The sequence below is a fragment of the Myxococcales bacterium genome (genome assembly GCA_022563535.1).
Taxonomy (GTDB): Bacteria; Myxococcota_A; UBA9160; order UBA9160; family UBA4427; genus DUBZ01.
The window spans coordinates 57,672-162,504 of sequence record JADFNE010000002.1 but is presented as its reverse complement, the minus strand read 5'-3'; the positions used below and the strand labels follow the sequence as shown (position 1 = coordinate 162,504).

Here is a 104,833-nt window from a genome sequence, read left to right as displayed (position 1 = left end):
GTTGATCACCCCGATTGCAATGGACAAGGAGTTGCGCTTCGCGATCCGCGAGGGCGGCCGCACGGTGGGTTCTGGCGTGGTCTCCGAGGTGATCGAGTAGTACGCAGGTCCAAAGATCATGTGCAGCAGTTCAGGACTGCATTGGTTCGGAACTGCATTGGTTCAGGACTGCACTAGTTCAAGGTAAGAAGAGGGGAAGACAGGAAATCGTATGGCAGACAAAAGCACTCAAAAAATTCGTATTCGAATGAAGGCATACGATTATCGACTGCTCGATCAGAGCGCCCGTGAAATCGTCGATACCGCCCTTCGCACGGGTGCCAACGTGGCAGGGCCGATCCCGCTGCCGACCTCAATCAACAAGTACACGGTGTTGCGCAGTCCGCACATCGACAAGAAGTCTCGCGAGCAGTTCGAGATTCGCACTCACAAGCGCCTGATCGATATTCTCGATCCCACGCCACAGACCGTGGACGCCTTGATGAAGCTCGAACTCGCCGCTGGTGTGGATGTGGAGATCAAACTCTAGTCATGGCCTCCTTGGACAGTAAAAGCGTGGGCAGCAACAACTCGAGTGAGCTGGGTCTCAATCCAGCGGTGTTCGAGGCTGCGATCCGGCCGTATCTGGTACAGGCCGAGGTTCGAAGACAGTTGGCAGCGCGACGCGCGGGTACCCACAGCACGAAGAATCGTGCGATGGTCTCCGGCGGTGGCGCCAAGCCCTTTCGACAGAAGGGAACCGGTCGCGCCCGCCAGGGTACGACGCGAGCGTCGCAGATGGCGGGAGGCGGCATCACCTTCGGTCCGGTACCGCGCAAATACGCCCACAAGCTCAACAAGAAAACCCGACGCGCAGCCCTGCGCAGCGCGCTTTCGTGGAAGCTCGCACAGGAACAGATTCACGTAGTCGAGTCTCTCGAAGTCGATGGTTTTAGCACCAAGCGCATGGTCGAGACCCTCGCGGGCCTCGGCGTAGGCGGGCGCACGTTGCTGATCGTGTTGGACGCACCCAATCCGACTGTCGAAGGTTCGGCGCGCAACTTGCCCGGCGTAGATGTCATCCGCGCCGAGGGATTGAACGTGTACGACGTACTGCGACACAAGAACTTGCTGCTGACCCGAAGCGCGGTCGCTGCAGTCGAAGCTCGGCTCGTTGAGTCCGCGAAGGAGGCCCAGGCGTGAACGTTCACCAGGTAATTCGCCGCCCCCTCGTCACGGAGAAAAGCACCATCGGCCGTGAGGAAAACAATCTTGCGACTTTCGCAGTCGCCCCTGACGCCACCAAGCACGATATTAGGCGCGCGGTCGAAGTGTTGTTCAAGGTTGAGGTCGCGGAAGTTCGCACCATGCGGCAACCGCGCAAGACAAAGCGAGTGGGGCGCAAAATCGGTCGCAAGGCCGAATGGAAGAAGGCCATCGTGAAACTCGCCGAAGGTCACAGCATCGAATTCTTCGAGGGAGTGTAGGAAGAACCATGCCGGTCAAAGTCTACAAGCCAACATCACCGGGACGCCGCAACATGAGCGTTTCCGACTTTGCGGAAATCACCAGCAAAGCACCGGAAAAGTCCCAGGTCGGCGGCCGGGTAACGAAGAGTGGTGGCCGCAACGTGAATGGTCGGATTACCGCGTACCATCGCGGGGGCGGTCACAAGCGACGATATCGTCAGATCGATTTCAAGCGGGACAAGATCGGCGTCCCGGCCAAGGTTGCGGGTATCGAATACGATCCCAACCGCAGCGCAAATATCGCACTGCTCTACTACGCCGACGGTGAGAAGCGCTACATCTTGTGCCCCAACGGGCTCAACGTTGGCGATGAAGTGGTGGCCGGAGTGGACGTCGAAGTGAATCCCGGCAACTCGATGCCGCTCTCGGTGATTCCACTCGGTACGATCATCCACTCGATCGAGATGAAGCCAGGCAAGGGTGCGCAGTTGGTTCGCTCGGCGGGGGCGGGGGCGCAGCTCATGGCTCGCGAGGGAAGCTACGCGACGCTTCGTCTGCCCAGCCGCGAGATGCGCATGATTCACGTCGACTGCAAGGCCACGGTCGGCCAGGTGGGAAATCTCGAACACGAAAATCAGAGAATCGGCAAGGCGGGTCGCTCGCGCTGGAAGGGCAAGCGCTCGAACGTTCGGGGTGTGGCCATGAATCCGGTCGATCATCCCATGGGAGGTGGCGAGGGGCGCTCTTCCGGTGGTCGGCATCCGTGTACGCCTTGGGGCAAGCCCACGAAGGGCCACAAGACCCGCAATAATTCCCGCTCAGACCAGTACATCGTAAAGCGGAGAGGAAAGAAATAAATGGCACGATCGCTGAGAAAAGGACCGTTCATCGATTCCAGTCTCCAGAGGAAGGTCGACCGGCTATTGGCCAGTGGCTCGAAGCAGGTGATCCGTACCTGGTCGCGGAGATCGATGATTACCCCCGAGTTCGTCGGACTGACTTTTCATGTCCACAACGGGAAGCTCTTCATGCCGGTGTTCATTACCGAGAACATGGTCGGGCACCGCCTGGGCGAGTTTGCGCCGACGCGCAAATTCACCGGACACGCCTCTGACCGGAAGGTGAAACGCTGATATGGAAGTCAAGGCATCGCTCAAGGGCTATCGGATCAGCGCTCAAAAGGCGCGACTGGTCGCGGATGAAGTGCGGAACAAAGGAGTTGAAGAGGCGCTGAACATCCTTGCGGTATCGCAAAAGAAGTTCGCGGGTCCTTTGAGCAAACTCTTGCAGTCGGCCATTGCCAATGCAGAGGATCAGAACGACACACACAACGCGGGGCTGGATGTGGATCGATTGAAGATCACCCACATCTCGGTGGACGAAGGCCCTTCAATGTGGCGAATTCGAGCACGAGCTCAAGGGCGGGCAAACTGGCTACAGAAGCGAACCAGCCATATCAGAGTCGTGCTGAGTGAACGTTAGACGCAACTAAACACCGCGCGGCGTCTCCAGATGATGGGGGCACGGCGCAAAGTTCTCCCGACGAGCACCCTCGAGTGAGGTCGGAGAAAAGAAACAAGGAGCGGACGTGGGTCAGAAAGTCCATCCCTATGGCTTCCGGCTTGGCACCCTGTACGGGTGGCAGTCCAACTGGTATGCCGACAAACACTACGCGCAGCAACTTCATGAAGATCTTGCGGTTCGCAAGTTCATCAAGAAGAAACTGTTTCACGCCGGAATCTCGAAGATCGTCATCGATCGGACCGGTGAGAAGATGGTGGTCAACATTCACGCTGCGCGGCCGGGCATCCTGATCGGAAAGCGCGGCGCTGAAGTCGACGTCCTTCGGGTCGAACTCAAGGAGTTCACCGACTGCGACATCTTCATCAATGTTCGCGAGATCCGGAAGGCCGAACTCGATGCGCAGCTCGTTGCAGAGGCGATTGCCCTGCAACTCGAGCGCCGGGTCGCGTTCCGACGCGCGATGAAGAAGGCGATGATCTCGACCATGAAGTTCGGGGCAAAGGGTATTCGACTTCAATGCTCGGGTCGCCTGGGTGGTGCCGAGATGGGACGCCGAGAGTGGTATCGCGAAGGGCGAGTGCCGCTGCACACACTGCGCGCCGAGATCGACTATGGCTTCGCAGAAGCACGCACGACCTACGGCATGATCGGTGTGAAGTGTTGGATTTTCAAGAAAGACATTGGGGACAAAGAACTCCGAAAGGGCCCGCTCTCCGAGCGCTACCAGGGCGAGTTGGCGAGGTAAGTCATGCTGCAGCCGAAGAAAGTCAAGCACAGAAAAGTATTCAAGGGACGCAACCGCGGTGCGGCGCATCGCGGGAACAAGCTGTCCTTTGGTGATTTCGGGCTCCAGGCGACGAGTTCGGGTTTCGTCACCGCGCGGCAGATCGAAGCCGCGCGTATTGCGATGACCCGTCATGTAAAGCGTGGTGGCAAAATCTGGATTCGGATCTTTCCCGACAAACCGCGGACCTCGAAGCCCGCCGAAACCCGCATGGGTAAGGGCAAGGGTGCCCTGGACGATTGGGTTGCCAAGGTCAAGCGCGGTCGCATGCTCTATGAGATGGAGGGCGTTGAACCCCAGATCGCGCGCGAAGCCATGAGGTTGGCAGCGCACAAGTTGAGTATCTCGACGCAATTCATCGAGCGTGAGGAAGTGGCATGACGGGCTCTGAACTGAAAGAGCTGGGCATTGAAGAACTCGAACAAAAGTCCCGCGAAACGCGTGACGAACTATTCAGCGCCAAGGTAAAGCACGCAACGGGTCAACTCGAGAACACCGCGATGTTGAAAACACTTCGTCGCGATGTAGCCAGAATTGAGTCTGTGCTGGGCGAGAAACGCGAGGCAGTGAAGTGAAGAAACGAGGAAGTAAACGAACTCTCATCGGGATGGTCGTGAGTGACAAGATGGACAAAACCGTCGTAGTACGGGTGGAACGTCTTGTCCAGGACGTGCGTTACAAGAAGTACGTCCGTCGCTACTCGCGATTCATGTGTCACGATGAGTTGAATGGCTGCTCGGTCGGAGACCGAGTGCAAATCATTGAACATCGGCCTCTGTCCAAGCGCAAGCGTTGGAAGGTGCAGGCGACCGTCGCGAAAGCGACGGTGGTGTAACGGAGCGAGCCGATGATTCAGATGGAATCGAAAATTTTGGTGGCCGATAATTCGGGCGCGCGAAAAGTAAAGTGCATACGCGTGCTGGGTGGCTCGCGACGTCGTTTTGCTTCGGTTGGCGACATCATTGTGGTCGCGGTGAGCGAAGCCATGCCGAATGCCCGGGTCAAGAAGGGCGAAGTGCGGCGTGCGGTGATCGTGCGGACCAAGAAGACGATCGGGCGACCCGACGGTTCCTCGATCAGTTTTGATGAAAACGCCGCAGTGCTGATCGAAACCTCGAAAGAGCCGGTGGGCACTCGCATCTTCGGGCCTGTCGCGCGCGAACTGCGGGCAGCCGGTTTTATGAAGATCATTTCCCTCGCGCCGGAGGTGCTCTAGATGACGCCACGTCTATTGGAACGCTATCGGTCGGAAATCATCGAGAAGCTTCGTAGCGAATTCAAGTACAAGTCCGTGAGCCAGGTTCCGCGACTCGAAAAGGTCGTGGTGAACATGGGCCTCGGAGAAGCGGCTGCCAATCCCAAGATCATCGAAAAGGCCACGATGGAATTGGGCCTGATCACGGGGCAGAAGCCGTCGATTCGACGCGCGCGTAATAGCGTGTCGAACTTCAAGCTTCGCGAAGGGCAGGTGATCGGAGCCATGGTGACACTGCGTGGCCCGCGGAAGTGGGAGTTTCTCGACAACTTGTTGAGTGTGGCCCTGCCGCGGGTTCGCGACTTCAAGGGCGTGTCTCCAAAGGCATTCGACGGTCGCGGGAATTACACGTTTGGCATTAGAGAGCAGATCATTTTTCCCGAGGTCGTTTACGATTCGATCGAGCGGGTAACTGGCATGAACGTCACAGTCGTGACCACGGCGCGCACCGATGCGGAGGGCAAGGCTCTTCTTACGCATCTCGGTGTGCCGTTTTCCTGAACGCAGGGCAATTGAGGGTATTTGAGCCATGATGACAGATCCCATTAGCGACATGCTGACGAGAATTCGAAACGCCGGGAATGCTCGGCACGCGGAGACGCGTTGTCCCGCTTCGAACCTCAAACAGGCGGTCGCAAACGTTTTGAGTGCAGAAGGCTTCATTGGCCCGGTTCGTGTGGACGGAGACGGAACCAGCAAGGAACTGGTTCTGGGTCTTCGCTACTCGGAAGATGGATCGACGATGATCGACGAAATCCATCGCGTCAGCACCCCGGGTCGAAGAGTCTATGTGGGGCAGGAAGAAATACCGCGAGTGCGAAACGGCCTCGGGATGTCGATCCTGTCCACCTCCAAGGGTGTGATGTGCGACCGGGATGCACGAGAAGCCGGAATCGGCGGCGAAGTCCTATGTGAGGTCTGGTAGTCATGTCGCGAATTGGTAGAGCGGCTATTTCCATTCCGAGTGGAGTCGAAGTCAAGCTTGCGGAGGGAGCGATCTTCGTAAAGGGCCCAAAGGGCGAACTCTCGACCTCGATTCCGAAACCGATCACGGCTGAACTGACCGACGGTGAACTCAAATTCGATCGTCCGGATGACAGCAGGGACAATCGCTCACTTCACGGCTTGATTCGCGCGCTGGCCAACAACATGATCACCGGTGTTGCGACGGGTTTCAGCAAGGGACTCGAGATTCAGGGCATTGGCTACCGGGTGGACATGAAGGGTAACAAGCTGGCACTCGCCCTTGGCTTTTCTCACCCGGTCGAGCTCGATGTGCCCAAGGGGCTCAAAGTCTCGATAGATGGAACGACGAACATCAAGATCGAGGGCGTAGACAAGCAATTGGTCGGTCAATTCGCTGCCGACATTCGATCGATTCGACCGCCCGAACCGTACAAGGGCAAGGGCATTCGTTACGTCGGTGAGCACGTGCGGCGCAAGGTCGGCAAGGCCGGCGCGGCGTCTTGAGGACGAATTCATGAGCAGCAATACAGTCATAAATGTCAAAAAGAAACGATGGACGTCTCGCAAGCGTCGCGTGAAGAAGTCACTGGAGCGCAGTCCTCTGGCGCGGCTGACCGTCTATCGCACCTCAAAGCACATCACGGCACAGATCGACGATCCAGATTCAGGCAAGACGATCGTGACCGTTACCACCAACTCGAAGAACATCATGGGTGGCGCAACTTCGACCGGAAACATTGCTGCCGCCAAATTGGTCGGTACCGCGATCGCCGAGGCTGCCAAAGAAAAGCAGATCTCGAAGGTCGTATTCAATCGCAATGGGTTTCTCTACCACGGGCGCGTAAAGGCCCTGGCAGAAGCGGCCCGCGAAGCGGGGCTCAAGTTCTAATATGGCGACCATCGTTCGAACCTCACGAATCAATCCCAACGACTACGAACTCAACGACCGGGTTATCTATATCAACCGCGTGGCCAAAGTTGTGAAAGGTGGTCGTCGCTTCAGCTTCAGTGCGCTGGTGGTGGTCGGCGACGGCGCCGGTATCGTCGGCGTCGGGCTGGGCAAGGCTGGCGAAGTTCCCGAGGCCATTCGCAAGGGTGTAGAGAAGGCGCGCCGAGCGCTGGTGAGAATTCCGCTGATCGACGGCCGGACCATTCCCCACGAGGTGCTCGGACGCTTTGGAGCCGGTCGCGTGCTGCTGAAGCCCGCATCGCCGGGTACTGGCGTGATCGCGGGTGGACCCGTGCGCGCAGTGGTGGAGTCTGCAGGGGTGCACGACATCCTGACCAAGACCATCGGATCCAATACACCGCGCAACGTCGTCAATGCGGTCATGGTCGGCCTTCTCGAGTTGCGTGATCCCGAGGCGCGGCTTGCCGAACTTGGACGGCGATCGTCATGAGCGACAAGAGAGTTCGCGTCAAACAGGTCAAGAGCGAAATTGGATTCAATCGCAAGCAGCGTGCGACCTTGCGTGGCCTGGGCCTGCGTCGGATCAATCACACGGTCGATCTGGAGGACACTCCGTCGGTTCGTGGGATGATCTACAAAGTCAGGCACCTCGTTGTGGTAGTGGAGGACTGAGGATGTTGGATCAACTGAAGAAGAGCCGTGGATCGACCCACCCCCGCAAGCGCGTAGGGCGTGGCCCCGGTTCCGGCAGTGGAAAGACCTGTGGTACTGGCGTCAAGGGCCAGGGCACCCGATCGGGCATGAAGATCAAGCCCTGGTTCGAGGGTGGTCAGATGCCCTTGCAGATGCGCCTGCCCAAACGCGGATTTCACAACCGATTTCGGACCAACGTCGAGATCGTCAATCTGAATGATCTCAGCAGGCTCGGCGACGGCGCCTCTGTTGACGCGGCCTCCTTGCTCGGTGCGGGATTGATCCGCGGAACCGCAGGGGCTCTGGTCAAGCTGCTCGGCAATGGCGAAGCGCCCAAGAATCTCGCAGTCAAGGTCAACCGCATCAGTGCGAGTGCCAAAGAGAAGATCGAAGCCGCCGGCGGATCCGTGGAGTTGCTCGGGTGATCGGAGGCATTCACAACATCGCTCGAATTCCAGAGTTGCGTGCGCGTATCTTGTTTACGTTTGGCATGCTCGCGGTCTATCGGGTCGGATGTGCTGTGGTGACCCCCGGCATCGACACCGCTGTGATTCGCGACTTCTTCGAACAGATGTCGAGCACCGTGTTCGGGATGATGAACCTCTTCTCGGGTGGTGCGCTGCAGCAGATGTCGATCTTTTCCCTCGGCATCATGCCCTATATCAGCGCCACGATTATTTTTCAGCTTTTGACGGTGGTGATCCCGCAGCTCGAGCAACTCAAGAAGGAAGGCGAGCAGGGCCAAAAGAAGATCAACCAGTGGTCGCGCTACGCGACGATCGTGCTCGCGTTGTTCCAAGGCATGTTGATCGCCTCGGCGCTCGAGAGTGGTTCATTTGGCCAGGGTGCAGTGGTGAATCCCGGCTGGGGCTTCCGGCTGATGACGATGATCACGCTCACCACCGGTACGGCGTTCATCATGTGGCTCGGCGAGCAGGTGACCGAACGCGGCATCGGTAACGGTATTTCGCTCGTGATCTTTTCGAGCATCGTCGTCGCAATTCCGTCGGGCATCTTCCAGATGGTCGAATTGCTGCGCACCGATCAATTCAGTCCGCTTCAGGTGATCTTCCTGATGATGTTCATGGTGGTCTTGATTGCCGGCGTCGTGTTCGTCGAGCGCGCCCAGCGCCGGATTCCCATCCAGCACGCGCGCCGGGTCGTGGGCAAACGCGTGTCCCAGGGTGGCATGAGCTATTTCCCGTTGCGCGTGAATACGGCCGGGGTCATTCCGCCGATCTTCGCGTCGTCACTCCTGATGATTCCCGCGACCCTGCGGCAGTACACGGATTCGCCCGCGGTCCAGCAGTTGATCGATACCCATCTAAATCCCGGCGGGCTGACGTACAACCTCGTCTACATGGGGTTGATCATTTTCTTTTGTTTCTTCTATACCGCCATCGTGATCAACCCGGTCGATGTGTCTGACAACATCAAACGCATGGGCGGCTACATCCCCGGAATCCGACCGGGAGCCAACACGGCCAACCACATTGACAAGGTATTGAGCCGCCTGACCTTCATCGGGGCAGCTTACGTTGCCTTGATTTGTATCGTGCCCGTCATCCTGGCCGGTCGCATGAACATTCCATTCTATTTCGGCGGCACGGCCCTGTTGATCTGCGTGGGTGTCTCCCTCGACACCATCGGGCAGATCGAAGCGCATCTCGTGTCGCGTGAGTACGACGGCTTCGTCAAGGGTGGCCGGATCCGCGGGAGACTCGGCCGATGAGTGCCATGCGCATCCTGCTACTTGGAGCTCCGGGCGCCGGAAAGGGCACTCAGGCATCCGTGCTGATCGAACGCCTGAGCATTCTGCATGTTTCAACGGGGGACATGCTTCGCAAGGCCGTCGCCGACGGAACCGAGATCGGTCTCAAAGCCAAGGCAGTGATGGACGCAGGCCAGCTCGTCAGCGACGACATCGTGATCGCGATTGCCGAGGAGCGCCTGGGGCAGCCCGACGCTGTCAAGGGATTCGTGCTCGACGGTTTTCCGCGCACCCGGGCCCAGGCCGAAGCGCTCGACAACATGCTCAACAAACTCGGAACACCGCTCGAGCGCTGCGTCGCCGTGACGGTCGAACCCGAGGCTGTGGTCCAGCGACTTCTCAAGCGCGCTGAGCTCGAGGGACGCAGGGACGACAACGAAGAGACCATCCGCGAACGGATGCGCGTCTACGACGCCCAGACCGCACCCTTGCTCGAGTTCTACAGAAACAGCGGCATCCTGTCGGAAGTGGATGGCATGGGAACGGTGGAGGAGGTTTCGGCGCGAGTCGAAACCGCATTGTCGGGCCCATGAATTACGCAGAAAACATCCCGATTCGCAGCCGCCGAGAGATCGAGCGTATGCGGGAGTCGAGCCGACACGTTGCTGAGATCCTCCTGGTGTTGCGAGAAATGGCCGTGCCGGGGCTCAAGACAGCCGACTTCAACCTCAAGGCGGAGGAGATGATCGAAGAGCGTGGGCTTATCTCCTCATTTTTCGGATATGGGCCCGGTGGGCTCCCGCCGTATCCGGCGACGGTTTGCGTCTCGCTGAACGAAGAAATCGTGCATGGAATTCCGGGGTCGCGAGAACTTCGAAAAGGCGACATACTGAGCCTCGATTTTGGGATTATTTGTCAGGGATTTCACGGGGATTCGGCGGTCACGGTGCCGATCGGCCCGATAAGCGAAGAAGCGGAATCGCTGCTCGAGGTGACCCTCGAGTGTCTCAATCTCGGGATCGAGCAGATGGTGCCCGGTAAGCGATTGTCGGATATCGGCCACGCAGTGGAAACTCGGGCCGATGCTGCGGGCTACTCGGTGGTCCGTCAGTTTGTCGGTCACGGAATTGGACGTCAACTTCACGAACCGCCGCAGATCCCGAATTACGGACGCCCGGGGCGCGGCCCTCGATTGCTGCCCGGAATGGTCTTCGCGGTCGAACCGATGGTGAACGTTGGAACAGAAAAGGTTCGCATGCTCGAAGACGAGTGGACGGCGGTGACCGCGGACGGCGGTTTGTCGGGACATTTCGAGCACACGGTGCTGATCACGGAGAATGGGCCAGAGGTTTTGACCCGAATCGAAGGTTCGCACTGACATGATCAAGTGCTCGAGATTGGGTACGCGAGTTTAAGTGCGTCAAGAGCAGCGTAGGTAGGAGAAGTGAAATGAAGGTTCGGGCATCGGTCCGCAAGATGTGTGACAAGTGCAAAATCATTCGCCGCAAGGGCGTCGTGCGCGTGATCTGCGAAAACCCCAAGCACAAACAGCGACAGGGATAGCGTTATCAATGAGATCGGTTAGTACGAAAAGTTTTTGAGGCAGCGGCAGTAGCTGCTGCGCAGTGTCGGGACACGGCACGGAGGACAAGACATGGCACGAATCGCGGGTATCGATTTGCCCCGCAACAAGAGGATCGAGATCTCTCTCACGTATATCTACGGAGTCGGGCGCAAGACGGCTCTGAAGATCTGCGGGCTCACGGATATCGATCCGGGGACGAAGACCGATCACCTCAATGAGTCGGAGGTGATCAAGCTTCGCGAGGTGATCGAGCGAGACTTCATTGTCGAGGGCGATCTCCGGAGAAGCGTCAACCAGAACATCAAGGTTTTGATGGACATCGGTTGCTATCGCGGATTGCGCCATCGCCGGGGGCTCCCCGTTCGCGGGCAGCGCACGCACACAAATGCTCGAACACGCAAGGGGCCGCGCAAGACGGTCGCCGGAAAGAAGAAGGCTTAGCGTTTCATGGCAGTCAAGAAAAAAGTCGTCAAGAAGAAGGTCAAGAAGAACGTCCAGACGGGCATCGCCCATATTCAGTCTACGTTCAACAACACCATCATTACGATCACCGACGTCGGTGGTGCGACGCTCGCATGGTCGAGTGCAGGCCAGGAAGGCTTCAAGGGTTCGCGCAAGTCGACACCCTTTGCAGCCCAGATGGCGGCCACGACCTGCGCCAAGAGCGCAATGGAACACGGCGTGCGCACCCTGGGCGTCTATGTCAAGGGTCCAGGGGCAGGACGCGAATCGGCTCTGCGAGCCCTTCAGGCTGCAGGAATGAAAATTACGATGATCAGGGACGTGACACCGATCCCGCACAATGGCTGTCGGCCGCCGAAACGGCGACGCGTCTAAACGCCGGGAACGGCCAAAGAAAGGCTTTATTCATGGCACGATATTTGGGATCCGCATGTCGTCTATGCAGGCGAGAAGGCACCAAGCTCTTTTTGAAGGGCGACCGCTGTTTTAGCGAGAAGTGCGCAATCGAGCGCAGAGCGTATCCGCCGGGAATGCACGGTCAGGGTCGAGCTCGCTTCTCGGACTACGGTGTTCAGCTGCGCGAAAAGCAGAAGGTAAAGCGCATGTATGGACTGCTCGAAAAGCAGTTTCGCCGAACCTTTTTCAAGGCTTCCTCGATGAAGGGACAGGCTGGCGAGAACCTGCTGATGCTGCTCGAGCGACGACTCGACAATGTCGTGTTTCGCATGGGCTTTGCGACGTCTCGAAACGAATCCCGCCAACTGATCAAGCACGGACACTTTACGGTGAACGGTAAGAAGGTGACCACGCCGTCGATCCTCGTGCGACCGGGCTGGAAGATCGGACTTCGCGAGAAATCCCGGAACGTGGCCCGAATCGTCGCAGCCCTGGATGCCCTCGAAGGACGGAGCTTGCCCCAGTGGCTCGAAATTGAAAAAACCTCGAGCGAGGGCACGGTCAAGCAATTGCCCGTACGTGACGACATTACGCTGCCGATCGATGAGCAGCTGATCGTCGAACTCTATTCGCGATAAGTGTGGCGATCGGTACGGCGATCAATCACGAACCAACCCGATTGCTCAAGTAGCAGGGGCAATCGGAGTACCCATTCAAGGGGGAAGTAGCTTATGCAAGAGCAGCTGATCGGACGGAATTGGCGCGAACTGATCCGCCCTCGCCGACTTGAAGTCGACGAAGAAAGCAGCACCAATGTCTATGCGCGTTTCAGTTGTGAGCCGCTGGAGGGTGGTTTTGGCGTGACCCTCGGCAACGCATTGCGCAGGGTCCTGCTGTCGTCGCTGCAAGGCGCGGCCATTACGAGTGTTCGTCTCAACGGCGTCCTTCACGAGTTCTCGACCATGCAGGGCGTACTCGAAGACGTCGCGGACGTGATCCTGAATCTCAAGGAAGTGCGTCTTCGCATGCACACCGACGGACCAAAAATTCTTCGCATTCAGAAGAAGGGTGAGGGCGTAATTCGCGCGGCGGATCTGGTGTCCGATGACCAGGCCATCGAAGTGATGAACCCCGATCTCAAGCTCTGCACCCTCGGCGCGGAGGCTGAATTCGAACTCGAGGCGACGGTCAATTGGGGCAAAGGCTACGTGCTCGCCGAGAAGCACGGCAGCGAAGACCTGCCGATCGGCACCATTCCGATCGATTCGTCGTTTTCGCCGGTCCGCCGAGTCAACTACACCGTGACTCCGGCTCGCGTTGGGCGACAGACGGACTACGACAAACTGAGCCTCGAGATCTGGACGGACGGCACCTTCGAGCCCGCAGATGCGTTGGCCTTCGCGGCCAAGATTGTGAAGGAACACGTTTCCATTTTCATCAATTTCGACGAGCCGGAAGAAATGGCCGAGCCTCTGGCAGAAGAGCCCGAGCCGCTCAACCCAAATCTCTTCCGCCCAGTCGACGAACTCGAACTCTCGGTTCGCTCCGCCAATTGTCTCCAGAATGCGAATATCCGCTTCATTGGAGAGTTGGTGCAACGCACCGAATCCGAGATGCTGAAGACCAAGAACTTCGGCCGGAAGTCACTCAACGAAATCAAGGAAACCCTGGCCGAGATGAGTCTCAGCCTCGGGATGACTATCGAGAACCTGCCCGCGCGGCAGGAACTCGAGCGCATGCGCGAACAGCGCGAGGCTTAGTAGGGGCAACTTGTCATGAGGCATCGCAAGAGCGGAACCATTCTTGGGCGCAGTAGCTCCCACCGAAAGGCCATGTTTCGCAACATGGTGACGTCGCTGCTCGAGCACGAGCAGATCCAGACGACCGACGCCAAGGCGAAGGAAGTGCGACGTTGGGCCGAAAAAATGATCACCCTGGGCAAGCGGGGAGATCTTCACGCGCGCAGGACCGCGCTCAGGATCGTCCGCAGCAAGGACGTGACAGCCAAACTCTTCGACGAGTTGGCCGATCGCTATCGCGATCGCCCAGGAGGCTACACCCGGATCATCAAGCTCGGGAACCGCGTCGGCGACGCCGCCGCGATCTCGTTGATCGAGTTGGTGGATCGCCCCGAGGCCTGAACCGCGCAGCACTGATCCGATTCGAGGAGTGAGTCCCTGGCCGACGACCCGACGACACCACCGTCGACTGAATCGCAAACGTCACCTGCCACGAGTTCGCCCGGCTGGCTTCGGCCTGTTCTTCGACCTGTAGTGGTGATCGCCGTCGTGGCCCTGGGCCTGGGCGTCATGTCGCTTCGCGAGGAAGTGGACAGCCCGGTCGCTCGTGGCCTCGAGGCGCCTGCATTCAGTCTCCCCGTGTTGGGGGGGGAGGGCACGGTCAACCTCGTGGATACCCGGGGCCAGGTGGTCTTGCTCAACTTCTGGGCGACCTGGTGCAAACCCTGCGAAGACGAAATGCCCGCGATGGATCGCCTCTACCGTTCATTAGCAGCGGAGGGCTTCGAAATGCTCGCGGTTTCGGTCGACGAAGAACCCGAAGCCGTGGAGAAGTTTCGCCAGCGGCTCGGGGTCAGTTTTCCGATCCTTCTCGATCCCCATCAGGAAGTTTCTCGCCGCTACCAGACGACCGGTTTTCCCGAGTCCCTGTTGATCGACCGGGATGGCATGATCGTCGAGCGCTACATCGGCCCGCGGGAATGGGATCATGCAACCTACGCAAAACGAATCCGAAAGCTGCTGAAGAAAAGCTGATTCGCCCGCGGGTATCGGGTAGTCTCCCATGCGGTTGGTGAAGCGGCGGGGTCCACTGGGGGGAGTGGTGAGGGCGTTCTGGCTCATTTCGGCGCTTTTCGCGGCAGTTCTGGGTCTGGCGACCGCAGATCGCGAGTCGGGCTTGCCCATGTGGTTCGAGCTGCGCGAAGAACGCCGGGCATCCGAAAATCGGATCGCACAGCTTCGGACTGAGGTTGAAAACCTACATTCCGAAATTGAGGCCTTGGAAAATGACCCTCTCGCAATGGAGCGGGCCATTCGCGAGGTCTTGGAGTTTGCACGACCCGGTGAGACCGTAATCCGATTCGTCGAACATGACAACGGTGTCGCCCTTCGCCTGAACTAGCCGTACTGAACTAACTGGTTCCAGAGAGACACTAGTTAGAGGGGGCAGGGCGCGAACGTCATGCGCGAACAATTACTCGAAAAACTGCAGGCTGCACTGGCCGATTTGCTGCAAGAAGCTGGCGACGCGGGAGAGGTCCCGACCGCAGTACTAGAAATCCCGCGACAGAAAGACCACGGCGATTTCGCAACCAACGTTGCCATGACCCTGGCAAAACGTCTGCGCAAAGCTCCCCGCGAAATCGCAGCAAGCTTGATCGACCGGCTTGGCGACGCCGCCGGCTTGCTGAAGAGCAGCGAAATTGCGGGGCCGGGCTTCATTAATTTCCGGTTGGCGGAAAACAACTGGCAAAATCTCCTGCGCGAAATCGTCGAAGCGTCGGATCGCTACGGGTCACAAGATTTCGGAAACAACCAGAAGGTTCAGGTCGAGTTCGTTTCCGCAAATCCGACGGGTCCATTAAGTACGGGGCACGGACGCCAGGCCATTCTCGGAGATGCGATCTGTCGCCTGCTCGAATTTACCGGCCACGACGTGACGCGGGAGTACTACTTCAACAACGGCGGCCGCCAGATGCGGGTCCTCGGGGAATCGGTCAGGGCGCGCTACTTCGAGCGGCTCGACAAGGCGGCTCCCCCGAGCGAGCAAGCCATGGCGGACCCCGAGAACGCCTGGCAAGAAGAACGAAACGGGTTGCCCGTATTGTTTCCAAAAGATGGTTACCAGGGAGACTACATCGGTGACATCGCCGGGAGTCTGATCGAAGAGTTTGGCGATGGGTTACTCGACGAACCTGGAGACGGTGTGTTCCGGGAGCGAGCCCAGAAAACGATCTTCGCGGAAATTCGCGCCACCCTCGACCGGATCGGAATCACCTTCGACGTCTACTACGACGAACAATCGCTCTACGACGAGGGCAAGATCGATGCTGCGGTCGAAGACCTCCGCGCCAAGGATCTGATCTACGAAGCAGACGGAGCGGTTTGGCTGCGCTCGACATCCCTGGGGCTCGACCGCGACCGCGTCGTCATCAAGAGCAGCGGCGAACCCACCTATTTGCTGCCGGACATCGCCTATCACCGAGAGAAATTTCGCCGGGGTTTCGAGGCCATCATCGACGTCCAGGGAGCTGACCATATCGAGCAGTTCCCATTCGTCACCTCGGCGACCGCGGCCTTGGGCTTCGACGCCAAGCAGATCGAACTGGTGCTGCATCAATTCGTCACGATCACCCGGGGTGGTGAACAGGTCAAACAATCGACCCGTAAGGCCACCTTCATCACGATCGACGAGCTGCTCGACCAGATCGGCACCGACGTGTTCCGCTTCTTCATGGTCGAGCGTCGGGCGGATAGCCACCTCGATTTTGATCTCGATCTGGCCCAGGACAAGAATTGGCGGAAGAACCCCACCTACTACATCCAGTACACCTACGCGCGCTCGTGTGGTTTGGAGCGCAAGGCAAAAGAAGCGGGTGTCGCGATGCCGGGCCCGGGTGATTTCGATCCTTCCCGTCTCGAACTCGACGAAGAAATCGAGATTGTCCGGAAGCTCGCCGAGTTTCCGGACTTGGTTTCGCGCGCCGCGAAGTCCCGGGAGCCCCACCATATTGCCTATTACTTGCGAGACCTTGCCGGTTTGTGGAGCCCCTATCTACAGGACGGCAAGCGACATCGCATCCTTTCTGACGACGAATCCCTGACTGCCGCTAGACTGGGTCTATCTCTCGCCGTGCGTGTCGCCTTGAAAAACGGACTTGCCCTGCTGGGCATTTCAGCACCGGAGCAAATGTAATGGCCGAAAGATCGCGTGCGTCAAAGCGGGCATCGAGTCCGAGCTGGCTCGCTAGCTTGATGGGTGCCGTATTCCTGATTTCCGCTGGCTTCATGTTGGGACTGGTGGTGGGTGTGGTGAAGGAAGAACCCGAACTCGTGCTGGGACATCTCGCCGGCCAGAGCGAAGAAATTCGCTGGTCCGAACAAGGGGCTGAACTGGGCACGCCCGACGTGGCGGCCCGAGGGCCCTTCCTCGATTCGCCCGAGGACTTCGCCGCAGATCAGGGCTGGTCGGACGCCGCTATTGCGATCGATCCGCCAGCACTGGGAGCAGTAGCCGAAACTGCGGCTGCTGAAGACATGGCATCTCGGGGCTACGAAGTGCCGCAGTCCCGCTTGATCTCGTCTCTGCCAGCGCCCCAGCGCCCAGCCTCAAAGACTCTGGGGAGCGCACAGCTCCGGGGCTTCAGCGTCCAGGTAGGTGCGTTTGCCGAGAGCGTATCTGCGGACCGCATCAGCGAGGATCTGCGGAGCAAGGGGTTCTCGGTCTACATCACTCCTTCGGCCGGCTCGCGAGACGGCCGCTGGCGCGTACGCGTTGGTCCGATGGATACCCGCGCAGAAGCTCTTGAAGTTGCCCGGAAGCTCAAGACCCAGGAGGGGCTACCGACATGGGTCCTGAGTGAAGGAGGCAACTGAGCCGTCGCGCTCGATCCTTCACCGCAGGTTCGTTCTCGCATCCCCCCATCCGCTTGCATCGTCTGCACCGCAGCGGTGCAGAGGAATGAGGGATCCAGGTGAATCCTCGCATCGCCGCAAAGCCTCGCAGATGAACTCATGACTTCGCACTATCTCGTCCTCGGAAAGAATGGCCAACTGGGCCAATGTCTGACGCAGCAACTCGCGCGCATGCCGAATGCCGCGCTGCTGGCGGCCTATGGGCGCGATGAACTCGACATTGCGGATCGCGCAGCGGTGTCGAATCTGGGCAACGGCCTTTCGTTGGATCTCGATCGAGACAACAAATCGAGGGAATCGGTCTGGGTTCTGAACGCGGCGGCTTATACGGCGGTCGATCTTTGTGAATCCGAGAAAGACGCCTGCCACGCCGTCAACGGAGCGGGACCCGGCAATCTGGCCGATTGGTGTCGCGAACACCGAGCGGGGCTCGTGCACCTGTCGACCGACTACGTCTTTGGGGGAGATGCGACTGCGCCGTATCGTGAGACGGATCGGCTGGCACCTGGAACCGAGTACGGTCGCAGCAAACTCGCGGGCGAGCAACGCGTTCTCGAGAGCTTGCCGAGTGCGTGGGTGATACGGACCAGTTGGGTGTTTGGCCCCGGCAAGAACTTTGTCGGAGCGATTGTGCGTCAGGCTGTCCTGCGCGGAGCGGGGAAGGCCGAAGGGCCACTGAGAGTGGTCGACGATCAGGTGGGTTGTCCCACTTACGCGGCGGATCTGGCGGGTGCGATTCTCGAATTGACGGAGATCAAAGGCGCCAACGAGGGTGGATTGCTTCATCTTTCAAACACCGATCCGTGTACCTTCTGGGATTTCGCCAGGGCGATACTCGACGGCACGGGCTACGGTGATCTCCAGATCGACCGAATCAAGACCGGTGATTTTGTGACCCCTGCGCCGCGGCCGGCGTACTCCGTCCTCGATGGTTCCAAAGCCGAATCCCTGGGCATCAACTTGCGCAGCTGGCGCGAAGCCCTCGACGACTATCTGCAAAGCGAACATTTTGTGGCGCTGCACCGCACGCTCCGCGCGGAGGCGCAAGCGGCCCAATGAAATCGTTTCCCCGAGAATTCATCCGCAACTTCTGCATCGTGGCGCACATCGACCACGGCAAGAGCACACTGGCCGATCGCCTGATGGACGCAACCGGCGCAGTGAGCGAACGCGACAAACAGGAACAACTGCTCGACAGCATGGATATCGAGCGCGAGCGGGGCATCACCATCAAGGCCCAGACCGTGCGAATGGTTTACCGCGCAAACGATGGCCGCGATTATCTGCTCAACCTGATCGACACCCCCGGTCATGTCGATTTTTCCTACGAGGTTTCCCGTTCGCTCTCGGCCTGCGAGGGGGCGATCCTGGTGGTGGACGCCGCTCAGGGGATCGAGGCCCAGACCCTGGCCAACACCTATCTCGCGATTGACGCCGATCTCGAAATCATTCCGGTGGTGAACAAGATCGATCTGCCCTCGGCGGATCCCGATCGCGTGGCCCAGGAAATCGAGGACGTCGTGGGCCTCGACGCCGCCGATGTCATCCCGGTTTCTGCAAAGTCGGGTCAAGGCGTCGGCGACTTGCTCGAAGCCATCGTCGCCAGGGTTCCGCCACCGGCGGGAGATATCGAGGCTCCGACTCGAGCCCTGGTCTTTGACGCCTGGTTCGATACTTACGTGGGCGCGGTGATGTTGGTGCGGGTGATGGAAGGCAAGCTCAAGAAACGAGACCGCATTCGCTTCATGATCAAGGGGACTGAGCGCGAGATCAACCAACTCTTCGTGCTGACGCCGACCCGAGTCGAAATCAACGAGTTGGGTGCGGGAGAAGTGGGCGCCGTGATCGCCGGTGTCAAGACGCTATCGGACGTGAAGGTCGGCGACACGATCACCTGCCTCGACAAACCCGCCAGCGATCCGCTGCCCGGCTTTCAGGAAGTCAAGCCGATGGTGTTCGCCGGCCTGTACCCGGTGATCGCCGAAGACTACGAAGACCTCAAGGCATCGCTGGAAAAACTCAAGATCAACGATTCTTCGTTTGGCTACGAACCGGAAACCAGCATGGCACTCGGGTTTGGTTTTCGCTGCGGCTTCCTCGGTTTCTTGCACGCCGAAATCATTCAGGAGCGGCTCGAGCGCGAGTATCATCTCAATCTCATCACTACCGCGCCAACCGTGCGGTATCGGGTGATACCGAAAAAGGGAGAGCCCTTCGAAATCGAAAGCCCCGCGGCGTTGCCCGACACGATGGATATTCAGGACATCGAAGAACCCGTGGTGCTGGCCACCATCCATGTACCGAGCGAATTTCTCGGTCAGGTTCTCGGCTTGTGCCAGGATCGCCGCGGTGTCCAAAAGGACATGACGGTACACGGGTCGCGGGTGCAGGTTCGATATCTGCTTCCCCTGAATGAGATCGTGACGGACTTCCACGACAAACTGAAGAGCGCGACCCGCGGCTATGGCTCCTTCGACTACGAACTCGAGGGCTACCACCCGGCGCAGTTGATCAAACTCGACATTCTCGTCAACGGCGACCCGGTCGACGCGCTCTCGTTGATCGTCCACCGTGACTACGCCCAGTCTCGGGGCGCCGAACTCACCCGGAAACTCAAGGAGTTCATTCCTCGCCAGCAGTTTACGGTGGCCATCCAGGCTGCCATTGGGACCAAGGTCATCGCGCGCACCACGGTCAAGGCATTGCGCAAGAACGTGACCGCGAAGTGCTACGGTGGCGACATTACGCGCAAGCGAAAGCTGCTCGAGAAGCAAAAGGCTGGAAAAAAGAGAATGAAAATGGTGGGTTCCGTCGAAATTCCCCAGGAAGCTTTCTTGGCTGCGCTAAAACTTGGTGACTCATGAGTTCGTCGAAAGATTCTGCACTCCCCAAGGATGGCGATGAGGACGGTGTGCACGATCCTGGCATTTCTCGTACCGCCGCCATCCGCGAACAGATCACAACCCTCGTGTTGGCCGTGGCCATTGCCTTGACGATTCGCTCCATGGTGATCGAGCCCTTCCGCATACCCTCGGGTTCGATGTTTCCGACCCTGTTGATCGGCGATCACCTGTTCGTCAACAAATTCATTTACGGAGCCAAAATCCCTTTCACCGACTACCGGCTGCCGGGGCTGCGCGCTCCGAAGCGGGGCGACGTCGTGGTGTTCGAGGTAGCCCGAGATTCCGAGAGCCGGGGAACCGGTGGCATTATTCCGGCCGATCGCCGTCCGGGTGCGCCGCGTGAAGACTTTGTAAAGCGAATCGTGGGGCTCCCCGGAGATCGGGTCGAGATCCGACACGGCGATCTCTTCATCAACCACAAACGGGTCGAAAAGGCGCCGCTTGCGCCGACTTTCACAGACGACGAGGGCGTCGAGTTGGATCGCTACGACGAGACCCTGGGCGAGTGTCTACACGAGATGCTCGACGATCCGGGGAAGCGCGGGCTGTCCCGCACCCCGCTGGTGGTGGAGCCCGGTCGCTACTTCATGATGGGCGACAACCGCGACAACTCCAACGACAGCCGGGCGTGGGGCACGGTTCGCCTCGAAGAGATCAAGGGACCGGCGTTCATCATCTACTGGTCGTGGAACTCAGCGGGCAACTTCTTTCATCTGCTCAACCCGTTCAACTGGTTCACCGTCGAAAAACGCTGGAGCCGGGTTTTCCAGGGCATTCACTGCGCCCCGACGGAACTGGAGCGCTAGGTCGACCCATTCTCCAGCTGCAGCGCAGCTCCACCCGCGGGCGATTCATCCGCAGCTTCAGGGCATTCTCAGAGTGAATCGGGCCGATCGATTGACCTGCGCGGGGCAGACGGTATGATGCTCCCGCAACGAGAAACGCACCTTTTAACTTCGTCCTGTGAGACGAAGAAAGGTTCGAACGGACATGCCCACCCAGCCTCCCCCCCATTCGTCTGAATTGTCTCTGTCAGGGACGCGCCCAATGCCTGCCCCGGCAAGCTCCGTTGTTCTCGACGACCTCGCCATCCAGCGCTCTCTCACGCGAATGGCCCACGAGATCGTCGAACGCCACGCGGATCTGTCAAAGCTCTATCTCGTCGCAATTCCCAACGGCGGCGTTCCCCTGGGCCGAATTCTCCAACGGAATCTTGAATCGATCTCCGGCGTCAAATTGCCCCTGGGCATCCTGGATACGACGCTGTACCGCGACGATCTGACGCGCAATGGTGTACGCCCGCCGCTGCGGATCACCGAAATGCCCTCGTCGGTGGACGAGCGAGTGGTGCTAATCGTCGAAGACGTCGTGAGCACCGGACGAACGATTCGCGCCGCAATGGATGCGATGATCGATTTCGGCCGACCCACGAGCGTGCAGGTCGTGGCGTTGGTCGATCGCGGCCACCGCGAGCTACCGATCAAGATCGACTACGTGGGCAAGAACATCCCCACCTCAGTCGGAGACAAGGTCAAGTTTCGCGGCAAGGACGGCGGCGAACTCGAGGCGCCATTTGAAGTCGTCTTGATCGCGAATGAAACATCCGACCGGAACCCGGCCGGCGATTCATTGGAGGCAAATCCATGATCGGCAGGGATCTCCTCGGCATTGCCGACCTCTCACGGGAGCAAATCGAATCGATCCTCGAGACCGCGGTCAGGATGCAGGAAGTCGGAAGGCGCGAAATCAAGAAGGTCCCCTCGCTGCGCGGTCGCACCATCATCAACCTCTTCTTCGAAGACTCGACGCGCACCCGCTCTAGTTTCGAGATTGCAGGCAAACGCCTTTCCGCAGACGTGGTCAATTTTTCGCCCTCGAGTTCGAGCCTCAATAAGGCGGAGAGCATTCTCGATACCGCGAAAACCCTGGACGCGATGGATCCCGATTGCGTGGTGGTCCGGCACAAGGTCGCAGGGGTTCCTCAGCGCATCGCCGAGTTGCTCAAGGCTCCGGTGATCAATGCCGGGGACGGGGCGCACGAGCATCCCACCCAGGCCCTGCTCGACTTGCTCACGGTGTATCAAGAAAAAGGTCGCCTGGACGGCCTCACAGTCGCCATCATTGGCGACATCGCTCACTCCCGGGTGGCGCGCTCGAATATCTATGGTTTCTCCAAAATGGGTGCCGAGGTGCGGGTCGCCGGTCCGCCGTCGATGTTGCCCGCCCAGATCGAGGGACTTGGAGTCAAGGCCTACACATCTCTGCGCGAAGTGCTCGAGGGTGCCGATGTCATCATGGCGCTGCGGATCCAGAACGAGCGATTCAAGGGCGCCTTCTTCCCGAGCATTCGCGAATACTCCGCGACCTTTGGACTCGACCGGGCCAAGCTCCGCTACGCAAACGAAGACGCGATCGTGATGCACCCCGGACCGGTCAATCGCGGCGTCGAACTTTCTCATGAGCTCACGGATCACCGACCGAGCGTGATTCTCGACCAGGTGCGCAACGGAGTCGCTTTGCGCATGGCTTTGCTCTACCTGATCACGGGACGCAAACCTGATGAATCGAAGTAGTTTTTCCGATCAGCCGCCGCCGCGTAGCCAATGGTGGACCGTGAGTACGAACCCTCGAAGACGAGTTGGAGTAACACAGTGAAGCGAATCCTGATTCGCGGGGGCCGCATCCTCGACCCCGCATCCAATACTGACACCCAGGCCGATCTACTCATCGAGGACGGGAAGATCGCGGCCGTCGCCCCCGGACTGGACCCGGGACTCGCCGAAGTCATCGATGCAACGGGATACTGGGTGGCCCCGGGATTCGTAGACATGCACACGCACCTGCGCGAGCCGGGCCAGGAGTACAAAGAAGACATCCGTTCGGGGGGGCGGGCGGCGGCGGCGGGTGGCTTTACCTCGATCGCCTGCATGGCCAACACCGACCCGGTCAACGACGATCCGGCGGTCACCAAGTTCATCATCGATCAGGCCAAGAAGAACTCTCCGGTGCGGGTCTACCCGATCGCGGCTGCGACGATCGGTCTCGCGGGGGAGACCATGACCGAAATGGTCGCGCTTCACGAAGCCGGGGCAGTGGCCTTTAGCGACGACGGCCGCGGCACCGAGGATGCAAATGTGATGCGTCACCTGCTCGAGTACTCGACGCTGGTCGATGCCGTCATCATCGTGCATGCCGAAGACGAGTGCTTGCGAGCCGAGGGCGTCGTCAACGAGGGCCTCGTCTCTACCAGGCTCGGGTTGCCACCCAATCCGAGTGCGGCCGAAGAGATACGGGTGGCGCGAGACATCGCGCTTACGCGCATGGCTGGCGCACGCCTGCACATCGCCCACGTGAGTACCAAGCGCGCTGTCGACTACATTCGCGAGGCGCGGGACGAGGGTTTGCAGGTGACGGCGGAAGTCTCGCCACATCACTTGACCCTGACAGATTCTGAAACCCTCGGCTTCGACACCAGCACCAAGATGGCGCCACCCTTGCGCTCGAGCGAAGACGTGGCCGCTTGTCGTCAAGGCTTGATCGATGGCGTGATCGACGCTGTGGCGACGGACCACGCTCCACACGCGGTGTACGAGAAAGACGTCGAATTCATTGCCGCGCCGTGTGGCATTCTGGGCTTCGAAACGGCGTACCCAGTGGTGATGGACCTGGTGCGCAGCGGGGACATTACGCCGCTAGCCCTGATGGATCGGATGTCCCTGGGTGCTGTGAAGATCCTGGGTGTGCCCGGCGGCAGTCTCGCAATTGGGGCGGACGCCGACGTCGTCATCCTCGACCCCGAAGCCATCTGGAAGTACGACCCGGCAAACGGCTACTCGAAGAGCCGCAACTCTCCCTGGGCGGGACGGGAAATGGTCGGGCAGGTGGTCTACACCCTGGTCGGTGGCGACGTGGTCTTCGATCGACAGCGAGGAGTTCTTGCGCAATGAACCGCAAGCCCCCCGCTCCCGCCCGGTTGGTCTTGGCCGATGGAACCATCTATCGCGGTCGCGCGTTCGGTGCTTCCGCCTGCCGTCACGGTGAAGTCGTCTTCAATACGAGCATGACCGGCTACCAGGAAATCGTGAGCGACCCCTCCTACGCCGGCCAGATCGTGACGATGACCTATACCCAGATCGGCAACGTCGGCGTCAACCCCGACGACGCAGAGTCCCGCAGGCAATTTCTATCTGGCTTCGTCATCAAGGAACTGTCGTCGGCGCCGAGTAACTACCGCTCGCGAGGTTCTCTCTGCGATCTGCTCGCCGAATCGCGTGTGCCCGGCATCTCGGGGATCGACACGCGCGCGCTGGTCCGGCGAATTCGAGACCACGGCGCTCAAGTTGGCGTGCTCAGCACCGATCCCGCACAGCAAGATGAAGAGGAGTTGCTCGCCCTGGCGCGAACCTCCCCGGGCCTGGACGGACGCGACCTGGTCGCGGAAGTTACCTGCGAAGCGCCCTATGGCTGGAGCGAAGGCCGCTGGCCGGGCATCGAGGGTCAGCTGCCAAGAGCGCCTCGCCCGACGCCGACTTTCAAACTGGTGGCCTACGACTTTGGCATAAAGCGGAATATTTTGCGCTTGCTAGTCGACCACGGATTCGACGTGACCGTCGTGCCCGCGACGACGTCGGCAGCCGAGGCCCTGGCGCTCGAGCCCGATGCCATCTTTTTGTCTAACGGCCCCGGGGATCCGGCAGCAGTAGAGGGCGTGCAGTCCAACGTTCGGGAACTGGTCCGGGCCAAGCCCACGTTTGGAATTTGTCTCGGCCATCAGATTCTGGGACTCGCCCTCGGCGGTCGCACCCGCAAGCTCAAGTTCGGTCATCACGGCGGCAATCAGCCCGGACAAGACCTGGCCACCAAGAAGGTCGCGATCTGCGCCGAAAATCACGGATACGCGGTCGAAGCCGAATCCCTGCGCGAGGCCGGAGAGCCGGTCGAGATTACCCATGTCAACTTGAACGACGGCACGGTCGAAGGGCTTGCCCATCGCGAACTTCCGCTGTTCTCCGTGCAATATCACCCCGAGGCGTCACCTGGTCCTCACGATGCGTCCTATCTATTTGGCCGCTTTCGCGAAATGGTCGGGCGGGTGCTTTCGGGGGAGAAGGTCTCGGGCGCCGAGATCTGCGGATTCTAATTTCTGTGGCCGGAGCGACGCACTCGCCACCGCCGATCGAGGATTGAACCAAGTTGCCGAAGCGAGAAGACATCAAAACCATCATGGTGATCGGCAGTGGACCGATCGTGATCGGTCAGGCGTGCGAGTTCGACTACTCGGGGACCCAGGCCTGCAAGGCCTTGCGAGAAGAGGGCTACCGGGTCGTCCTGCTCAATTCGAATCCCGCCACCATCATGACCGATCCCGAAACCGCCGAGCGCACCTACATCGAGCCGATGACGGTGGAGGTGGTCGACCGCATCTTCGAGATCGAAAAGCCCGACGTGCTGCTTCCGACAATCGGCGGTCAGACCGCACTCAACCTCACGATCGATCTGTATGAAGCGGGCGTGCTGAAAAAACACGGCGTCGAGCTGATCGGTGCGAGCCTCGATGCCATCCGCAAGGCTGAGGATCGCGAACTGTTTCGCCAGGCGATGGAGAACATCTCGCTCAAGGTTCCGAACTCGGGCCTGGCGCACTCTCTCGAAGAGGCGAGGGAAATCGTCGCCGAAACCGGCATCCCCGCGATTATCCGCCCGAGCTTTACGATGGGCGGTACTGGTGGGAGCGTCTGCATGGAGGAGGCCGACTTCGACCGCCTGGTGCAGTGGGCGCTCGACCAGTCGCCGAGCCACGAATGTTTGATCGAGCAGAGCGTGCTGGGTTGGAAGGAATACGAACTCGAGATGATGCGCGACAAGGCGGACAACGTCGTGGTCGTGTGCACGATCGAAAACTTCGATGCGATGGGAGTCCATACCGGTGATTCCATCACTGTCGCTCCCGCCCAGACCCTGACCGACCGCGAGTACCAGGAAATGCGCGATGCTGCCGCTGCGATCATGCGCGAGATTGGCGTCGACACCGGGGGCTCGAACGTGCAGTTTGGAGTCAACCCCGACGACGGCAGTCTGATCGTGATCGAGATGAACCCGAGGGTGTCGCGCTCATCGGCTTTGGCTTCGAAGGCCACCGGCTTTCCGATCGCCAAGATCGCGGCCAAGCTGGCGGTCGGATACACCCTCGACGAGATTCGCAACGACATCACCCGGGAAACCCCGGCGAGCTTCGAACCCACGATCGATTACGTAGTCACCAAGATACCGCGCTTCACATTCGAAAAATTCCCCAACGCGGACAGCACGCTCACCACCCAGATGAAGTCGGTGGGGGAAGTGATGGCGATCGGGAGAACCTTCAAGGAGAGCCTGCAAAAGGCGATTCGATCCCTCGAAGTCGGCCACGCGGGTTTCGAATCGCCGGATCTTCCCGAGGGCGCTGCGGGGGATGAAATGCTCTGGGATTCGATCGATACCCCGCGGCCCGGGAGACCCTGGGCCATGATGGAAGCCTTGCGCCGGGGCGCCACGGTGGACGAACTCTACCGACGCACCGGGATCGACCCCTGGTTTTTGCGCCAGCTCGACGAGATCAGCGAGATGGAATCGCAGCTGTCCATGACGAGCTCTGGTGATCGACCCGAGATCCTTCGCGAAGCGAAGCAAATGGGCTTTTCGGACAAGCGGCTGGCCCAATTGTGGAACCTCGACGAATCGAACGTTCGGGCACTGCGCATCGAGAACGGGATCATTCCGGTTTACAAGCGCGTGGACACCTGCGGCGCCGAGTTCCACGCCGATACGCCGTACCTTTATTCGACCTACGAGGACGAGTGTGAGGCCTGGGTCAGCGATCGCAAGAAGGTGATCATCCTGGGCGGCGGACCCAACCGCATAGGCCAGGGGATCGAGTTCGACTACTGCTGTGTGCACGCGGTAATGGCCCTCAAAGAAGCAGGTTTCGAAACCATCATGGTCAACTGCAACCCGGAAACAGTTTCCACGGACTACGACACCAGCGATCGCCTCTACTTCGAACCGCTGACCCTCGAAGACGTGCTCTCAATTGTCGACAAGGAACAGCCCTTCGGCGTGATCGTTCAGTTTGGCGGGCAGACGCCGCTCAAGCTCGCAGTGGCGCTAGAAGAAGCGGGGGTTCCCATCTTGGGGACTTCGCCTGATGCGATCGATCGGGCAGAGGACCGGGAACGTTTTGACGATTTGCTCGAAAAGCTGCAGCTCAAGCGCCCCGCCGGCGCCGTTGCGCGAAGTGCTGAAGAGGCGGAGCGCGTGGCTTCACGCATCGGGTATCCGGTGCTGGTGCGCCCTTCGTATGTATTGGGTGGACGCGCCATGCAGATCGTCCAGGACGTTGAGGCCCTGCGCGACTACATGCGCTTCGCGGTAAAGGCGTCCCCCGAGCATCCCGTGCTGGTCGATCGCTTTCTCGCCGACGCGATCGAAGTCGATGTCGATGCGATCTGCGACGGAACCCGCGTGGTGATCGGCGCAATCATGGAGCACATCGAAGAAGCGGGTGTCCACTCGGGAGACAGTGCCTGCTCGCTGCCGCCGTACTCCCTCGACGGTGCGATCATCGATGAAATTTTGACTGCGACGCGCCGACTCGCTCTCGAACTCGGCGTGCGAGGGCTGATGAACGTCCAGTATGCGATCAAGAACGGCGAATTGTACGTCATCGAAGTGAACCCCCGCGCATCGCGCACGGTGCCGTTTGTCTCGAAGGCGATCGGTCGTCCACTCGCCAAGCTCGCAGCCAGGGTCATGATCGGGGAGAGCCTCGAATCACTCCGATTCACTCGAGAGATCGTGCCGAACTACTTCTCGGTAAAAGAAGCCGTACTTCCCTTTGTGAAGTTTCCGGGCGTCGACACCCTGCTCGGACCGGAGATGAAGAGCACCGGCGAAGTGATGGGGATCGATTCCGATTTTGGTAGAGCCTACGCCAAGGCCCAGATCCAGGCGGGCAACAGCCTTCCCACAAAGGGGCGACTATTTGTATCCATGCGCAGTGAAGATCACGTGGGCATCGTGGGGCCTGTCAAAGAGTTGATCGACTGCGGGTTCGAAGTGATTGCGACCCAGGGCACCGCAGAGACCCTGACGCGAGCTGGGCTCAGCGTCACCCAGGTCAACAAGGTCTACGAGGGCGCACCTCACTGCGTAGACGAAATCGAGGCTGGCCGCGTTCAACTCGTGTTCAACACCGTGGCTCCGGATCCCAAGGCGATTGGAGACTCGACGTCTATTCGTGTGGCGACACTGCAGCGCGGTGTTCCCTACTGCACCACGCTGGCCGCGGCCCGGGCTTCCGCGGGCGCGATTCGTGCGCTGTGCCGGGGGTCGATCGGTGTGCGGGCGCTCCAGGAGATTCACGCGCATCTTCCCGAAAGCGAGTAGGCGTTCTTGCGACCGGAACAATTACACTGTGTGGGGGCGGCAGCGTGAGTGCGTTTCACGGGGCATCGAAGCAACTGCTTCGCCCGCTTGCAAACGCCTCCGCGCGAAATTTTTCCGCCCTGGAAAAACTGTCCGACCTGGCCGCGGATGTGCGCCGCGCCTGTTCGCACTTCGACAATCTTGCGCTTCCCGAGGATCTGCGAGGGAGTGTGCGGGCACTCGCCGCCGACTTCACGCCCGAACTCGAAGGGCCCGCCCTGCGCGCCGCGGTCGCTTGCGCGATCGCGAAAGTCGAGGAGTGGTCGCAGCCCGAGTTCGCAGAACGCCTGCTCGCGCGGCCGGTGACCGCGGTCTCAGGAGTGGGGCCCAAGCGCGCCAAGTTGTTGGGCAGTCGTGGCCTGCGCACGGTGTCCGATCTCGTCTTTTATTTGCCGACCGACTACGACGACCGTCGCGCGCTGGCCAAGGTATGCGACCTCGAAGTCGGCCGACGCGCCACCTTCATCGGTGAGATCAGGAGCTTCGGCAGCAAATCTCTTCGCTCGGGGGGGCGCCATCGACGCATTCTCGAAGTGGTGATCGGCGACGAAACCGGCTCCATCAACTTGAAATGGTTTCAGTCGGCGGGGGCGATCGAGAAGGAACTCGAACCCGGGGCCCTGTTCCTGGTGACGGGAGACGTCAAGCGATACCGCTTCACCAAGGAGATCATCCACCCCGAACTCGAGCGCATCGGCGCGACCGGGGAGGCAGAGGAAAACGGCGAAGCCGATTTCGAGCAAACGGCCGATCGTCACCGCAACATCGTCCCGCATTATCCCGCACCCGAAGGCATTCCTCCGCGAACCCTGCGGAAACTGATCCGCAGTGCCGCAGACACGTACTCGGATCTGGTCGAGGGCTGCCTGCCGCAATCTCTGGTCGCCAGTCGCGGACTTCCCGAACCGGGCGCGGCATTGCGGCGCGTGCACGCCCCGGATCTGCACGCGGATCTTTCGCGCTATGAAGAATTCCGATCGCCATCGCACGAGCGTCTGGTACTCGAGGAGTTGTATTTGTTGCAGCTGGGGTTGGTTCTGCGCCGGGCCGCGCGTGCCCAGGTCCCGGGGATTGCGATCGACACCGCGGGAGATCGAGTGCGGGCCGCACCGCAATCGTTGCCCTTTGCGCTGACCTCTGCCCAGGCGCGAGTGTGGCGCGAGATCGCGGCTGATCTTGCAAAGCCCCATCCAATGAATCGACTGTTACAGGGCGACGTGGGTAGCGGCAAGACCGCCATTGCACTGTTGGCGGCGATCGCAGTGGCTGCAGACGGGCGTCAGGCCGCCCTGATGGCCCCCACGGAGCTCTTGGCAGAACAGCACTACCGGAGCCTACAGGCGCTCTCAGGGGCCAATCAGCGGATTCTGGGGCTACGCATCGGGCTGCTCACGGCGTCACTGCCCCGTGCTCGAGCCACGAAATTGCTGGCGTCACTCGCCGCCGGCGAGATCGATTTGATGCTCGGAACCCACGCGCTGATCCAGGACAAAGTGGTGTTTCGCGACTTGGCCCTCGCAATCGTCGATGAACAGCACCGCTTCGGAGTGTTGCAACGGGCGTCACTCATGTTCGGCGCCGAGGGTCGTATTGCGCCACATGTCCTGGTGATGACCGCGACTCCGATTCCCCGGACCCTGGCTCTCACCGGGTACGGCGATCTCGACTTGTCGGTGATCGATGAATTGCCTCCCGGTCGCAGTCCCACGGAGACCCTGCGCATGGGGGATGGGGACGGCGAGCGCATCATGGAATGCATTCGCGATACCGTGGCCCGGGGCGAGCAGGTCTATGTGGTCTATCCGCTGGTCGAAGAAAGCGAGAAGATCGATCTGCGTTCCGCCATGGAATCCGCCGAGCGCATCGGCGCGGCATTTCCAGATCTGCAGGTCGACTTGCTCCACGGTCGCCTCGATCCAGAGCGTCGCAACAGCGTGATGGATCGCTTTTCCCGGGGCCAAATCGACATCCTCGTGGCCACGACTGTGATCGAAGTCGGAGTCGATGTCGCGAATGCGAGCCTGATGGTCATCGAACATGCCGAACGCTTTGGCCTGGCCCAGCTTCACCAGTTGCGCGGCCGGGTGGGGCGCGGTGGGGCAAGCGGCACTTGTCTGCTGGTGTCGCGTGGGGGTGGCGGGGACGCCCGCGCGCGACTCGACGCCATGTTGCGGACGACCGACGGATTCAAAATCGCAGACGCGGATCTCGAAATTCGCGGTCCGGGCGAGTTTCTGGGAACCCGCCAAAGCGGAGACCTGGTCGATCTGCGCATGGCGGATCTGGTCCGCGACGCGGCGTTGGTCGAAGTGGCGCGCGACGCAGCGATCGAGACCATCGCGGCGGATCCGGGATTGGGAAATGCCCCGAGACTGATGCGGGCGGTCGAGGCCCATTGGGGAGAGCGGCTCGCCTTGATCCAGGTCGGCTAGTACAGCTTGCTCATGGGTTCACCGGAATTGATCCTCAGGGATTATCCCGAGCAACGTCTCAGTTTTTATTGAGTTCATCGTTTCTCGTCAAGCTTTCTCACTTTCGATCCGAGCAAATAGATAAGGTGAACGCCTGATAAATCGCTAGATCACAATCCGCGGGGGAGGGGGGCCAAAGTCATAGGAGATCTCCGGATGCGCTGGTCATCAGAACGCCTGGGCCGCAGTCTTGACTCGCGAGAACTGCGAGAAGACCTCGAACTCCAGATCCTGCTGGTAGAAGACAACCCGGACGACGCGGCGCTCATCTGCCATACCTTTGCCCACGCCGAACCGATTCACTTCGAGATTGATACCGCGCGGGATCTCGAGAGCGCGACTCGCTGCGTAGAGCGCTGTCAGTATGACGCCATGTTGCTCGATCTCGGGCTCCCGGACAGCTCGGGGGCGCTCACCTTTCAATGGGCTTGTCCTCATACCACGAGTTGTCCGGTGATTGTCTTGAGCGCGAGCGAAGATCCGCACCTGATCGCGACTGCGGGCAGCTATGGCATCTACGATTACTTGATCAAGGACTACATCAGCCGCAGTTCGCTGCCGGCAACCATCATCGAAGCGATCGCGAGCCACGCGCACCAATTTGGGCACTGACGCGACGGCCCCCCCTGGGCCGGGTCTCAAGTTTCCACCGTGCGCTGCCGAATTGGGCGGGTTGACGAGGCAGACTAGATTGCCTAAATAAACGAGAAGATGTCGAGCCGAGTGCGAACTCACGATCAGAAGCTTCTGAGCCTGCTTTTACTGGCCTTACAGCCCTTAATCAAGCGGGAGGAGGTTCTGTCCGCGTAGCGCTCGACTGGCGACCCTGATCATCACCACGACCAGAACAAAGGGGTCCCGAGCAATCCGCGACACTCGTACAAGCGAAGCGTAGTACAAGAAGCAAAAGCAAGACAAATTGTACGCGAAACCCTCTCCCGCCATATCTGGCCGGAGGGGGTTTCGCGTTTTCAGTTCAACGCTCACGGGTCGGAAACAACCGAAATCGAGTCGAACCGTTTCTTAGATCAGGAGTGTGTCAGTCATGTCGAATCAATTCCGCGAAGTCAGTAAAGTCGGCCCAGCCCCAGAGGTTGTCACGGTTGAAGCATCAGAGAAGTGCTCTGCACCGGGGATGCCCGCTCATCACTACAAGCCCTTTCCGCGGCTCAGCCTGGTGGACCGGGCCTGGCCCGATCGCACGATCGGATGCGCACCGCGCTGGTGCAGCGTCGATTTGCGGGACGGAAACCAGGCCCTGGTCGAACCCATGGGTCCCGAGCGCAAGATGCGGATCTATCGGGGGCTTGTCGATATCGGGTTCAAAGAAATTGAAATCGGTTTTCCGGCGGCTTCGGAGACCGAGTACGAATTCGTGCGCGAACTCATCGAAGGGGGCCACATCCCCGACGACGTCACGATCCAGGTCTTGACCCAGGCCCGGAAAGACCTGATCGTTCCGACCCTCGAATCCATCCGCGGCGCGCGTCGGGCCATCGTCCACGTCTACAACTCCACTTCGGAGTTGCAGCGCAGGGTGGTCTTCGGGCTCGAACGTGACGCCATCGTCGACATCGCAGTTCGCGCAGTGCGACGCGTGAAAGAGTTGGCCGCGGACTTGACCGGAACCGAGGTGATTCTCGAGTACTCACCCGAGAGCTATACCGGAACGGAACCCGATTTTGCGGTCGAAATCTGCGAGGCGGTTCTCGACGAGTGGGGCGCCACGCAAGAGAATCCGGTGATCCTCAACCTGCCTTCTACGGTGGAGATGTCATCGCCCAATATTTACGCGGATCAGGTGGAATATTTCTGCCGTTCACTCTCCCAGCGCGAGCGCGCTGTGATCAGCGTGCATCCGCACAACGATCGGGGCTGCGGCGTCGCGGCGGCCGAACTGGCGTTGATGGCGGGAGCGGAGCGCGTTGAAGGGACCCTGTTTGGCAACGGCGAACGCACGGGCAACGTCTGTGTGGTGACGTTGGCGCTGAACATGATGGCCCAGGGCGTGGACCCCCAGCTCGACTTTGGGGACATCAACCGCGTGGTCGAACTCTCGGAGAGCTGCACTCGGCTGCCCGTTCACCCGCGCCACCCCTACGCGGGCGAGTTGGTATTCACCGCTTTTTCGGGATCCCATCAAGACGCCATTCGGAAGGGGCTCGCGGCACAGGAGAGACAGCGTTCCGAAGAGTGGGAAGTGCCTTACCTGCCGATTGATCCGGCGGATGTCGGACGCGACTACGAAGCCGTGATCCGGATCAACAGCCAGTCGGGCAAAGGCGGGCTCGCCTACCTGATGAAACGCGATCATGGGTTCGATCTGCCGCGCGGGTTGCAGATCGAGTTCAGCAAGAAGGTACAGCGCTTCGCCAACGAGTCGGGGGAGGAAGTCAGTTCGAAGGAACTCGGCGAGATCTTCCGCAGCGAGTATCTCGACGTAAATGGGCCATTCGAGTTGACTGAGATTTCGTGGGATCGCAGCCCAGCTGCTGGCGAGGGTTGCAGGGTTGTTGCGACGGTGTGGAGGGACGGGAAATGCCACTCCCTGGCAGGCACGGGGGGCGGCCCGGTGCACGCGTTCGTCGGGGCGCTGTCTCGAGCGTTCGACATCGAACTCGAGGTGCGAGATTACAGCGAGCACGCACTCGGATCGGGTGCGGATGCCCGGGCAGTGGCCTACGTCGAACTCGCCTGCGCGACAGAAACCGGCTCGGCGTCGTGTTTTGGTGTCGCGACGGACGAGAGCATCGTGACTGCGCCCATTCGCGCGCTGCTCGCCGGATTCAATCGATTGCTCTCGGAAGCGGAGGGGATGAAGGATCGAAACTAGCGCCAGGGCCGGAAGGGCTGCGTCGTCCGAAGGAGATCGCGATTGCGCTGAGAATAGGAAGAGTCCGACAAAACACAGGGCCTGCTTCAGATCATCAGTTCGAGCAGGTGCGGCCCGGGTTCTGCCAACGCCCGGGGGAGTGCCGTTGAAAGGGCCTCGACGCTCTCAATTCTCGTGCCCGGGACACCGCAGCCTTTTGCCAGCGCAACCCAGTCGAGTTCCGGTTGTTCGAGGCTGGTGAGGCTGCGCGCCTTCGGTCCGGGTTCAACGTTCCCCGCGCGCGCGAATTCGATCTGCAAAATACGGTAGGCCCGGTTCGAACACAGTAGTGTGACGACATCGAGGCCTTCTCGCGCCTGAGTCCACAGCGACTGCAGGGTGTACATGCCGCTGCCATCGGCCTGAAGGGCGACAACCTTGCGATCTGGACACGCAACCGCCGCACCGGTGGCGCAGGGCAGCCCCTGGCCAATGGCACCGCCGGTGAGAGACATCAGGCTGTGTCGGTTCGCGCCGACGGACGCCGGGTAAAACGGCAGGGAACTCGTTGCCCCTTCCTCCATTACAATGGCGTTTTCGGGAAGCTGTTGCGCCAACACGGCGCCGATGGATGCGGGATCGAGTGCGGCGCCCGAGCCGGGTCCGGCCGGTGGCTTTACTTCGAGTGCCGCGTCGTCGTCAGCGCCGATACATTTGGCCAATTCGCGCAGGGCCTCGCCTGCGTCGTCGCCGGGCTCTGCCAGTACGAGTTGGCGTTCTTCGTCCACCAAATTACTTTCGATTCCCTCGTAGCCGAAGAAGCTCACCGGTGGGCGAGCACCGGCAAGCACCACGACATCACAATCTGCCAGGGCTTGCTGGGCCTGGTCAGGGAAGTACGGCAGTCGCTCGAAGGCTGGCACCCCCGCTCCGCGCTCCCAGCGCGCGGGAAACGTCTCCACCAGGCACCGGGCTCCAGTTGCGAGTGCGATGCGACCCGCGGCGCGTTGGCCTGCGACCGTGAGAGCGTTGCCTCCGATCAAGAGTCCCACGCGACTGGCTTGCCGAATGCGCTCGGCGGCGGCATCGGGATCGACTGCCTGGGATGAGACCGAAGACCGCTTCGGTCGAGGGTTTCCGGGACGGTCTTCACGAGCGGGCCGCCACTGATGATCTGCCGGAACGATCAGAGTCGACACACCGGCTGGAGGCCCGAGCGCCGCTGCAATCGCGGCGCTGAGATCGGATTCGAGTTGAGCCGGTGAGCTGCTGGTATGCAGCCAGTCGCTGACCGGGCTCGCGATGGAGTTGATGTCAGAGGTGAGGGGCGCGTCGAACTCGCGATGCCAACTCGCCTGATCGCCGATCAGGTTGACGATCGGAGAGCGCGCCCGGCGCGCGTTGTGAAGGTTCGCCACTCCATTGGCGAACCCCGGTCCGAGGTGCAGCAGGGTCAGGGCGGGTTTGCCCGTCATACGACCGTAGCCGTCCGCCGCTCCGGTGCAGACGCCTTCGAACAAACCCAGCACTGCGCGGATTTCGGGCACGCCATCCAACGCTTCCACCAAGGGCAGCTCGGTCGTGCCCGGATTGGCGAAGCAAACTTCGACGCCTGCCCTGGCTGCGGCCCGCATGGCGGCGAGCGCCCCATTCACACTTGCCTCCGGGTCGCCTGTCGCTCCCGCTTCGCTCACCAATTTTGAAGCCCTCGCGCGGTAGGGACGGCCACCTCGCACAGGCGGCACCCCCGACGTCGCTGCGAGCATACACCTTCCCTTGGGGGAGATCCGCCTTTGTGATCGCCACTCGATTGCGGCTGGGCCGCTGCAACCCTCGACGGCCGCCGTGACTCTCGATTTCTCGACGACTGCGCTACAGAAAGCCTTGAGCTGGGCTTACGTTGATGGATTCAAGGCGACGATTTGGTTTATTCAAGGCAATCTTCAAACTCCAGCGACCGATCGCCATGAAGAGACATTCGAGGTAGGGCGCGTGGATCCGGAACCAGACGCGGTGATCGTCGGGGCAGACCCCCGGGACAAACTCAAACGAGAGCTTTCGCTCTCGGATGCGATCTTCCTCGTGGTCGCCTGTGTGATCGGCGCCGGTATCTTCTTCACGCCGGGGCGCGTCGCCGAACTCGTTCCCCATCCCGGCTGGATCCTCGCTGCGTGGTTGATCGGCGGAGTGTTGTCATTGGCGGGTGCGCTCGCCAACGCTGAACTGGGAGCCATGTTTCCACACGCGGGGGGCAACTACGTCTACCTGCGCGAAGGCGTCCATCCGATTGCCGGCTTTCTGGTCGGTTGGTTGAGCTTCTTCGCAATCTTCGCGGGCACGATCGCCGCGCTGTCCGCGGTGGCCGCCGAGGTGATCTGCGCAGGTCTCGGTATTTCGAACGTGTGGATGATTCCAATCGCCATTGGCATCACCTTGGTGTTCTCAGCTTTGAATGTGCCGGGCGTGCGTTCGGGAGCCCGGGCAAACAATCTGATGTCGATCATCAAGATTGTTGCGCTGGTCGTCTTTTGCGTGTTCGGCGCAATGTCGGGGCAGGGCGACTTCTCGCGGCTCATCCCCACGGCCCTTCCAGAGGGCGTTTCCACTCCAACCCTGATGGGACTTGGGCTCGCGATGTCCCCGGTTCTCTTCAGCTATCTGGGGTGGAATTCTTCGGTCTACGTCGCGAGTGAACTGCGCAATCCCGGGCGCAACCTGCCCATCTCGTTGTTTGGCGCCCTGGCGATTTGCACCGGCCTCTATTTGGCGATCAATTGTGTCTATCTCTATGCGCTCCCCCTCGAATCCTTGGTGGGGGTCGTCGACGCGGGGAAAGCCTCGGCGCTGATGTTGTTCGGGCCGATTGGCGGGACTCTGGTCGGCCTGTTCGTGTTGGCCTCGGTTTTGGGTACAACCAACGCAACGATCTTGTTGGGACCGCGGATTGCATATTCAATGGCGCTGGACGGCCTGTTTTTCCGCGGTGTCCAATCGGTGAATCCAAAATTTCGCACACCCGTTGCGGCGATCTGGGTCCAGGCTGCTGCGACGATCGGCATCTTGTTGGTATTGGGGAGCTTCCCCAGCGCGCTCGACTTCACGACGTTCGCGATCCTGCTGGCCTCAATGGCCGACATCGTGGCGCTGTATCGACTGCGCCAGCAGCAGCCCGAAAGATCGCGTCCGTATCGCGCGTGGGGCTATCCGTGGGTTCCCGGTCTCTACTTTCTGAGCATCGCGGCGATCGCTTTGACAATGATTCAGGGCCGCCCCCTCGAATGCCTGATGGGCGCGGGAATGCTCGTCGCCGGGCTGCCTTTCTACTTCCTGTTCATCGCGCTCAATCGGTCGCGAAAGTCGACCTCGGCGTGATCTGCCAGGCGCTTCCGCCGGGCGCCGTGCTCCTGTAACCTCGCGCCCGGTACGGCAAAATCGGACGCGATCCCCATGGCCAAACAGTTTCGACACGACTTCGACAAATTGAAGCGGCTTCCTCCCTACAGCCTGGGGGAGGTGATTGGGCTGATGCGCGCCGCGCGCAGAGCGGGAGAGGACATCGTCGATCTGGGCATGGGGAATCCCGATCTGCCGAGTCCGCCCCATGTGATCGAGAAGATCGTCGAGGCGGCGCACAACCCGAAGAACCACCGCTATTCCGAATCCCGCGGCATTCCCAACCTGCGTGCGGCGATCACTGAATGGTACGACCGTCGTCACGGAGTCACCCTCGACCCCGACGGCGAGGCGATCGCAGTGATCGGCGCCAAGGAAGGCTTTTCGCATTTCGTATTGATGACCGTGGGACCGGGTGACGTGGTATTGTGTCAAGACCCGGCGTATCCCATTCATCAGTACTCGGTGATCATCGCCGGTGGTGACTTGCGCGCGGTACCTTTGACTCCGGATACTGACTTCATCGAGAATCTCGATCAGGCGATCAAGCGCACCTGGCCCAAGCCCAAGCTCTTGATTCTTTCGTTTCCGGCAAATCCCACCACCCAGGTCGTCGATCTCGCGTTCTTTGAGCGCGTCGTCGAATTCGCTCGGGAGCACGACCTGATGGTGCTGCACGATTTCGCGTATGCAGAAATCGCCTTCGATGGTTACAAGCCGCCGAGCATTCTCGAAGTGCCGGGGGCCAAGGACATCGCGATCGAATTTGTCTCGCTATCGAAGAGTCATTCGATGGCGGGTTGGAGAGTGGGGTTTGCCTGCGGCAATCGAGAGATGGTCGGAGCTCTCGCGCGCATCAAGAGCTATCTGGACTACGGTATGCCCCAGTCGATCCAGATCGGGGCCATCAGTGCCTTGCGCGGGCCACAAGACTGCGTCGCTGAGAACGTCCAGGAATACAAAGGGCGGCGGGACGCGCTCGTCGATGGGCTGGGACAACCCGGGGAAGGCATGTGGAAGATCGACAAACCGCTTGCGACGATGTTTGTCTGGGCCAAGATTCCAGAGGCGTTTCGCAGCATGGGTTCACTCGAATTTTCGAAGCTGTTGCTCAAGCAGGCCAAAGTCGCGGTATCTGCGGGTATTGGTTTTGGCGAGACCGGTGAGGGACACGTGCGCTTTGCGCTGGTCGAAAACAAGCATCGCATTCGACAGGCAGTTCGGGGCATTCGCCGTGTCCTGCGCGACGCCGAGGGTTCCGGCTGATTCGGTCATTTTGCGCGCATGAAGCGGCTGCGATCGACTGTCGATTTCGATCAGTCCAGTCTGGCGGTTTTCAATTCGATCTCATGATCGAGAAGGTGATAAAAAGAGATGGCCACTGAAGGTGCACGAGCAGGTGTAGGGATAGGATTGGTGGGCTTCGGCACCATCGGCGCGGGGGTCGCCAAGGTGTTGATCAAAAACGCGTCACTGATCGAAACCCGGTTGGGGTTTCCACTTCGGTTGGTGCGCATTGCGGACCTCGATCTCGAGACGGATCGCGGTGTCGATCTGGCGGGAATTCGCTTTGACGACGACAGCCCGGGGCTGCTCTCTGATCCCGAGGTCGATATCGTGATCGAGTTGGTGGGCGGTTACGACTTTGCGCGCAAGCTCTGCCTCGACGCGATCGCGAACGGCAAGCATGTCGTGACCGCAAACAAGGCATTGCTCGCCGTTCACGGCGACGAGATCTTTTCCGCGGCAAGTAAGCAGGGTGTCGATGTCGCCTTTGAAGCGGCGGTCGGCGGCGGCATTCCCATTCTTCGCTCGTTGCGCGAGGGGCTCGCGGCCAATCAGATCCAGAGCGTGTACGGGATTCTGAATGGGACCACCAATTTCGTGTTGACCGAGATGGAGCGAACCGGCGCGGCGTTCGAAGATGTATTGAAGCAGGCCCAGGATCTCGGCTACGCGGAGGCCGATCCCACCTTCGACGTCGAGGGCGTGGACGCGGCGCACAAGCTTGCGCTGCTGACCTCGATGGCGTTTGGCTCGACCCTGGATTTCAAATCGATCTCGACGGAAGGGATCGGGAAGCTGATTCCGCTCGACTTCGAGTCCGCAGCCAATAACGGCTACCGGATCAAGCTGCTGGGGATTGCGAAGCATCACCTGGACGCGGACGGCCGCGAGGTGATCGAAGCCCGGGTGCACCCGACCATGATTCCGCGCGACAGCCTGCTGGCCAATGTCGACGGCGCGATGAACGCCGTTGCGGTGCGGGGAGATGCAGTCGGTCCCACCCTCTTCTACGGAGCGGGCGCCGGAGCACTCCCCACCGCGAGCGCCGTAGTGGGTGATCTGATGGAATTGGCTCGGGAAATTCGCCGGGGGCAGAGCGGGCGCGTTGCACCGCTCGGCTTCCCCCAGGCCGCCCTCAGCCCCAAACCGCTACTCTCTCTGGGTGATCTGGTGTCGCGCTACTACCTGCGAATCGAAGCCCTGGATCGCCCCGGGGTGTTGGCCAAGATCGCAAGTGCGCTCGGAAAGTGCGGCGTTGGGATCGAGTCGATCACCCAGCGGGCAGCGCTCTGCGGCGAGACCTCGGTGCCGCTGGTCCTGTGGACCCACGAGGTCAAGGAATCTGCGTTGCGAGAGGCGCTCGTGTTGATCGACGGATTGTCCGAAGTGACCGCGGAATCGAGTGTCATCCGTATTGAAGAGGATCTCTAGGATGGCTGGATCTGGGAACAAGCCCCACCACACCGCCTGGTTCGAGAGCTTGGACGACACAAGCGAGCGCTACGCCCTCGACGAGATCGTGTATACGGATCGCAGTGGCGGTCTGCTGCAGGTCGTTCACGACATGGAAGAGCTTCGCAAGACCACAGCCTCCGAATGGAAGAACCTGTTTGCGAAACGCCGCGGCGGCAGCGAGTGGCCCTACGGCTCGGGTGTCTGGTGCATGAAAGAATGGGTACTGCCCGAGATCCAGAGCAACAACGTGGTTTCAATGTACGAGGGCAACACCAATCTCTATTGGGCCGAGCGCTTCGGCCGGGAGCTTGGGGTGGAAGATCTGTGGATCAAACTCTGCGGCAATTCCCATACTGGTTCGTTCAAGGATCTCGGCATGACGGTGCTGGTGTCGATGGTCAAGGAAATGATTTCCCGGGGAAAGGAGATCCCGGCCGTGGCTTGTGCCTCGACCGGCGACACCTCGGCGGCCCTTGCGGCCTACGCGGCGGCGGCGGGCATACCGTCCATCGTGTTCCTACCAAAGGGCAAGATCTCGATGGCCCAGCTCATCCAACCGGTCGCCAACGGCGCGATCGTCTTTTCACTCGATACCGACTTCGACGGCTGTATGGAGATTGTCCGGCGCGTGGCTGAAAAAGATGGGATCTATCTCGCCAATTCGATGAACAGCTTGCGGATCGAGGGCCAGAAAACCATCGCTGCGGAGATCGTTCAGCAGTTCGATTGGGAGGTGCCCGACTGGTTGGTGATTCCCGGCGGCAACCTCGGGAACGTCTCGGCCCTGGCCAAGGGATTGGACATGATGCTCGAGCTCGGGCTGATCCCGCGAAAGCCTCGCATTTGCGTAGCCCAGGCCGAATCCGCGAACCCGCTCTACCTCTCCTACCAGAAGGACTTCAAGACCTTCGAGCCAATTGCAGCCCGGACGACCGTGGCCAGTGCCATTCAAATTGGCAACCCAGTCTCGATCAAGAAGGCAATTGATGCCCTGGTCCGGTACGACGGCGTGGTCGAGCAGGCGAGCGAAGTCGAAATCATGGAAGCCTGTGCTCGGGCAGATCGCACTGGTTTGTTCAACTGTCCGCACACCGGTGTGGCGATCGCCGCGACCACCAAGTTGATCGAGCGAGGCTTGATCAAGTCGAGTGACCGGGTGGTGGTGATTTCGACGGCCCACGGTCTCAAGTTCATCGATTTCAAATTGAATTATCACAACATGTCGGTGGCCGACACCATTCCGGAGCATCCCAATCCCCCGATCGAGTTGCCGGCCGACTATCAGCAGGTTCGCGATCGAATGATGAGCGAGATCGATCTGCGTCGGAGCAGCTGAGGGCTAGTGTTCCGCAGCGCTGAGTTGTTCCGGAGCCCCTTGGCTCCTCGAGGAGGGCGATTCGCTCAATGTTTACTGGAATCGTGGAAACCGTGGGCGAGGTCATCTCGGCCGTGCCCCGAGGTGACGGCTGTCGTCTGCAAGTGTGGGCGCCCGGGGTAGTCGAGGGAGTTTCGCTCGGAGACAGCATCGCCGTAGACGGTGCCTGCTTGACCGTGTGCGATCTGGTGGGCGACGAAGTCAGTTTTGAGGCCGTGCGAGAAACACTGGACTGCACTGCGGTGGGCTCCCTGGTAAAGGGATCCAAGGTCAATCTCGAGCGGGCCATGCGAGCCGATGGCCGCTTCGATGGCCATATCGTTCAGGGCCACGTGGACGGTGTCGGAAGGGTCGTCGACCTCAAGCGAAAGGCCAACGATGTCGAACTGCATATTGAATGTTCGAGAGAATTGGCGGGCCTGCTCGTGAATAAGGGATCCGTTACGGTCCACGGGGTGTCTCTTACCGTGGTCGAGGCGGGTGAAGCGGGATTCCACGTTGCGCTGATTCCTCACACCCTCGAGGTCACGACCCTGGGCGGACTTGCGAAAGAAGACCCGGTGAACCTCGAAGCGGACATTCTCGGCAAGTACATCTCACGCTATCTGGCGCGAATCGCCCCTGAGGTCAAATAGTTTCAAATGCTGCACGCACTCCTTACTCTGGCGCTCGGCGCTGCTGCGGTCGCGCCTTCGGCCAACGGATGGCAAGACGTCCTCGACCGGGTTGCCGCCTCGGTCGTCGTGATGAGAGTCAATGCCCCGCGCGCCTTCGACGGGAACTCCACGGGCTACATGACGGCAACCGGTTTCGTCGTCGATGCAGAGCGAGGCATTCTGCTCACCAATCGCCACGTAGTGATGCCGGGCCCGGTGGTTTCTGAAGCCGTTTTTCTGAATAACGAAGAGGTGGATGTCCACGCGATCTATCGCGATCCCGTTCACGACTTTGGCTTTTACCGGTTCGACCCCGCAGATGTGAAATTCATGGATGTGAAGCCCCTGCACCTCGCGCCCGAGAAAGCTCACGTGGGCGTCGAAATCCGCGTCGTGGGAAATGACGCCGGCGAAAAGCTCTCGTTTCTAGCCGGGACCCTGGCGCGCCTGGATCGGGACGCGCCGGCCTACGGTCGCTCGGGCTACAACGACTTCAATACATTCTACTACCAGGCCGCTTCGAGTACGTCAGGTGGGTCTTCTGGATCTCCCGTTGTGGATCTCGATGGGGACGTGATTGCGATCAACGCCGGGGGGTCGCGATCAGCGGCTTCGAGTTTTTACCTGCCTCTCGATCGCGTCGTGCGTGCCCTGGACCTGATACGCGCGGGAGATCCTGTTTCGCGCGGAACCCTGCAAACAACCCTGAAGCATCTCCCCTACGACGAATTGCGCCGCCTGGGCCTGCGCCCAGAGACCGAGGCCGAGTCTCGCAGACGTTTTCCCGACGGCACCGGAATGATCGTGGTGAGCCAGAATGTCCGAGAAGGTCCAGCGGATGGTCATCTGGCGCCGGGCGACATCATTGTTCGGCTCAACGGAAAATTCGTGACCGCGTTCATTCCCATTGAAGTCGTCCTCGACAATCACGTCGGAAAAACCGTGATGGTGGAAGTCGAGCGCGGTGGCGAACCTATTTCTGTCGAGTTGACCGTGGGTGATCTGCACGCCATCACACCTTCGCGCTACCTCGAGTTTGGCGGCGGCATTCTCAACGAACTTTCCTATCAGCAGGCGCGCAATTATTCGGTTCCGATCAGCGGAGTATTCGTCTCGGCGCCCGGTTATTCGCTGGGAAATGCGCGAATCGCTGCGGGTTCGATCATTACCCAGGTCGACGGTGTAGACGTTCCGACCTTGGAAGCGTTCGAAAAGGAAATGTCGTCGAAGGCCGATGGTGCGCGAGTCCCGATTCGGCACTACTCCCTTCGCAGTCCGCGCTCCACAGCGATCTCGGTGGTCCGGGTAGACCGCCGCTGGTTCACGATGCAGCGATGCACTCGCGACGATTCCATCGGGCGTTGGCCGTGTGAGCTATCTCCTGCTCCGCCGCCACCGGAATTGTTGAAGCCGGCCAGCACGCGCTTCACCGAAGAGGGCGACCGTGCACTGCGCTCGCTCGCTCCGTCGATTGCCACGGTGACCTACGACATCCCGTATCGCCTGGACGGAGTTCACGGCGATAGCTTCCAGGGAGCGGGTCTCGTGGTCGATGCCAAGCGCGGTCTGGTGGTGGTCGATCGCGAAACCGTGCCCATTGCCATGGGCGACGTGACCCTGACCTTCGGCGGTTCGGTCCAGGTGCCCGGGGAGGTCGTCTATCTGCACCCCGAGCACAATCTCGCGGTGATTCGCTACGACCCGCGCCTGGTTGGAAATACGCCAATTCGCGCCGCCACCCTGCGGCCCCGGTCTCTCAGCGCGGGAGACGACGTGTGGCTGGTCGGTTTGAGCTTGCGACAACGGTTGATCTCGCGAAAGACCAAAATTTCTGGACTGGAACCGATCTCGCTTTCGCTTACCTATCCGCCGCGGTTTCGCGATCGAAATCTCGACGGTTACGCGATCACCGATTCGACCTCGACCATCGGCGGCGTGCTCTCGGATGCGAAGGGGAGGGTGCACGCCCTCTGGGCATCCTATTCGAGCGGGCACGGCAAGAACATGGTTTCGTTCTTCGTCGGGATTCCGATCGAGCGCGTGATCGAGATCATCGAACCGTTGCAAGCGGGCATCGACATCAACTGGCGTAGTCTGGGTGTTGAATTGAGTCCGCTAAACATTGCGGCGGCGCGGGACCGCGGTCTTTCCGATGCTCGGGCCGCGCAGCTCGAAAAGGCCAACCCCACCGCAGCACGAGTGCTCTCGGTCGTCCGGCTCAGCTTTGGAAGTCCCGCCGCAGATCTGCTCGAAGAAGGCGATCTCCTGCTCGAAATCGAGGGTGATCCCGTTTCAGACTTCGCCCATGTCGAGCGCGCCTGTCAGGCCGAGCGAGTGAATCTGCGGATCTTGCGCGACGGCGACGAACTCGAACTCACGGTCCCCACCCAGTTGATGCACGGTGCGGGCACTCAGCGGGCTCTGCTGTGGGCGGGCACTTTGCTGCAACGACCGCCCCCCGCGGTTGCGACCCAGCGCAAACTTCCCCGCTCCGGGGTCTACGTGGCTCGCTTCTGGTTTGGTTCGCCGGCCAATCGCTATGGCTTGCGCGCAACCCGACGGATTACCGCGGTGGACGGCATACCCACACCAGACCTCGACGCCTTTCTCGACGTGGTTGCGCACAAGCCAGATCGCGGCGCCGTGCGCATCGAATTGGTCGATCTCGACGGTCGCATTGAGGTCATCACCCTCAAACTCGATCTTGATTTCTGGCCGACCTACGAGTTGGTTCGCGACGACAAGGGCTGGTCGCGCCGGCGCGTCGATCCGGGCTAGAGCAAATGGTCCATTAAAAGCGTCGCGATGCCGAGGAACGAAGCAAAGCCGAAGGCGTCGGTGAAGAACGTCACGACCACCCCAGCACCCAGGGCGGGATCTTGCCCCAGAGCCTTGAGTGCGAGGGGTACCGACGCGCCGAGCAGGCCCGCAACCGCCATGGTGCCCACCATCGCAATGAAGATCACCAGGCCCAGCACGGGGTTGCCCTGCCACAAGGTGACGATGCCCGCGCTTGCGAGCCCGGTGATGGCACCGATCATGAGTCCAACCAAGAGTTCCTTGCCGACGGCCCGAATCCCGCTCGAAAACTCGATTTCCTCCAGAGCGATCGCACGAGTAATGACCGTCAGGGTCTGAATGCCGCCGTTACCTCCCATGCCCGCCACCACCGGGAGCAGCATTGCGAGTGCCACCAGGTTTTCGATCGTTTGCTGAAACAAGCCGACGACCCCTGCGGCGACAAATACCGTGGCGAGGTTCACGAACATCCAAGGCAGCCGCTTGCGCACCGAATGTACGGGGCTAGTAAAGACGCGATCTTCCTCGGAGAGACCGGCGAGGTGGTACATGTCTTCGGTGGCTTCTTCGGTGATGACGTCGATCACGTCATCCACGGTGATGATTCCCAATAGCGTGTTGTCGACGTCGGTCACCGGGATGGCTAGCAGGTCGTAGCGCGCCACCAGCTTTGCGACCTCTTCCTGGTCGGCCTCGGGAGGTGTGCTGATCGCTTCGCGAATCATCATCTCACTGCACAGCCGATTGGGCGGAGAGGCTACCAACCGACGGATGGGAACCACGCCGCGCAAGCGCCGTTCTTCGTCGATTACGTACAGATAGAGGATCGATTCATCGAGCTCGCTGCTGGCACGGATGGAGTCGATGGCTTCCTGCGCGGTCATCTTCTCGTCGAGCGCAAGGTAGGTGGTGGTCATCGCGCGACCGGCGCTGCTCGGTGGGTAGATCTCCGCTTTGCGCAGCTCCTCGAGCGTCGATTCCGGCAGCATGCTGCGCACCGATGCCCGACGATCCTCTGGAATGCCCTCGATCAGTTCCAACATGTCATCGAGTTCGACCCGGCCCAGCATGTCGACCAGCCGCTGGTCCGAAACGGTCTCGAATATCTTGGGCAGCAATTCCGGGGGCAGCTGCTTGAGCATGGCCGCCGCTCGGTGATGCTTGAACAACAGGTCGATCACCGTTCGGGTTTCGTCGGGGGTCAGGTCCGTGAGCAGCGGACTCAGATCTGCGGGATGGATTCGCTCGAGCAGGCGCTCGACCCGAGAATGCATGCCGCCTTCGAGTAAACGACGCAGCACGCGGGTCGTAATGACCGGACCCGTCGAGCTGTTTGTCGTTTTCGCCATGGCGCGGTGTTCCCATCTCGCGCCCGGGCCGGGGGTCGGGAGACGGGGACTCGGTCGCGAGCCCTGGCCTCAGGCCGATAGGCGAATGAATGAAGCTTTTCGGGCGCGGGGCTCGCGCACTACGGTTTTTCGAGGGTATTTCGAGTTGGAGCGCCCATCGGTTCAGATCCCAGTCGTTACCGCAGATCTGCCAAAACAGCGACCCTGAATCAGGCTGGGGCCCTTGGCGCAGCCCACATCGGCGCTGACGGGGCACCGCCCAAGCCATTCGCTCGATATCGGATGAAAACTCCAGTCAGCCCCGGTTTTTTACGGTCTGAGTGTAAAGGAATCACCTGAGTTACCGATGAGATGCCCATTACTGAAACACGACATCAGGGAATTGCTTCGGATGTCGCCGAATGAGACTTCGAGAGTGAGGGGAAAAATGGGCAGGTCGAAACTGCGCGGAATTGAGATGGCGGGAGTGACGTTGGCGATCGAGGTTCCGTCGAATCTCGCATGGCAGTGGCCTGACGAGCGAACCCGGAGCCTGGCGTGCGCACCGGTCGACCCCGACGTTCACATTGGCGTTCGCGTGGCCAGACCCCGGCGACCGCTCGGAGACACCTTCCGCTATGAGTCGCGTGGCCTTCGCTTCGAAATCGGTTGGGAAGGCGAGAACTGGGTGGTGGCGATCTACGGAGCCGATGGATGCCAACGGACCGCGCGCTTCGATGCTGATTTTCGTTACGGCGAAATTGTTGTCTCGCCGGAATACGCTGCGACGGATCCTTATCCGCTCGCACATCCCCTCGACGAACTGATCATGCTTCACCGGTTGATGCGCGAAGGCTGTCTGATTGTGAACGGAACCGTATCGATACAGGACAGACAGGCGCGTCTGTTCATTGACGCTGGGAACGCCGGAATGGGTTCGAACGCGATCCAGTCGGCGTTCATGGGTGCGGCTCCCGACTCTCGCTGCTGCGGACAGGTTGTCTTGCGACCGGTCCTCGAGCGCGACGCCATCAGCGATACGCGGGTGTGGGTTCACCAGGCTTCTTGGCGAATCGATTGCCCCGACCCCGGGATGGGACGAGTTCCACTGGAGGCGATTCACATTCTAGCTTCCGCCGAAGATTCCCGGGGCGAATCGTTGACCCAGGATGCGGCCGCAAACGACATCCTGCAGCACGTTTTTGCTCCATTTCACGATCCCGACGCGGCCGAGCGACTGTTCGAAATCATCGAACGGGTGGTGCGCCGGACAAAGATCTTCCGGATGCGAAAGCCGAGCATGAAACGCGAAGTCTCGTTCAATTGGGATGGGGCTCAAGCTGCAGCCGGATTTGCCCCACCGTCGCTCTGAAAGCGGCCTATAGCACCCCGACTGGGGATAAATGCCCACACGTTCAGAATCGTGTCGGATTGGGCGCACAAAGGCGCTGGCCTCACCGCACACGATGGTTCGCACCATTTAGCCTGAGACTCGACTCAAGACGGTACAACCACTGCAACAATCAAATCGACAACATGACCACAACGACATCGAACACATTCGTACTGGTGGAATAACAACCCAGTCTATGGGGTGATTACCGGTTGCGTCTCGATGTTGGAAGTTGGATCGTTGCGCAGCACCCCGTGGGGTGTATTGGCTGCTGGTGTTGCGACCCTTATTGCGGGTTCGTTGAAATGCTGCCTGTAGAAATGACGCTGAGCGGGTACACTTGGACGGTATTGGACAGAGTCCCGGAGTTTGCGCACACAGTCACGGTTGCGGTGAGACACACTGTCGAGTCACGCTGAATCGCGGCTGCACTCTCTATACAAGTTGGGAGCTGAACATGATGAAGCAGATCATCGAAGACATCGTGCGAGCACTAGTCGATCAGCCAGATGAAGTGCAAATCAAAGAAGTCATAGGCGAGCACGCTCACGTCCTTGAATTGAGGGTGGCCAAGGAAGATCTCGGAAAGGTGATTGGGAAAGGCGGATCACATGCCTCGGCGATTCGCACCCTGATGGCCGCCGCCAGTGGCAAGGAAAAGAAGCGGTACATACTCGAAATCATCGAGTACTGAATCCCCGAACCGCTACCGACCGCGTGATCCGCCAGTCGGGGTGAACGGCGTCGGTTTGTCTTCGGGTTGCCGGTTCAATTGCATTTGCTGTAACACACACGGCGGAGTACATCTCTCGGTACGCTACCGGCCGACCCCCTTTTTTCTCGAGCGAATCCCGATCGAGTTTCACTTCGAACTGCTTGTGCAGCCCAGCGGTTGTGGCTGCGCGGTTGCGACTCCGTCGAACGCTACGACGGACTTGCCGGGTGGCACTCGATCTTCGCGATGGCGCCCGCTTCGGTATCGAGTACGAGATGGAATTCACGGATTTCATATTCGTAACCCGGAGTGACGAGTTCCGACTCACGACCTTCCTCGCCGAACGTACTTTCGCAGCTTTGCGCCGTGACCTGCGCATTTGCTGGGACGGCACGTCTATTGCTTTGGTTTGAGATCGTGACGTTGACGCAGCAGAGCAGGCTGTGGTCTTCGCCGTTTTCGGGAGTCAGAACCGATGTCAGAGTCAAAAAACGAATCTCTCAGCCCTGGAGGCGACGCTGCGCTCTGCGCAGAAGATATTTTTCTGCAGGGGCTCGTCCTGTTTCAACGCGAAGCGTACGAAGACGCGCAGCTGTGTTTCCAGACCGTCCACGACGCCGCTCCCGATCACGCGCGGGCACGTTCCTTCTTGGGCGTGTGCGTGGGGATCTGCGATCGCCGCTTCGAGGAAGCAGTAGCGCTCTGTACCTCGGCTTCGAAGCAAGAATTTTTCAATCCGGTGGCCTACCTGAATCTGGCGAGGGTGTATCTTCATTTTGGTTTCAAAACCGAGGGGCGTCGATTTCTCCTGCGAGGACAGATGATTGACCCCGCGAACACAGAGATTTCGACCGCGCTCGGGCAGCTTGGTGCGCGTTTGGATCCGGTACTTCGTTTCCTGCCTCGGCGCCATTTCATCAATCGATGGCTGGGCGGTGCCAGGCACCTGCTCGGGACCGGTGAGGGCACGCAGATTGCTGCATAACTCCCCGGGATTCCTTCATTCTTTCTTAGTCGCTCCAGGTCGATCCGGGGCTCGAAGGAGTCATTCTGGAGTGTGCTGTCACGCGAAATGTTGCTTGACTTTGTACGGGCAAGTCAGTATTCCTCTGCGCTCGCCAAATGAATCATCCGGCGACGAGGTACTCCGTGGGTAGTGTGATCAAGAAGCGCCGCAAGAAGATGCGGAAGCACAAGCAGCGCAAGTTGCTGAAGCGCCAGCGACACAAGCGCAAGCGCTAGCGAATAGTCGACTGCGGACAGCTCTACGGGCCGCGAATCGACCGAGTTCGTCCCAAATTCACCACAATTTTAGAAATAGATCGCTTAACCCCTCATTCGTGGAAAATTCGCGAACCAACGCGAATGAGCACAGAAAGAGAACGGTGGTTGGCGCCGTTCTCTTTCCGCGTATGCGCGAATTTGTCTGCTGCAACGGCCTCGTTTGCAATCGGGATCGCAATGCGGACAGCAACAGATTCAGCGGGTGCGTCCATGTTTCGCGCCGGACCTGGCTCTGCCTGGATGAACGGCGATGGCGCATGTCCGCGAATCGCCCACGTTCACGTGACCGCATTCAACGTGTTGATTTTGTTTGTTTTTTCTACGAAATAACCAAAGTAAAACAATGTATCTTCGAGTTAATCTCGCAAAACGAGCGCTTCTCCACGCGCGAAGATGCATGCATTCGCGCTAGCTAGAGTTCACTCGCGACATCGTTCAAGTGTTCTATGAGACTTCTTGTATGTCAGAACTAGAATGAATTTTTGAGCGGAAATGAACATCAGCATATTGTCGTGAAGCAAATATGCGGACAATATTTTGCAGTGAATATTGCTGTCTTGGTCATCCACAAGGCACTTTTTCACAAACCAAATTAGAAGTTGATGCCCAGAATGTCTCGCTGCTCGCAGTTATAACATTCACTTCATTGTTTTTTTTCAGGTTTTCTCTTGACTCCCCTAAAAGACAGGTGTTAGCGTCATCAGCAACAATGGCTCTAAGAGGTTTGGTTTTCGGCGAGAAGGAAGATGTTTTGCCTTCAAGTTGCTGGAACCGGTGCCCGATAGGGAGCGTGAGCAACATGATCACGCAACTTGTTGTGCTCAAAGGAGGTTTGGGAAATAGGCTGGAGGGGTCGGCAAATGTCGGATGTCTTCGGTTTCGTTCCTGTACGTCTTGGATCGGTTGCTGAACCAAATCGTGTACTTGAGTCAATGACAAAAGGGGGGTGACACCCAATGGCAGCACGACGAAAGAAGGCCACCAAGAAGAAGGCTGGCAAGAAGAAGGCCGGCAAGAAGAAGGCCGGCAAGAAGAAGGCTGGCAAGAAGAAGGCTGGCAAGAAGAAGGCTGGCAAGAAGAAGGCTGGCAAGAAGAAGGCTGGCAAGAAGAAGGCCGGCAAGAAGAAGGCTGGCAAGAAGAAGGCAGCCAAGAAAAAGGCTCGCCGTAGAAAGAAGCGCTAGCCAGACGCACGGAACGAAGGCCCTCCTCGGAGGTGCCTTAGGACCTCGGCCGACAATTGTCGGCCGGGGTTTCCTTCTTGTGGAGCTTGGGGTACGCTCCGGCCTCCAATTTCCAGCTCCAGCAACGAATGCAACCCCGAATGCACGCCCCAGGGTGGATTTCCAGCACGGCAGCAACACGCATGCGGCGGCGGGAGCGTGGTTCGAAGTTGGGGCTTCTGGACAACCAATAGGCACCAATGTAGGAACCAAGAAGGTAGGAACCAAGAAGGGGAATCTCAATGGCGCGTATTACAATCGAAGACTGCATGAAGCGGGTTCCGAACCGGTTCCAACTGGTTCAGATGGCCGCGATTCGGGCGAAGCAGCTGAAGCGCGGTGCAGCGCCGTTTCTCGACAAAGATTCCAACAAGGAAGTCGTCACCGCGCTGCGAGAGATTGCGGCGGGGATCGTCAAGCCCGACCTGTCCGAGGTTCCTGATATTGATCCGCTCTTCGTGGCCCGCGGCGCGGCCGCCGAAGTAGAAGCTCCGAGCGCCGATTCCGATGCGGTCGCATCGGTTCAAGCAGAGCGTTCCGAACCTGTTCTGGCTGCGGTGCCTGAGAACTGATCGGCGCCTGCGTGCTGCCGGCGTCCGATATCGCTGCCGGCGTCTGATATTGCTGACGGCGTCCGAGATTGCTGACGGCGTCTTGCTAATCCACGAGTTGAACCGGGATCTGGAGCCGTACGCGAGTTCCCTGTCCCGCCTCGCTCTCGAGTTCGATATCACCGCCGAGAAGCAAGAGTAGATCGCGCACCAGGGTCAGACCGAGCCCCGCACCGCGATACTTCCCTGAGAGCCCTTCGTCGACCTGGTAAAACTCGTCGAAGATGAACTCCTGGTCGTCGGCGCAGATTCCAATGCCGTGGTCGGTCACCTCGCATTCGAGCGTGGAATCCTTCAGGCTGCCGCGAATCGTAATTTCACCGGATTCGCTGAACTTTGCAGAGTTGTCGAGCAGCAGAAATAGGATCTGATTGACCTTGGCGAGATCTGCCTTGAAGATCGGCATCGGCGCTCCGATCTGTTTCACGATCGTCACGGGCTTGTTCGCCAGGGTGTCTTGTACGCTGAAAATCGCTTCGTCGACCAGATCCGAGAAACTGACTTCCTGGAGGACGACAGGCAACTCACCCTCTTTGATCCGCCACAAATCGAGAATGTTCTCGAGGGTTCGCTGAAAGGCCGTACCCTCGTCCAGAGCGTTGCGCAAACTGCCCTTGGCCGAATCCGAAATGGCCTCGTTCTCGCCAGCCAAAACCGAAATGATCGATTCGATGATGTTGTTGAGCGGCGTGCGAAGTTCGCGCGACATCTTTTCAATGAAGTCGTTCTTGAGTTTTTCGATCTTGCCCAGCTTCTCGTTATTGCGCAGCAGCTCGATGTCCTGGGCGAATAGCGCTTCGGATAGTTTGAGCAGCTCGTCGCTCTTCTCGTCTTCAGAATTTTGCGTCTCGAGCATCGTCGTGCGCAATTCGGCGAGTTCGGCCGCGATCAATGCATGGTCCAAATGGATCGAAGCGGATTTTGCGAGTTGGGCGATCTGTTTCAAGACGTTCTGGTTTGGGCTATTCGGGTAGCCCACGAGAAGTGCGCCGTTGATGCGTCCGTCGTAGGAAAGTGGATGGATGGTGATGCCGCCGCTTGCCAGGGGCCCCAGGCTCGGATGCCCTGGAATGGACTGAGATTCAGCTCCCGACAAGACCTTGCGCGTAGCTTCCGTCAGTGCTGATGCCGCCGCTTCGGCAGTTCGGGCGTCTGAGAAACCTGCTGCTGCGCGCAAGCGCGACGTAGCCCCAGGCGTATTTTCTCCCGGCATCGACGAAAAGAGCAGGGCACAGCCGCCGCCCGCGATGTCCGCCGCCCGCGTGGTCGCCCCTCGCAGCGTTGCGCTCAGAATCTGACACTGTTCTTGAATTGACATTAAGACCGACCGGTCTCCCAAGGGTTCAGAAGCGCCCGTCGGATTCGATTTCGAAGGGGACATCCGGCTTGCTTTCGATTTCTTCGGGTTCGTCCATGCTGCCTTCGAGATCGATCTTGGTCTGGAAGTCTGCCGGGTTGGTCGCGGCATTCAGGGCAGTCTCCAGAGAGATTTTGTTGGCGCGCATCAAATCGATCAAGTGCTGGTCGAAGTTTTGCATCCCTTCGCTCCGACTGCGTCCGAGATACTCGGTAATCTCGTGGGTCTTGGCCGGATCTTTGATCAACTCTTGAATCGTACGAGTTGAGCGCATGACTTCGACAGCGGGCACTCGCCCGTTTTTCTTCTTGTTGACCAGCAAGCGCAGCGAGATGACGGCAGTTAGATTCTCAGCGAGTCTTGCGCGCACCTGGAGCTGCTCTTCCGTTGGGAAGAAAGACACCAATCGGCTGATCGTGGAAGCCACATCCCCGGTGTGGATCGTCGAAAAGACCAGGTGCCCGGTCTCGGCAGCCTTGAGTGAGGTGTCGACTGTTTCGAGATCGCGCATTTCGCCGACCATGATCACGTCGGGATCCTGGCGCAGGGCGGCTCGCAGGGCATCGGGAAAGGAGTTCGTGTCCGTGCCGATCTCGCGCTGGGTGATGATGCTCTTGTCGTGGGTGAAAACGAATTCGATGGGATCTTCGACGGTAACGATCTTCGACTTTCGAACCTGGTTGATCTCGTTGATCATGGTGGCCAGGGTTGTCGACTTGCCCATGCCCGTGGCCCCAGTCACCAGCACGTAGCCCCGGCGCAGCTGTGAGATCTCGCGCAATACGGAGGGCAGATTCAAGTCCTGGAAAGTCTTGATTTGAAGTGGGATCACACGCAGCACGATGTTGAAGAACTTGCGCTGTCTGGAAATATTGACCCGGAAGCGGCCTTCGTCGGGTAGCTCGTAGGCGATGTCGAGTTCGTTGAAGTCCAGATTCTGAGACGAAGGTTCGTCTTCGAGCAGAATCTTCACGATCTCTTCGGTATCGTTGGGGGTCAGGACTTTGTAGCGGAGTTCGACCAGTTCACCGTGAAAACGGTAGAGCGGAAGGCAGCCGACCTGGAAATGGATGTCGGAGGCGCCCTTTTCAACTCCAAGTCTCAGGAGGCGGTGTAGCTTCTCACGTTCCATCGCCAATCATTCCTCGCGAGGATCAACTGTCCGGCGTAGCTGCCGAGTCCGACTTACGCTCAACTTATCGGCCTTTTTCGTTGTCGCTTGACCTGGTTTCCTGCGACACGCAATGCATTTGCGTTCTGGGGCGAGATCCAGGTCGTCCGCTATCCTGCTGGCCCGCCACAACCAGACTCGGTTTGGAGCACCAGCTTGAAAAGATCCAGAGACACTGTGAATACGGGGAACCCAAAGACAACGGCGCGGGGGGCGAGGGCCAATGCAGCGCACGCTGTGCTCATCGCAGCCTGGGTCTTGGCAGCGCTGGGGAACCCGATCTCAGCTTTGGCCCAGGTCGACTCGCAAGAACCTGAACGAGAGGCGGAAGCGCCGATCGCCCAGCCCAGCGCCGTCCCGCCCAAGGTGGACCTCGGGCGGTTGTTGAGGTTGCCCGACTCCTACCAACAGCCCATCGGGAGGCGACGGGGGGTGAATCGCTCCGAATGGGAGACTCGCTTCGAGACCGTACGGCTGGATCTTTCCTCAGCCGAGCAGGCCCTCGCAAAGGCACAGAGCGACTTGTCAGCGGCGGCGGACGAGTCGAGTTCGTGGTCGGTGGCTGCGCCCGGGGCTGCGCCCACTCCCGAGAACACCCCACTCAGCTACAAGCTTCGCCAGGAGATTCGTCGCCAGCGAGAATCAATTGAGCGTGCGGAGCACAAGCTGCTCGCGCTCGAGATTGAGGCCGATATTGCAGATGTACCCGAACGCTGGCGCGCGTCCAATATAGGCGGGGAGTCAGCCCAGTGACCGCGAGAGCTGTTCTGTGTGGTCACGGTCGAGAGATGAGATGACTGCAACCGAGAGTTGCGTCAAATGGGGCACTCCCACGATTGGCAGGCGAGGTGAGTCCGGCTACGCTGCCGCCCGCTACAAAGAGAAGATCAGCTAGAAGGAGTTTCGACCATGGACGATTCCAGCGAGACCAGCGGCCAGGCGACCCCGAAGCAAACTGACTACGAACTGAAGGGCAAGCTCGATCTCGTATCGGTTCTTTATGTAGTCGGCGGCATTCCCTGCATGATCGCCTGCTTCTTGATTCTCTTTGGTTTAGTAGGTGCCTGCGACGGCATGAACTATTACATCCCGGCCTGATTTCCCATCTGCACTAACGCCACCCGCGCGCCACCCGCGCGCCACCCGCGCTGACCCGAGATTCGGCTGGCGACATTTGAAACCGATCCCCGATCGATCTCCCTGCGACCCGATACGCCAATTTTCCCTAGGGGAAGTCGCTAGGTTCCGATGAACTTGATTCCCGAGGGGTAAAGCCCTCAGGTTCGCCTGACTCGATCGAGATTATTGAGATTGAGAACTGTTGCGGTTGCCCCACATTTTTTCGCTCCAGGCCTCAACCCAGCAGATTGGCCTGCCGATAGCTACCGCGTAATGCGAAATGGAATGTCCTCCTCAATCGCTGCCGGCTTTCTGCTTGGATTGGCGATCACCTTGGGTGCGGGTTGCACTGGGATGATCAAAGCTCCGGTCAGCTACGACTACTTCCAAACCCCCGATTCCGCCGACGCCTGGAGCGCGAAGATCTCCGGTTGGCAGCGGCGGGAGCAGGCTGACGACGGATCTTTCTTCGCTAAACGCTCCGCCAGGGACGGCAATCTCCCCGCTCAGGCCGTGGCCAGTGATGCGGCGAGCGAATCAGCAGCGGTAGCAGAAGAGGGCGGTGCCGGCGCGCAGTTCCTGCCCGACGACGGATTGCGCGGCAAGTACTTCGGTTTCCGCTCCGATCGGCGGCGCGAAATTGCCCGCGAACTCGCCTCATGGATTCAGTCCCAAGCCCGTGCCCACTACGTGGCCGACGGGCCGATCGATCATTGGGCAACTCTGGAAGAAACCCTGCGCGGCAACGGCGACGATTGTGATGGTCTCGAGTTGCTGGTCTATCACGCTCTGCGCGACCTTGGGTTCGCCTCGAACGAGGTCTATCGCGCAATCGTCTACCGACCGTCGGATGGCCAGCACCACATGGTCACCCTCTGGTTCGAAGATCGAATGGATCCCTGGGTGATTGATCCGACGGGTGCCATGACATCGGGAATGCCGCGCATGTCGAGCATGCCGGACTGGGTACCGCTGAAACTCTTCAGCGAGGATGTAGAGTTCAGCGTCAGGCGCCAGCCAACCGCCCGCTCACTCGCCAGCAATCGCTGATCAGCTTTTTTTCTTGCGACTCGTCGCGGTCAGATTGCATTCCGTGCTCTTCTCACAAGCTGTTCTTCTCGACATCCCAGCAGCCCCCTGACTGCACGCATCCCCCGTGTTGCGAAATCTCATCAGCAGAACACTCGATCGAGTGACCATCTCTGAACGCCGATACGACTGCCGTGTGAGAGCTTGGGTGCTCTCTGTGGTTTTCACCGTCAACGCGAATGGGATCGGCAGCCATGGATCTAGGTACAGTCGTTGGCCTTGTGCTCGCGTTCGCATTGATCGCCAGCGCGATGATGCTTGGCGGAGGGATTGCTCCGTTTATGGACGCCCAGAGCGCGCTGATCGTGATCGGTGGGACCCTTTCCGCAACAATGGTGTGTCAGAAGTTGCCAAACGTAAAGGCGGCGATGGCACTGTTGATGCAAGCGGTATTTGACAAGACGAGTCCCATGGATGAACTGATTCCCGTAATCATTCACCTCGCCGCGAAGGCCCGCAAGGAAGGACTCGTCTCTCTCGAAGGCGAGACGATTGAAGATCCATTCATGGCTCGGGGCGTGCGGCTTGGCGTTGATGGTTTGAGTCCGGAAATCATCAAGAGCACTCTGGACAGCGAACTCTCAGCAATGAAGAGCCGCCATGCAAGCGGGCAGGATATCTGGAAATTCATGTGTGCGACCGCGCCTTCGATGGGGCTGATCGGAACCATCATCGGCCTGGTGCAGATGTTGCAAAGCCTCGATGACCCGGATTCGATCGGGCCGGCCATGGCAGTCGCGTTGCTGACTACGCTGTACGGCGCAGTTCTCGCATTTCTCGTCTTTGGTCCCATTGCGACAAAGCTCGCGGCTCGGACTGCTGATGAAGTCAGCGCCAAGAAGCTCACGATCGTTGGGGTCGAGTCCATTCTCAAGGGCGACAACACCATGGTGATCCAGTCGAAGCTCGAGGCGTTCCTATCGCCTCACGAGCGCGAGAAGCTGGCAGCGGAGAAGTAGGTTCTTGGACCCGGACGAAGCCGAAGACCACGTCTGCGAAGAGGGCGCTCCGGCGTGGCTCGCAACGATGGGCGACTTGATGAGTCTGCTGCTCGTCTTCTTTGTCCTCATGCTTTCGTTCGCAAATATGGACAAGCAGCTGTTTCTCGAGGCGATGGGTTCAGTACAAGCTGCTCTCGGCTTCAAGCTCGAAAACCCAGGACACTTCAAGACCCAGAGCAACAGTGTTGTCGAGCTTTCGGAGCAAAAATCGACACCGTTTCTAGACATCATGAACATGCCCACCAAGAACCAGGCGCCGAGCAACGATCAGGCGATGATGCAGAAGGTGGAGCAAGCGATCGCGGAGAACAATCTCGCTCGCATCATCGAAGCGAAGTCATCCGAGAGGGGCATCATTGTCCGTGTCAAAGGACACGCCCTCTTCAAACCGGGGTCCGACATTCTTCTTCCCGAGTCGTTCGTGTTTCTCGATGAGATCGTAAGACTGACTGAAGAGTTTCCATACGAACTTTCGATCGAAGGTCATACTGACTCGAGCCCGATCTCCTCAGCCCGATTTCCGAGCAACTGGCATCTATCTGCTGCCCGCGCGATTGCGGTACTGCAATACATGGTGGATTCTGGAGGACTCGACCCCAGCATGCTGAGTGCTGCCGGTTTTGCTAATACCCGTCCTCTGGTCGAAGGCGATAGTGAAGAGTCTCACTCTGTAAATCGCCGAGTCGAGTTCGTCTATCTTCGCGATCCCAATAAGCGCCGAGAGTCCCGAGCGCAGAAGAAGGCGCGAGAAGAGAGTACTGTTCAGGCGGACTCGACCGAGTCATCCTAGGTCGCACCTTTTGCTGGGCAAAGTTTCGAGTGCTCGCACGAAACGGTTCTCGCAGGCTTCGGCACAATCGCCTTTCATACTCGCAATCAAACCGTCCAGGTTGCAATGCGTTACTCCGCAATCCAGATCGAATGCCCGGAAAAATATTCCGAGTGGATCGTGCGAAATGAATGGACCGGCTTGGAAGTAAAATACGATCCAGAGTCCCGAATAATGGCTCTACGCCCCAATTCGGTTCAATTAGAGTTCGGTCGGATAGCACCCCAGATTTCAAAAACCCTTCAATCTTCAACAAATAGCGCTAAAGCTCGCGTAGCGATTTCCGATTCCTGAAGGGCGCGTGCGCAAGACGGTGCGCAAACGTTCTTGTGAGGGGAACTCGGTGCTGCATGGTCATGTGATCGGTTCGAGGCGACCAAACATATCAAGAAGGAATGCCACTGGGCAAGATCTTCCCATCGCCAGGGGCAACGTTGCTCCCGGCTTGTCCAGCCAGATGCAGTCTCCGACTAAAGGTGTGCGCGGTCATCATCTGCCGAAGTCACATCGTCGGATCTTGATCGTGGGTGACTCTCCAGGATTGTGTGCCGCACTGGCACGCTCGTTGCGCCATCCTGCCCTTCGTGTTCGCATTGCGGAAACCGGTGCACTTGGTCTGGCGATGCTCCGCCGAGAAAAGATCGACTTCGTGATCGCCGAGCTCAATCTTTCTCCCGGAGGTGGAATTGGCTTTCTCGAGACGACCCGGCTCGAGTTTCCTGAGACAACCCGGGTCCTGATTACTGGCGAATGCGATATCGCGGTCATTCGCGATGCCATTAGAAGATCCGACGTCTCGTTCTTCCTGGGCAAACCTTGGGACGCACAGAGCCTGCGAGAACTCGTTCGCAACTTGTTGTTGGTTGAGTGGCCGACCCGAGCACAAGAACCGGCAATCGCGGCGGATTTTGAAGCGGAGTCTCGCGCAAATTCTGTGAGCGAAAGACTTTGGCCGGTCTCATCGCCGGACCTCGTCTGCGATTCTCTTGCGCGGACCCGTTCTCGCGCGGAAGCAAGCTTTGCACAGTGCGAAACCGAGGGGGAGCTAGCCGCTGTTCTGGGCCGTGCCTTTGCTCGATTCGTTCAGCCCCATCAGCTCTGGTGGTGGGACCAACATCAAGGGATCCTGAGTCGAATCGACGAACGCAGCTCCGCAGCTTTGAGCTTTGACCGCAGCCGGTTGGCCCCCAAGCTCAGTCGCGTTCTCGCTTCGATCAACGGAGCGTCGCGCCCGTTCGTGTTCGGGCTCAATCGGATGATGGCCAACGAGTCCGTATCCAGCCGAAGCATTCTCGCCATCCCAGTGGTTGCCGGAGATCAATGCCTGGCGAGTGTGTTGGTGGTGACCGGCCAGGCGCAGTCTGTCTCCGGATGGCCGCTCGACCTCGCCGAATGCCTGACGGATGCCCTCGGTCCGACGTTGCAGCGCATTCGTCAAACAGCATTGAAACGGGCCAAACGATGCGATCGAGATCGGCGGATCGCCGAACGCCTGAGAAAAACCGTCGCCGGAGTGAGTCGAGCATTGGCGAGTATCGAACCCCGTGGGCAAAACGATCGAAGCGACTGCGAAGCGGTTCAATTGATCCGCAGCGAAACGCTGCAGTTGAGCAACTTGGCAGAGGAACTCCAGGGAGTTGTCTCGAGCAAGGGCTGCGAAGCATCTTGATCTTGACGGGAGCAAGTCGAACACGGACGCAGTCGGAACGAGAGCGGGTTGCGGTCTCGAACCAGTGTGTCGGAGAGGAGTAGAAAGCGTGGCTAGGATTCTTGTTGTCGACGAACAGCCGAGTGTTTGTATGCAAGTTACCGAGATACTTCAAGAAGTGGGACACGAAGTCCACTCGGAGCACGCGGGGGAGGAAGCACTCCGTCTGTGTCGAGCGATCGAGTTCGATGTTGTCCTGGTCGACCTCCAACGTGAGGCGATGAAGAGCTTGGACTTGCTGAAGGTAATTAGACATGAGCAACCGGAAATATCGGTGGTCATCATGTCAGGAGTTGGAAGTATCGAGGCTGCAGTCGATGCAATGCGTCTGGGAGCCCAGGACTATCTCAGAAAGCCGATCAACCGCGAGCGTTTGATTGGAGTCGTGCAGATGTCGGTGAAGGAGAGGACGATCGAGCATCGCGGCGCGCTAGAAGAAAGTGACCCCCTCACCATTGCCGCCGAGTCGGGAATTATCGGACGCTCACGTGCAATTCGTGAGCTGATGGAGATGGTCCTGAAGATCGCCAGAACCGACAGCAGCGTGCTCATCACCGGAGAGACCGGGACAGGCAAGGAACTCGTCGGTCGCGCGATTCACCGTCTGAGTCCTCGGGTCGACAAGGTCTTTTCGGCGATCAACTCAGCGGCCTTTCCCGAGACCTTGCTCGAAAGTGAATTGTTCGGACATCGACGGGGGGCATTTACCGGCGCATCGAGCAACAAGAAGGGAATCTTCGAACACGCTCATGGCGGCACGGTATTTCTCGACGAAGTTGCCGACATGCCAGCACCCATGCAGGTCAAGCTTTTGCGATTCCTGCAAACCGGAGAAATTCGACCGGTTGGATCCGAGTGCACCCGTTTTGTCGACGTGCGGTTGGTCGCAGCATCGAATAAGCCGCTCGAAGAGGAAGTGGCGGCCGGGCGGTTTCGAGAGGATCTCTACTATCGGCTGGCGGTGATTCCCATCCACGTTCCAGCCCTGCGAGAACGGCTCGAGGACATCTCGGTGCTGTCGAAACACTTCATCAAGGGCTTCGCCAAGAAGCTCGGAAAGCGGATCACCGGTCTCGACCCCCGTGCCCTCGACGTGCTGATGACCCACGACTGGCCCGGAAATGTTCGACAGCTCGAAAACTCGATCGAGCGAGGTGCGGCGCTGTGTCGTGGTGAGCGCATCATGGTCGAGGATATGCCGATTCGCCTGCGCGAGGCGTCGCTGGTTCGCGAAGGGGAGACGATCCAGAGTCTTCAGGTGATGGAGCGAGCTCACATTCTTTCCACCCTCGAGCGCGTAGGATGGAACCGCAAGCAAGCCGCCGAACTCCTTCAGATCTCCACCACGACACTGTGGCGACGATTAAAGGAATTCGGCATTGAACAGCATCAGGTGGGAGACGGGGCACTGAAGGTCGTGTCGGGTCCTGGCCCACTTGTTGCCACCGATCGCTAGAGGTTCGGGCGTACTGAGCAAGGAGTTGGTCGATGGCCAAAGAAGAAGCAAATCAAGAAGAGGTGTCATCCAGTGGCGGGATCCCCTGGTTGCTGATCGCTGGTGCAGTCGTGTTGTCCCTCGCCGCAGGGGCGGGCGGAGCGTTCTTCATTCTGAGCGGACAATCGGCGCCGGCTCCAGTCGAAGATACGGAAGCGGCGGCTGCGGCCGCGGCTGAGCTGCGAGAAGCCGAGGGCGAAGGATTCAAGGAACGCCTTTACTCCCTCGAACCGTTCGTTGTGAACGTGACCGGAGATGGGTACAGCCGGTACCTCAAGGTGAAGGTCGAACTCGAAGCCGACAGCCCCGAACTCAAGACCGAGATCGACGCGCGTCTCTCCCAGGTTCGCGATGCCGTGATCGTGTTGTTGTCGAGCAAGAAGCTCTCAGATATCACCGATTTCGAAGGGAAGGCGTTGCTGAAACAGGACATTTTTGAACGGGTAAACGATGTCCTGGAAACCGGTAAATTGAAGTCAGTGCTGTTTACGGAATTCGTCGTGCAATGAAGAATACAGAATCCCAAGAGCCGGTACTCAGCCCGGAAGAACTCGAAGTTCTTCTCGAGCGCCTGTCCGAAAAGGGCGGTACTGCGAGCTGGTCTGGCCTGAGTCGGAAAGAAGTCGGAACCGAGGCGCGCCTGGTTTCGCATTCTCTTCAGCGAGCCTCAGAAGTATTTGCTGATCGCATTTCGCGGAGCATGTCGAACGTCTTTCAGACATCCATTCGCTTCACGTTGATTGACTGGCGTGACACTGAGCCGGAAGAATTCGAACAGCTCATGGTGCCTACCGATCGCGCTGTCGTGTTTGATCTGGTCCCCGGCGCCGGCCGCGGGATCCTGTTGATCGGAAGGACATTTCTATTTCATCTATTTTGCATCAATCTCGGAGCGAGTACGGGTTTGAAGAAGACTGCGCCTCCCGTGCGCGCCTACACATCCATCGAGCAGCGCTTCTATCGAAGTTTTTCCGAGGATCTACTGGAGCGGCTCGGTGAATGCTGGTCAGACGGGACAAAGATCGATCCCAAGATTACGGGTCTGATCGAGCGCAAGCACGTGCAAGAGGAGATCCCCGAAGATCTGTATCTCGCGACCTTCGACGTGAGTGGTTTCGGAGACGTCTGCCGAATGCGCGTCGCGGTTCCCAAGGCCGCGTTCGAGGATCGAATCGCTGCGGCCAGAGAGGTTGCATCACTGAGCGGTGCTCAAGTCGAAGAGACAGTTCTGGACATGGGGCTCGAGTTCCGCGCCGAGATAGGCTCGGTCCAGATGTCTCTCAGAGATTTTTCAAACATGTCCGTGGGCGACGTGATCCCCCTCGATCGCGTCGATGGAGACGAACTGCTCACGACTGTCGCTGGGATACCGAAGTTCCATGCGATTCGAGGAGCGGTGGGTCGGCGCCTGGCGGTTCAATTGACGGATCGAATTTGACGGAGATCGAGACGACTGATGGCGGGAAACGATGCGACTCAAGTACTACCGGATGTGAACGAGGCGACCGTCGCGGCTGACAAGGCCCAGGTTGGGGCGGGCCTGACCGTGGTGATGGATGTTCCGCTTCGTTTGAGTGTGGAGATCGGCAGCACTCAGCTACTCGTTCGCGAAATCTTGCAGCTGACCAAGGGATCGATCGTCGAACTCGACAGAATGAACGGCGAGCCGGCAGATATCTACGTCAACGAACGGCTCGTCGCGCGAGGGGAAGTGACGGTGGTCGAAGATAGATTGGCCGTGAAGGTCGTCGAGGTGGTCTCAACTGAATCCCTTGCCGGTCGAACGCGCTAATAGACGCCTATGGGTGATGGTACATCGTCCGAGAGGCCAGGAGACAATTCGTGTGGGAGACGGCGTCAGCGCTGAGTGTCGTCCTCGGCTTCATCGTTCTCGTTGCTGCTCTCGTTCGTGGACTGGGGTTCGCGAATAGAAACTCTGGTTCCCGGTCAATGCGAATTGTCGATACGATTTCACTCGGTGGGCGGCAAAAACTCCACGTGGTCGAAGTGAAGGGCGAGAGCCTGCTGATCGGTTCGACTGACAACAGCGTAAATCTGCTCCGGGAATTGTCCGAGACCGACGAAGTCGAGTTGGTCGAGGAAGATGAGCGTCCGCCCCAGGACATCCCGTGGACTGACCGGCTGCGCGACGTGGCGAGAGCCACGTTTGTATTCTTGCTGTTGTATTCCCTGAGTCCCGGAAGTGCAGCGGCAGATATTCTCGAGCTGGGTCCAGCCCAATTGACGTTGGTCCTGGATGACGCCACGACCCCTGCACGGATCTCCTCGACGCTTCAGATCGTCGCTCTCCTGACATTGATCTCCGTCGCGCCGTCAATGATCTTGATGATGACCTGTTACGCACGTGTCCTGATCGTGCTTACGCTGCTTCGCCAGGCGATGGGCACCCATCAACTTCCGCCGCGGCAAGTTTTGGTCTCCCTTGCACTGTTCACGACGTTCTACGTGATGGCACCCGTGGGCGAAGAGATCTACGAGAACGCCCTGGTTCCGTACACAGCCGAGGAAATTGACGTGGCAGAGGCGGCCACCCGGGCGGCCCTGCCGGTACGCGAATACTTGTTGTCCCATACCCGCCAAAAGGACCTTGCGCTCTTCTATGACCTGTCGGATCTGGAACCCCCGGAAAGCCGGGAAGAAGTTGGATTCCGCATGCTCTTGCCCGCGTACTTGATCAGCGAAATTCGCACGGCATTCGAAATTGGATTCATGATCTATCTCCCATTCTTGATCATCGACATTCTCGTCGCCTCGATGCTTATATCGATGGGCATGATGGTATTGCCTCCGATGATGATTTCATTGCCTTTCAAACTCATGCTGTTTGTGCTTCTGGATGGGTGGAATTTGTTGATCAGGGCCCTGGTTACAGGGCTTCAGTAGGGAGACCCCGTGACGATCGAGGAAGTCAGTTCGCTGCTGAGGATGACCCTTTACACCACCCTGGTGGTGTCGTCACCAATTCTGGGCGTGGCGCTCGTGGTCGGTCTATCCGTCTCGATCATTCAATCGGCGACGCAGATCAATGAGCAGACGCTGACGATGGTGCCCAAAATTGCATGCGTGTTCGGCATGTTTGCCCTGTTGTTTCCGTGGATCATGAGAACCATCATCGACTTCGCGACACAAGTGCTCGTCATGGTCGCGGCGAAATAAGATCCATGAATTGGGACTTCGCTATCGATCCCATTGTCTATGTTCTGCTCGCGAGTGTGCGTCTGCTCGCCATGTTGCAGACCGCTCCAGTTTTTCGCGAAGAAGGGGTTCCGCGTCGGGTGCGTACCGCCCTCGCGCTCATCATTGCCTACACGCTGGCCCCGGTTCCCGGGGACACGGTCGATTGGAAGACATGGGGAGGAGCCGACCTCCTACTCGTGGTCTTTGTCGAGATCACGATCGGCCTGCTGATCGGTCTGGCGGCCAACCTCGTGTTCGTCGGTTTTTCGATGATGGGAGACTTCATTTCTACCCAGGGAGGGCTTTCCGCGTCTCGCGTTCTCGACCCTTCATCTGGCGTGAGTTCGACCGCATTGGCTCGGACGTTCAATGGCTTTGGCATGTTGGTGTTCCTCGCAATCGATGGCCATCACGAATTGATCAAGGTTGTGGCGATCACTTTCAACGAGATTCCCATGGGCCTCGGTGTGCCGGACATCGGTAGTTACCTGGCCTTGGTGCACTCGGGGTCGGTGATGTTCGAGACTGCGGTGCGCCTTGCGGCACCCATTACCGTGGCGATTTTCATTCAAAACGTCGCGACGGGGGTACTTTCGAAGAGCTTGCAGCAACTCAATCTGATGGTGGTTCAGCTGCCGGCTCATATTGGGATCCTTCTCGTCATCCTTGGATTCGGTGCGGGTGACTTCATCAATGCGATACAGAATATGCTCGAGGCGTCCCTCGGTCGCGTCATGGCCGTCGTGCTCGGGGCAGCCTAAAAATGGCCGACGAAGAAAAGACAGAGGCGGCCACACCGCGAAAATTAGAGAAAGCTCGTGAGAAGGGCGACGTTCCCCAGAGCCAGGATGTTCCCATTCTGCTGCTCCTGATCGTGGCGTTTATCGCGCTGGTCTCTCCGCTGGGGGAGAACATCGCAGTGATGTGGGCGCAACTCGCTCGCGACGCCTGGGGTGGCAGGTTGATTCTGCCCGATACCGTCGGGGATCTCACCGTGTTGATCCAATACAGCGCCAGCGAGATTGCGCGCGTACTGCTGCCGTTCGGGCTTCTCTTCGTGTTGATTTCCTGCGTATCGCTCTGGGCTCAGGTCGGCTTTTTGTTCACTACCGAAAAGTTGCGCTTCAAACTCACGAACCTCAACGTGGCCAAGGGGCTAAAACGACTGTTCGGGCTAGATCGTTTCTACAAGTTGTTGAAGTCCATCGTCAAGCTCTCCGTCTATTCGGTGATCGTTTACTCCCTCGTGGCGCCCGACTTTGAACAGATCATGTCACTGCTCGACGCGGGTGTGATTGCAACCCTGTTGCATGCTGGCGACCTGCTCAAAAGAGTCATGATTTACATTCTCCTGGTGAGCGTGATCTTCGCGGCGATTGATTTGATGTGGGTGCGATATCGCTACACGAAAAAAATGAAGATGACCAAGCAGGAAGTGCGGGACGAGATCAAGCAACGCCAAGGTGATCCGAAGGTTCGTGCCCAGATCCGCAAGAAGCAACTCGCGATGGCGGGCTCGCGCATGCTCGAAGCTGTTTCAAAGGCAGACGTCGTCGTGACCAATCCCACGCACTACGCGGTCGCGATTCAGTATCGACCCCCTGAAATCACTACGCCCAGGGTTGTTGCGAAAGGGCGCAACAAGCTCGCACTCAAGATCAAAGAAGAAGCGCGTCGCTCTGGAGTGCCCATCGTCGAGAATCCGCCCACGGCACAGTTGCTCTACAAGCTCGTCGCCGTAGACCAGGAGATCCCCGAGAATCTCTACAAGGCTGTTGCGGAGTTGCTCGCATACATATTCCGACTGGATCCGGGTAGTCGTCGCGGCTGGAAGCAGGCGTCATGACCCTGAGAATGGACCAAGTCCTGCTCGCGGTCGGGGCCCTTGGCATATTGTGCCTGTTGGTTGTTCCGCTGCCCGGACCGCTGCTCGATTTTCTGCTCTCGCTTTCGATCTCGGTCAGCCTGCTGGTTCTACTGCTCGCACTCTTTGCGGAGAAGCCCCTCGAATTCTCGGTCTTTCCCACACTCCTGTTGATCCTCACGCTCACGCGTCTGGGTCTCAACGTGGGAACCACTCGATTGATTCTGTTGCACGGTAACGAAGGGACCGCGGCCGCGGGAAAATTGATAGAGGCTTTTGGCGCGTTCACCGTTGGTGGAAGCTACGTCGTCGGGATCGTGATCTTCCTGCTCTTTGTCATCATCAACATGATGGTGATCACCAAGGGATCGGGCCGCATCGCTGAAGTGGCGGCGCGGTTCACCTTGGACGCCATGCCGGGCAAGCAGATGGCCATCGATGCCGATCTGAGCCAGGGGGTCATCGACGACGAAGAAGCTCTGCACCGCCGGAAGACGATCCAACAAGAGGCGGATTTCTACGGCGCGATGGATGGTGCCAGCAAGTTCGTCAAGGGGGATGCGACCGCCGGAATCGTGATCATGCTGATCAATGTGGTGGGCGGCCTCGCAATCGGGGTCTTCCAACACGGGATGGCTGTGAGCGAAGCCGCCGAGACTTATACCATTCTCACAGTTGGGGACGGACTGGTGAGTCAGATCCCGTCACTGATCGTCTCGACGGCGGCCGGTTTGATCGTCAGTCGCGCGGGAGAATCTGCTCCCCTTGCGAGCGAGTTGAAGAAACAGATCTTTGGACAGGCGAACGCGATGATCGTGGCCTCAGGAATGCTCGCGGTCATCGCTGTGGCCCCCGGGCTTCCCTTTGTTCCCTTTGCGTTGCTTTCCGCTGGAGCCTTTGCTCTCTCGCGGACCGGAGCCGAGCAGGAACAGAAGCGAAGGGAAGAGGAAGTCGAGGAACCCGAGGTCGAGAGCGAGGAGGAGCAAATTGCTGGCGCTCTGGCCCTCGACGATCTCGAACTCGAAATAGGTTACGGCCTGATTCCCCTGGTGGACCCCGAGAAGCAGGGCGAGCTGCTCGGGCGTATTCGCGCGACGCGACGTCAGCTCGCAACCGAGTTGGGCTTCGTCGTTCCGCTGATCCACATCCGCGACAACCTGCAGTTGGAGCCCGGTGGCTACGAAATCTTGATCAAGGGCAATGGCATTGCCACGGGCGAGATTCCGCCAGGACATTGTCTGGCCATTTCGCCGGGGGAGGGCGCCGACGCGATTCCGGGAATCTCTACGGTGGATCCTGCGTTTGGCCTGCCGGCGAGATGGGTGCGTGAACGCGACATGGATCGAGCAACGGCGGCCGGATACGCGGTCGTCGACGCATCGACTGCACTGGCCACGCATCTTGCCGAAGTCATCCGACAACATGCGGTCGAACTCTTGTCGAGGAGAAGGGTTCGCGAACTGCTCGATCAATTCTCCAAAGGTTCTCCCACCGCGGTGGATGAGATCGTTCCCGGTACTGTCTCGATTTCAATGTTGCATCGCACCATGCGCAACCTTCTCGCCGAGCGAGTCTCGATTCGAGACCTCGGAACCATTCTCGATACTCTTGCGGAGTACGCGCCCAAGATTCAGGACCCCGATCTACTGACCGATCTGGTACGAGAACGGTTGGGACGGACGATTACCGGACCCTATGTTGGCGACGACGGCGCGCTTCGAGTAATCACCTTGTCGCCCGAACTCGAAGAGAAATTGCGCACGGGCGTGCAACGCACCGAGAGTGGTTCATTTCTGGCAGTCGATCCGGAGACCTTGGATCAGCTAGTCCATGGCGTCGAGGATGCGGTCAAGGAAGGGGACTATCAGGCGGGAGGTCGAGTGCCGGTATTGCTGGCCGCTCAGGCTGTGCGATCGAGTCTCTACCAGGTGATCAGCCGAGTGGTGCCACGTCTCGCAGTTCTCGCCCATAGTGAAGTACCGGCGGGGCTTCAGATCATCGCCGAATCCGTTGTGAGGGAAGCCGATGCACGTTAGACGATTCGAAGCGAGCACGACGGCGGAAGCCGTGCGACAAATTCGAGAAGAGTTGGGAGACGATGCGCTGATTCTCTCGGTGCGAAAGATACGACGCGACCACGGCATGTTCGGACTGTTCAGCAAAGCTGCGGTGGAGGTTACCGCTTCGGTAGACCGGCAAGTGCGAAGGGGCGAGCCCGCTTACAACAGCTCCTCCGTAATCGATGCGCAAGCGGAGGACGGTTCGAACATCAAATTGCCCGGTAGCGATTCGCTCCTGACTCGTGCAGCGTTGGCTCCGCTCGAGTCGGAGCTGAAGCTCTTGCGCGCCGAACTCCGGACACTTCACGCCGGTCATGCAGAAGACGATGGTGCGGTTCGCGACGAACTCGAAGCGCTGAGGCGAATGCTTGCCGAGAACGGGGGATGGGGCGCTTCCGGTGCAAGATCCGGTGTTCCGGGTTTTGCGGGGGCGTTGGGAAGAAGCGGGTTGTCGATGCGCCACCTCGAGCGCATCGCTGCGACGGCCAAGGAGCTTGCGACCGAAGGGCAGACCTCCCTCGAGCTCGCCTATCGCGAAGCTCTGGCGGCCCGCATCGAAGAGCGCATCGTGATCCCACGATCCGATCGGCCCGAGCGAGTCGAACTGTTCGTTGGGGCACCCGGCGTCGGAAAGACGACGACCCTGGCAAAGATTGCCGCCCAGGAAGACGAACGCGATGATCGCGTGTCGCTGATGACTACCGATACGTTTCGCATCGGCGCAGAAGAACAGTTGAGAACCTACGCCGATTTGCTTCAGGTTTCTTTCGCGACCGCAGTCTCTCCGCGAGCAGTGGGAGACTGTGTGAAGCAATGGGGAAATCGTCGGATCCTGATCGATTCCGCCGGGCGAGGTCGCTCGGATCGCGCGGCGATGGGCGAACTACTCGAAATTCGCCGGACCCTGGGTTCCCAAGCGATGGTTCACCTCGTTCTCTCCGCCGAAACGAAGGAAGCCGACCTGCGCGAACAGGTGCGACGCTACGCACCATTGCATCCCGACTCGATCATCGTGACCCGAATGGATGAAAGTGATCACTGGGCGGACGTGGCCAACGTTCTCCTTGACGAGACGACTCCACCGCTGATGTGGCTCGGAACCGGTCAACGCGTACCCGAAGATTTGATGTTGCCCGACTCACGAGATCTCGCCGAACAACTTCTCGAGGAAGCCGCATGAGCCTGCCCGATCTCGCATCCATCCGTTGGGAGAGTCCTCCCGTTGATCAAGCTGCGAGCTTGCGTCAGCGACCGCGTGCCGAGGGCCCCCTGGATCGTATGACCGCTGTAGTCAGCGGGAAGGGCGGCGTGGGCAAGACAATCATCGTGGCCAATCTCGCGGTGGCCGCCGCCGGGTTGGGAGCTCGGGTTCTAGTCGTGGACGGCGACATGGGACTATCAAATTTGGATCTCTTGATGGGACTGTCCCCCAAACTGAATGTCGTCGATGTTTTGACAGGGCGATGTTCGCTCGGCCAAGCCCTGGTCAAGGGACCCAAGGGCATCGAACTCTTGCCAGCGGGATCCGGTCGTCACGATCTTACGGTCTTCGAAGAGGGTGGGACCGAGCGGCTGATGCAGTTGATCGCGGGGGTTGCAAGGGACTATGACCTGATTCTGGTGGATGCTGGCGCCGGGATCGGAAGAGTCGTGGTCGAGCTCGCACTGGCCTCTTCTCGCGTACTGCTCGTCGCGGTGCCCGAGCCCACGAGCTATGCGGACGCCTACGCTACTTGCAAGACCCTCTGGAACGCCAATCCGCACCTCAAAATCGAAACACTGATCAACTGCAGTGAGAATGTCCAGGAAGGCAGACGTGTACATGCTCACCTTGAAATGATGTGCGATCGCTTTTTGAACAAGCAGTTGAATCTACGAGGGATTCTGCCCCGCGACCGACGCTTGCGAGAAGCGGTCGTCAATCAGAGAGTCGTGGTGGAAGCATTTCCAAATGCAAACATCGCCAAGTGCTTTGCCGATCTTGCTCAGCAGTTTCTTTCGCCGGTCGTTAGCGAGAACTCGATCCGAGACGGCATCAATTTCTTCCCCCTGGATGAAACAAGGAAAGGAGACGCACTGGGGAACCTCTGACGAATGATCGCCAGAAGCTTTCCCGTCGCGAATCAAACTCAGGACGGGGGTACATGGTCATGGCCGAAATCCGAAATATCGACACGCAAAGAATTCACCCGGATCTTTCTGCTCCTCGGCGCGTGAACCCACTGGACGAAAAGTTGTCCGAAGAGGAGCGACGCCAACTGCTGCGCAGGAAGCGCGCGCGGGCCGCCGCTAAAAAGAAAAATACTCGCAGCGAAAAATCTGACGATTCGGGTTCGGGAAGTGACGTCGACATCCGCGTATAGCGCCGGCGTGTGGAGTGACTTGTGCGAACCCATTCGATCAATTCGTTCCCTGCTCAACGATCCATCCCACGCGCTGTTGCTGTCCGCGTTTCCATCTGAACTGTCGAAGCTATCGAATCGCGACATTTGTTCCGGGTGAGAATTCGCGCGACACGACCAAGAACTTCCCAAGGCGTTGTATTCATTCCGATTTGCTGCGCGTAGTCAGCAGGCGAAGCGATGGCACGCAGATTGCGTATCCAGCCGCTGTGGACTCAAGAGTCGGAAAGATATTCCGACCCGTGCGAACGCACCGCTGCAGAGTGAACGATTTCTGCACAGAGGAAGACAAGAGCAGTATGTCCAGCAATTTGTACGTGTCTGCAGCCGGGGCCATGGCGAGATTGACTCAACTCGATCTCGTCGCAAATAACCTGGCGAACGCCGGCACTACGGGATACAAGCGCGACGGTGCGATGTTCGAGAGCGTGCTCCAGAACTCGCTGACCGACAGTGAAGGCGAGATCGTACTGGGCGCCCCGGGCTTGAACTTCGTGAGGAGTTACGGCATTGGAAGTGACTTTGAAGCGGGGTCGATCGAGAAGACGGGTGTTCCACTCGACTTCGCAATTCTGGGCCCAGGATTTCTCGAGATTCAGACCGACGACGGCCCTCGCTACACACGTTCGGGCTCACTCAAGGTTGACGCTGCTGGAAATTTGACGACGCGTGATGGGCAGCTGGTGGCGGGAATCGGCGGGCCCATCCAGGCTTCGGGAATTGGCGTCCATGTGTCGTCCAGTGGACAGATTCTCGACGGTGCGAATGTCGAACTGGATCGGCTGAAGATCGTTGAATTCGAAAACCTGCTCGAACTCAAAAAAGGTGGAAGTCAGCGCTACGAGGCGTTGGAGGGGGCAAACCCGACCCAGGTCGAACGGCCCACTCTCGTGCCCCAATCCCTAGAGGGATCAAACGTCAACACCGTCCTCGAGATGAGCACCCTCGTAATTCTTCAGCGCGCATTCGAAGCGAACATAAAAATACTTCAAGCGGACGACGATGCCACAAAACGACTGATCAGGGAGGTCCGAGGATGAGAGCTCTATTTAGTGCCGCGTCCGGAATGGAAGCGCAACAACTGCGAATCGACTCGATCGCGAATAACATCGCGAATGTCACGACTACGGGCTTCAAGAAGTCACGCACCGAGTTTGAAGATCTCTTCTATGAGACGATTCGAATGCCGGGTGCCGCTTCCGCAGGTGGCTCTTCGCTTCCGACGGGTATTCAAATCGGACACGGAGTTCGCCTGGCGGCGATCGGACGCATATTCACCGCTGGGGACAGTATCGCTACCAGCAATGTGCTGGACATGGCGATCAACGGTGAGGGGTTCTTTCAGATCCAAAAGACCGGGGGTGAAACCGTTTACACCCGAGATGGTTCGTTCAAGAAAGACGGTGATGGCGACCTCGTAACCAAGTCCGGCGATCTGTTGATCCCGCCCATCAATATCGCCTCCGACGTCACCAATATCACAATCCTGCCCGACGGAACGGTCAATGTGATTCAGGCCGGAACCACGACCCCCGTACAGGTTGGACAGATCGAACTCGCGAGGTTTCCGAACAACGCCGGATTGCTCGCTTTGGGTGGGAATCTCTTTGGCGTGACCGAGGCGTCGGGTGACCCCGAGACCGGCGCACCCGATCAGAGTGGATATGGCTCGATCAGCTCGGGCTTCCTCGAGGGTTCAAACGTGAATGTGGCGGAGGAGTTGGTGCAAATGATTCTGGCCCAACGGGCCTTCGAAGTGAATTCTCGGGTGATTCGCGCCGGCGACGAGATGCTGCGCACCGCAGCACAACTGAGTTCATAGGGCGGTAGCTCTCGAGTCGTGAAGTTTGAGTAGAGGAATCTCATGAATCGAACGATTAGAAGTGCGTTTGTGTTGGTGACGACGCTCCTTGCGGGACTGATCGTCTGCTCCTCCGCCGGCGCCAACCAGTCGCTAGCAGCGCGCGTTCACGACAAGATCGAACAGTTTCTTCAGTCTCGAGCGTCAGCTCGCGTCAACAGACTCGAGATTCCCGACCTGGAGGTGTTCAACTTGTCCGGCGTCTCGCCGGCTGATGTCAACATCAAGCTTCGCACCCGGCTCGTAGGAGAGCTCCTGGGCAGGGTGCCGGTTACGGTCATCATTTCCCATGGATCCAAAGAGCTCAAGCGCGCCGTTGTTACGGCCAGCCTCAAGTCAGTCGTTCCGGTTCTCGTCGCCAGCCGTGCGATGCGGCGCGGCGAGGTCGTCACTGAAGATGACTTTTACGTGGAGCGCCGGGATGTCTCCGTGATGAGGGGAGCAGTGATTTCTCGCGAGAGAAATCTACTGGGCATGCGTCTGCGGCGCTCCATTACCGCCGGTCGGGTTTGGCAACCGCGGCATATCGAATCGGTCCCGAAAGTAATGCGGGGAGAGATGGTGCGGATTCGACTCGAGTCAGGAGGGCTTCGTATCGACAGCATTGGCAAGGCGAGCGAAGACGGTCGAGTGGGTGACCTGATTCGTGTCCTGAATGCCTCCAAGCGATACGTCACGGGCAGGGTCGATGCGGAGGGCACCATTCATGTGCGCTTCTGAACGGACGGAAGTGAAAGAGCGCTCGATTCGGCTTTGCATGTTCTCGCTCTTGATCGCCTTCCTGGTCGTGTCGTCGGGCATGGGTTGCGTGGAGACCGCAATGCGAGAGCGCGGCGAGGAAATGAACTACGAGCCGATTGCGGTTGCCGCACCCGCGGTGACGGCGAGTGGGTCCATCTATCCCGGTGAGAATTCAGCGGGCTCCCTGTTCCTCGTGGATAGCAAGGCCCGCAGGGTGGGTGACCTGATCACGGTGTTGATCGTCGAGCAGACCAAGGCGGTGGGAGATGCCACGACCAAACTCGAAGCCGAGCGAACGATGAGTGGAGCCGTGTCGTCGGATATCGGCTTGACCTCTCTGATCACCGGACCCGCGAAGGCGATTCTCAAATTCTTTGGACTCGCCGGTTCCGAAGTCTCCGTCGCAAACGGCGCCGAAGTGAATGTCGTTTCGAGCACCATGACCAACGATTTTTCGGGTGCGGGCAAGACCAGTCGCAGCGGCAGCTTCACCGGCGTGATCACGTGTCGAGTGATCGATGTTTTGCCCGGGGGCGTTCTACACATTCGCGGCAGGCGCTGGATGGTGATCAATCACGACGCCCAGTACCTCACGATCGAGGGACTCGTCCGTCCGGAAGACCTCACGGTGGGAAATACCGTGGCTTCCAATTTCATTGCAGAGATGAGTCTCAGCTACGACGGACTCGGAGTGATTGACGACAAACAGCGGCCGGGCTGGGTTGCAAGAATATTCGATTGGGTCTATCCGCTGTGAAGAATACTTGCCGATCTCATTGGAAGGCAGCGGCCGCTCTCGCCGCGATTCTCGTTGTACAGCCACTCCTGGTTGACTGCGCCATGGCGGCTCGTCTCAAGGAGATCGCGAACGTCAAGGGAGTTCGGGAGAACCCGCTGATCGGCTACGGCTTGATCGTCGGGCTGGCGGGGACCGGCGACAAGTCCGGGACCGAGTTCACGATCCAGTCTTTGACCAGCATGCTCGCGAAGATGGGAATCGCCCTCGATCCCAGTCAGATCAAAGTCAAGAACGTCGCGGCGGTCATGGTGACGGCTCGACTGCCCGCGTTCGCTCGCACGGGCAATCGCTTCGACGTCACCGTAGCTTCGCTGGGAGATTCTACGAGTCTCGCAGGCGGAACATTACTCATGACTCCGCTGTTGGGCAGCGACGGTAAAATCTACGCGATTGCCCAGGGTGCCGTGTCGGTGGGTGGTTTCTCATCGGGCGGTAGTCGCAGAGGTGTTCAGAAGAACCATCCCACCGTGGGCCGGGTCGCAAACGGTGCGACGGTGGAAAGGGAGATTCAATTTGAAATATCCGGACTGAGCGTATTCGAGGTCAATCTCAACCAGCCGGATTTTACGACTTCGGTGCGCACGGCTCGAGTGATCAACGCTCACTTTGGTGAGGCGATCGCTGACGCGGTGAGTTCGGGTTCGATCGTAGTCCGGGTTCCCGAGTCCTTTGCAAAACACGTGGTGCGCTTTCTCTCCGAAGTGGAGATGCTCAACGTAGAACCCGATCGCGTCGCCAAGGTAATTCTCAACGAGAGAACCGGCACGGTCGTGATGGGTGCCGGGGTCATGATCTCGACGGTTGCGATTGCTCATGGTGGGCTGACTGTCACGATATCGTCGAAAAAGGAAGCTTCTCAACCCAGCGCACTCGCACTGGGCGGCGAGACCGTGGTCGTCGAAAACACCGACGTCGAGGTGTATGAAGAAGACGCTCGGCTGAACATCGTCGAGAGTACGGTCACCATTGGCGAATTGGTTCGAGGGCTGAACGCAATGGGAATCAGTCCGCGTGATCTCATCGCCATCATGCAGGCGGTCAAGGCTGCTGGGGCTCTTACGGCAGAACTGGAGGTCATGTGAAAATCTCCGAACTAGATTTGGCTGCGACCAGCATGATGCCGTCGAAGTCGGGCGTGGACGGTGTCGAAGCCCTGCGAGAATTCGATTCTTATTTTCTCGCGCAAATCCTGAAGGGCGCGCAAGCGTCGAGCGAAGAACACCTGCTCGATGGAGGCAGCGCGGGTCGTATGTATCGCGACCAGTTCTATCAGGAAGTGGCCCGGGTAATGGCCAAGCAGGGTGGCTTCGGCATTACCGAACAGTTGCGAGATGCGTTTCCCAAAGCCCCATCCCGGGACTCTGATGCCAAGCCGGAGGAGGCGAAATGACCCAGACCGCCGAAATCGCCCAGCGGTTGTACAACATTCTCGCAGAAGAAGAGCGTCTGTATCTCGAGATGAAGACACTGCTCCAGGAAGAGCGCCAGCGGATGGTGTTGCGTGACGCAGACGGCATCGAAGTGGCCGTGCGCAGGAAGGAAGGGCTCGCAGGGGAGGGCAAGCTACTCGAAGCATGTCGACGCAAGGTGATGTGCGAGATGGCCGCGGTGCTGGGACTTCCCGATGAAGAGGCCACCCTGTCGCGAGTTTGCGCTGCTTTGGGGAGCGAGAGCGTCGAACTGCGCTCCATCCACGGTCGCCTGGTTGCCCTCATTGCCGCGGTTCGAGAATTGTTGGAGGTAAATTCGAGCTTTGCCGGAGAGGCGCTGATTCGCGTTCAATCGACCCTGCGTCTATTGGGGCGATTGTTGCCCGACGAACCGACCTACGGTCGGACCCCGGCGAGCCAGATCCCTCGTCCCCATATGAAGCCCGGGCGAATTGTCCGGCAGACGGCGTAGGGGAAATCATGGCTGGACTCTTCGGAACCCTCGACATTACCGCCCGAGCACTTCAGATCAATCAAAGCGGGCTGGCTGTTACGGCTCACAACATTGCGAACGTAAATACGCCGGGGTACACCCGTCAGCGACAAGAATTGGTGACCGCGCTTCCTATTCCTGACGGCACGGGAACCATTGGGACTGGCGTCAGTCAGCGGAGCATCGAGCGGATTCACGACACCTTTCTTCAGGCCCGCTTGCTGCAAGAACACGCCTCGTTTAGTTCGCTGGAAGCCGAGTCGAGCGCAGTGGGTCAGTTGGATTCACTTTTCAATGAGCAATTTGGTGACGGGATCACGCCCCTGCTGACGCGGCTCTACGATGCATTCGAAAAACTCGCGGCGGCCGAAACCCCAGGTCAACCGACTCAGCGAGCCGATCTCGTCGGTGTGGCCAATTCTCTTGCCACGACGTTCAACCGATTCGACAACCAGATGAGCAACCTGCAGCGTTCGACGGATCGGGCGATCGTGGGTTTGCTTCCTGAGGTCAATGGGCTGATCGAGCGCATCGCGGCGCTGAACCAGGAGATCTCCAAAAACGAAGCCGTAGCTCCAGCGAACGATCTTCGCGACGAGCAAGAGCGATTGATTCGCGATCTGGCATCGGTCATGGAAATCACCACGTTCGAGGATAATCGGGGCATGGTGACCATCATGTTCCAAGGTGGCGTTCCCCTGGTGGAAGGCCTGCAGGCGAGCTCACTCGTGGCCGTGGCAGATCCGACCAATCCATTTGATCCGACGTTCTCGTCTGTCTATTTTCAGAAAGGAAGCAACTTCTTCGACGTCACTTCCCAGATCACGGGCGGAAAGCTCGGTGGCTTGCTGCGCTCGCGTGACGTACACATCGCCACCGCGATTCGCGAGTTGGATGCATTGGCCTTCTCACTCGTTCAAACAGTCAATGACCAACACCGTCTGGGGGTTGGCCTGGTGGACGGCACCGCGAACGACTTTTTCGAACTCACGACCGGGGGTACGGTTGCCGGATCGGCAGGAGAACTCAGGCTTGCGGCCGCGATCGTGGCGGACCCCGACAATATTGCAGCCGGATCCCCACCGGGCCCGGCCAGTGCGGGCGACAACAGGAACGCCCTGCTGCTGGCCGAGCTGCATGGAGCCCTGAACTCGAGTTATGCGCCGGGGGATGTCCTGGGAACCCCGAGCGGAGTGAGCCAGAGCGTCATTCAACAATCCGCCACGATGATTTCGGCCCGAGGCCGTGCTGCGCAACTGGTTGACTTTTCGCTCGCCCAACAGGGACAGGTTCTCAGAGAGGTGCAAAATCGGCGTGACTCGATCTCCGCCGTTTCCCTCGACGAAGAGGTGACGGATTTGATTCGGCTGCAGGCAACTTTCCAGGCCAATGCTCGAGTCATTTCGACAGTAAACGAAATGCTGAGTGAATTGGTCAATTTGATTTAGCAGGGTCGCGGCCTTGTTGAGACGAGTGGGAAAAGGACGGCAATATGCGTATTACCAACACGATGATGTATCGATTTGGCGTTCACAACGCGCAAGAACAGCGTGCGCGTCTCGCAGAAATTCAGGAACGCGCTTCGACGCTCAAGGACATCAATCGGCCCTCGGACGATCCGGTGGGAGTTCGTGCCGTGACACTGATCCGCGATGGATTGGCTCAAATCGCTCAGTTTCGCCAAAACATCACGTCCAGCCGTTTACGTGTCAGTACGACAGAAGCAGCCATCGACGGCACCTACCAGACGCTGGTTCGCGCCAGGGTACTCGCGATACAGGGAGCCAATGGGACCCAGGATTCCAACAGTCGCAAACTACTGGCGCAGGAGATCGTGCAACTCCACGGACAATTGATGCGCGAATCAAACTTACGCGATTCGGGGGGGGGGCGGGTGTTCGCGGGCTTTGCCACCGACGCGGATCCATTTGCCGTAAGCGGCGCTTTCGTATCGGGCTCTCCAGCACCCACTGTGACGTTCTCTGGAGATACGAACGAGATCCGGATCGCGATCGACGAGGGAGTTGATCTGCAGGTGACGCTCCGGGGTGATCGCGTTTTCAGCGGAGCCGGCGGTGGCGAGAACCTCTTCGAGATCATCGAAGACCTGTGGACGGCGCTCGACACCAACGATCAGGCCGCTGTTGCAGCCATTACCGATCGAATCAATACCGCGCTCAACGAATTGAGTGCAGAGAGAACCAGCGTCGGTGCATCGGCTACCCAAGCCGAGCTCTGGGAGCGACGACATATTGACCGCGACGCGTTGCTTCAAGAGCAACTGTCTCAACTCGAGAATGCCGACAGTATCGAAGTCTTCTCATCCCTGGTGCAACAAGAAGCAGCGCTCCGGGGCTCGATAGAAGTCACGTCACGCATTCTGCAAACCAATCTACTGAGCTTCCTGTAACGGAGAGCAAGATGCTTGTGTTGACACGTAGGCAAGGTGAAAGCCTCAGAATTGACGACCACATTCGAATCACGATGGTGGCCTGTTCAGCAGGACAGGTTCGCGTCGCGATCGATGCCCCAGAAAGCGTCGAGATTCTGAGGGAAGAGGTGTACGACCGGATTGCGTCAGCCAATTTGGCTGCGGCGGGTTCGCGCGATGCAGCCGTTCGCAACGCAGTGACACGATTGCGCGAAAGCGCACTCAAAAGGAAAGGTGGACAAGATGGGTGAAACTCTCTCAATCGAGACGAGTCGCTTTGGTCGCATCGAAGTCGATGACAAAGCGGTTCTGCACTTCAGCGGGCTTCCGGGCTTTGCCAATGCAACACGCTTCGCGGTAATGGATCACAGCGAAACCGAGAGCTTTTCGTGGCTCGTATCCCTCGACGATCCGAAATTGGCGTTCGTGATTGCCAACCCGTGGCACTTCTTTCCGGGATATGACCCGGCGATAGCTACGCGGCACCTCAAGGGCCTGGATATCTCGAATTCTGATCATCTCGAGATCGTGGTGTTCGCGAGTTTTTACGGCTCCAAGGTATCGCTGAACCTGAGTGCTCCGATCGTAATCAACCGCGACGCGCGCCGTGCAGCTCAGGTAATCCTGGACGATCCTCGGTATTCGACCCGCGAAGAAATTCCCGCGTTGGATCCCAAGGCTCAGCCCCAGGCTGCCGAAACCGAACAGCTGCAAGAAGCGATCGAATAAGACACGAGGGTAGGGCGGGTCGCACGTCGATGAACGCCGAGCGGTTTGGTGGCATGAGGAAGTGAGGATGGCGAATGCCATGTTCAGAGAGCTGACCCATGGGGTCGCGGCGCGATCTGGCGCAGATGCGCCGGTCGGCCCTAACGCGGAGCGCGAATCGCACTCGGACAGACGAGCTGCGTCGCCGAAGAGTTCAGCCGATGCCGCAGGAGAACTGCGCGCATGGCTTCTGCATTTCAATGCCTTGCTCGAGTCCCCATGTAGTCGCGAGAGTGTCGCAAGTGAAATCCTGCGAATTCTTCAGCACTTTTTCCCGGCCCAGCAGAGTGCGTTGTTTCTCGCGGACCCCGGCTCCGAAGTTCTCTTTGTTGCCGCGGCACGTGGCACAGAAATGTCGATTGCCGAAGCCGAATGGGTCGAACGAACGGCGCGTGAATCCCTCAGTCGATGCGATGTGTTGGGCCGCGAAACATCCTGCGGATCGCTCTCGTCGTTCCTGTGGGTTCCCGTCCTCAGCGAAGGGCGCTCCATTGGCGTCATCGAGATGGGTGATTGCTCCGGACACTGGTTTTCGGGCGGACAGACTCGTGAGCTATCCCGACTGGCGGACGATGTGGGTGCCCTTCTCATGCGTCTTGGGGAGATCGCCAATCACGAAGCCAAGATCGGAGGCCTACAGCGCGATCTCTCGGCAGGCGCACGCCAAGGTCGAGAAATGGAGCGACGCATCATTGCGGGGGCGGGTCGCGAGACCGTCTTCGAAATGGCCACTAGCATCGCGGAACGGGCGACGGACCCGGTCAGCTACGTACTTTCGAATCTCCGCAGCGTACGCGACGAAGTTGAATCCATGCAGAACGTCATCGGCACCCTGGTCGAAACCGCTCGAGCCTTGATGGAGAGACTTCCCAGTGAATTCGAGAGCAGTGAGGCGCATGACCTGAGGGCAGCGCTGGCGACTGCCGATGCGAATCAGTTTCGCGAGTTTCTCGCAGATCTCGGGCCGTTGATCGATGACGTCGAAGAAGGAACGTCTCGCCTGCAATTGATCGGCGCAGACTTTCACGAATTGGCACTTGGCGAAACGGCACCGATGTATTGGATCAATGTCTCGGACGTGATCGAACGAGCATTGGCCGTGGTTGTGCGACGCGAAACCGTCGAGCACGGTATCGAAGTTCGTGTTTCAGATATTCCGCCCATGCGATGTCAGCGGTTGCGAATAGAGTGTCTGCTGATTGACATGTTGGCTCGCGCGTTGGCCATCGCGACCCCCGAAAGTGCGGTCGCGATCCAGGCCGATCTTCGAGGGAGCCAGGTCATTATCGAAGTGAGCGTCGACTTGATCGACGATAGAAGCGGTCAGCTCGACACCAGCGGCGACAAGTGCTCCCGGCCTTCGGATTTAGCGGCCGAATGCTTGCGTGCTGAGCATGTCCGACTGAGTCGCGACATCGCAGAAGATCACGGGGGTCAGATCAGCGTGGAGACTTTGGACGACCTGGTGGTTACGCGATTGGTGCTTCCCGTCGATCGCGACTGAGATTCTCGTTCGCAGCGATCCACTCAGGGCCCGCTTCGATGGCTGCGGAAACAGCGGCGCTATTCCGACAGCGGAGGCAGTTGTTCAAGAAGCGTTTGAAGCGGAGACCTAGCTTCCAGTTCGTCGATCTCGGGTTGTTCAACCTGCTCCTGTGCAGTCTTGAGGACGACAATGTCGATGCGGCGATTGAGCGCTCGATTCTCAGGGCTGTCGTTTGGTGCGATCGGTTGAAATTCCGCGTAACCCGATGCGCCGATGCGACGCGGTGCAATCTGGAGGTGCTTGATCAAATGCCGGGCTACCGCAGAAGCCCGAGCCGTCGAAAGCTCCCAGTTGGATGGAAACCGTTCGGTGTTGATCGGCGTGTTGTCGGTATGACCCTCGATGCGAATGAGTTGCGTAGACAGCGCAAGCACCGAGCCGATCGCGTTGAGCGGGCCCAGCGCTTCCCTGAGGATCTCAGTATCTCCCGGATGGAAGAAGTCTTTTGCCGCAAGCGAGATGACGAGTCCTCGATCGCTGCGGTGGGTTCGCATGCCCGCAGCGTCGCTATCTGTTCCCGTCTGTTCTTCGAGAGTAGTTTCCAGACGATCGCGCAGGATCACGTACGAGATGTCACTATCGTCGTCTTCGGACGTGTCCGTCTCGTCGCTCGGATTGGCTCTGGGAATTTGAATCACGGTTTCGATGGATACGGAACTACTGTCCGTCTGGGCAAAGGCCGTTCGCATGCCCGAGATGGCGCTCTGCATTCTCTCCTTGTCGACCGAGGACATGGCGTAGAGGACGACGAAGAGTGCGAGCAGCAGCGTGACGTAGTCGGCGTAGGAAATCAGCCACCTATCACTGTCGGGCCTATAGTAGGGTCGTCTCCTCCGCCTCACAGACGCGCTTCTTCAATCGCGTTGTTCATACTCGGCCAGGAGAGCAATCGAGTTCGAACGGCGCTGGGTGCGAGACCTCCCTGTAGAGCGAGGACTCCTTCTACCGTCATCTCTTCACACACCCTGCGCTGGGCGATGATGCGGTGGAGCTTCGCCCCTAGCGGCAACAGAATGAGATTGGCGAACCCGACGCCATAGATTGTGGCCACGAAGGCCACCGCAATTCCGTGTCCCAACTGGGTTGGGTCTGAAAGGGATTCCATTGCGTGAATCAAACCCAGCACTGCGCCGAGAATTCCTATCGTGGGCGCGTATCCCCCGGCGATGTCGAAGACTCGCGCAGCCGCGGTGTCTCGTTCCATCCGAATGTCGATATCGGTAAATAGAATCTCCCGCAGGGTTGCTTCGTTCACGCCATCGATGACATGGGCGAGTGCGCGGCGCATGAATGGATCCTCGAAATCATCCGCTAGTTCTTCGAGGGCAACGATTCCGTCTTTGCGTGCGATGGTGGCAAGTTGTGCAAATTGATCGATCGCATCTTCGATCGCGAACTCCGCTCGCAAGAACACTGAACGAACGATTTGAAGCGCCCGGCGAACGTCTCCAATGGGCACCGAAAGCAGGGTGGCTCCCAGGGTTCCACCGACCACGATGAGGCCGGCGGTGCCTCGAAACAGGGTTCCGAGGTGGCCACCCTCGATGTACTGCCCGATCAGCAGGGCGGATATCCCGATGATCAGGCCGGCGATGCTGGATCGATCCATCTTGTTCACTCTCCGGAATCGACTTCATCGGCGGAAAAGAAGGAGAGGCCCAGTAGTTTTCTCCGCCAGTGAATAATCCTTTCCTTGATCTCATCTCCGCTTTCGAGAACGCGCAAACGATCTCCCGAATGGAGTACGACAATCGTGTCATGGAGTGGTTCGATCCACAGGATTTGGTCATCATTGAGCATGAACTGATCGCCGTCGGTTCTTGTAAGCCAGATCAAAGCGAGGCCCTCTCCACTAGATCGAATCGAAGCCCCAGAGAAACATTGGCCAGGGGAATCTCGTTTGAAGCGAAAATCTGATTTCGGGGTCGAGTCCGAGATGTAGCGCCCGAGGTATCGACGGACCGAAGAGAAGGGAAAGCGTGTCCCGATGACTCATTTTGAAACTGCGCTGAGGCGTCTCGAGCACGTAGGCATCTTTTGCGGCCGAGTCGGCTCTGAGCCGAATGTTCAGAAGAGACTCACATCCACTGGACAATGTCGACCAGAGTTGTTCGACATCGAGAATACGCATCAGCCCCAATGATCCGGGATGGGGTCGCGTGCCGGTAATTCGAAGCGGACGTGTCGCCGTCTCGTGCACCGGGCCTTCGAGCAGGGTGATCTCGGCCCGCGTTCGAGTGAAGTGGTTCAGGCACGCGACCAGGCCGTCGGCTTCTCCTGCCCATTCGTGTACGACTCCGATGAGGTCATCCCCGCGTCCCATCGTCGCATAAGCGGTCAGGACTCTCCCTTGTATGGCCACGAGCGTTTCGCAATCGGGACCAGCAGCGAGCCGCGCCAGATCGCCGACCCGACGCAGGTGTCGACAGGGTTTCGCGGCATAGAGACGTTCGAGTTCTGGCCAGTCGGAGGCGATGACTGGCCTGACCCTCACGTTCTCATCGTTTGGACTCAATGCGCGACGGCATTGCGATGCACTCAGCAAGTAGAAGTTCTCAACACCTGCCCGATCAAACCCGAGGCGATTGTAGAACGCGTCCAGATCACTCCAGAGAATGGCAAGCGGCGTGCCGTGTCGCTTCAACTGCTCGAGCGCTCGCTCGAGTCCGTAGCGTGCGGCGCCGCGACCGCGAAAGGCCGGGTCGGTATAGACCATGCCAATCATTCCCAGCTCAATGCGTAGGCCTACGGCTTCGACTGGGATCGTGTGCACCAGCACGTGAGAGGCCAGGCGGCCCCCGCAGCGAACCACGATGTGCTTGTCGAGATCCTTCGCGAGATCCTGCGAGAACAGCGCTGTGGGGAACTCGGCTTCGAGCCGTTGCTTGCGACCTTCTCGCAATCCTCGATTCAACCAGGCCAGCAGGGCTTCTCGCTCGTCAGGCAGGACGGATCGGCATTGAAGCTGGGGAGCAGAGCCGCTGCGGATCTCTGTGGCGAATGCGGTCCGTGCGTCCATAGAGGAGGTTGACTGCAAGATCAGTGCCTCTAGACCGCGCGACCACGAGGGTGTGATGAAGATCGGGTGGGCAGCTTGAAACACGACACTTCAGTGCGCAATCCCGACCTGCATCCATTTTGCAAGCGCCCTGCAACACAGTTGCCAGTACTTGCCTGTGCATGATAGGTGCGCTTCCGGTTGGTGATGGGATCTTGCCTGTTCTCAATGGCGCAAGAAGCCGGAAACGAAGTGGCACGTCAGTTGCAACCAATGAGCACGTGCCGAGCGCATGACGTGTTCAATGCGGTCGACGTTTGTCTACTACCTCACCAAGGAAGGTGGGGAGCTCGGTCTTCAGGGAGGATAAAGAGTCATGGGATTAAGAGTCAATAACAACATTGCGTCGATCAATGCCCAGCGCAACCTGGTCAACACCACTCTGCGCCTTGCGAAATCGCTTCAGCGACTCTCTTCTGGTCTGCGCATCACGCGCGCTGCAGATGACGCTGCGGGGCTGGCCATTTCAGAGAGTTTTCGAGCTGAGGTTAGAAGTCTCGGGCAAGCGCAGCGAAACGCAAATGATGCCATTTCGTTGTTGCAGATCGCTGAAGGTGCACTCAATGAGACGAGTGGAATTCTCATTCGTATGCGGGAGCTGTCCATTCAAGCTGCCAACGGGACGCTCGGAAGCAGCGAACGAACGACGATCGATAACGAATTTCGCGACCTGGCAGCGGAAATTACTCGTATTGCCAGCGTGACGCAGTTCAACGGCCAATTGATTCTTAACGGTGCTTCGTCCATTACGTTTCAGATTGGAACGCAGAATACGAGCAGCGATCAGATCACCGTGAGTGCGGTCGATGCGACTTCGTCCGGAATCGGAATCGGGTCATCCGTCTCGATCGATACGCAGTCAGGCGCACAGACTACACTCGATACGATCGATAGCGCGATTTCAACTGTGGCAAGTCTCCGGGCAACCTTCGGTACGGTGCAGAACCGTCTCGAGTCAACGATTCGATCTCTCGCGGTTGCGATCGAGAATACCTCGGCAGCAGAATCGCGAATTCGCGACGTAGACTTCGCAAGTGAAACGGCCGAATTGACGAGGAACCAAGTACTGCAACAAGCGGGCATTTCGGTTCTAGGACAGGCAAACGTCTCGACCCAGAGTGCTTTGTCGCTACTGCAATAGCGATACAGCGATCGGTTACGACACTCGCCTGAGAACTGAGGCCCTCGGCAACATCTTGTTACCGAGGGCTTCGGTGTAAGCGGAGAAGGAGGAGGCGAGATGGCGAGTGCAATTGGCGGCGGTCTGCCCGATTCGCGACCGACCTTCTCCGGTTTAGCCACGGGACTCGATACATCTGCGCTGATCGAAAACCTGCTCCTGATCGAACGCGAGCCCCTCAATCGCCTCGAAGCACGGCGAAACGACGTCGCAGATCAGCAAGATCTGATGCAGGACCTGAACACGAAGTTGCTCGCCTTGCGCGACGCTGCCCGAGAGATCGACAATCGTGGCCTGTTCGGGAGCAGTGAATCTTCCGACGAAGAATTCCTTACCTACAAGACCGAGAGCAGCGACGAAGATGTCTTGACGGCCACCGCATCAAACGGTGCCACTCCAGGCAATCTGGATCTGACAGTTCAACAACTTGCGTCCTCTGGCAGGCAGTTCAGCACGACGTTTACCACGGCGGATACCGCGGAAATCGCGGCAGGCAGCACGATTCGTATCGAACTGAATGATGCAGATCCGAGCGCGATTCCTCCGAAAACTGCCACAACAATATTTGACTACACGGTTGGCCAGGACGGAATTACGCTGGCTGCGCTCAAGGCTCTGATCAATTCGGATGTCAATAACGAGGACAACATCACCGCCGAAATCGTACAGATCGCCGATGATGAGTTTCGGTTGGTTCTTACTGGTAACAACGAAGGCGAAGAAGCGGACTTCACCCTGAGCGGTACCGCAATCTCGGTGGACGCAAGTCTAACCCACGCCGCGACCAATGCAGAGTTCACCGTCAGTGGGCTCAGCCTTACCCGAAATTCGAATACCATCACCGATGTACTCGCGGGGTTGACCTTCGAATTGAAAGGGTTGAGCGAGATCGAAAATCTCGCAGAAGTGACTGCGGATCCAAGCATCGATCCGATCTATGAGAAGGTCTCGTTGGACATCGACGTAGACGATGAGGCCATCGCAACCACAATCAAAAGTTTCATCTCAAAATTCAACGATGTCATGACCTTCATCAATAATCAACAGAAGGTAGACAAAGCGACCAAGAGAAACGGTCCCTTGGGCAACGACTCGACCCTCAGGACCATTAAGGCGAGGCTTCTCAACGCGATTGGCCGGCGCTTCAATTTTACATCCGCCCCCAACAACCCCTTTACCAGCGCCGCAGCCATTGGTCTTGAATTCAAGGAAGGCGGGAAGCTCACCCTCGACAAGGATAAACTGATCGAGGCACTCGAAAGAAACACGCTTGCGGTTCGCCGTCTGTTTTCCGGCTCAGTGGAGGTGGATGTGAATGGCGAACCCATTCAGGTTCCTCGGCGAGACGGCAACGGCGACATCATCGAGGGCACCTTGGTCGATAGCTTCGAGGAAGGATTGGCAACCGGAATCGCCAGCCTGTTGAAGCCGGTGGTACGAGTAGGCGACGGACTGCTCGCGATTCGAGATCAGGGATTCGATGCGCGTCTAAAAGGGTTTGATGATTCGATCGATCGCTTTACTCGCCGGTTGGGAAAGCGCCAGGAAACATTGATTGCACAGTTTACGCGCCTCGAACAAATCGTTGCGAGTTTCAATGCGCAGTCGGGCTTTCTTTTGGGTCTGGGAATTGGGAGTCGTCGCTGAGTGGGTGCTCGATATCGAGAGATGGAGATTCGCACCGCGACTCCAGAAATGCTGATCGTGAAGTTGTACGAGGGTGCGTTGCGCTTCATTGCGGTTGCAAAAGCGGCTCACCAGACGGGGCGTCTGCAAGATCGAGGCAATGGGGTCTCTCGAGCCCTCGCGATCGTGGCAGAACTTCAGCAGAGTCTCAACATGGAGATCGGTGGAGATATCAGCCAAAATCTCGACGCTCTCTACATGTTCATTACGGAGAAGCTGTTGGAGGCCAACGTACAGGGACGGGAGGAATCGTTCGATGAGGCATCGAGTGTGCTGAGCGAACTCCACTCCGCCTGGGTCGAGATCGCCCGAAACCCCCCGGACCTGGCCGAAGCCGAAGCCACGCTTGCGAGAATTCAACGGTGAGCCGGAACCAGATCGAGCGATCGAGAGAGCTGCTCGTGCAGACCAATGCTGTGCTCGAAGCGCTGCGGGCAGACCTACCGCCTGAAGAAATGGATCTGCTTCTGGAACGACAGCGAGATGCGTTCTCAGACTTCTCCCGATACGGTGACACCGAATTTCCCCTCGACAACGTGTCGCAAAACAACATCGATGCCGTGTTGCGCCTCGAAGAGTTGATCGTCGATCAACTGCGCCATCTGGGCGATGAGTTGATCCAGAAGAGCCGGTCGCTGACCAGGCGCCGGGATCTCGCACAGGCGTTTAATTCAAAAATCAAAGATCCGCCCCGATTCATCGCGCGACACGTTTGACTGCGAGCATATCGAAGCCGCGATGTCCCCGGTCAAGTTCTTCTACGTTCCGGTTTGGCATCAATATTGCGACAGGTACTCAACCAGTGCGCTCGCTGTTTCAGAATGAAGTGCTGGGTCGGAAAAATTGACCGAGTTACGCGGAGAGCGATTCGAGAAGGGGATGCAGGTGAGTGAGAAGCCAACTCAGATCCTACTGACCGGGGGCACCGGATCATTCGGACACGCATTCGTTGCCAAACGCTTGGCGTCGGATTCCCGTTGTACCATCCGCGTCTTCAGCCGCGATGAACTCAAGCAGTACGAGATGGCGCGGACATTCAAGAACGATCCGCGGCTTCGCTTCTTCATCGGCGATGTTCGCGATGCACAGAGATTGCAACGTGCAATGTATGGAGTGGATCTCGTCGTCCATGCTGCCGCCATGAAACAGGTTCCCATTTGTGAATTCAATCCCGCCGAGGCGGTAAAGACGAATATCAATGGCGCCCAGAACGTAGTCGATGCCGCGATCGATTCGGGTGTCGCACGCTGCGTGGCACTTTCTACGGACAAAGCGGTGAATCCGGTGAATCTCTATGGCGCGACGAAGCTCTGCGCGGAAAAACTATTTGTTCACGGCAATGTCTACGCTGGGCCGAGGCGCTCTCGTTTTTCGTGCGTGCGCTATGGGAACGTGGTCGGCAGTCGGGGCAGTGTGATCCCGTTGTTTCGCAAGCAAGCCGAGACGGGGGTGTTGACCCTGACGGATCGTCGAATGACCCGATTCTGGTTGTCTCTCGGTCAGGCGGTCGATTTCGTCGATCTTGCGATTCGCGAGATGCGCGGAGGAGAAATCTTCGTTCCGAAGATCCCCAGTATGCGGGTCGAGGAACTTGCCCAGGTGATGGCACCCAATGCAACCATTCGCGAAATGGGGATGCGGCCCGGCGAGAAGTTGCACGAGCTTCTGTTGACGAGTGAAGAAGGGAGAGATGCTCGAGAGTTCGATTCCCATTACGTAATCAAACGCAACTGGAAATCATCCGAAGGAAGGGCCGTCGACGAGGGTTTCGTCTATGCGAGCGACAGCAATACCCAATGGCTGAGCATGAATGACCTTCGCGCCCTCGTCAATGAAGACATCCTCGGCGTGTCCGGTACCGCGGCTCCGTCCAAGGGGAGCGAGGGAAAGGCGCGCGGCAATGGACGTTGGATTTCCTATCCGAAGGATTCTCCAACTGCTCGCTAATGCGTTTTCCTGAGTAGATGCTCAGTCGAAAGAATGAGCAACTCGCGCTGTACGAATTTTCTACTCATTTGAGCATTGCTCGCTAAAGCGATCTATGTGCCCATCCGAAATTGATCCAAGCGATAGCCAACGAAGGGGAATGCCGTGAAGATCCTGATTGTTGATGATTCATCGACGATGCGTAAAATAGTAATGCGAACTCTTCGCCAGGCCGGGTATGACGGCGCCGAGGTGCTGGAAGCCGGTGATGGCATAGAAGGGTTGGCCGCTCTGGACCAAGGGCCGGTGGACTTGATATTTAGCGACGTCAATATGCCAAACATGAGCGGGCTCGATTTCTTGAAGGCGTTGCGCGATCGCGAGGAATTCGAAGACACTCCCGTGGTGATGGTGACCACGGAAGGTGGTCAGAGTGCCATGAGCGAAGCCGTGGAACTCGGAGCCAACGGATACGTCGTGAAGCCCTTCACGGCCGACAAGCTCCGCGAGGTTCTCGAAGAAGTCCTCGACTAGATGGATCGTCGCAGTCGAGCTGCGCAATCCATCGCGACTCTGTTTGGCGCCCTGGCGATGGGCGTTCGATGCGAGCAGCGCGGCGGCAAAGCTTTGCCTCCTGAGACGAACGGAGTGAGGGACGCGAACGCGACGTGGCTGAACCCCTAGAGACCCAGGATCTGGCGGTGATCGGTCTGGCCTACGCCAGGGCATTTACCGAAGACTTGCGCGCTCTGGTGGGCGCCGAAATCACGATCGGAACTCCTCGGATCGAGACGGTGCGGGCCGACTCCGTGATCGAGGACGAACAACCCCTCGCCCGAACTACCTGCAAGAACAAGAAGAATGCCGAGGAGCAATACCATTGCCTGGTTTCCAGGTCCATGGCGGTCACCCTTGCGTGTCTCCTGATGGGGCATACCGAAGAGCGACTCAAGGAGATGCGCGAGCTGCCCCTCGACGAAGAAACCCTCGACGCGTTCGGCGAAGTGATGAATCTGGGCACCGCGGTGCTGAGCCGTCTGTTCACCGACAAGTACGGGCTCCCTCCTGTAGGCGTTCTATCGACCGTTGAACTCACATCTCCCATGGAAGACACCGAGTGGCTCGTCGATGCGGAATATCTTCGCTGCCACTTCCCGGTAAACATCCCCGGCTACGGCGACGAAAGTCTGGTGATCGTTTTCCCGCCGAACGTCGCCCATGAGTGGTTCGGTGTCGACATTGGCCCGTTCGCTGAATCTTCAGGATCAGAGGAAGACCAGGGGGAGCTGGACGAAGATGCGATCGAATCGACCTCGATCGTTTTCATTGAGCCGAACGAAGAGACCCGCAACGAGATGGAAGACCTGGAAGACGACATGATCCACTCGATCTGGACCATCGATCCCGAAGAATTTGACCCGGACGAGTTGGATGAGTTTGCCGAAGTCGGGGCGTTCATCATCGAATGGGATCTCGACATTCGGACGGGATTGGATTTTGTGGAATGCTTGCGAGAAGATGAGCACCTCCGAGAGGTACCGATCTTGATGATGTCTGCCACGCCCAGCGAAGCCAAGGTTCGCACCGCGATCCGATCCGGGGCGAATAGCTTTGTACGTAAGCCCATCGATTTGGACGAATTGCAATCGAGGCTCGACCCGCTGCTGCTCGCCCGACAGCGCGCCGAAGCGTAGCGTCGTCCAATCCTCTGGCGATCGATCGACCCGCTTACCCTCGATCGGTGGAATCGAGCGAGCAAGGCCCCGCTCGCCAGTCCTGACCCAGCAGGCCATGCAATAGCGAATCTACGAGATGCCCCTCGACCCGGGCGTGATTTCGCAGCCTTCCTTCGAGCACGTAACCTTCGGCCTCGAGAATATCGACATGCAGAGGGCGGACATCGAATGTTTCAGCAAAGAGTCGCTGGAAGCCGAGGATCTCGAATGCCGTATAGGAGAGCAGTTTCAGGCAAGCTGAAAAATCTCGCCGATAGATGCTCGGATCATCGACGCGATCAGGATCGAGAAGGAAGGAAATTTCGGCGCGCCCAGCTGGCCAGTCGATGTTCGTGAGGCCCGTATAGCCGATGCAGGAGCCCCGGCGTAGTAGACTCAACAAGATCAAGTTGGGTCTCGACAGCCGAAAACCCGGACGCACTACATCCGCGTAGTAGCGCTCTTGTTCGAGAGCTGAGATGGGTGCAGCTTGTCGCAGTACGTCGATCTGCGCATTGCGCCAGACCCGAATAGACTGAATGTCTCGTTCTCTCAACGTACAGACACGATACGCATCGAATTCGGGCGGGAGTTGCTCCAGACAACGATACTCGCTGACCTTGCCTCGAGACGAGTGATTCGTCTCGCGCTGGTTCGACGTGGTCGTATTCACGCGTCCCCTCCATCCGTCAGTCTTCGTGACATGTTGCTAGGTCGATGGGGGTACGGATCATTCCATCGAGCGATTGCGCGTTGCAAGCAAGCTCTTCACCGTGAAAAGAGTGTGGTGCCAGGGGGTGGGGACCAGAGGATAGATCACCGTCGCGTCGATTGGCCAGATCGATTCGTCCAACATCTCCAATGTGCAGAACGCGCGCATCTTTTCCGCCTGTTTGAGGATATCCGCGCGGGATTGAATCGGTAGGCGAACACGGTGTGTTGTGAGAATCAAGTGTTGGCACGTGCCTTGCTCAAGAGGGCTACGAGTCCTCGGGATCTGGCTTGCCTATTGATTATGAAGATCGTGCGGAGTTCGGAGGGAGTTGCATCATGATTCGAGTCGTACACAACGCAGTAGCCCATGCTCTCGACGGCACTGAGTGTGAAAATCTCGGAGAGGTAATTGAGCGCTGTGGTGGAAGCGGTACAGATGAACCACACCTGCTGACGCGCATTCGAATTGACGGTCTCGATCTACCCGAGGACTCATTTAATTCTCTGGAAGAAATCTCGATCGACGGCGTCAAGAACATCGAGGTTGAGTCGCGGCCGACGATGGATATCGCACTGTCGAGCCTTCAGCACAGCAGTGAATACGTAGAAGCGGTTCGTCGCGCAGGGGACCAAGTCGTGAATTTGTTCCGCACGGGACACAGTGAAGAAGCCAACAATATCATGGCGAAGCTCTCTGATTCCCTGGGTGTGCTCGTTGCGGCAGTTTCTGGCGTTGCTGCGGTGATTCCAAGCGCCGCGCAAACACTGATCGAACCGATGAGTGAATTGACCCGGTGGCTCGAACAGATTCTCGAAGGTCAAACCAACGGAGACTGGGTTCATGTCGCGGACCTCCTCGAGTACGAGGTCGATTCGTGCCTCGAAGAATGGGACCGCGCCATGCGGGACGTTCTTGCGGAGTTTCACTGATGCCGTTCGCTGCGAGCCCCGGGGTTCAGACCGATACCTACAATGGCGAATGCCGGCGCGACTTTTTCCGCGTTTCCAGCAGACTTGCGATTCGACTCACATGGCTCACCGAAGCGGAAGCGGAGGAACTCACCCGAGAACTCGGGATTCCGTGTACAGAAAGCGTGTCCCTGACGGACAAACTTCTCGAAGCCAGGCTCACCCGGATTGAAAACAAGCTCGATCTCATATTGAAACAAACCGGATTCGATGTGGAACTCGCCTTGTCGCAGACGGAAAAGCGCGCGGTCGAACTTTCTGGGTCGGGTGTTCGGCTGCACGCGCCGGAAATCTATCGCGTAGGAGATCTCGTCAAAATTCAGCTCGACCTGCCCGAGGAGTGCGGTCGAACACTCATTCTGCTGGGTCGGGTCGTCTTAGGAAACGAAGTGGGTTCGGTCGGTGCGAGTTCTGGTGTGGCGCTGGTGTTTCATTCGATCCGAAATCGCGACCGAGAGGCGATCGTTCGACACGCGTACGAGGTCCAGCGGCTCATGCTAGACCGGACTGCGAATCGGAGTGACCTTCGGTGAGGCGCAGCATGTTCATCGGATTGCTGGTTGGCTTTGCGGCTCTCGCGGGGGCGATAGCCTCGGCCAGCAATGAGCAACGGTCGGAACTTCCTGTGAGTCCTTATGTGATCCTGGGCTCGACTTTGCTCGATCCCCCGCGACTTGAAGCAGTCCCGCTTTGCATTCCTGCGCGTCTTTCCCTCCAACTCGGAAACTTCGATAAGGGGATGGCGGCGGGAGAATTTGAAGAATCGAAGAAATTGTTGGACACCTACGCGGATACCGTTGCGATGCAAGATCCAGCGGAACACGAACGGGATGTTGCGCTGTTGCGGGCGACTCTCGCGGCGCGGCGCGGCCGTGGACGCGATGAACAACTCGTTGCGCGGGCGCAACTTGAACAGATTACGAAACATGAGCGAAAAACCGATCGCCTCGTCTGTGCACTTCTCGAATCAGCGCGGCTCGACATCGCTTTGAGACTCCTGCCCGAAGCAAACGCTGCGCTCAGCAGAATCGCCAGGCTGTCTTCTGGATCGAGCGACGACCCCCTCTCCCTGGAACGCGTGAAGTTCTATCGGGCCGAACTCCTGTACCGGCGCAAGGAGCCGTTCAACGCGCACATCCTCTATCGAGAACTCGCATCGTCCAAGAATCCGCGCACGGCGGCGGCGGCGCGCCTGCGTCTGACAGATCTGAGTTTCGATTCCGGCAAGTCGCGCTCGGTGCGACTCGAATACGAAACCCTGTTACCTCATGGTGCGGCTTTTGGCGCGCTGATGGCCGACTGGTCCCTTCGCGCATCGGAAGCGGCGCTCGACTCCAGAGATTTTGGGGCGGCCAAAACCTGGCTCGATCGCTACGGAGAGGCTGTCCAGGACCGAAACGCCCGGGACCTGATGGAAATACGCCGCGCCGATCTCGACGTGCTCGAAGGTCGCCCCAAAGAAGCCCGTGTACGCTTGCGAAAATTGTGGGGACGCAAAGGGAATAATGCCATCGAAGACCTCGCACGGGTGCGGCAGATCGATCTCGGAGTGAGTTCGGCCTCCCCAGACGCTCGGCTGGTGACACTCCACGCAGCGACGTCGAGTCGGAATCGCGGTGTGCAGATCTACGCCCTGGCGGCGCTCGTTCACGAACTCGTGCTGCAAGGAAATCTCGATGAGGGAATCGCTGCCATCACGAGACTCGCCTACGAAGGAGCCGACCCCGTGTTGGCTCGACATTTTGATCGAGATCTCGATCATCTGTTGACCCGCAGTGTGCTCGAAGCGGACGAGGACAAAGACTGTTGGCGACTCGTGCGTCGCTTGGGAGGGCGCTACGGCGTCCTGCTCGGATACACGAGCGATATTTCGCCATTTCTCGCGCTCGGCGTTTGTTTCGAACGCATGCAATTGCATGCGATGGCGATAGAACTGTATCGATCATTGACCCGGAGCCAAGGACTGGAGGTTGCCGGAGACGTGGCGCTTCCCCTGGCACGTGCTTCGCTGGCGGTTGGAGACGTTTCACTCGCACGCGCCGCGGCCGAAGTGAATATCCGACACGGTGGCGATCGAATACTCGAATGGAAGGCCATTCTCGCCGCGGCCGAAATTGCTCTTCAGCACGACGAGACGGCGAGCGAACTGCTTCGCGAGCTGTTGCCGAACAACAAGCTGAAAGAGAAAGTGGTTTCACTCGCGCTTCTGTTCGCAACGGTGGTCGAGCGTCATAAAAATTCCGATGACCTGAAACTGCTGGAGCGCACGCTCCATTCGATCGCAGATTCCGCACGAGAGGCCGAACCCTCGGCATTTGGAGAAGCGGCCATGCTTGCCGCCTCTCGCCTGCGAGGTGAAGGTCGGACGGATCGGGCCAATGCGATGTACACCATTGCCGCTCGCTATCTTCCCGAAGGTGCCCGAAAAAACGAGGCGCAGTATTGGACGACGGACATTTCTTCTGACGCTCGACCGCAGGATGCAGAAACGGAATCACAAGCGTCGGGGCCCTGGTCCCTACTTGCCGAGTACGAAGCCAGGGCTGAGAGCTTGGCCAGTCGCTATCAGTTGGGAGCTGTGCAATGACGCCCGACGACAATCGCAGCCAATTCATACTGCCGTCCGTCAGCCTTCCAGCGGAAACCCGCGCGGCGGCGCTTTCGGCCGAAATTCGCACGCCTTTGGCCCAGATCGAATTGGCGGCCAGCCAGGTGTACCGCGAAGCCCTCACCCCGAACGCGCGCGCATACGCCGAGCTGGTTTTCGAAGCCGTGGCCGAGATCGATGGATTGGTGGAGAGGACGCTGCGCGTGCTGGTGCCCCCCCCATGCGCGCTCGAGACCGATTTGGATCTCGCTCCGGTATTGACGAAGTTGCGCCGCCGCTTTACCCCGGCTCTGGCCGCGTGCGGGATCGAATGGAAATGGCGTGAGCCAGACCGCGGTGTCGTCACCGGAAACCCCGAACAGGTGCGGCGCTTTTGCACCGAGTTGCTCCATCTCGCGCTGGTCCTTTCGGGAGAAGGTGGCCAGTTCACGCTCGGAATTTCGCAAAAAGAAGAGGCCGTTGAAGTGTCGCTCTTCTGTCGCTGTGCCACGGCGTTGAACGAAACGCAAATCGCGACGGCGCAGTCTGCGGTTCAGCATTCTCAAGCCGCTGCACTGGAAGCGGGCGGTGTGCTGTCGGGGACCATGGATACGCTTTCGAGCGATCTGCGTCTCGTCGTCCCAGGCCGGGACGCTCCAAGCTCGAATCTGCAGGAAGCATCATGCCAAGAGTTCTGATCTATGAACGTTCTCCCGGTCTGCGCCGGGATCTCGAACGGGCAGTGCGCAACGCCGGTTATGAAGTCGATGCCATTGGCGAGCCCGCCGAACTGGCAGCCCGGGTCGGTCAGCACACCTGTCGCGCCGCATTGGTGGATGTCAACAGCACCGAAGACCTCGAATGCCTGGGCCGTCTCGCTCAGACCGAACCGAAACCCGTGGTATTTGCGATGGGTTCGTCGCCATCCATCGAACTTGCCGTCGCAGCGATGAAACAGGGCGCGCGTGACTATCTTCGAAAGCCCTTCCGAATCGACTTTCTCGAGCATGCGCTGTCGGCGGTTCTCGCGGGTGCGACTCCGGGACGGGCGATGCTTGGTGAACCCGAATTTGTCACAGAGGACTCTGTGGTTCTAGATGTGCTCCGGCAATCCGAAGCTGCGGCAACTAGCACCGCAACCGTTCTGATCCAAGGTGCGAGTGGTACGGGCAAAAAAATGCTGGCCGGGCGGATTCATCGGCAGAGTTCTCGACAGCGCGGGCCAATGGTTGTGGTTGATTGCGCTTCTCTCTCTGACGCCTGTGCGGAAGAAGAACTCTTCGGCCGAGAACGCGGTGCGCTTCTCGAAGCCTCGGGGGCGCGCGAAGGTTCGATCACTTCGGCCGACGGGGGCACGTTGTTGCTCGATGGTGTTGACGAGGCCTCATCTTCGGTGCAGGCCCTACTTTTGCGTCTGCTTCAAGAACGTGAAGTCATGGCTGTGGGCGCTTCTACCGGACGTTGCGTCGACTGTCGCATCATCGCCACGAGCCGTCTGGATCTCGCCGACGAAGTCTCACAAGGTCGATTTCGAGAGGATCTGTTTTACCGACTCGATGTCGTGGTTCTCTCGCTTCCCGCTCTACGCGATCGGAAGGGTGACATTCGACTCCTGGCCCAGTTCTTTTTGAAACGGCACGCGAGCGAATCCGGCTGTGAGCCGCCACAGTTCAGCGAATCTGACTTCAATCTGCTGCTCGAGCATCCATTTCGCGGGAACATTCGAGAAGTCGACAACTTGATGCGGCGGGCCGTCGTCTTGTTTCCCGGCCGATCGGTTGATCTCGGACGATTGCTATCCGGCAACGGTAAGCTTGCGCTGTTGTCGCGCGAAGAGCCGCGATTCTTGAACCTACGCGATCTCGAACGGGAGGCGGTCGTAAGGTCGCTTAGGGAAGCGAACGGTAATCGAACTCATGCTTCCCAACTGCTCGGAATCAATGTTCGGACCCTGCGCAACAAAATTCGCGCCTACGGGCTCGCTTGATTGCTACTCGGAAGATTTTCCCCCCTCCATTTTCAGCCTGAATCTCTCCTGCAATCCCTGAACGATTCGAATCGAAAACTGCTGCACTGAGACTCGATCTAGTCCGCCTAGAACAGCGCAGAGTTTGCTTCTTCCCTGGCACGCCCCTTGCTATCTCGACCCATGTCGTTCGCTATGCAAGGAGGTAGGAAGAATTGGACCTGCTCCACGGAAGCAGTGCTCGCGCGCTCGAAGATGCCATTCACTTTCGGCTCGCTCGGTCCGCGGTACTCGCGGGCAATCTTGCCAATGTAGACACACCCGGGTACCGCAGGCGCGACTTGAAGTTTGTGGAAACCTTCGACAAGGCCGTGATGAACCTGGACCGGACCGACTCCAAACACTTCGGAGATCTCTCTTCGGACCCCGGGAGCCGGCATCGCCTCGAGATCGGTCCGAAGGGAAGTCGGCCCGACGGTAATGGCGTCAAGCTCGATGACGAAGTCATCGCGATCCATCGCAACACGGCAGCGTTTACCAGTCGCGCGTCGATTCTGGCGCGGCTGGCATCACTCACGCGGATCGCGGTCACCGGTGGATGAACAACAGCGAGAATGATCCTTTCACACGGATTGAAATTGAGGAGTTGAAGTATGTCGCTTGGAGACATCATGGATATCGCGACGTCGGGACTGGAGGCGCAACGGATGCGGATCACCCTGACCGCATCGAATCTCGCCAACGCGGAGACCACGCGCACAGCCGCAGGCGGGCCGTACCGACGTCTAGACCCCGTGTTTCGCTCGGAAGCCCTGGGCGGCCCATTCGCCAATCACCTGCAGCGAGAAATTCGCGCCGTTCGCGTGGATCGCATTCTCGAAGATGATCGCGACTTCATCACGCGGATCGAACCCGGCCATCCCGATGCTGACGAGAACGGCCTGGTGAGATACCCGAGGGTAAATGTTGTCGAGGAGATGACCAATTTGATGTCGGCTAGCAGGTCTTTCGACGCAAACCTGATGGTGTTCAACAAGGTTCGCGCGATGTCCGAGGCCATCATGCGAGTAGGTGCATAGTCATGGAGACGTTTCGTATCGGAGATAGCGCGCCAGCGAAGATCGAGATGCAGACCCCGGCTCTGGAGATCGAGAAAGAGAAGACGCCAGGTGATGTCTTTGGCGAGATGGTTCGATCCATTCTCGATCAAGCAAACGAAGCGCAGTTGAACGCCGACAAGAAGGCGGAAATGTTTGCCAAGGACGAGGTCGGGATCGTGGAGACCGTTCTTGCCGTAAACAAGGCCGACATATCCCTGCGAATGTTGTTGGAAGTACGCAACCGAGCTCTTGAAGCCTATCGGGAATTGACCCGCGCAGTGTAATTGCGCGAGAGAACTGAAGCACTTGAGAGGACGTAGCATTGCCCAATTGGCTTAGTGGAATTGCAGACCAGTTCAAGCACCTTTCGCCGGCGCGACAGATAACCCTGGCGATCACCGCCGCAGGTTCGCTCGCGTTCTTCTTCTGGATGAGTAACGGCGCCGCCAATTCACAATATCGCCTGCTGTTTCGTGGTCTGGGCGACAGTGAAGTGGCGGCGGTGGTCGACGCCCTGGCCGCGGAAAACATCGACTATCGCCTGGAAGAGGGGGGAACCGCGATCATGGTCCCCACGCCGTTGGTGCACGAAGCGCGAATTCGCGTCGCTGCAAGGGGTCTGCCGGCGGGCAGCGGCGTTGGTTTTGAGATCTTTGACAGGGGAAACTTCGGTGTTACGGACTTCGTCCAGAAGATCAACTACAAGCGGGCCATGCAGGGTGAACTCGCTCGCAGCATCGAGCAGATTGATTCCATCGAATCTGCCAGGGTGCAGATCGCGATCCCCGAGAAATCGGTGTTCCTGCGGAAGAAAACCTCGCACGTAACCGCGTCGGTGATCACTCGTTTGAAGCCCGGGCGAGATTTGATGCCCGATCAGGTAAACGGAATCGTTCATCTCGTGGCCTCGAGCATCGAAGGACTCGAAGCAGGGCGAGTTACCGTGGTGGACAATCACGGTCGCCTGCTGGCACCGATGGGCTCGGGCCCGCCAGGTCCTCTCGCACCTGATGGGGCGATGGCCCAGCAGGCGCGCATCGAAGCGTCTCTCGAGAAGCAGATTATTTCTCTGCTCGAGCGCACGATCGGAATTGGCAATGTCTCCGCACAAGTCAACGCCCAACTCGATTGGACCAAGACCGAGACGACCGAAGAAACCTTCGATCCCGACTCCCAGGTGGTGCGCAGTGAGCGTCTGAGCGAAGACAATTCCAGAGATGGGAGCGTGGCCGCCGCCGGAGGCGTGGCGGGTATTCGTGCCAATGCTGCCGATGCCGTTGCTCCGGATACTGGGGGTGGAGGACGTGAGAGCGCTGCCAATCGCAGAACCTCGACGATCAACTACGAGATCAACAAGTTGGTGAGCCACACGGTTCTGCCCATGGGAACCATCCAGCGTCTATCGGTCGCCGTTCTGATCGATGGGATGCCCCCAGCAGCCACCACGCCCCAAGGTCTAGAAGGGGGTCAGGAAGCACAAGAAAGCGAAGGCGGATTCCGGCCCTGGAACAAAGAGCGAATGGAACACTTCGAGCTGCTCGCCAAGGCGGCCATTGGGTTTTCGGAAGAGCGCGGGGATGAGTTCAGCTTGATCAACGCGCCATTCCACACGATTACGATCGAAGAAGATCCCGGTTGGTTCGATCCCCAGGTCACTGTACTGATCACCACGGTGCTCAATATCGTAGGACTACTTCTCGCTCTGATTCTGTTTGGAAAATTCATGGTCCAGCCGTTGGCGGCCGTGCTCGAGGGTGAGAGCAATCCGCAGTTGCTCGGACTCTCGACCGCCGGGAATCTGGCCGCACAGCTCGAAGTTGATGCGGAACTCGAACAAGAAGAAGAACTGCCCCAACGCGAACTCACGTTGCAGGAACGAGTCGACGCCCTGGCGGCCAAGCGCGCCGACGACAGCGTGAAGACCATTCGAAGCTGGATGGCGGGATAGAGCATGTCTGCCATTCAATTCGAAATGCTGACCGGTGCGGAGAAGGCCGCGATCTTGATGCTGGCCATGGGTCCGGATCGGGTGGCCGAATTGTTGGCGAAGATGGAGGACCACGAAGTCGAGCGAATTCTCGCCTCGGTTTCTCGCTTTGACGAGATTGCCGCCACCATTCTCGATCGGGTGTTGCAAGAATTTATCGATGCGATCGGCCATCACGAACTCAATATTCACGGGGGTCGCGAACGGGCGCTCAACTTGATCTCTGAGACCCTCGAGGGCGAGCGGGCCAAGCGCTTGAAAGAGAAGCTTGGACGTGATGAAAAGAGGATCGACTGGACGTTACGAGGCTATTCTTCCGACTTCATCGCCAACGAGTTGAAGGATGAACACCCACAGACCATCGCGGTGATTCTTGCCCAACTTTCTTCGGAGCGCGGTGCGCAGATCATCAAGGAGTTGCCGGACGGAGTTCAGTCCGATGTCCTCTTGCGGATCGCCGGGCTTGAAGTCGTGGACAGTGGTGTCGTGTTCAAGCTCGAAGAAGAAATCGCGATCATGTTTCATCGCGAACTCGGCGCACCGACTCCGCTCGGGGGTACCGATGCCGCTGCGAAGATTCTCAACGGCGTCCCCAAGAGCGACGGTCAAACGATTCTCGAAGGTGTGGACACCCGAGATCCCGATATCGCCGGCGAGATCCGCAAGCGTATGCTCACCTTCAACGATCTTTCCTCGATCGACAAGCGCGGCTTCCAATCGCTGCTGCGCGAAGTGCCGACCGAGGATCTGGTGATTGCGCTCAAGACCGCTTCGGACGAGATGAAAGAGCAGGTGTTCAGCAATGTTTCGTCCCGCGCCGCAGATCAGATCCGCGAAGAATCGGAACTGCTGCCGCCGATGAAGCTCTCGGAGATCGAGGCGATTCAGCTCGGGATTGTCGATATTGCCCGCCGGCTCGAAGAAGAAGGCACCCTCACGATCGATGCGGGAGGCGGAGGAGACGATGTCCTCGTTTAATCCCGCTCCCAACGCGACGGCGATCGATTTTGTTGCCAAGCCGATCGCGGATCCGGATGGCCCCGAAAAAACTTTCGTGGCGACAGGTGTAGGTGGTGGCGGAGTCGATGTTGTGGTGGTGCACAAGCCCACGCCGGAGGAAATTCGCGAAGAGGCATATGCTGAAGGCGTTGCGGCCGGTCGCGCCGAGCTTCCCTGGCAGGAGGCGGAGGAGCTTCGGGGGCTGATCGAAACCCTCGAGGAAGCGTTGTCTGGCGTGGCCGAGTTGCGACGCAGTTCGCTGCGTGAACAGCGCGTCATCGTCGTGGAGCTGGCCGTTGCGATCGCTGAAAAATTGTTGCGGCACAGCATCGAGACCGACACCGACAAACTTACGGCGATCGTCGAGCGTGCTGTAGAAACTCTGCCCGACGAAGCGAAGTTGCGGGTCATGCTCTCGAACGAGGACTTCCAGGCCCTGCAGGCTGGCATGGCAGAGACCCTGTCGAGCTTCTGCGACGAGAGTGGGGCGAAAATCGAGGCGAGCGTCGAGTTGGCACCGGGTGACGTTCGCGTTCTGGGCGCTGTCGCCAATGTCGATGCCCGGGTCGCTTCGTTGTTGGCTCGAGTGCGGACAGCCCTTTCCGAGCTCTATGAGATTCCCGAGGTGTCGTCGTGAGTGCGGTTGTCGACGCTTCCTTCGGCGAGAGCTGCATCGCCCGAGTCGCAGCCTTCGAACCGATTCAGGCCGATGGACGGGTGTGTTCCCTGGTCGGCCTCCTCATCGAGGGAGAGGGAATTCCTGCCCGCCTGGGTTCAGTGTGCATCGTCGAACCGCTAGATGGAGCACGACCCTTTGAAGCCGAAGTCGTCGGTTTTCGCGAAGGCCGCTTCTTGCTCATGCCGCTGGCGGAACACGAAGGGGTAGCTCCGGGATCGCGGCTTCGCATCTGTGAAACCCGCGCCGTCGTTCCCGAAGGATCGGCTTGTCTGGGGCGCGTACTCGACGGACTGGGGCGCCCGATCGACGGCGGGGGTCCGTTGGACAGTGCGGCCACGGTTCCCCTCTACCGCGTTCCCGAATCGGCGGTGGCCCGAGAACGCGTGAGCAAACCCATGGATTTGGGAGTGCGGGCCATCAACGCGTTTTGCACCGTGGGTCGTGGCATGCGCTTGGGAATCTTTGCGGGCTCCGGGGTTGGAAAGTCGACTCTGCTCGGACAAATCGCCCGGCACACCGACGCGGACGTAGCCGTGATCGCCCTGATCGGCGAGCGTCGGCGCGAGGTGCGCGACTTCATCGAACGCGATCTGGGTGATTCGCTCGCCCGCTCGGTTCTGGTGGTTTCCACGAGCGACGAGGCTCCGCTGTTGCGCGTGCGCGCGGCCCACGCGGCGACGGCCATCGCGGAGTCTTTCCGTGACCAGGGCAAACATGTCTTCCTGATGATGGACTCGGTCACGCGTTTCTGTACGGCCCTGAGGGAGATCGGTCTTGCAACCGGAGAGCCGCCGACAACGCGTGGCTATACGCCTTCGGTCTTCAGTCAACTGCCCAAACTATTCGAACGAGCGGGGATTGCGGCTTCGGGAGGCAGTATCACCGGTATATACACCGTTTTGGTTGAAGGTGACGATCTCAACGAGCCCATTGCCGACGCAACTCGTTCGCTGCTCGACGGTCACGTGAGTCTTTCGAGAAGGCTCGCTGAGCGCGGCCACTTTCCATCGATCGACGTGCTCGCGAGTGTCTCGCGAGTAATGACGGACGTTGTATCGAAGGAACACATGGAACTCATGCGCGCTGCGCGGTTGGCCCTTGCGACCTACGCCGATGCCGAGGATTTGATTTCGATTGGGGCCTACCAGGCGGGTAGCGATATGGGAATTGATAACGCGCGAAGTCTGCATGAACCGCTGAAACAGTTTCTGCAGCAATCACTAGAAGACCGCTCAACGATCGAAGAAAGTGTCGAGGCCCTGCGCGAAATTCTCAATTTGACCAGCGGCGGAGCGGTGCAATGAGGGCGCTTGTTTGGAGGTCTCGGTGAAGCGATTTGCATTTCGCCTGGAGTCGGTGCTGAAACTTCGCCGTCACGAACTCGAAACTCGCCAGCGCACCCTCGCGCTTGCGCTATCGGGGCTGGTTGACGTCGAACGCACGACCGAGAGTGCGAGCATTGCCGCATCAGAACGGGCAGCGGAGTTCAGCGCGAGCGCCAAGGGCGGGGTTTCGTCCCAGCGGCTGGGGTTCTTCCAACTCGCGGTCGAGAATGCGTTTCGTTCGTGGCGCAACAGCCAGGTGAGTGTTTTGGCAGAGCAGATGGTGGTTACGCAGGCGCGCGAAGAAGTCGTCCGCTCTCACACCGATGTACGCGCGATCGAAAAGCTTCGGGAACGCGCGGTCGAGCGCTACGACGCGGATTGTGCGCGCGAAGAGATGGGTCTGTTGGATGAAGTTGCGGGGCGCACCCGGTCGCTGGCCGAGCGGCTCTCGAAGTTGCCCGGCGAACGCGAAGGGAGTCGCCCGTGAAGTGGGGAAGTCTCGCCTTGGCACTGGTTGCGGCCGTGTTGACGGCCCGCGCGACGGTTGTGTTCGCGGCGACCGATTCGACTGCCAAAGCGGGAGAGGGCACGATGAATTCCCGTGCATCAACGGGTTCGAAGCTCGGCCTGAGCCAGGGGGTCGATCGCCTGCTCAAGGAGATTTACGAGCGACAAAAAGCGCTCACCGAAGTGGAGCGAGAGATGGCGCGAAGAGAGGCGGCGGTTGCCGATCTCGAGAGATTGATCGAGGGACGAATCGCCGCTCTCGAAGCCAGCCGACAAGAAATAGAAGATCGCATTGCGGCCTGGGAGTTGAAGGACGGCGATCGCATCAAAAAACTCTCGAAGGTCTACTCCGCGATGCCAGCTACCAAGGCAGCGCGCCTGCTCGAGAGCCTCGAACTCGACCTTGCGGTCGCAGTGATCGGCAAGATGAAGCAAAAGAGTTCAGCCTTGATTCTCGCGGCAATGCCCTCGTCTCGTGCGTTGAGCGTGAGCAGGAGATTGGTACGGCCCCTCAGCGTATCTCCGGCAGGTCGGTCGAAGTGAACGCACGAGAATGCAGCGAGATCATGCCAAGCAAGAAACTGTTGGAGAAGTTTGAGTTGATGGAGAGGAGTCAAACATGAGAGTTGAAAGCGTAGAGCCGAGTCGCGGTGCGAGTCTTACGCCCCTGGAACCGCTGCGCGATGACTCGAAGAGTGGGAGTTTTGAATCTTCGCTGATGGGCGTACTCGATTCAGCCGAGAAACTAGAACCAGAACGTCATTCCGAGCAGGAGCATGCCTCTGGGCAAGAGAGGCGTGCTGATGATGAGCACCGGGTCAAGGAAGCAAAACGTGTCGATGACGACGCGGTTGCCGCTGACGCCCCCGCTGAACGGGACTTCGACGCAGAAGACTCGACCGAAGCCTCGCTCGCAGCAGACACAGCGTCGTCAGATGTTGAAAAAGAGTCCTCGCTAACCGACGAGTTCCAGCAGCAGATGTCGGATCGGGCTCGCGAAGCTCTCTCGTTGCCACAATCCGATGCCTATGCAAGAGAAGGGTCCGGCAAATCCAACGCCTCCCACGCGGAGGGTGCACGAAGCGGCGCGCCGGTTCCGCCAATTCCAATCGAGTCGAGAAACATCGAATCTGCACCCTCGGAGCTGAAGCCGGCTGCGACCGAGCGAGCCGAAGCCGAGGGCACAGAAGAACGACGCCCCAATCTAGGTGAAGCCCGAGCAGAGATTGCAGAGGACCGCAACATGCAACAGCGCGGCCTGAAACAACGCAATCTAGAACAACGCAACCTGCAAGCACGGAACGCTCAAGAGCACGCCAGCGAACATCGCATGGAGCGACCGACGGTCGCGGAGTCTCGTCCAGTCCCGGTCCAGTCCGATGCCCCGGCGCGACAGACGGGTGCAGAACCGATCGCGGTGCGGGAGGCCAAAGTAGAGCCACCGGTTCTCTCGGAGAACGGGCAACAATCCGACACTGGGAACGAGCAGCGGGATGCGTCCCAACGCGAGCATGCCTCGG

The 104,833-nt window shown here is 58.9% G+C and carries 117 protein-coding genes (1 of these 117 running past the window's edge); 107 read left to right on the top strand and 10 right to left on the bottom strand.

What is annotated here, in order from left to right:
- The 43 genes from IH881_01560 to leuA form a co-directional block, all read left to right on the top strand.
- On the top strand, positions 1-100 hold a 100-nt coding region (locus IH881_01560), incomplete at its 5' end, for a hypothetical protein (GenBank protein MCH7866354.1).
- A gap of 111 nt (positions 101-211) precedes the next feature.
- Complete coding sequence (rpsJ, locus tag IH881_01555) at positions 212-529, top strand: 30S ribosomal protein S10 (GenBank protein MCH7866353.1); 318 nt, start codon at positions 212-214, stop codon at positions 527-529.
- Positions 530-531: 2 nt separating this feature from the next.
- The gene (rplD, locus tag IH881_01550) at positions 532-1,182 is read left to right on the top strand and encodes a 50S ribosomal protein L4 (protein ID MCH7866352.1); all 651 of its coding nucleotides are present in this window, start codon (positions 532-534) and stop codon (positions 1,180-1,182) included.
- On the top strand, positions 1,179-1,466 hold the full coding sequence (locus IH881_01545) for a 50S ribosomal protein L23 (protein ID MCH7866351.1): 288 nt from the start codon (positions 1,179-1,181) through the stop codon (positions 1,464-1,466). The genes rplD and IH881_01545 overlap by 4 nt, the downstream gene beginning before the upstream one ends.
- 8 nt (positions 1,467-1,474) lie before the next feature.
- Positions 1,475-2,305 carry a 50S ribosomal protein L2 gene (gene rplB / locus IH881_01540; protein MCH7866350.1) on the top strand — a complete coding sequence of 277 codons (831 nt, stop codon included), beginning with the start codon at positions 1,475-1,477 and terminating at the stop codon, positions 2,303-2,305.
- Positions 2,306-2,581 carry a 30S ribosomal protein S19 gene (rpsS, locus tag IH881_01535; GenBank protein MCH7866349.1) on the top strand — a complete coding sequence of 92 codons (276 nt, stop codon included), beginning with the start codon at positions 2,306-2,308 and terminating at the stop codon, positions 2,579-2,581.
- Between the two features lies 1 nt (position 2,582).
- The gene (gene rplV, locus IH881_01530; protein MCH7866348.1) at positions 2,583-2,930 is read left to right on the top strand and encodes a 50S ribosomal protein L22; all 348 of its coding nucleotides are present in this window, start codon (positions 2,583-2,585) and stop codon (positions 2,928-2,930) included.
- A 106-nt stretch (positions 2,931-3,036) separates the two neighbouring features.
- Entirely contained in the window at positions 3,037-3,717 is a 681-nt protein-coding gene (rpsC, locus tag IH881_01525; protein MCH7866347.1) for a 30S ribosomal protein S3, read from the top strand.
- Positions 3,718-3,720: 3 nt separating this feature from the next.
- Complete coding sequence (gene rplP / locus IH881_01520; GenBank protein ID MCH7866346.1) at positions 3,721-4,137, top strand: 50S ribosomal protein L16; 417 nt, start codon at positions 3,721-3,723, stop codon at positions 4,135-4,137.
- On the top strand, positions 4,134-4,331 hold the full coding sequence (gene rpmC / locus IH881_01515; protein MCH7866345.1) for a 50S ribosomal protein L29: 198 nt from the start codon (positions 4,134-4,136) through the stop codon (positions 4,329-4,331). The genes rplP and rpmC overlap by 4 nt, the downstream gene beginning before the upstream one ends.
- Positions 4,328-4,591, top strand: coding sequence for a 30S ribosomal protein S17 (rpsQ, locus tag IH881_01510; protein ID MCH7866344.1), 264 nt, complete (start codon positions 4,328-4,330; stop codon positions 4,589-4,591). The genes rpmC and rpsQ overlap by 4 nt, the downstream gene beginning before the upstream one ends.
- A gap of 12 nt (positions 4,592-4,603) precedes the next feature.
- Complete coding sequence (gene rplN / locus IH881_01505) at positions 4,604-4,972, top strand: 50S ribosomal protein L14 (GenBank protein ID MCH7866343.1); 369 nt, start codon at positions 4,604-4,606, stop codon at positions 4,970-4,972.
- The gene (gene rplE / locus IH881_01500) at positions 4,973-5,512 is read left to right on the top strand and encodes a 50S ribosomal protein L5 (GenBank protein ID MCH7866342.1); all 540 of its coding nucleotides are present in this window, start codon (positions 4,973-4,975) and stop codon (positions 5,510-5,512) included. It abuts the gene before it with no gap.
- Positions 5,513-5,540: 28 nt separating this feature from the next.
- Positions 5,541-5,936, top strand: coding sequence for a 30S ribosomal protein S8 (rpsH, locus tag IH881_01495; protein ID MCH7866341.1), 396 nt, complete (start codon positions 5,541-5,543; stop codon positions 5,934-5,936).
- Between the two features lie 2 nt (positions 5,937-5,938).
- On the top strand, positions 5,939-6,481 hold the full coding sequence (gene rplF, locus IH881_01490; protein MCH7866340.1) for a 50S ribosomal protein L6: 543 nt from the start codon (positions 5,939-5,941) through the stop codon (positions 6,479-6,481).
- Between the two features lie 10 nt (positions 6,482-6,491).
- A complete protein-coding gene (locus IH881_01485) occupies positions 6,492-6,866 on the top strand; it encodes a 50S ribosomal protein L18 (GenBank protein MCH7866339.1) in 375 nt (124 codons plus the stop codon).
- A gap of 1 nt (position 6,867) precedes the next feature.
- Positions 6,868-7,377 carry a 30S ribosomal protein S5 gene (gene rpsE, locus IH881_01480; GenBank protein ID MCH7866338.1) on the top strand — a complete coding sequence of 170 codons (510 nt, stop codon included), beginning with the start codon at positions 6,868-6,870 and terminating at the stop codon, positions 7,375-7,377.
- Positions 7,374-7,559, top strand: coding sequence for a 50S ribosomal protein L30 (gene rpmD / locus IH881_01475; protein ID MCH7866337.1), 186 nt, complete (start codon positions 7,374-7,376; stop codon positions 7,557-7,559). The genes rpsE and rpmD overlap by 4 nt, the downstream gene beginning before the upstream one ends.
- A 2-nt stretch (positions 7,560-7,561) precedes the next feature.
- The gene (gene rplO / locus IH881_01470) at positions 7,562-8,005 is read left to right on the top strand and encodes a 50S ribosomal protein L15 (GenBank protein ID MCH7866336.1); all 444 of its coding nucleotides are present in this window, start codon (positions 7,562-7,564) and stop codon (positions 8,003-8,005) included.
- Complete coding sequence (gene secY / locus IH881_01465) at positions 8,002-9,312, top strand: preprotein translocase subunit SecY (GenBank protein MCH7866335.1); 1,311 nt, start codon at positions 8,002-8,004, stop codon at positions 9,310-9,312. Before rplO ends, secY begins: the two co-directional genes overlap by 4 nt.
- A 5-nt stretch (positions 9,313-9,317) precedes the next feature.
- Positions 9,318-9,884, top strand: a complete 567-nt coding sequence (locus IH881_01460) for an adenylate kinase (GenBank protein MCH7866334.1) — start codon at positions 9,318-9,320, stop codon at positions 9,882-9,884.
- The gene (gene map / locus IH881_01455; GenBank protein ID MCH7866333.1) at positions 9,881-10,669 is read left to right on the top strand and encodes a type I methionyl aminopeptidase; all 789 of its coding nucleotides are present in this window, start codon (positions 9,881-9,883) and stop codon (positions 10,667-10,669) included. Before IH881_01460 ends, map begins: the two co-directional genes overlap by 4 nt.
- 71 nt (positions 10,670-10,740) lie before the next feature.
- The gene (gene rpmJ / locus IH881_01450) at positions 10,741-10,854 is read left to right on the top strand and encodes a 50S ribosomal protein L36 (GenBank protein MCH7866332.1); all 114 of its coding nucleotides are present in this window, start codon (positions 10,741-10,743) and stop codon (positions 10,852-10,854) included.
- 91 nt (positions 10,855-10,945) lie between these two features.
- A complete protein-coding gene (gene rpsM / locus IH881_01445; GenBank protein ID MCH7866331.1) occupies positions 10,946-11,317 on the top strand; it encodes a 30S ribosomal protein S13 in 372 nt (123 codons plus the stop codon).
- Between the two features lie 6 nt (positions 11,318-11,323).
- Positions 11,324-11,713: a 30S ribosomal protein S11 gene (gene rpsK, locus IH881_01440; GenBank protein ID MCH7866330.1), complete on the top strand. Its 390-nt coding sequence runs from the start codon at positions 11,324-11,326 to the stop codon at positions 11,711-11,713.
- Positions 11,714-11,745: 32 nt separating this feature from the next.
- Positions 11,746-12,372 (top strand): 30S ribosomal protein S4, encoded by a 627-nt coding sequence (gene rpsD / locus IH881_01435; GenBank protein MCH7866329.1) that lies wholly within the window; start codon positions 11,746-11,748, stop codon positions 12,370-12,372.
- Positions 12,373-12,465: 93 nt separating this feature from the next.
- Positions 12,466-13,494 carry a DNA-directed RNA polymerase subunit alpha gene (locus IH881_01430; protein ID MCH7866328.1) on the top strand — a complete coding sequence of 343 codons (1,029 nt, stop codon included), beginning with the start codon at positions 12,466-12,468 and terminating at the stop codon, positions 13,492-13,494.
- 15 nt (positions 13,495-13,509) lie between these two features.
- Positions 13,510-13,875, top strand: a complete 366-nt coding sequence (gene rplQ / locus IH881_01425; protein MCH7866327.1) for a 50S ribosomal protein L17 — start codon at positions 13,510-13,512, stop codon at positions 13,873-13,875.
- 132 nt (positions 13,876-14,007) lie between these two features.
- On the top strand, positions 14,008-14,508 hold the full coding sequence (locus IH881_01420; protein ID MCH7866326.1) for a TlpA family protein disulfide reductase: 501 nt from the start codon (positions 14,008-14,010) through the stop codon (positions 14,506-14,508).
- Positions 14,509-14,536: 28 nt separating this feature from the next.
- Positions 14,537-14,875, top strand: a complete 339-nt coding sequence (locus IH881_01415) for a septum formation initiator family protein (GenBank protein MCH7866325.1) — start codon at positions 14,537-14,539, stop codon at positions 14,873-14,875.
- Between the two features lie 60 nt (positions 14,876-14,935).
- Positions 14,936-16,669 carry an arginine--tRNA ligase gene (locus IH881_01410; GenBank protein MCH7866324.1) on the top strand — a complete coding sequence of 578 codons (1,734 nt, stop codon included), beginning with the start codon at positions 14,936-14,938 and terminating at the stop codon, positions 16,667-16,669.
- Complete coding sequence (locus IH881_01405; GenBank protein ID MCH7866323.1) at positions 16,669-17,349, top strand: SPOR domain-containing protein; 681 nt, start codon at positions 16,669-16,671, stop codon at positions 17,347-17,349. The genes IH881_01410 and IH881_01405 overlap by 1 nt, the downstream gene beginning before the upstream one ends.
- A 138-nt stretch (positions 17,350-17,487) precedes the next feature.
- A complete protein-coding gene (rfbD, locus tag IH881_01400) occupies positions 17,488-18,447 on the top strand; it encodes a dTDP-4-dehydrorhamnose reductase (GenBank protein MCH7866322.1) in 960 nt (319 codons plus the stop codon).
- Entirely contained in the window at positions 18,444-20,252 is a 1,809-nt protein-coding gene (lepA, locus tag IH881_01395) for an elongation factor 4 (protein ID MCH7866321.1), read from the top strand. Before rfbD ends, lepA begins: the two co-directional genes overlap by 4 nt.
- The gene (lepB, locus tag IH881_01390; GenBank protein ID MCH7866320.1) at positions 20,249-21,097 is read left to right on the top strand and encodes a signal peptidase I; all 849 of its coding nucleotides are present in this window, start codon (positions 20,249-20,251) and stop codon (positions 21,095-21,097) included. Before lepA ends, lepB begins: the two co-directional genes overlap by 4 nt.
- Before the next feature lie 241 nt (positions 21,098-21,338).
- Positions 21,339-21,938, top strand: a complete 600-nt coding sequence (pyrR, locus tag IH881_01385; protein MCH7866319.1) for a bifunctional pyr operon transcriptional regulator/uracil phosphoribosyltransferase PyrR — start codon at positions 21,339-21,341, stop codon at positions 21,936-21,938.
- Positions 21,935-22,864 (top strand): aspartate carbamoyltransferase catalytic subunit, encoded by a 930-nt coding sequence (locus tag IH881_01380; protein ID MCH7866318.1) that lies wholly within the window; start codon positions 21,935-21,937, stop codon positions 22,862-22,864. The genes pyrR and IH881_01380 overlap by 4 nt, the downstream gene beginning before the upstream one ends.
- Before the next feature lie 30 nt (positions 22,865-22,894).
- On the top strand, positions 22,895-24,238 hold the full coding sequence (locus tag IH881_01375) for a dihydroorotase (GenBank protein ID MCH7866317.1): 1,344 nt from the start codon (positions 22,895-22,897) through the stop codon (positions 24,236-24,238).
- Positions 24,235-25,431: a glutamine-hydrolyzing carbamoyl-phosphate synthase small subunit gene (gene carA / locus IH881_01370; protein ID MCH7866316.1), complete on the top strand. Its 1,197-nt coding sequence runs from the start codon at positions 24,235-24,237 to the stop codon at positions 25,429-25,431. The genes IH881_01375 and carA overlap by 4 nt, the downstream gene beginning before the upstream one ends.
- A gap of 53 nt (positions 25,432-25,484) precedes the next feature.
- Positions 25,485-28,715 (top strand): carbamoyl-phosphate synthase large subunit, encoded by a 3,231-nt coding sequence (gene carB, locus IH881_01365; protein MCH7866315.1) that lies wholly within the window; start codon positions 25,485-25,487, stop codon positions 28,713-28,715.
- 44 nt (positions 28,716-28,759) lie between these two features.
- Positions 28,760-31,186, top strand: a complete 2,427-nt coding sequence (gene recG / locus IH881_01360; GenBank protein ID MCH7866314.1) for an ATP-dependent DNA helicase RecG — start codon at positions 28,760-28,762, stop codon at positions 31,184-31,186.
- Positions 31,187-31,381: 195 nt separating this feature from the next.
- A complete protein-coding gene (locus tag IH881_01355) occupies positions 31,382-31,837 on the top strand; it encodes a response regulator (protein ID MCH7866313.1) in 456 nt (151 codons plus the stop codon).
- Positions 31,838-32,360: 523 nt separating this feature from the next.
- A complete protein-coding gene (gene leuA, locus IH881_01350; GenBank protein MCH7866312.1) occupies positions 32,361-34,058 on the top strand; it encodes a 2-isopropylmalate synthase in 1,698 nt (565 codons plus the stop codon).
- An 86-nt stretch (positions 34,059-34,144) separates the two neighbouring features.
- Here the strand turns inward: leuA and IH881_01345 are convergent, their stop codons facing one another.
- Positions 34,145-35,803, bottom strand: a complete 1,659-nt coding sequence (locus IH881_01345) for an acetolactate synthase large subunit (GenBank protein MCH7866311.1) — start codon at positions 35,801-35,803, stop codon at positions 34,145-34,147.
- Between the two features lie 226 nt (positions 35,804-36,029).
- Between IH881_01345 and IH881_01340 the strand changes: the two genes are divergently transcribed.
- From IH881_01340 to IH881_01315, 6 genes are all read left to right on the top strand, one after another.
- A complete protein-coding gene (locus IH881_01340) occupies positions 36,030-37,409 on the top strand; it encodes an amino acid permease (protein ID MCH7866310.1) in 1,380 nt (459 codons plus the stop codon).
- Positions 37,410-37,562: 153 nt separating this feature from the next.
- Positions 37,563-38,696: an aminotransferase class I/II-fold pyridoxal phosphate-dependent enzyme gene (locus IH881_01335; GenBank protein MCH7866309.1), complete on the top strand. Its 1,134-nt coding sequence runs from the start codon at positions 37,563-37,565 to the stop codon at positions 38,694-38,696.
- A 108-nt stretch (positions 38,697-38,804) separates the two neighbouring features.
- Complete coding sequence (locus IH881_01330) at positions 38,805-40,148, top strand: homoserine dehydrogenase (protein ID MCH7866308.1); 1,344 nt, start codon at positions 38,805-38,807, stop codon at positions 40,146-40,148.
- Between the two features lies 1 nt (position 40,149).
- Positions 40,150-41,508, top strand: a complete 1,359-nt coding sequence (thrC, locus tag IH881_01325; protein MCH7866307.1) for a threonine synthase — start codon at positions 40,150-40,152, stop codon at positions 41,506-41,508.
- A gap of 68 nt (positions 41,509-41,576) precedes the next feature.
- A complete protein-coding gene (locus IH881_01320; GenBank protein ID MCH7866306.1) occupies positions 41,577-42,182 on the top strand; it encodes a riboflavin synthase in 606 nt (201 codons plus the stop codon).
- 6 nt (positions 42,183-42,188) lie between these two features.
- Positions 42,189-44,981: a trypsin-like peptidase domain-containing protein gene (locus IH881_01315; GenBank protein ID MCH7866305.1), complete on the top strand. Its 2,793-nt coding sequence runs from the start codon at positions 42,189-42,191 to the stop codon at positions 44,979-44,981.
- Here IH881_01315 and mgtE read toward each other — a convergent pair.
- Positions 44,978-46,351: a magnesium transporter gene (gene mgtE, locus IH881_01310; GenBank protein ID MCH7866304.1), complete on the bottom strand. Its 1,374-nt coding sequence runs from the start codon at positions 46,349-46,351 to the stop codon at positions 44,978-44,980. The genes IH881_01315 and mgtE overlap by 4 nt on opposite strands.
- A 427-nt stretch (positions 46,352-46,778) precedes the next feature.
- Here mgtE and IH881_01305 point away from each other — a divergent pair, with 427 nt between their 5' ends.
- The 5 genes from IH881_01305 (at position 46,779) to IH881_01285 (ending at position 49,680) form a co-directional block, all read left to right on the top strand.
- The gene (locus IH881_01305) at positions 46,779-47,702 is read left to right on the top strand and encodes a hypothetical protein (GenBank protein ID MCH7866303.1); all 924 of its coding nucleotides are present in this window, start codon (positions 46,779-46,781) and stop codon (positions 47,700-47,702) included.
- Positions 47,703-48,180: 478 nt separating this feature from the next.
- Positions 48,181-48,417 carry a KH domain-containing protein gene (locus tag IH881_01300; GenBank protein ID MCH7866302.1) on the top strand — a complete coding sequence of 79 codons (237 nt, stop codon included), beginning with the start codon at positions 48,181-48,183 and terminating at the stop codon, positions 48,415-48,417.
- A gap of 248 nt (positions 48,418-48,665) precedes the next feature.
- Positions 48,666-48,851: a hypothetical protein gene (locus tag IH881_01295; protein MCH7866301.1), complete on the top strand. Its 186-nt coding sequence runs from the start codon at positions 48,666-48,668 to the stop codon at positions 48,849-48,851.
- Positions 48,852-48,913: 62 nt separating this feature from the next.
- Positions 48,914-49,423 (top strand): tetratricopeptide repeat protein, encoded by a 510-nt coding sequence (locus IH881_01290; GenBank protein MCH7866300.1) that lies wholly within the window; start codon positions 48,914-48,916, stop codon positions 49,421-49,423.
- Between the two features lie 164 nt (positions 49,424-49,587).
- Positions 49,588-49,680 (top strand): AURKAIP1/COX24 domain-containing protein, encoded by a 93-nt coding sequence (locus IH881_01285; protein ID MCH7866299.1) that lies wholly within the window; start codon positions 49,588-49,590, stop codon positions 49,678-49,680.
- Positions 49,681-50,283: 603 nt separating this feature from the next.
- Here the strand turns inward: IH881_01285 and IH881_01280 are convergent.
- Positions 50,284-50,913, bottom strand: a complete 630-nt coding sequence (locus tag IH881_01280; protein ID MCH7866298.1) for a hypothetical protein — start codon at positions 50,911-50,913, stop codon at positions 50,284-50,286.
- A 271-nt stretch (positions 50,914-51,184) separates the two neighbouring features.
- Between IH881_01280 and IH881_01275 the strand changes: the two genes are divergently transcribed.
- On the top strand, positions 51,185-51,514 hold the full coding sequence (locus tag IH881_01275; protein MCH7866297.1) for a DNA-directed RNA polymerase subunit omega: 330 nt from the start codon (positions 51,185-51,187) through the stop codon (positions 51,512-51,514).
- Positions 51,515-51,599: 85 nt separating this feature from the next.
- Here IH881_01275 and IH881_01270 read toward each other — a convergent pair whose 3' ends face one another.
- Together IH881_01270 and IH881_01265 are read right to left on the bottom strand one after the other, a co-directional pair.
- The gene (locus tag IH881_01270; protein MCH7866296.1) at positions 51,600-52,871 is read right to left on the bottom strand and encodes a HAMP domain-containing histidine kinase; all 1,272 of its coding nucleotides are present in this window, start codon (positions 52,869-52,871) and stop codon (positions 51,600-51,602) included.
- 25 nt (positions 52,872-52,896) lie between these two features.
- Complete coding sequence (locus IH881_01265; protein MCH7866295.1) at positions 52,897-54,042, bottom strand: PilT/PilU family type 4a pilus ATPase; 1,146 nt, start codon at positions 54,040-54,042, stop codon at positions 52,897-52,899.
- A 195-nt stretch (positions 54,043-54,237) separates the two neighbouring features.
- Here IH881_01265 and IH881_01260 point away from each other — a divergent pair, with 195 nt between their 5' ends.
- The 30 genes from IH881_01260 (at position 54,238) to IH881_01115 (ending at position 80,873) form a co-directional block, all read left to right on the top strand.
- Positions 54,238-54,834, top strand: a complete 597-nt coding sequence (locus IH881_01260) for a hypothetical protein (protein ID MCH7866294.1) — start codon at positions 54,238-54,240, stop codon at positions 54,832-54,834.
- A 156-nt stretch (positions 54,835-54,990) separates the two neighbouring features.
- Positions 54,991-55,179 (top strand): hypothetical protein, encoded by a 189-nt coding sequence (locus IH881_01255; protein ID MCH7866293.1) that lies wholly within the window; start codon positions 54,991-54,993, stop codon positions 55,177-55,179.
- A 306-nt stretch (positions 55,180-55,485) separates the two neighbouring features.
- Positions 55,486-56,250, top strand: a complete 765-nt coding sequence (locus IH881_01250) for a hypothetical protein (protein ID MCH7866292.1) — start codon at positions 55,486-55,488, stop codon at positions 56,248-56,250.
- Positions 56,251-56,483: 233 nt separating this feature from the next.
- The gene (locus IH881_01245) at positions 56,484-57,248 is read left to right on the top strand and encodes a MotA/TolQ/ExbB proton channel family protein (protein ID MCH7866291.1); all 765 of its coding nucleotides are present in this window, start codon (positions 56,484-56,486) and stop codon (positions 57,246-57,248) included.
- A gap of 4 nt (positions 57,249-57,252) precedes the next feature.
- On the top strand, positions 57,253-58,080 hold the full coding sequence (locus IH881_01240; GenBank protein MCH7866290.1) for an OmpA family protein: 828 nt from the start codon (positions 57,253-57,255) through the stop codon (positions 58,078-58,080).
- Positions 58,081-58,642: 562 nt separating this feature from the next.
- Positions 58,643-59,788, top strand: a complete 1,146-nt coding sequence (locus tag IH881_01235) for a response regulator (protein MCH7866289.1) — start codon at positions 58,643-58,645, stop codon at positions 59,786-59,788.
- 88 nt (positions 59,789-59,876) lie between these two features.
- Positions 59,877-61,283, top strand: a complete 1,407-nt coding sequence (locus IH881_01230; GenBank protein MCH7866288.1) for a sigma-54-dependent Fis family transcriptional regulator — start codon at positions 59,877-59,879, stop codon at positions 61,281-61,283.
- Positions 61,284-61,315: 32 nt separating this feature from the next.
- Complete coding sequence (locus IH881_01225) at positions 61,316-61,831, top strand: flagellar basal body-associated FliL family protein (protein ID MCH7866287.1); 516 nt, start codon at positions 61,316-61,318, stop codon at positions 61,829-61,831.
- Positions 61,828-62,760, top strand: coding sequence for a FliM/FliN family flagellar motor switch protein (locus tag IH881_01220; GenBank protein ID MCH7866286.1), 933 nt, complete (start codon positions 61,828-61,830; stop codon positions 62,758-62,760). Before IH881_01225 ends, IH881_01220 begins: the two co-directional genes overlap by 4 nt.
- 18 nt (positions 62,761-62,778) lie before the next feature.
- Complete coding sequence (fliN, locus tag IH881_01215; GenBank protein ID MCH7866285.1) at positions 62,779-63,114, top strand: flagellar motor switch protein FliN; 336 nt, start codon at positions 62,779-62,781, stop codon at positions 63,112-63,114.
- A gap of 50 nt (positions 63,115-63,164) precedes the next feature.
- A complete protein-coding gene (gene fliP, locus IH881_01210; GenBank protein MCH7866284.1) occupies positions 63,165-64,226 on the top strand; it encodes a flagellar type III secretion system pore protein FliP in 1,062 nt (353 codons plus the stop codon).
- 9 nt (positions 64,227-64,235) lie between these two features.
- Positions 64,236-64,499 carry a flagellar biosynthetic protein FliQ gene (locus IH881_01205; GenBank protein ID MCH7866283.1) on the top strand — a complete coding sequence of 88 codons (264 nt, stop codon included), beginning with the start codon at positions 64,236-64,238 and terminating at the stop codon, positions 64,497-64,499.
- 5 nt (positions 64,500-64,504) lie between these two features.
- Positions 64,505-65,281: a flagellar biosynthetic protein FliR gene (locus IH881_01200; GenBank protein ID MCH7866282.1), complete on the top strand. Its 777-nt coding sequence runs from the start codon at positions 64,505-64,507 to the stop codon at positions 65,279-65,281.
- 2 nt (positions 65,282-65,283) lie between these two features.
- On the top strand, positions 65,284-66,366 hold the full coding sequence (flhB, locus tag IH881_01195) for a flagellar biosynthesis protein FlhB (GenBank protein MCH7866281.1): 1,083 nt from the start codon (positions 65,284-65,286) through the stop codon (positions 66,364-66,366).
- Positions 66,363-68,420 carry a flagellar biosynthesis protein FlhA gene (gene flhA, locus IH881_01190; GenBank protein MCH7866280.1) on the top strand — a complete coding sequence of 686 codons (2,058 nt, stop codon included), beginning with the start codon at positions 66,363-66,365 and terminating at the stop codon, positions 68,418-68,420. Before flhB ends, flhA begins: the two co-directional genes overlap by 4 nt.
- The gene (flhF, locus tag IH881_01185; GenBank protein MCH7866279.1) at positions 68,410-69,624 is read left to right on the top strand and encodes a flagellar biosynthesis protein FlhF; all 1,215 of its coding nucleotides are present in this window, start codon (positions 68,410-68,412) and stop codon (positions 69,622-69,624) included. Before flhA ends, flhF begins: the two co-directional genes overlap by 11 nt.
- Positions 69,621-70,535, top strand: a complete 915-nt coding sequence (locus tag IH881_01180; GenBank protein MCH7866278.1) for an AAA family ATPase — start codon at positions 69,621-69,623, stop codon at positions 70,533-70,535. The genes flhF and IH881_01180 overlap by 4 nt, the downstream gene beginning before the upstream one ends.
- 59 nt (positions 70,536-70,594) lie before the next feature.
- Positions 70,595-70,807, top strand: a complete 213-nt coding sequence (locus IH881_01175) for a hypothetical protein (protein ID MCH7866277.1) — start codon at positions 70,595-70,597, stop codon at positions 70,805-70,807.
- A gap of 338 nt (positions 70,808-71,145) precedes the next feature.
- Positions 71,146-71,886 (top strand): flagellar hook basal-body protein, encoded by a 741-nt coding sequence (locus tag IH881_01170; protein MCH7866276.1) that lies wholly within the window; start codon positions 71,146-71,148, stop codon positions 71,884-71,886.
- The gene (gene flgG / locus IH881_01165; protein ID MCH7866275.1) at positions 71,883-72,668 is read left to right on the top strand and encodes a flagellar basal-body rod protein FlgG; all 786 of its coding nucleotides are present in this window, start codon (positions 71,883-71,885) and stop codon (positions 72,666-72,668) included. The genes IH881_01170 and flgG overlap by 4 nt, the downstream gene beginning before the upstream one ends.
- A 42-nt stretch (positions 72,669-72,710) precedes the next feature.
- Positions 72,711-73,427: a flagellar basal body P-ring formation protein FlgA gene (gene flgA / locus IH881_01160; GenBank protein MCH7866274.1), complete on the top strand. Its 717-nt coding sequence runs from the start codon at positions 72,711-72,713 to the stop codon at positions 73,425-73,427.
- Complete coding sequence (locus IH881_01155; protein MCH7866273.1) at positions 73,414-74,205, top strand: flagellar basal body L-ring protein FlgH; 792 nt, start codon at positions 73,414-73,416, stop codon at positions 74,203-74,205. Before flgA ends, IH881_01155 begins: the two co-directional genes overlap by 14 nt.
- Positions 74,206-74,252: 47 nt before the next feature.
- Complete coding sequence (locus IH881_01150; protein ID MCH7866272.1) at positions 74,253-75,329, top strand: flagellar basal body P-ring protein FlgI; 1,077 nt, start codon at positions 74,253-74,255, stop codon at positions 75,327-75,329.
- Positions 75,326-75,637, top strand: a complete 312-nt coding sequence (locus tag IH881_01145) for a rod-binding protein (protein ID MCH7866271.1) — start codon at positions 75,326-75,328, stop codon at positions 75,635-75,637. Before IH881_01150 ends, IH881_01145 begins: the two co-directional genes overlap by 4 nt.
- On the top strand, positions 75,634-76,149 hold the full coding sequence (locus IH881_01140) for a flagellar protein FlgN (protein MCH7866270.1): 516 nt from the start codon (positions 75,634-75,636) through the stop codon (positions 76,147-76,149). The genes IH881_01145 and IH881_01140 overlap by 4 nt, the downstream gene beginning before the upstream one ends.
- A gap of 8 nt (positions 76,150-76,157) precedes the next feature.
- The gene (gene flgK, locus IH881_01135) at positions 76,158-77,618 is read left to right on the top strand and encodes a flagellar hook-associated protein FlgK (protein MCH7866269.1); all 1,461 of its coding nucleotides are present in this window, start codon (positions 76,158-76,160) and stop codon (positions 77,616-77,618) included.
- Between the two features lie 44 nt (positions 77,619-77,662).
- Positions 77,663-78,580, top strand: coding sequence for a flagellar hook-associated protein FlgL (gene flgL / locus IH881_01130; protein MCH7866268.1), 918 nt, complete (start codon positions 77,663-77,665; stop codon positions 78,578-78,580).
- A gap of 11 nt (positions 78,581-78,591) precedes the next feature.
- The gene (gene csrA / locus IH881_01125) at positions 78,592-78,852 is read left to right on the top strand and encodes a carbon storage regulator CsrA (protein ID MCH7866267.1); all 261 of its coding nucleotides are present in this window, start codon (positions 78,592-78,594) and stop codon (positions 78,850-78,852) included.
- Positions 78,845-79,330, top strand: a complete 486-nt coding sequence (locus IH881_01120) for a flagellar assembly protein FliW (protein MCH7866266.1) — start codon at positions 78,845-78,847, stop codon at positions 79,328-79,330. Before csrA ends, IH881_01120 begins: the two co-directional genes overlap by 8 nt.
- A 67-nt stretch (positions 79,331-79,397) precedes the next feature.
- Complete coding sequence (locus IH881_01115; GenBank protein MCH7866265.1) at positions 79,398-80,873, top strand: hypothetical protein; 1,476 nt, start codon at positions 79,398-79,400, stop codon at positions 80,871-80,873.
- Positions 80,874-80,932: 59 nt separating this feature from the next.
- Here the strand turns inward: IH881_01115 and IH881_01110 are convergent, their stop codons facing one another.
- From IH881_01110 to IH881_01095, 4 genes are read right to left on the bottom strand one after another with little or no spacing between them, the layout of a single operon-like run.
- Positions 80,933-81,757: an OmpA family protein gene (locus IH881_01110; protein MCH7866264.1), complete on the bottom strand. Its 825-nt coding sequence runs from the start codon at positions 81,755-81,757 to the stop codon at positions 80,933-80,935.
- Positions 81,754-82,524 carry a flagellar motor protein gene (locus IH881_01105; GenBank protein ID MCH7866263.1) on the bottom strand — a complete coding sequence of 257 codons (771 nt, stop codon included), beginning with the start codon at positions 82,522-82,524 and terminating at the stop codon, positions 81,754-81,756. The genes IH881_01110 and IH881_01105 overlap by 4 nt, the downstream gene beginning before the upstream one ends.
- A gap of 5 nt (positions 82,525-82,529) precedes the next feature.
- Positions 82,530-82,751, bottom strand: a complete 222-nt coding sequence (locus tag IH881_01100; GenBank protein ID MCH7866262.1) for a flagellar FlbD family protein — start codon at positions 82,749-82,751, stop codon at positions 82,530-82,532.
- Between the two features lie 16 nt (positions 82,752-82,767).
- A complete protein-coding gene (locus IH881_01095) occupies positions 82,768-83,934 on the bottom strand; it encodes a GNAT family N-acetyltransferase (protein ID MCH7866261.1) in 1,167 nt (388 codons plus the stop codon).
- A 355-nt stretch (positions 83,935-84,289) separates the two neighbouring features.
- Between IH881_01095 and IH881_01090 the strand changes: the two genes are divergently transcribed.
- The 7 genes from IH881_01090 to IH881_01060 all read left to right on the top strand — a co-directional run bounded on the left by IH881_01090 (position 84,290) and on the right by IH881_01060 (position 90,459).
- The gene (locus IH881_01090; GenBank protein MCH7866260.1) at positions 84,290-85,114 is read left to right on the top strand and encodes a flagellin FliC; all 825 of its coding nucleotides are present in this window, start codon (positions 84,290-84,292) and stop codon (positions 85,112-85,114) included.
- Positions 85,115-85,213: 99 nt separating this feature from the next.
- Complete coding sequence (fliD, locus tag IH881_01085; protein MCH7866259.1) at positions 85,214-86,800, top strand: flagellar filament capping protein FliD; 1,587 nt, start codon at positions 85,214-85,216, stop codon at positions 86,798-86,800.
- Positions 86,801-87,205: a flagellar export chaperone FliS gene (fliS, locus tag IH881_01080; protein MCH7866258.1), complete on the top strand. Its 405-nt coding sequence runs from the start codon at positions 86,801-86,803 to the stop codon at positions 87,203-87,205.
- Positions 87,202-87,555: a hypothetical protein gene (locus IH881_01075; protein ID MCH7866257.1), complete on the top strand. Its 354-nt coding sequence runs from the start codon at positions 87,202-87,204 to the stop codon at positions 87,553-87,555. Before fliS ends, IH881_01075 begins: the two co-directional genes overlap by 4 nt.
- Positions 87,556-87,718: 163 nt before the next feature.
- The gene (gene pseB, locus IH881_01070; protein ID MCH7866256.1) at positions 87,719-88,786 is read left to right on the top strand and encodes a UDP-N-acetylglucosamine 4,6-dehydratase (inverting); all 1,068 of its coding nucleotides are present in this window, start codon (positions 87,719-87,721) and stop codon (positions 88,784-88,786) included.
- A gap of 144 nt (positions 88,787-88,930) precedes the next feature.
- Positions 88,931-89,299: a response regulator gene (locus IH881_01065; GenBank protein MCH7866255.1), complete on the top strand. Its 369-nt coding sequence runs from the start codon at positions 88,931-88,933 to the stop codon at positions 89,297-89,299.
- A 134-nt stretch (positions 89,300-89,433) separates the two neighbouring features.
- Positions 89,434-90,459: a response regulator gene (locus IH881_01060; GenBank protein ID MCH7866254.1), complete on the top strand. Its 1,026-nt coding sequence runs from the start codon at positions 89,434-89,436 to the stop codon at positions 90,457-90,459.
- Positions 90,460-90,493: 34 nt separating this feature from the next.
- Here the strand turns inward: IH881_01060 and IH881_01055 are convergent, their stop codons facing one another.
- A complete protein-coding gene (locus tag IH881_01055) occupies positions 90,494-91,153 on the bottom strand; it encodes a GNAT family N-acetyltransferase (GenBank protein MCH7866253.1) in 660 nt (219 codons plus the stop codon).
- Between the two features lie 377 nt (positions 91,154-91,530).
- On the opposite strand from IH881_01055, the gene IH881_01050 reads away from it, so the two are divergent.
- The 15 genes from IH881_01050 to IH881_00980 all read left to right on the top strand — a co-directional run.
- Entirely contained in the window at positions 91,531-92,124 is a 594-nt protein-coding gene (locus tag IH881_01050; protein ID MCH7866252.1) for a hypothetical protein, read from the top strand.
- Positions 92,124-92,696 carry a PilZ domain-containing protein gene (locus tag IH881_01045; protein ID MCH7866251.1) on the top strand — a complete coding sequence of 191 codons (573 nt, stop codon included), beginning with the start codon at positions 92,124-92,126 and terminating at the stop codon, positions 92,694-92,696. The genes IH881_01050 and IH881_01045 overlap by 1 nt, the downstream gene beginning before the upstream one ends.
- Complete coding sequence (locus IH881_01040) at positions 92,693-94,750, top strand: hypothetical protein (GenBank protein ID MCH7866250.1); 2,058 nt, start codon at positions 92,693-92,695, stop codon at positions 94,748-94,750. Before IH881_01045 ends, IH881_01040 begins: the two co-directional genes overlap by 4 nt.
- Positions 94,747-95,448: a HAMP domain-containing histidine kinase gene (locus IH881_01035; GenBank protein MCH7866249.1), complete on the top strand. Its 702-nt coding sequence runs from the start codon at positions 94,747-94,749 to the stop codon at positions 95,446-95,448. Before IH881_01040 ends, IH881_01035 begins: the two co-directional genes overlap by 4 nt.
- Positions 95,433-96,737 (top strand): sigma-54-dependent Fis family transcriptional regulator, encoded by a 1,305-nt coding sequence (locus IH881_01030; protein MCH7866248.1) that lies wholly within the window; start codon positions 95,433-95,435, stop codon positions 96,735-96,737. Before IH881_01035 ends, IH881_01030 begins: the two co-directional genes overlap by 16 nt.
- A 194-nt stretch (positions 96,738-96,931) precedes the next feature.
- A complete protein-coding gene (gene flgB, locus IH881_01025; protein MCH7866247.1) occupies positions 96,932-97,318 on the top strand; it encodes a flagellar basal body rod protein FlgB in 387 nt (128 codons plus the stop codon).
- A 51-nt stretch (positions 97,319-97,369) separates the two neighbouring features.
- A complete protein-coding gene (flgC, locus tag IH881_01020) occupies positions 97,370-97,795 on the top strand; it encodes a flagellar basal body rod protein FlgC (protein ID MCH7866246.1) in 426 nt (141 codons plus the stop codon).
- A 2-nt stretch (positions 97,796-97,797) separates the two neighbouring features.
- Complete coding sequence (gene fliE, locus IH881_01015; GenBank protein ID MCH7866245.1) at positions 97,798-98,100, top strand: flagellar hook-basal body complex protein FliE; 303 nt, start codon at positions 97,798-97,800, stop codon at positions 98,098-98,100.
- A gap of 38 nt (positions 98,101-98,138) precedes the next feature.
- Positions 98,139-99,764 carry a flagellar M-ring protein FliF gene (gene fliF, locus IH881_01010; protein ID MCH7866244.1) on the top strand — a complete coding sequence of 542 codons (1,626 nt, stop codon included), beginning with the start codon at positions 98,139-98,141 and terminating at the stop codon, positions 99,762-99,764.
- Between the two features lie 3 nt (positions 99,765-99,767).
- Positions 99,768-100,781 (top strand): flagellar motor switch protein FliG, encoded by a 1,014-nt coding sequence (gene fliG / locus IH881_01005; protein MCH7866243.1) that lies wholly within the window; start codon positions 99,768-99,770, stop codon positions 100,779-100,781.
- The gene (locus IH881_01000) at positions 100,768-101,439 is read left to right on the top strand and encodes a hypothetical protein (protein ID MCH7866242.1); all 672 of its coding nucleotides are present in this window, start codon (positions 100,768-100,770) and stop codon (positions 101,437-101,439) included. Before fliG ends, IH881_01000 begins: the two co-directional genes overlap by 14 nt.
- A 35-nt stretch (positions 101,440-101,474) precedes the next feature.
- A complete protein-coding gene (locus IH881_00995; GenBank protein ID MCH7866241.1) occupies positions 101,475-102,785 on the top strand; it encodes a FliI/YscN family ATPase in 1,311 nt (436 codons plus the stop codon).
- Between the two features lie 22 nt (positions 102,786-102,807).
- Entirely contained in the window at positions 102,808-103,293 is a 486-nt protein-coding gene (locus IH881_00990; protein ID MCH7866240.1) for a flagellar FliJ family protein, read from the top strand.
- Positions 103,290-103,856, top strand: a complete 567-nt coding sequence (locus tag IH881_00985; protein MCH7866239.1) for a hypothetical protein — start codon at positions 103,290-103,292, stop codon at positions 103,854-103,856. Before IH881_00990 ends, IH881_00985 begins: the two co-directional genes overlap by 4 nt.
- Positions 103,857-103,932: 76 nt before the next feature.
- A protein-coding gene (locus IH881_00980) for a flagellar hook-length control protein FliK (protein MCH7866238.1) crosses the window boundary here: on the top strand, positions 103,933-104,833 show its 5' portion. The gene runs 671 nt beyond the window's last position; the window shows 901 of its 1,572 coding nt (coding positions 1-901); the start codon lies at positions 103,933-103,935; the stop codon falls past the right edge of the window.

Bases quoted from the DNA above. Each gene is read 5' to 3' on its own strand.
- rpsJ (MCH7866353.1), top strand. From the start codon at position 212: ATGGCAGACAAAAGCACTCAAAAAATTCGTATTCGAATGAAGGCATAC.
- rplD (MCH7866352.1), top strand. From the start codon at position 532: ATGGCCTCCTTGGACAGTAAAAGCGTGGGCAGCAACAACTCGAGTGAG.
- rplB (MCH7866350.1), top strand. From the start codon at position 1,475: ATGCCGGTCAAAGTCTACAAGCCAACATCACCGGGACGCCGCAACATG.
- rpsS (MCH7866349.1), top strand. From the start codon at position 2,306: ATGGCACGATCGCTGAGAAAAGGACCGTTCATCGATTCCAGTCTCCAG.
- rplV (MCH7866348.1), top strand. From the start codon at position 2,583: ATGGAAGTCAAGGCATCGCTCAAGGGCTATCGGATCAGCGCTCAAAAG.
- rplP (MCH7866346.1), top strand. From the start codon at position 3,721: ATGCTGCAGCCGAAGAAAGTCAAGCACAGAAAAGTATTCAAGGGACGC.
- rpmC (MCH7866345.1), top strand. From the start codon at position 4,134: ATGACGGGCTCTGAACTGAAAGAGCTGGGCATTGAAGAACTCGAACAA.
- rplN (MCH7866343.1), top strand. From the start codon at position 4,604: ATGATTCAGATGGAATCGAAAATTTTGGTGGCCGATAATTCGGGCGCG.
- rplE (MCH7866342.1), top strand. From the start codon at position 4,973: ATGACGCCACGTCTATTGGAACGCTATCGGTCGGAAATCATCGAGAAG.
- rpsH (MCH7866341.1), top strand. From the start codon at position 5,541: ATGATGACAGATCCCATTAGCGACATGCTGACGAGAATTCGAAACGCC.
- rplF (MCH7866340.1), top strand. From the start codon at position 5,939: ATGTCGCGAATTGGTAGAGCGGCTATTTCCATTCCGAGTGGAGTCGAA.
- IH881_01485 (MCH7866339.1), top strand. From the start codon at position 6,492: ATGAGCAGCAATACAGTCATAAATGTCAAAAAGAAACGATGGACGTCT.
- rpsE (MCH7866338.1), top strand. From the start codon at position 6,868: ATGGCGACCATCGTTCGAACCTCACGAATCAATCCCAACGACTACGAA.
- rpmD (MCH7866337.1), top strand. From the start codon at position 7,374: ATGAGCGACAAGAGAGTTCGCGTCAAACAGGTCAAGAGCGAAATTGGA.
- rplO (MCH7866336.1), top strand. From the start codon at position 7,562: ATGTTGGATCAACTGAAGAAGAGCCGTGGATCGACCCACCCCCGCAAG.
- IH881_01460 (MCH7866334.1), top strand. From the start codon at position 9,318: ATGCGCATCCTGCTACTTGGAGCTCCGGGCGCCGGAAAGGGCACTCAG.
- map (MCH7866333.1), top strand. From the start codon at position 9,881: ATGAATTACGCAGAAAACATCCCGATTCGCAGCCGCCGAGAGATCGAG.
- rpmJ (MCH7866332.1), top strand. From the start codon at position 10,741: ATGAAGGTTCGGGCATCGGTCCGCAAGATGTGTGACAAGTGCAAAATC.
- rpsM (MCH7866331.1), top strand. From the start codon at position 10,946: ATGGCACGAATCGCGGGTATCGATTTGCCCCGCAACAAGAGGATCGAG.
- rpsK (MCH7866330.1), top strand. From the start codon at position 11,324: ATGGCAGTCAAGAAAAAAGTCGTCAAGAAGAAGGTCAAGAAGAACGTC.
- rpsD (MCH7866329.1), top strand. From the start codon at position 11,746: ATGGCACGATATTTGGGATCCGCATGTCGTCTATGCAGGCGAGAAGGC.
- IH881_01430 (MCH7866328.1), top strand. From the start codon at position 12,466: ATGCAAGAGCAGCTGATCGGACGGAATTGGCGCGAACTGATCCGCCCT.
- rplQ (MCH7866327.1), top strand. From the start codon at position 13,510: ATGAGGCATCGCAAGAGCGGAACCATTCTTGGGCGCAGTAGCTCCCAC.
- IH881_01415 (MCH7866325.1), top strand. From the start codon at position 14,537: ATGCGGTTGGTGAAGCGGCGGGGTCCACTGGGGGGAGTGGTGAGGGCG.
- IH881_01410 (MCH7866324.1), top strand. From the start codon at position 14,936: ATGCGCGAACAATTACTCGAAAAACTGCAGGCTGCACTGGCCGATTTG.
- IH881_01405 (MCH7866323.1), top strand. From the start codon at position 16,669: ATGGCCGAAAGATCGCGTGCGTCAAAGCGGGCATCGAGTCCGAGCTGG.
- rfbD (MCH7866322.1), top strand. From the start codon at position 17,488: ATGACTTCGCACTATCTCGTCCTCGGAAAGAATGGCCAACTGGGCCAA.
- lepA (MCH7866321.1), top strand. From the start codon at position 18,444: ATGAAATCGTTTCCCCGAGAATTCATCCGCAACTTCTGCATCGTGGCG.
- lepB (MCH7866320.1), top strand. From the start codon at position 20,249: ATGAGTTCGTCGAAAGATTCTGCACTCCCCAAGGATGGCGATGAGGAC.
- pyrR (MCH7866319.1), top strand. From the start codon at position 21,339: ATGCCTGCCCCGGCAAGCTCCGTTGTTCTCGACGACCTCGCCATCCAG.
- IH881_01380 (MCH7866318.1), top strand. From the start codon at position 21,935: ATGATCGGCAGGGATCTCCTCGGCATTGCCGACCTCTCACGGGAGCAA.
- IH881_01375 (MCH7866317.1), top strand. From the start codon at position 22,895: ATGGTGGACCGTGAGTACGAACCCTCGAAGACGAGTTGGAGTAACACA.
- carA (MCH7866316.1), top strand. From the start codon at position 24,235: ATGAACCGCAAGCCCCCCGCTCCCGCCCGGTTGGTCTTGGCCGATGGA.
- IH881_01355 (MCH7866313.1), top strand. From the start codon at position 31,382: ATGCGCTGGTCATCAGAACGCCTGGGCCGCAGTCTTGACTCGCGAGAA.
- leuA (MCH7866312.1), top strand. From the start codon at position 32,361: ATGCCCGCTCATCACTACAAGCCCTTTCCGCGGCTCAGCCTGGTGGAC.
- IH881_01345 (MCH7866311.1), bottom strand. From the start codon at position 35,803: ATGCTCGCAGCGACGTCGGGGGTGCCGCCTGTGCGAGGTGGCCGTCCC.
- IH881_01335 (MCH7866309.1), top strand. From the start codon at position 37,563: ATGCGCGCCGCGCGCAGAGCGGGAGAGGACATCGTCGATCTGGGCATG.
- IH881_01330 (MCH7866308.1), top strand. From the start codon at position 38,805: ATGGCCACTGAAGGTGCACGAGCAGGTGTAGGGATAGGATTGGTGGGC.
- thrC (MCH7866307.1), top strand. From the start codon at position 40,150: ATGGCTGGATCTGGGAACAAGCCCCACCACACCGCCTGGTTCGAGAGC.
- IH881_01320 (MCH7866306.1), top strand. From the start codon at position 41,577: ATGTTTACTGGAATCGTGGAAACCGTGGGCGAGGTCATCTCGGCCGTG.
- IH881_01315 (MCH7866305.1), top strand. From the start codon at position 42,189: ATGCTGCACGCACTCCTTACTCTGGCGCTCGGCGCTGCTGCGGTCGCG.
- mgtE (MCH7866304.1), bottom strand. From the start codon at position 46,351: ATGGCGAAAACGACAAACAGCTCGACGGGTCCGGTCATTACGACCCGC.
- IH881_01305 (MCH7866303.1), top strand. From the start codon at position 46,779: ATGGGCAGGTCGAAACTGCGCGGAATTGAGATGGCGGGAGTGACGTTG.
- IH881_01300 (MCH7866302.1), top strand. From the start codon at position 48,181: ATGATGAAGCAGATCATCGAAGACATCGTGCGAGCACTAGTCGATCAG.
- IH881_01290 (MCH7866300.1), top strand. From the start codon at position 48,914: ATGTCAGAGTCAAAAAACGAATCTCTCAGCCCTGGAGGCGACGCTGCG.
- IH881_01275 (MCH7866297.1), top strand. From the start codon at position 51,185: ATGGCGCGTATTACAATCGAAGACTGCATGAAGCGGGTTCCGAACCGG.
- IH881_01270 (MCH7866296.1), bottom strand. From the start codon at position 52,871: ATGTCAATTCAAGAACAGTGTCAGATTCTGAGCGCAACGCTGCGAGGG.
- IH881_01265 (MCH7866295.1), bottom strand. From the start codon at position 54,042: ATGGAACGTGAGAAGCTACACCGCCTCCTGAGACTTGGAGTTGAAAAG.
- IH881_01255 (MCH7866293.1), top strand. From the start codon at position 54,991: ATGGACGATTCCAGCGAGACCAGCGGCCAGGCGACCCCGAAGCAAACT.
- IH881_01250 (MCH7866292.1), top strand. From the start codon at position 55,486: ATGTCCTCCTCAATCGCTGCCGGCTTTCTGCTTGGATTGGCGATCACC.
- IH881_01245 (MCH7866291.1), top strand. From the start codon at position 56,484: ATGGATCTAGGTACAGTCGTTGGCCTTGTGCTCGCGTTCGCATTGATC.
- IH881_01225 (MCH7866287.1), top strand. From the start codon at position 61,316: ATGGCCAAAGAAGAAGCAAATCAAGAAGAGGTGTCATCCAGTGGCGGG.
- IH881_01220 (MCH7866286.1), top strand. From the start codon at position 61,828: ATGAAGAATACAGAATCCCAAGAGCCGGTACTCAGCCCGGAAGAACTC.
- fliN (MCH7866285.1), top strand. From the start codon at position 62,779: ATGGCGGGAAACGATGCGACTCAAGTACTACCGGATGTGAACGAGGCG.
- IH881_01200 (MCH7866282.1), top strand. From the start codon at position 64,505: ATGAATTGGGACTTCGCTATCGATCCCATTGTCTATGTTCTGCTCGCG.
- flhB (MCH7866281.1), top strand. From the start codon at position 65,284: ATGGCCGACGAAGAAAAGACAGAGGCGGCCACACCGCGAAAATTAGAG.
- flhA (MCH7866280.1), top strand. From the start codon at position 66,363: ATGACCCTGAGAATGGACCAAGTCCTGCTCGCGGTCGGGGCCCTTGGC.
- flhF (MCH7866279.1), top strand. From the start codon at position 68,410: ATGCACGTTAGACGATTCGAAGCGAGCACGACGGCGGAAGCCGTGCGA.
- IH881_01180 (MCH7866278.1), top strand. From the start codon at position 69,621: ATGAGCCTGCCCGATCTCGCATCCATCCGTTGGGAGAGTCCTCCCGTT.
- IH881_01175 (MCH7866277.1), top strand. From the start codon at position 70,595: ATGGCCGAAATCCGAAATATCGACACGCAAAGAATTCACCCGGATCTT.
- IH881_01170 (MCH7866276.1), top strand. From the start codon at position 71,146: ATGTCCAGCAATTTGTACGTGTCTGCAGCCGGGGCCATGGCGAGATTG.
- flgG (MCH7866275.1), top strand. From the start codon at position 71,883: ATGAGAGCTCTATTTAGTGCCGCGTCCGGAATGGAAGCGCAACAACTG.
- flgA (MCH7866274.1), top strand. From the start codon at position 72,711: ATGAATCGAACGATTAGAAGTGCGTTTGTGTTGGTGACGACGCTCCTT.
- IH881_01155 (MCH7866273.1), top strand. From the start codon at position 73,414: ATGTGCGCTTCTGAACGGACGGAAGTGAAAGAGCGCTCGATTCGGCTT.
- IH881_01140 (MCH7866270.1), top strand. From the start codon at position 75,634: ATGACCCAGACCGCCGAAATCGCCCAGCGGTTGTACAACATTCTCGCA.
- flgK (MCH7866269.1), top strand. From the start codon at position 76,158: ATGGCTGGACTCTTCGGAACCCTCGACATTACCGCCCGAGCACTTCAG.
- flgL (MCH7866268.1), top strand. From the start codon at position 77,663: ATGCGTATTACCAACACGATGATGTATCGATTTGGCGTTCACAACGCG.
- csrA (MCH7866267.1), top strand. From the start codon at position 78,592: ATGCTTGTGTTGACACGTAGGCAAGGTGAAAGCCTCAGAATTGACGAC.
- IH881_01120 (MCH7866266.1), top strand. From the start codon at position 78,845: ATGGGTGAAACTCTCTCAATCGAGACGAGTCGCTTTGGTCGCATCGAA.
- IH881_01115 (MCH7866265.1), top strand. From the start codon at position 79,398: ATGGCGAATGCCATGTTCAGAGAGCTGACCCATGGGGTCGCGGCGCGA.
- IH881_01105 (MCH7866263.1), bottom strand. From the start codon at position 82,524: ATGGATCGATCCAGCATCGCCGGCCTGATCATCGGGATATCCGCCCTG.
- IH881_01095 (MCH7866261.1), bottom strand. From the start codon at position 83,934: ATGGACGCACGGACCGCATTCGCCACAGAGATCCGCAGCGGCTCTGCT.
- IH881_01090 (MCH7866260.1), top strand. From the start codon at position 84,290: ATGGGATTAAGAGTCAATAACAACATTGCGTCGATCAATGCCCAGCGC.
- fliD (MCH7866259.1), top strand. From the start codon at position 85,214: ATGGCGAGTGCAATTGGCGGCGGTCTGCCCGATTCGCGACCGACCTTC.
- pseB (MCH7866256.1), top strand. From the start codon at position 87,719: ATGCAGGTGAGTGAGAAGCCAACTCAGATCCTACTGACCGGGGGCACC.
- IH881_01050 (MCH7866252.1), top strand. From the start codon at position 91,531: ATGATTCGAGTCGTACACAACGCAGTAGCCCATGCTCTCGACGGCACT.
- IH881_01045 (MCH7866251.1), top strand. From the start codon at position 92,124: ATGCCGTTCGCTGCGAGCCCCGGGGTTCAGACCGATACCTACAATGGC.
- IH881_01035 (MCH7866249.1), top strand. From the start codon at position 94,747: ATGACGCCCGACGACAATCGCAGCCAATTCATACTGCCGTCCGTCAGC.
- IH881_01030 (MCH7866248.1), top strand. From the start codon at position 95,433: ATGCCAAGAGTTCTGATCTATGAACGTTCTCCCGGTCTGCGCCGGGAT.
- flgC (MCH7866246.1), top strand. From the start codon at position 97,370: ATGTCGCTTGGAGACATCATGGATATCGCGACGTCGGGACTGGAGGCG.
- fliE (MCH7866245.1), top strand. From the start codon at position 97,798: ATGGAGACGTTTCGTATCGGAGATAGCGCGCCAGCGAAGATCGAGATG.
- fliG (MCH7866243.1), top strand. From the start codon at position 99,768: ATGTCTGCCATTCAATTCGAAATGCTGACCGGTGCGGAGAAGGCCGCG.
- IH881_01000 (MCH7866242.1), top strand. From the start codon at position 100,768: ATGTCCTCGTTTAATCCCGCTCCCAACGCGACGGCGATCGATTTTGTT.